Origin of the sequence: Corallincola holothuriorum (genome assembly GCF_003336225.1) — a bacterium.
GTDB classification, from domain to species: domain Bacteria; phylum Pseudomonadota; class Gammaproteobacteria; order Enterobacterales; family Neiellaceae; genus Corallincola; species Corallincola holothuriorum.
In genome coordinates this window covers 115,343-230,685 of record NZ_QPID01000006.1, presented here as the reverse complement: position 1 = coordinate 230,685, position 115,343 = coordinate 115,343, and the positions used below count along the sequence as shown (strand labels likewise).

Below are 115,343 nucleotides of genomic sequence, written 5' to 3'. Positions count from 1 at the left end.
TGTTTACCTGCGCGGATCTGTTCGAGATAACGTTTAAGTGACATAACCGAAGAAAATCAGTCCCTGATTGGCCTGACAGTGAATTCAGCAAGCCCAAAAATAAGGGCTCATAATAAAACTGTCAGAGAATATTAACCATGGAAAAACGCAGATTATGTGGGCTTAATTGGATTAACTGCTGGGTTGTTGAGCAAGCGCCAAATCCGAACATGCCCAATCATAGAAATCAGCTGTAGCGCAGTAACCTGCATTGGTTTGATAAAATGTCGTGCTCAACTTAAGTCAGCGGCCAACTGCGTCAGATTATGTGGTAAGTTTGTTCAGAATGGCTAATGCGTCATCTGCTCTATCTACGGGCACAAACACATGGTCATGATAGTAAGCGGCGATGACGTTGGCGCTGATCCCCTGCTCAGCAAGTTTACTTGATACCACAGCGGTTAAACCGACAGCTTCCAGGCTTGAATGCACATCAAGAGTGATACACCGGAACACCCCCTGATACCCCATCTCGGCAACGTCGGCTTCTGTTTTGGTAATAACTAAGGTAAGCCCCTCTTTTTCTCGAAAGGTCGCAACAGGAAACAGATCTGCATAGTCACCATAAGCGGCATCACCGACATGGCAAAACACATATTCGACACCGCTCAGTGAAGGAGACAGGGCTTTTAGTAAAGTATCTAGATCAGAGATCGCAGACATAAGAGAATTCCTTTCCATGAGGTATGAAACTAGTAAAGTTAGCTTAGCTCAGTTCACCACCCCATATAAAAGAAACGCCTCTATATCTATAGAGGCGTTTCCGAATAAATGCAGGAGTTCAAGCTTGCAACACTTTAACTTACTAAATCTCGCTTGTTGTCCCAATACTGTGCAGCTAACTTCTGCATGTTTGTCGCCAACTCTCCCACTTCGCTACAAGCGGAACTGCTTTCCTCTGCTTCGGTCAGCACCTCATCGGCAATCGACTTCATATTGCTAATATTTCTACTGACTTCCTGCGCCACCGAACTTTGTTCTTCAACGGCCGTGGCAATTTGCAGATTCATGTCATTAATTTGGGTCACCGCAATGCTCACCGCTTCCATGTTTTCTTCTGCGAGATGTGCAGATTCCACACTGCTGTTGGCACGGGCTTGCGCCGCCATCATCGCTTCTGCAGAGCTTTTCGCTTCACTCTGCAGGCGAGTGATCATCTGCATAATCTCTTCAGTAGAGTTATGAGTACGATTCGCTAAGGTACGCACTTCATCAGCAACAACCGCAAACCCCCGCCCTTGCTCACCGGCACGGGCAGCCTCAATCGCGGCGTTAAGCGCCAACAAGTTGGTTTGTTCAGCAATAGCTCGGATAACATCAACCACAGAGCCGATATTTTCACTCTCTTTCGCTAAGGCATCGACCAAACCAGCGGTATTCTCGATCTCCCCAGAGAGGGTCTGAATACTGGATACAGTATCGGATACGAGCGCAGCCCCCTCTTTCACTTTGGTATCAGCTTCCTGAGCCGAAGACGCGGTTGATTGCGCATTACTCGCAACTTCATGGATGCTGGCGCTCATCTGTTCTACCGCTGTTGCAACCTGATCGGTTTCACTATGTTGTCCCTGAATATCAGCGATGGTCGCACCTAAGCTCTCTTCCATTTTACGGGATGCTCGCATCAGGCTAATGGAATAATCATTCAGACTGCCCGCCATCGCCACAGGTTCGGATTGCAGCGTTTTCAACATCAGTTGGATCTGTCCGACCTCATCCTGGCGACCGGTATAAACATACCTGGCCAATGGGTCATTGGCATACTCCTTCCCCTGCTTCGCCAACTGAAATAGAGAGCCGTGTGACCAATGATAAAGTAAAGAGGAGATCACCAAGCCAATACCAGCAATTCCCCAAGCCGCACCGGCTTCAGTCAATTGGCAGCCAATACCACCGGCAATCGCTGCGGCAACAACGAGAGAAAGCTGAAATTTGGTCGCAATAGAAAAGCCAGCGTTTAACTCTTTCGGTGTTTCGTCACCACCACGTAGCTTGGCATACAATGACTCAGCACGAGCCACCCAACTTGCTTTAGGTTTGACTCTAACAGACTGGTATTCTTCGGTTTTTCCATCGCGCTTAATAGGTGTTGCGTAAGCATCAACCCAATAGTGATCACCATTTTTACGACGATTTTTAACCAAACCCATCCATGATTCACCGGATTTCAGCCGTTGCCACATTTCAGCAAAAGCTTGGGACGGCATATCTGGGTGGCGGATCATGTTGTGCGGTTGGCCCAACAGCTCTCGTTTATCAAAACCACTGGTTTCAATAAAATCCGCGTTAACATATTTAATCGTTGAGTCTAAATGGGTAGTGGAAAGGATATTGGCGCTATCAGGGTAATTAAACTCTTTTTGAGTGACAGGGTTGTTCAAACGCACGGCAAAACCTTCTCTGAATTAGTATCGAAACAAGCACGGTCCCTTAATTTTCTTGGACATCCAGTCACTGCTCTTGATCACAATCTAACACACTCAATGAAAGGTTATATTTCATGGTGAAAAATGTGAGAACTGTGAGCGTGTTTTACCGTCAGGATTAATACCTAGCTCACAAATAGCGTCTGCAAATTGTAGCTATTGTTTAATTATAAGCCACGAATGCTGGCGCTATCTCATCCTGGTCAGAAGATAGTCGAGCATCTGGCCCAGCTCTAGCACCTGGCGATAGTCAGCTTCAGGGATAGTGATCCCGGTGCGTAGATTCACCGCAGCAACTAAGCGCATAAAATCCATCGAATCTAGATCCAATGCATCCCTTAAATCTTCATCATCGGGCACATCATCGGGTTCAACATCTGGGGCTATATTCACTAGCTCTTCAATCACCATGTCCCTTAGTTTTATGCGTTCCATAACGCCTCCGGTTTCTGCAAACGTTTATTAAGTTCGGTTAAAAACCGACTACCGTAATGGCCATCTGTCACTCTATGGTCTGCCGACAGTGTTACTGTCATCACCCGTCGGATCACGACCTTCCCCTGTTCAACAACAACGGCCTCTCTGGGACAACCCAAACCAACAATCGCCACTTGCGGCGGGTAAATAACGCCCCACATCGCTTCGACACCACGATCACCAATATTAGACACAGTAAAACTAGGAGCATCGAGATCAGAGAATTTCAGCGTGCCCTGCTTCGCGCGCTCTACCAAAGCTTGTAGCTGCTGCATCAGTCCGTCGACACTTAAGTGGTCAACATCACGAAGCACAGGCATCACTAAACCTCCACCTCGCAGGTTGACCGCATTGGCGATATCGATAGTTTCGGACGGAGCAAAGCGCTGCAAATAATGCCCATTTAACTGCGGATACTTCACCAGGCTTCGCGCAATGACACGCAACAGCGGCGCAATCAATAAGATGCGTTGCAACGGTTCACGCTCGCCGTTCAGCAGAGAAAGGTGTTGCTCCAATAGAGTTATATCCAGTGTGTGGCTTAAATAGTAGTGAGGGATCTGCTGTTTTGATCGCGTTACAGTCGCAGCAATGGCGTCACGCATCTGTTGCGGATCAAAACCACTACGAGAAGGATTCTGAGCCGGCTTCGGTTTCTCCACGAGAGCCGCTTGAACATCCACCAACCGGATCGCTCCATCAGGGCCTGAACCAGCCACTGCGGATAATGGCATATTATGCTGCTGAGCCAGCTCTCTGGCAGCAGGAGAAGCAAGATAAAAGACAGACGTTTTATCACCTGAAGCGCTCCCTCTCGGTTGAGAAGGGCTTTGCGAAGCTGCTTGTTTCCCTTTATTCGCGACAGATGAACCAGGCAAATCGTTTAACTCTGTTGCACTTCTTTGAGCCGATATAACAGCGAGATCCGCTTCATCATTTAACTGTGAAAGCTGCGCGATTGGTTGGCCAACGGGCGTTTTCTGGCCAACCTTAATTAGCAGTTCAGAGATACACCCCTCATCGTATGCATCCAGCTCTATCGCTCCCTTGTGGGTCTCAATCACAGCGATAGGATCGCCTCTTTTCACCGTATCACCGACTTGAACCAGCCATTCGGTCAATACGCCCTGCTCCATATCTGAGCCAAATGAAGGCATGGTGATCTCTTTCATCAGATCATCCCTCCATCACGCTACTAGTTGCCGAGCCGCAGCAACGATAGCGCTAACCTGAGGTAACGCCGCCATTTCGAGGTGCGCCGGATAAGGAATAGGCACCTCCGCACTACAAACTCTGGTAATGGGCGCATCCAGCGACCAAAAGCCCTGTTCGCCAATCAATGCTGATATCTCCGCCGCCATGCCTCCGCTTTTCCATGATTCGTCGACGATCAGTACCTTGTGCGTCTTGGTCACTGCAGCAAGCAATGCATCAACATCTAGCGGACGCAAGCAGCGAAGATCCAACACCAGTGTGTCAATACCGACGTCAGCCAACTGCTCAGCGGCATCCATGCTCTTCGCTAAATTTGCGCCCCATGTAATGATCGTCAGATCATGCCCATCGCGGCGCACCACTGCCTGCTCCATCGGTGCAATCGTATCGCTTTCACAGAGGGTTTCTTCTTGGTTATAAAGCATCACATGTTCAAACATGATCACAGGATCAGGATCGGCAATTGCCATCTGCAACATGTATCGGGCATCGGCAACTGTACCGGGATAGATCACCTTCAAACCGGGAATATGGGCATACCACCCCTCAAAGCTGTGAGAGTGCTGTGCGGCCAGCTGCTTCCCCGCACCACAGGCCATACGAATAACAATGGGGACACTGATCTGTCCCCCCGACATATGCCTCAATGTCGCTGCGTTATTAACTATCTGATCCAAGGCTAGCAAGCTGAAATTCACCGTCATCACTTCAACAATAGGCCGCATTCCGCCAATAGCAGCGCCGATCCCTGCACCTACAAAACCCGACTCAGCCAGCGGCGTATCGATCACCCGTTCCGCACCAAATTGGTCGAACATCCCTTTTGAAACGGCATAACACCCGCCATAACGCCCGACATCTTCGCCCATCAAAAAAACGCGAGGATCAGCAAGCATCGCCTCAACCATGGCATCATGAATTGCGCTGCGAAAACTTAACGTTGCCATTAGCGCTACCTCCCCTCTGGTTTAGACGTATCGTGAGGGGTATAAACATGGCGCATTAAATCTGTTTCTGGCTCCCAACCTGCCGCCTCTGCAGCTTCTACCGCCCGTTCAATCTCTTTATCTACCGCTTGCTCCAACTCACTGACTTGCGCTTGCTCAATCAGATGATTCGCCATCAACCATTCTCGTAACTGCACGATCGGGCCTTTTGCGCGCCACTCAGCAACCTCATCACTATCGCGATATAACTGAGTATCGAACATCGAGTGGCCTTTAAAACGGTAGGTTTGACACTCAATAAACTGCGGCAAACCGGTATTCCGGATCGCATTGCAAGCCACCTTGGCAGCGGCTTCCACATCCACCACGTTCATGCCATCAACCACCTGAGCCGTTAAACCATAGCTGGCCGCTTTACGATAGATATTCGGTTCCGACTCCTCAATGGCCAGCGGCGTCCCCATGGCATAGCGATTGTTCTCGCAAATAAACAGCACAGGCAGATCCCACAAGGTCGCCAGGTTCAAGCTTTCATGGAATTCACCTTCCGCCACCGCGCCCTCGCCAAAAAAGCACGCGGTTATCTGATTTCTACCGCAAAGCTTATCTGCTAACGCCAAGCCAACGGCAATGGGCAAACCACCTGCTACGATGGCATTACCACCATAAAAACGATTTTTAACGTCGAATAGGTGCATTGAACCACCGCGGCCGCCACTGCAGCCTGTTACCTTGCCGTACATCTCTGCCATCACCGCATTCATCTCCACACCACGAGCCAGTGCATGACCATGCTCCCGATAGGTAGCCACCACCGCATCGGCGGGCATTAGCGCTTGCATTACGCCCACTGCGATCGCCTCTTCACCATCATAAAGATGAAGAAAGCCGCGGATTTTTTGTTGCTGATAAAGTACCGAGCAGCGCTCTTCAAAACGCCGAATGCGGATCATTTGCTGCAACAAGAACAACAAATGTGGCGTGCTGATATGTAGCTTGCCATTGCTCATGATTCATCACTCTCTAAGGTTGAAATATCACCCTCAGGTAATCCCAGCTCCCGGGCTTTAAGTAAGCGCCGCATTATCTTGCCGCTACGTGTTTTGGGAAGGTTCTGACGAAACAGTATTTCACGGGGTGCAACGGCTGCGCCCAAGCGTTTTCGGGCATGCGCCATCAAGGCTTGTTTCAAATCATTGTCGGGTTCATTGCCTGGCTTCAATGCCACGTAGGCTTTTACCAACGCCCCTGCCGTTTCATCGGGCACCCCGATGACGCCCACCTCTGCAACCGCAGGGTGCTCCATCAACACACTCTCCACCTCAAAGGGGCCAATCAGATGACCGGAAGATTTGATCACGTCATCGGCGCGACCGACAAACCAGTAATAGCCATCGTCATCACGCATCGCTAGATCACCGGACAAATACCAATCATCAACAAAGCACTTCTCATAACGCGCCTGCTCATTAAGGTAGCCACGGAACATCGATGGCCAGCCGGGTTTCAGGGCTAATTCTCCTACCTGATTATTGGCAACAATGGGCGTAATGTGACCATCATCTTGCCGGGCAACAATGGCAGCCGTGATCCCCGGCATCGGCCGCCCCATGGATCCTGGGCGCACTGGCTCAGAAGCGAAATTAGCGATCATGATGCCGCCAGTTTCGCTCTGCCACCAATTGTCGTGGAATGGCATACCAAACACCTGCTGACTCCAGCGTACCGCTTCAGGATTAAGCGGCTCACCTACTGAGGCCATAAAGCGTAACGCAGATAGATCGTGATGCTTAATCAGTTCGCCACCGGCCTTCATCAACATGCGAATGGCCGTCGGCGCGGTGTACCAGATATTCACTTTCTGCTCAGCCAACACTTGATACCAGTGTTCAGGGTCAAATTCCTGCTCATCAACGATCAAGGTAGTGCGATTACAAAGGGGAGAAATAATGCCGTACGACGTACCAGTTACCCAGCCGGGATCGGCGGTACACCAGAAAACGTCGTCAGCTCGCAAGTCGAGGGCAAAATAGCCGGATATTCTATGGTAAGCGACGGCACCGTGAACATGCATCACCCCTTTCGGTTTACCTGTGGTGCCAGAGGTGAAATGCAGTAAAGCCAGCTGTTCATGGTCGAAGGCTCTCACCGGAAAATCGGGAGCAGCCTCAACCATGGCACCATCAAGATCAATACAGTTCTCAGGCAGTTCGCCTTTAATCCCGTACAGCAACACATGCCTCAGTCCCGGCATTTGCTCTCGCCAAGGCTGCACTTTCTTCTTGTACAGTGCATGGCTGGTCACCAACACCCGAGCTTTACCTATCTCCATGCGGGCACGAACAGGCTCAGGGCCAAAGGCAGAAAACAGCGGTGAAAAGACAGCCCCAAATCTGAGCGAACCTAACACAGCGAAATAGAGTTGCGGAACCCGGCCACAAAGGCCAAATACGGTATCGCCCACTACGATATTTAACCGCTCTAGCACGCTAGCAAAGCGAGCGGATTGCTCTGCTAGCTGCTGGTAACTGATATCCCTGTTTTGTCCGGATTTACTTAACCAACGGATAGCCGTTTGCTGACCAAATCCTTCATCGACATGGCGATCTGCAGCCTCATAAGCGATATTAATGCCGCCGGGCAATCCCTTAAGCATCTGTTCTGCTTGTTGCCAGGAAAACTGCGCATAACGGGTACCATAGTCGTTCAGGTTATATTGTCCCTTGCGATGACCTGACTTACTTATCTGTTCAATATCCATCACATCCTCCACACATGGAGATCCATCAGGTCATGACACAGAAGTAGTACGAGTTAATTGCATGAATGGTAAAGCGCTTTGAATTGGGCTACCCATGGCAAGGAGCTGTAGCCAACGACCCATTCACATCGTCTGGTGGCACGACCAGTCATTACTTATCTCTAGCCTAGCTCACGAGCAGAGAGTTTTCTTGCCTACAAATTGACCTGCTTCAAGCAAGCTAGCAACAATAGTTAAAACCGGACAGACACTGACCAAGGCAACAACTAAACGCGACGAAAATGAGCATGATATTGCGCAATAAGTATGAAAATAGGCATCAAAGCGCTTATAGTGAAAAGCATTGACCATGCCCTCTTAGAGTTGGCAATCAGCCGATCCCCCCACTACGGAATACACCTTGAAAAAAATAGCCTTGTTCGTCGACGTGCAAAATATTTACTACACCTGCAGACAGGCCTTTGGGCGCCAATTTGATTATCACAAGCTGTGGCAGCGGATCGGTTATGAAGGTGAAATAGTCACGGCCAATGCGTACGCCATTGCCAGGCAAGACGATGGACAAAGGAAGTTTCAGGACGCCCTGCGCCATATCGGATTCGAGGTAAAACTTAAGCCATTTATTCAACGCGCTGATGGTTCGGCTAAGGGTGACTGGGATGTTGGCATTACCATCGACATAATGGATATTGCACAGCAGGTAGATACTGTAATACTGTTATCTGGTGATGGAGATTTTGATCTGCTATTACAAAAAATCACGGAGAAGTACGGCGTGACCACCCATGTTTACGGTGTGCAGGAACTGACGGCCAATAGCCTTATTCGTTCTGCCAGCCATTTTCATCCAATAGAACAAGACCTACTGAAGTAGGCCTTGTTGTCGTAATAAACTCAGCGATAGAACCTAGCTACCGCAAGGTTCATCAGTCACCTGCCAAACGACGGGTTCCCAATACTCGTTTCTCTTTGAGTATCTTTTCTCGGGGATAAATTTTGCGGCAACATGGTAACGCTTGTTCGCTTCAACCTTTATCTCAATACGTTTTGAAGTCCCTCGATCCCTGCCGGGAAGCTTCAACCTAGGATCAGTGATGATTTCATAAGTTTTTACCAAATAAACACCAGGCTCCAATACATATGCGCCCGACTTAACGACCGCACGGTCGTCAATACGATCTATCTGTACAGGATATAACCCCTGTGGTTCAGGCGGTTTCATGAATATCGAAACACGACCACATTCAGCCCCTTCAGGTAAGTCATTGCTCTTGCAAGCAACCAAGCTGGTAAGACTCGCTAGTAACAAAATAAGGTATTTCATAACTTGTTTCCGTTTATTAGATAGCCAATAGTCAGGAACTCAATACAACTCTAGCAGGATCCGTCACCACAGCCTCAATACACCGCCGATTGTTCGCCAAGGATAATAAATAGTCATTGTACTAAACGAACAGAAAACGGACGCTGGCAAACAATCGTTTGTTTGCCAGCAAAAAATCAACGTTATTTTTTATTTACCGGCCTAAACCAATGCGCCCAGCCGACAAAAGCGCTGGCGCCACGGGTTTGGATCCAGACTTTGCCTTTGCCGCTGAAACGGCAGACAAAACCTTCTCCGGAGAAGAACAGGGATTTATAGCCGCCCACTTTGGTGACTTTGTATTCCAGCCCTTCAGTGAAGGCGACGATGTTGCCGGTATCCACGACGTAGTCTTCTTCAACATCAATCTCGATCACCGCACCGTACGAGTTGAAGAACAGATCTCCAGTGCCTTTCGCGCGGATCAAAAACAGACTTTCACCAGAGAAGAAGCCTTTCACCAGCCCCTGCCATTTGCTCTCAATCTCGATATCCGGGCCACACGCAACAAATGCACCGTTTTGCAGATAGATGGTGTCGTCGTTCAGGTACTGATGACACAGATCGCCCGGTGTACCCGGCGCAATACCCACTTCACCATCCACACCTTCGGCGGTGAATTCGTTAATGAAGATGCTTTCACTGGTCAGCAAACGGCTAAGGCCGCCACGCATCTTGGTTTTCATCTTCATATTAGTGTCCATGGTCGCCATTGCTGAGGCTTCCACTTTCAACATGTTGCCCGCGGGCAGTTGTACCGTCACAAAGCCGTAGTCTGGCTTACCAACCATCTCGAACGCGTAGCCTTTTTGCTCGGGTTGGCTTACTGACGAAGCAGGCTCAGGCGCTTGAGTATTATCTTCCATAGTTAACTCGCTCATTTTTGCTCCTTAGGCTTTACGCGCTCGTAATGAAGGCCCAAGGGCGTTCCCAAAACTAGAGGTGTTGTGGCTCTGACACCAAACCGTGCCCGTTCCCTTAAATTTACACACCAAACCTTCACCACCTAACCAGGAGTGCAACCAACTCTTACCGGCTTTGGTGATGCTGAAATCTAGGGTTTCATCGAACGCGACGATATGACCGGAATCGACAATATATTCGCCATCAACCTCAACCGGATAGATAGCACCAAACGAAGAGAGTATCACCTTGCCTTGGCCCTTGAGGTTCAGCCAAAGTACTCCCTCACCGGAAAATAAGGACTTAAATCCCTGCCAACCTAGATCAACGTCGATACCGCTGTCACTAGCTAAGTAGGAGCCGCTTTGTACGATCAAATTATCGTTATCCAGCTCCATGGTCATCATGTCTCCCGCCAAATCCGTGCCGAAGAACACAGTTCCGGAGTCACCTTTCGGCTCAAAGTGGTTGAGGAACAGTGACTCGCCGCCAAGCATACGCTTGGCCGCTTTAAACAGGCCACCAGAGTTCTTTTTGTGGGTAGTTGTGGTGATATCCATGTTGCCGCTCATGGCGATCATGGCACCTGCTTCAGCTGTGATAGTTTCTCCCGCCTGCAATGTCACTTTTGCCGCCGTATTACCGGGGCGATGAGTCAATTCAATATCCATTTATTTACTCCTATTAACGCCCTGGTTTATCGGAATTTCGGATTCAGCCAGCTCGACAAGCCAGACAAACTGCGGGTTTGCACGATAATTTTCCCTTTACCCTGTACGCGAGTCACTAGGCCTTCCCCACCAAAAAAGCTAGAGAAAATACCTCCTGCCAGTTGTAGCTTTAGCTTGATGCCTGGCTCATAGGCCACCAAATGCGAGGTATCAACAATATATTCGCCATCCACCTCTTTCTCGACCAACGCGCCATAAGCACCATAAAACACTTTACCGGTGCCTTTGACTGTCAGCTTAAACAATCCTTCACGGGCGATAAATGAGACAAAGCCTGCCCAACGCAGGCCCAATTCAACGCCGTCCGAAGACGCAAGATAAGCCCCAGGCTGGAGATGAAACTCTTCGTCATTTAGCTCGATGCAGCGGATCTCGCCCGGCACTGGCTGCACTAGGGTCACCCGCTTGTTAGCATTGGTATTGTTGGTAAAGCGGCTCACAAACAGTGTTTCACCACCCAGATACTTTTTCAGTAACCCTCTGAAGAAGCCCCCGTTGAAAGTCGCAGTAAGATCGAGATCGGCATCCATGCTGCTCATGGCATCCGACTCGCTGACAATGGTTTCTCCTGGCTCTAAATCGACATCGATATAAGAAAACGCCTGGGAGCCTTTTATTTCAGCTTTCATTCCCTTTTCCTTGTGGTCAGCGGTAAGAACTGTCACCGCACAAATTGAAATTAGTTTTATCGACCTGCTTCGAGCACAACATCAGTTTCATTAAGTTCCAGCTGACTGTCGTCATCAACCACAAACCCCTCAACACCGGCTTTTAGCCGGGCAAATGGCTGCGACAGGTCGAGAAATTGTGACGTTGCATTCGAGTTGTAGTCCTCTAGGGCATTAATCCGTTCATCCGTGGCGGGGTGAGAGCTGATAAAGCCCATGCCCGTCTTTATCCACTCCTGAGTATCTTCATCACCCAACTCGGCTAGCTTTTCCTGCTCTTTAGCTTGCATCTTTTGGAAGAAACGAGCCAAACCGGTGGGGTCGATGTTGGCTTTAATCAGTAAGGCATGACTAAGCCGATCCGCCTCTGATTCAAAATCCCTTGAATACCCCTGGCTAATCAGCAAAGGGGCCGCATCGGCTACCACAGCTAATACACCGGACACATCGCCAATCAGCGCACTCACGGCAACATAGATCCCAGCATGGGAGATCACGTTACGAATACCATGACGCTCTCGAACATGGACGATTTCGTGCCCGACGACGCCCAGTAATTCAGCGGCATCGTCAGCAGCTAAAATCAATCCTGAATTAATCACGACAATACCACCGGGCAGTGCAAACGCGTTCAAATTGCTGTCGTTGACGATATAAAAGTGATAATCAAAGCGCCGTTTCGGTAAGAGATCGATCAGTGGCGTCACCAAGGGCTCAAGCAAACGTGCTGATTGCTCATCGTCCATTAACTCGGCACTAATCTGATACTGGGCAAAACTGGATTCACCCAGCTGCTGTTCCCATTCCACGGGCACTTGCTCAGCGATCACGGCACTGGCACGATGCAGGTTCATCAACGCGGCAATGGGCACAGCTAAACAAACCAAAAGCACCACCACCAACAGCGACCAGTTAAATAGATGCTTAGAGCGAGCACCGCGCATCATACCGGCCAGATGGGGATACTGTTTAAAGTGAGGGTCTTTGAGGACAAATTTATCCGAGGTATAAAAACGCCAGTCAGGCCGGCCCGGATGGGTAAAAAACACCAGGCGATCGCTGGCCCCACCCTGCTCCATCTGCAACTCATTCAGACTTAATTCGATCTGCTGATCTGCAATGGTAAATATCAAATGCGAACTGCCCACCCGTAACTGACCGGAAGCTTTACCTTTCGCGAGAGACGAATGCACTCCATGACACGGATAGAGAGAGGGTTCAGACATTGTGCGGCGTATTCCCTGTGTTGATTAACTCACAACGCCATGGACGACTGGACAAGTTGTTACCAGTTCAGTCCAGCAAGGCCACTGCAAGCGCTATTAAAAATCCCTTAAACTTCAATCAGTCAGTTACAATCAATCGAAGCACTTTATACCAATCCGCATAAAGATATGGTCAACCAGGAAGTCTGGGCAAGTTCAATTCAAGGCGCAGTCATGCCGCAATGGTTGTTCCCTTGCAAATGGCTGCAACGTAGAAGTGGCTTGCCCAGACTTCCCCGTAGGACGGGTTTTAAATCACTTTATGCAGCGTTAGCTGATTTCGGCGTAGAACAACTATGCCTTCAGTCACCTGCCTTGCCTAAAGTGATTTAAATTCCCGCTGGTAAATCATATTCTTATGCGGATTGGTATTACCTTGAGCTGCGCATTATAAGCTGGCCCATAAGGAGCAACCTTGACCAAAGTCCAGTTTCTGGAGTCGAATCGCATCGGCAACAGTGATGTCGATAAATAAGGTCTGATATCTCTGTAAGACCAACGAATGATGTTTGGACGATCCCTGCGACTCTCTGATCCGGCTCAGAACTTGGGCTATTTTTACGATACTCATTCAAAGAGATAACACTTAAAATGGCTTCCTTTCATCACCATGGCTGAGGCAGCACCTATGCAATTCGAACTTTATGACATAAGCAAAACCTACGAAGATAATTACCAGAATGGTCCTTTCTTTGCGGGTGACATGCCGACCCGCCCTGCGATTAAGCAGATGCAAAAGGTGTTCGACTTTGAAGTGAACTCTCGTCTAGGTGTACCTGCTGGTCCACTGCTCAACAGCCATTGGTGCGATGTCTATGCCCAACTGGGTTTCGATTTGCCGGTTTATAAAACCGTGCGCAGTGTCGAGCGCGCTTGCCATCCCGCGCCGAACTGTATCTTCCTCAATGCAGAAAATCAGTTTAGTCATCAGGATATCAATACCCAGATGAAACCGGGCGTACGCCCTTCGCTGGATGAAAAGATCACCATCACCAACTCGTTTGGCGTACCTTCACTTTCGCCCGAGGTATGGATGAAAGATATTGAAGCGGGCAACAAAAAAATGGGCTCCGGCCAATTGATGCTGGTGTCCGTTAACGGTACGCCAGGGTTGGCTGAACGCGATTTAGTTGAAGATTATGGCTATGTCTCTGCCATGGCCAAAGAAGCTGGCGCCAAGATCATTGAAGTGAATTACTCCTGCCCTAACTTGGGTGGCAGCAAAGAGGGTGCCCTGTTCTCCGATCCGGAAAACTCTGCACTGGTCTCGAAAAAGATACGTGAATCGATCGGCGACACACCACTGATGATCAAACTGGGCTGGATGCCTGCAGAACAGCTGGAAAAAGTGATTGCAGCCAACCGACCTTACGTTGATGGCTTTGCTGCGATTAACACCATTCCTCGCAAGATCGTCAATGACCAAGGCGGCTCAGCCCTGCCGGGTGAAGGTCGATTGCAAAGCGGCACCTGTGGCTTCGCCATCGGCGAACTGGCCGAAGAAGTGACCAGCAACCTGATCGACCTGCGAACCAAGTGGAAAGATGACTTTGTAATCTGTTCCGTCGGCGGCATGATGACTGCACAGGATCTGCACCGCCGTCTGGAGATGGGCGCTGATATGGTGATGAGTGCTACTGCCGCCATGTGGGACCCATATTTGGCCCAGCGATTCCACGAATATAAGTAAGCAGATCACTCGCAGATTGATTTTTTAAACCGCCTTCCGGCGGTTTTTTATGTGCAGGAAGTACAGTACACCCGCAGCACTTCGCGGGGTGAGCCTTGCCGCGGGGGCATGGTACCCAAAACACTTCGTGGGGCATGCGAATGCACAGGAGCGGCAGCTTACTTAAAGCTACAATTCGGAACAGCAAGTCATGATAGGAGAGATTGATGCAAGGCAGAGAGCTAATACGGACGAGATGGTGTTTACTGATTGGCGTGCTACTCATGATTAGCGGCTGCCGCGATGCCATGGTTAACGCGTTTGCGTTTTATCCTGAACGCTTGCCGCCTGAAGCCGCTGCCCCATCAGATGCTGAAGAGTTGATATTGAATACGCCAGATGGCGAACAGCTACAGGCACTTTGGTTTGATACACAATCAGATAGAACGGTGCTGTATCTGCATGGCAATGCAGGGCACCTTTTCTATCGCATTGACGACGCCAGAAAAATCGCTGCCACCGGTGTTAACGTCTTGCTGCTTAGCTATCGTGGTTATGGCAAGAGTAGCGGCTCACCTTCCGAACAAGGGCTGTATACCGATGCGCAAACGGCGCTGGACTATCTGTTAACAGAACGTGGGTTCAAAGAGCAAGATCTGTTTATCTATGGCCGTTCTCTTGGCTCAGCGATGGCTGTTCACATCGCCCAGCATCGACAGCTGGCCGGACTGGTATTAGTTACGCCTTTTTCCAGCGGTAACGACATGGCAAAAGTTATGGGGATGGGTTGGTTAAACTGGGCGCTAGGCTCGCCATTAGATTCGATTCATAAAGTACCTAATGTCCCTGCCCCCGCCCTGTTTATTCACGGCGACGCCGACGACATTGTGCCGTTTGCCTTAGGGCAAAAACTATATGATGCATATCCAGGTGCAGAGAATAGCCATAAACGATTCATAGCCGTGCCCGGCGCAGACCATAACGACCTGAGTGTGATTGCCTATCCAGACTATTGGTATTGGATTGAAGCCTTTATGGCTGAAGTTCGGGAGAGTTAATGTACTTTAGTATGTTACCACTTCCGGCTTTTACTCCTTCTCCCCGATTGATACAGCCAAGAAGACTGAGTTAAAAATAGCCAGGTAGTAAAGAAACAAACCGGAGCAGCAATAAACCACAAAAATACGAGGCAGAAATGACCGAAGAACAGAAACGATCACTGATTGAACAAAGCTGGGATATGCACGCTTTGGTCGAGGCTAGCTACCTTAAAAACAGCGCCACGCTATCGACTCATGACAATCCAACAGGCCACCATGATTGGCTTGAAAAACAACGGCTACTGCTCGCCGACATGGCTCTCCATTTATTTCAAACGTCACTAGAGCCTGAGCCGATGGAGCTCGATAAACTGCGTAATAATCTACATGCTATTCTAACCATCTCAGATCAGTTCTTACCCGATGCCAAATTAGATAGGGCGAAGGATCACCTTTACTAAACCTTAAGGAGAGGAACGGATGTCAACCGAACTGATTATCAGCTTCTGCCTCGTCGCTTTACTCAGTGGCATGGTGCCTGGCCCCAATGGCTTGCTCATTGTGAGCCACTCCCTCACTCTCGGCAGAAGAACAGCCCTTATCACGCTTTCAGGCACCCTTTGCGCTTTTTACGCCCATGGCCTGTTTTCAGTGGTTGGGATCTCCGCTCTGATCATGAGCTCTTCAGAATTGTTTATGCTGGTCAAAGCCCTAGGTGTCGCTTACCTCTGCTACCTAGGCATTACGTCACTATGGCAGGCGATTAATTCAAATAAAATCGCACAGAAAAATACACCCCAACCATTAGCGCATCGACTTAGCTACAAAAAAGCTTGGTTACAGGGGTTTATCACCAACCTGCTGAACCCAAAAGTATCGATGTTTTATCTCGCACTATTTCCGCAGTTTTTATCTGAGTCATCGGATATCGTAACTACCACTTTTTTTCTGGTCACAGTACAAATCATCATTGTGGGTTGCTGGTTCGCATCGTTGGCACTGCTTGCTCATAAAACAGTCGGACTAGGAAAACCGATGCTGACACGCCTCCTCAAAGGCGGTGTTGGCGTGTTGATGCTTTGGTTTGGGGTGAAACTGGCTAAAGTCCAAACCAGCGCTTAAATACGACTCCTTCATCGGATATTTGAGGAGCCGAGGTGCCTTCTAGACTGCAAACACCATGAATGTGCGCTATCAACCTACTTAGCATCATTCTCAGAAATGGTAATGCAGTTATCGGCGTTATCTCCTAAATCTCCCAATCCCGCCAGTGCTGCTGGCGGAAAGATAAATAGGCTGGCGATACCTGCCACACGGCGCGCTGCACCCAATTTTTCTAAAGATGATTTAGGTTCATAAAATGTACCCGTTACCGCCAATGGAACACCAAGGCTAATAGCTGATGACTTGGGTTTTGGGGTAAACACCATATCTAAGGTTTCCTTACCAAAATCTATCGTGCCAGCACCTCGCACAGTAGATTTTTTCGTATCAACCACCACTGCCGTCGGCTTCGACACACCGTCTTTAACGGTGACATGCGCAGCTAAGCAATTCATTTTTACTCGTTTGTCATCTTTATCACCTAATTGCGAAATCAATAAGCGGCGAATGGAGGTTGTTGTCTCAGCCGCCCGCAACTCCGCAGTGCCTTCACTTATCAACGCTCGCCCTTCCCCCGTCATACTGGCCATCAATGCAGCTAAAGAATCACCTTGGCCTTGAACATCCACATTGACATGTCCCTGCCCTTCCAAAAACGTCATATCGGTCATCAAACCAACGATTTCGGCCATTTCCACATCCGTTCCTGTGGCTTTAATATGGAACAAGGGCAGTTTGTGTGATGAATCGATGGTCGCATCAGCGGAGACCTTGCCGTGAAACATCTCTGTCGCTTCAATCGCAAGCATCAACACATCATCACTGAGTTTCATATCCAACACGCTGTTGGCAGCATGCAAAGCCGCAAAAGAAAACTTCTGAATATCTAACTGAACATGGCCATCAAAATCACGCATCCAATTCACCGAAAATGGTCTGTCACTAAACACTTTTTCCGCTGAAACTTGTTCAGTTGTGCTGGAATTATCCGTGCTTGTTGCCGCCAGCAAGGGATCAAGGTTAAGCACCTTAGAGTGAAGCTGACCATCGACGCGCCAACGCCTCGTGCTCTCTTTCAGCGTTAGGCTTCCTGCGATATCACTTTCACCAACCCGAACATTGATATTTTTAGCATTAAACTCTGCTACACCGTGGCGCAAATCAAACGCTAGGTGCCAAGGCACAGGTGATGACAATTCGAGCCCGGTAAAGTGCTGCAACTGCGACAAGTCATTGCCGCTTGCGTTGACATGAACATCAAGACCTTTCAGTTCGAAAACATCATCTGTTTTACCACTGATATTGAACGCTAATCCCTGCGTAGTTAATGAAATGTCGCCTTGCCATGGCTCACCGTTAAAATGCCTTATTAAACTGCTCATTTCACCAGCGACAAGCAGTTCAACGCCATCTAACTTGCCACTAACATCCCAGGAAAATCGCTCATTTCCAGATTCGCTAGGCTCAATTCGTAAGGAGTCTATACCCAACGTATGTTCGTTTTGCTTGGCGGTATCGCGCCACACAATGGCTGAGTTTTCGACCGCTATCCATTCAAATGTTGGCAGTACAGCGTTCGAATCACCAAGTTGCCCCTCAAATTTCCAGTTACTGATGCCATCGGCATTTTTTTCAAATATCACTTCAGCGCCGCGTAACCGTACTTTACGAACATGTAGCTCGCCCATAAGCAAAGGTAGCCACGCCATCTGAATATCCAGGTAATCAGTTTTCAACATCAGTGGAGTTGAACCCCAAGGCGCATTCGCCAGGGAGACATTGTTGATGGCAAAATACGGCTGAGGAAGAAGTTTCAACTCAGCATCACCAGTAATGGTCAAGTGACGCCCCGTGGTTGCTAACACACGCTTTTCCAGCTCCACCCGATATTCGTTGGGATCGACAAGATGAAAGGCCACGCTCAACAAGACCAAGCCGAGTATAAAAAAGCTGCATAGAACCACTAATAGACGCTTGGTTATCATCACTTATCTTGTTCCTCGATTCGGCGGGTAATAAAGCCAGTGTTCAACATGCGGGGCGACTAATAGGATATAACAAACTGTTCAGTCAGTGAGAAAAGATCAAGCACGCCCTATTAGCTATAGCGTTAAATCACGTTGGCGATGAAACCTGGGTAATGAAGCCAGAGTTATGAAACTAGAGTAATGCAGTGAGAGTAAAGCAGGACGTCGCTCGATGCTATAACGAAGGCATTAGCTCAGCCTAAACTGAGCTAATGCTACTGGATAACGCGCTGTTTAGTTCATGAATCGGAACTGTTGATTAAGCCCGTTAATACATTGCCATTGATGCATGTTTGCACCGTTGGCTTCCGACACACCTTTGATGTCGGCACACTTATCACTCTTTCTTGACCGTAATTCAAACCAACCATCGCCGAGGTCAACTATCCGCCAATGCTGATTTTGATTACTGCCTTGGCAGCTGTACTGCTGCAATTTTGCACCATTGTTTTTACTGCCATACGCAAGATCTAAACACTTGTCACTGACCTGTGAACGAATGCTATACCAGCCACTACCCTGTTCTTCAAAACGGAAACGTTGATTAGCGTTGTTGGTATTGCAGGACCACTGATGGTAAATCGAACCGTTATTTGTATTGCCGTTAGCGACATCCATACAGCGCTGACTATGGCGTAACTGCAGATTGACCCAGCCTGTCGACGGCTGAAGCGCAGCACTTTGCAATGTAATGTCATTTATCTGGTCTGTGGCGAGGTTTTCCGTCCATGATGAGCCAACTGGACGAATACTGCTTTTAGCGATGTAGCCTTCGCCTGCTTCAACGTCATAACCTAGATCTACCGTTAGCGTTACTGTACTTTCACCGGCAGGAACCGTTTCAGTAGCTTCACCGAGCCAGGTATCAGCAGACCAAAATTCGACCACAACATCTCGCTGTTCTGTGGCGGCATAAGCCACCTTAAAGCTGAAGCGAGAGCCTACATCTTGCTGTCGTTCGATGGCTGCAAAGCTGATGTCATCAACCTTGGGCAGTGGCGAAATGATGCTGATATCGTTCAACTGATCTGTATCGATATTCTCGCGCCATGTGGTATTGGTCGGACGAATAGCCCCTTTCAGTTGATAATCGTTAGCGCCCGCCAAAGGTGCCTCATTTAAATCAACAAACACATCTGTTGTGCCTGCCCCCGCATTAACAGCCGTTTTTCCTGCTGCTAGCCAGTTGCTGCCATCCCAAACTTCAACAACCAAATCCCGCGCTTGCGTAGCGGAATAACGCACAGCAAAGCGATAGCGAGTCCCGCTTTCTAACTCAGTGATGAGTTCAGCAAACTCAAACAAGTCCTCGCTTGGCGCATTCGCAGCTTCAATTCTTATCCCGTTAATTTGAACATTGTCGATGTTAGATTGCCAATCGGCCCCCACCGGACGAATGCTCGCTTTAAAAAGGTAGCCTGTCGCTCCACTGACTGTCGGTTGTGGTAGGGAGACGGTCAATGCAGTCACATCACTGCCGGCGGATACTGACTTACGTGTCGACGCGATATATTGATCTTGATGCCACAACTCCAGTACCAAATCTCGGCCAATTGAAGCAGAGTATTCCACATTCACGGTATAGCTATCCGCAGGTGCTAATTCACTTATTTGGTCCGCAAATCGAATCGTATCTTCTTTGCCCGAGGTCTCAGCCCCACTATGAACTTCCAAAACCACAGAGCTGACTCGGCCGCCGTTATCAGGGAACGTCACCGTCACCACTGGGTTCTTAGACAGCAGTTGATTATCAACAGGGATATGAATGGCACCGAAGAACTCACCTCGAGATGATTGATCGCCTCCTTTCCAGTTTGAAGGTACTGATACCTTAGTCCCATTTATCATCACTGTCGGTTTCTTCGAACGCTGATGAGAACGACCCAGGCTGAGTTTCAATAATGAATGGCCAGTGGCCACTTTAACATCACGAAAACGGAAAGTGAGCGCCTTATTGGCGATAATAGATTGTAGGTGATCATCTGAGTAATAAGTCGCCACATCAAGAGACTCAGTAAACTGAATTGCTTCAGCAAAAGTGTATTCAATAACCACGGTTTCACCGGGGATCAAAGTTAAGCTAGAAGGCGCCATCACATTATTTTCATCGCGATAGACAGGCTTAGAATTGGCGTAAATTTTAAGCTGCTTTTGACGCACATTAGTTACCTGCCCCATCTCATTAACAAAGGCTAGTGACACACTTTGTTCAGTTTCAGCAAGGCTGTTCAACGCAACATACGCCTTATTGCCATCAACAAACGCTTGCACCTGCACATCTTCATTTGAAGACAACGCTTTAACACGGTGGCCAGTCACATTTGCCCATAACTGATAGAAATGGATCCGGGGAGTCCAGAAGAAACGTTGTGGTTTACCATTACTGATACTGCTTGGATCAGGACGTAAAACAACCGCACCATAGGGTGCCCAGTTATTCCCAGCATTGTAGTGCCAGGCCGCTTTACCGGTAATAAATGGAATAGAGGTCAACAGGCGATCCTGTCGATCTAAAAGTTGGAACAACATGTTATTGATCGAACGGATCGACTGAACACTTTTTATATCGCTATACCCGTCGCCGTAGCCTTTCTCGATGCCACCATATTCACTGATGGTTACCGGCTTAACACGATCCCATTTGTAATGGCTATAGGTTTCCAACAAATCAAGAATCGCTTCCAGATTGCTACCTGAACGCTGATTGTTAGCCCCTGTCACATTCACCCCGTCATAAGGGTGAACCGAAAACGAATCAATATAGGGACCCGCCTCGTCCATGAACTGCTTCATGCGACCATTAAAGTGGCCAAAGTCCCATAACTCCATCGAAGGCCAAGCACTGGAGTATCCAATCACCTGCGTATTAATATTATCCTGATCGAACTTCCTTCCGATCTCTTTAAACAGCTGAGTCATTTCAGCCCGCGCTTTATCATCACTGATGCCGAATTCTCCGGCATGGACAAACGGCTCATTGATCGGCTCGTAGAATAGTGGACGCGATGTATCATCAAAATAGTACTTAAAATAGTTTGCAGCCCAAGCCGCCGCCTTTACTGGATCTTGTCCTGCCGTATAAGCCGCTTTCGGATGATCGGTAACGATATTTCGAGTGGACAAAAAGGCGTAATTAGGGTGCTTCTTCGTCGACTGAACATTTCGCTCACCATTGCTTTTTGCGGTGGCCGGATCAGGGTATGAGCCATGACCTTTGTGGGCGGAAAACGGACTCCAAAATTGGCGTCCAAAGCCGATATTGAGATCATTAACCAGATAATCCAACTCCTCTTGAGTTACCTGGTTTTCTAACGCCGTCATATGAATGTTGAAGTATTTACTTCGATCAAGCTCAGACACGCCACCCACAAATTTTTGGGTGTTGAGATCGATTGTTACTTTATCTTCCGCATGTATCGCGATGCTCATCAGAGAGGTCGCCACAAGCACCATCCCTCGAAACCACTGCTTCAGTTCCATCTTCCTTTCAACCTTCAATCAGAATATATGTTTATTGTTTAAAGCCTGTTTGACGAGTCAGCGAACGCCAAAAAGTCACCATTAAGCGATCCTTTTACACGTTCGCCTTAATTAGCTTTAACCTTTAAAAACAATAAGTTACAAACCCAAGGGAAAGGTAGCAATATTTAGGAACGGAGGCAATTGAACAACGAATTTGGGTGTAAATAATCAGATACGCGAGCGCCCCTCTTTAAACATCAACACGCACCATTAACAATGCGTCTGCAAAGAAGGTCATCCGCCATAAATCGAGAGAGATGAGAACGTGTGCCTGACACATGCGTCGATACTCTGCTTCTACAAAAAAAAGCCGCGATTTACGCGGCCTTTAGCAAAATTTAAAGTGAAGTTAGCCTAATAACGCACTTTCAGGGTGACACCGCAATAGGCTCTATAAGCACGCATACCAACATGCCACACATCTGCGGTAGGTGTACTGATAGCGACCGATTCATTATTGCCGCCACTTGCGGAGGCAAATACCGAAATAACGCTATTTATCCTGCATCCGCTCCGCCAGCCCGGAATAACGTTCACTTTTTTGTGCCAGCGCGGCGCGCCAGATATGTTGGCCGCCAGCCACATAGAGATGCTGCTTAGCGCGGGTCAGACCGGTATAGAGCAGTTCGGGTGTGAGTAGCGGACTCTCCTGCTCGGGTAGCAATAGAGCCACATGAGCAAACTCTGAGCCTTGGGTTTTGTGGATCGTCATTGCATACACAGTTTCGACTTGCGGCAAGCGCGCCAGGCTGATCCGTTTATACCCCAGATCTTCCTGCTCAAACCACGCAGCTAAGCGGCCATCTTCCATCGGCCAGATCAGGCCGACATCACCATTGAACAGACCGGTGCTATAGCTGTTCTGGGTCACCATCACAGGGCGCCCAGCATAGTGCTGCTCGGGCTTAATACGTCCGTTGCGCTGCGCCAGCCACTGCTCAATGCGCACGTTCAATTGCTCGACACCACGATCACCGACTCGTGTTGGTACCAGAACGCGAAATCTGGCTAACGCGGCAAATGCTGCATCCAGCGTTAACGCACGCGCGATATCTAAGAAATAGTGGGCGCTGGCCAGTGGTAACCACTCTTCGACCATGGCTGCGTTGATGTAACTAAGCTGGTTGGCATCATTATGTTGAAAGCTTATTTGCTGGACACAGCGATCCATTAACCGCTTCGTTGTCGCGTCAATGTCTGCTTTGATCACCTCTTTGGCAAACACACCGATCTCGCCACCAAAACGGCGACTTTGGGTCAGCAAAGTCAGGTGATCATAGTTAGCATTAATCGCCGTGGGCATCTGCTGACCACACAGCTCACTTATCTGCGCCGCAGCCTGCGGAGAATAACCGGGGTGCTCGGCACAAGTAAGATCGGCCATTACCCGTCCCACCTCCACCGAGGGCAGCTGTTCAGCATCACCGAGTAATACAAGAGTAGCGTCGTCGGGTAAGGCACGCAGCACCCGCGCCATCATCGGCAGATCAATCATCGACACTTCATCGATGAGCAGCAGATCACAGCGCAGCGGCTGTTCGCGATTAAATTTTAAATCTAGGCTCTGCGGGCGGTAGCCTAATAAACGGTGCAGTGTCGCAGCTTGTTCAGGGATAGCATCAACAATAGCCGCATCGATACCTTGTTTAAGCATGTCGCATTTAGCATCTGCGATAGATTCTTTTAACCGTTGGGCGGCCTTGCCAGTGGGCGCGGCCATCTGGATCTGTAACTGACATTCATGAGCCGCTTGTAGTGCCGCCAATAAGCGCGTCACGGTATAGGTTTTACCTGTACCGGGGCCGCCCGAAATGATACTCAGTTTGCGCCCCATGGCATTGGCCACCGCAACCTGTTGCCAATCTGGCTCCGCCAACGATGCAGCTGATGCCACCGGAAACAGCTGCGGTAATAACTCTGTCAGCCGGGCTTGTTGCTGGCCAGATAAAGGCGACAATTGCAACTTACTCTGCAGCGCTGCCGCCACTTCCCCTTCAAATAGCCAATAACGACGAATATAGAGCAGACCGGTCTCAGCATCATAGACCACGCCTTTGTTAGCAGCCGGCGCACACGATATCGTAGCCAAACAATCAGTCAGTCGATCTTGCGATGGAAACAGATAGCCTTTTTTATCCGCTTCTCTGTCATCCCAAAACAACTTGTTGGCCACCTGAGATAACGGCAAGCAGCTGTGACCTTGGCGCAGCGCCCACTGCAACGCCAGTAACAGATGAAATAGCAACTCCGGCGGTTGCGGCGCAAGCTCCAAACTCATTTGCTGAGCGAAAAAGTAATCGATCGCCTCGATATCAGCCAATTGCTGTTGGCACTGTTCACTGTTGCTGTAACTCATGCTTGCCCTCCTTCATCATCAAAAGAGAACAACTCACCTTGTTGCGGCATTGTCTCGGCGCTCGGTGATGCCACAGGCTTAGCCGTTGCTTCATTCGCTGCCGCCAGTGCTTGGTCAGCAAACACGGCGTCTAGTTGTAACAGCAACGACGTATCCACTCGACAACTAAACACACCAGCAAACGGCATGCCCGTCGGCGCATCAGGACTCATCCCTCTTAGGTACAGGTAGTACACACCGCCAATATGGCTTGCTGGATCATAATCAGGTAATCGCACCTGCAAATAGCGATGTAATGCCACGCTGTAGATGAGGTACTGCAGGTCATAGAAATGGGCCTGGTTATTCTGCATCAGTGCGTCGCTACAGTAATCCGCCAGAGACTCTCCTAAATGCGTCGATTTGTAATCAGCGACATAGTAGCGCCCTTGATACTCAAAGATCAGGTCAATAAATCCATGCATCATACCCGCCAGCACCTCCCGCCCCGGCAGGGTAATTGGCGCGCTCCAACCGCGATGTTGTTGTAAACATCGCGCGATCTGAGATAGTGACACCTTCGCCATCGGAAAATAGAACTCGGACTCACGCAGGGTTTGTGGCCAGCTCAAATCAGCTAAAGTAAATGACTCTTGATTAACCAGAGAGGGAAGCTCAGCGTGCAGGCATTCAATCAGCCAATCTCGCAAAGCTTCATGCTGGTTATCATCTAAACGGCCAAACCGTTGGATCGGCGCTTCCATTGACCATTCCCAATGAGGCTGAGAAAAGTCAGTGTGCTCCAAAATATCGTGGAGCAAATTACCAGCATCCGCACCTTTACGCAGAGTAAAGCGCAGTGGCAGCTCTCCTGATAAGGCAGGTGTTGGCTCTGCTAACACCACGTCATCATTGTCGGCACGCTCTTTACTCTCTTGCCTGACATGAGCGGCATTGCGCACCAAGGCAGAGAACGAACTCAAGGACCAATTATCATCAACATTGGCGGAAAAGGTGATCGCAGGCAAATCAGGTAACGGCGATGGCTGCACAGCCAGTTCCAGCTCAACGCTATTGTCTGGGCAATCCAAAATGATTAGCTGACTGGAGCCATCACTGCTTTGACTTAACTCGTTTAGTTTGTCTGGCCACTCGTCGTTATCCTTAATCTTCAGCGCCAACCCCAAGGGTGACCGGGCACTGTTTTTAAATGGCACGACACCAAGATAACAACGATGGGCAGCACGGGTGACGGCCACATAAAGTAAACGGATTGACTCAGCTTCGCCTTCCGCAGTGGTTTGGCGAATGGCCTCGTCGGTTTGCCCCACCAGGCGCACTTGCGCCTGAGTATCGACATCGTGATATTCAAAATAGTCATACAGAGTCTGACCAAAACGCGCAGGATCTTTATAATGACTGGCAAACGGAATAAACACGATGGGGTATTCCAACCCTTTCGATCCATGCATGGTGACAATGCGGATCAGGTTGGCGTCGCTCTCCAACCTCAGCTGCGACTCTTCGTTTGCTGACTGGTGCTGACACTGCTCTTTAAACCACTTCAGTAGCTGCTGTGGGTGTTTATGACGGCGAGAAGCTTGCTGCAGCAGCTCCGCCAGGTGCAGCATGTTGGTCAACGCCCGCTCATGATTATCCGGTGCGGGTTGATAATCATGGTGAATAAGCTGCATCAGCATCGCCATACAGCCTCGCTCCAGCCACAATTGCCGAAGTAGCAACGCCCGTTGCCGCTGCTGTTCCCACAACAGTTCATGATCGGGATCGCGATACTTCGCTAATTGTTCGGCAGTACCGCCCATCAAATAAGTAGAAAGCGCCGCTGTCAGCAAGGCATCGTTTTCACACTCCAACAGCCCTTCTAACACACGCAATAGCTCACGCGCTTCCGTTGAACTGTAGATATCCTCCTTATCGCTAAGATAGACCGAAGGATAGCCCGCGTCAGCGAGCGCTTGACGCATAAGCGCGGCTTCCGCACCCCGACGCACCAAAACAGCGATCGCTTGCTCTTTGACCGGCTCGTTACCCAATCGCGCCTGCTGAAGTAAGCGGACAATCTCGCTAACGCAGTGCTCTGCCATCGCTTGTTGAAGATCTGCTGCGCTGACTTTATGCGAGGTAGACTCGCGATCAACGCCCTTCTCGTCTTCTTCATCGCTCACCGTTGCCAGCGCCGACTCGGGTAGCCAAAGGTAATTCAGTGCGTGCCGGTCTGCGATAGGATCGACCAGCGGCGTACTATTCGCTTTGGCTTTGACGGTATGATTCACCCGCTCATAGCCAATGTCGTAGCCAAACAGATCCTCCGGCATTTCCTGGCTCAGCGGCTGCCCCCAAAACAAACGGTTATAGCCGGTGACCACCTCCGGCACCGAGCGCCAGTTGGTATCCATCACCCATTGATAGTCCGCCCCCTGGCGCGCCTGCAGATAGGTGAAGATATCACCGCCTCGGAACGCATAAATAGCCTGTTTCGGATCACCAATCATTAGCAGCGTATGTTGTTCAGCGCCTTTTGGATAAAGATGATCAAAAATCGCATACTGCAGCGGATCTGTGTCCTGAAATTCATCGACCAGCGCCACCGGGTATTGCTGGCGCAGCGCGTCAATTAGGGGCTGACCATGTTCCGATTGGATCTGCACACTGAGCTGGGTGATCAGATCGTCAAAATCCATCAATGCCTGCGTTTTCTTGGCGTCAGCAAAGCGTTGACGAACAGACCGGATCCCCTCGACTACCAGCTGATAAGCAGGCACTTTGCCTAACTGCTTCTCGAACGTTCCCTGATAGTTTTTCCGCTGTTTATCAAAATTACCTCGCAGCTCTTTAAACGCCGCGAAAATCGGTACCAAGACCGATTTGAGCTCCTCTTTGCGATAGCGATTACCATTAATAAAGTCACCGGCCGCCTTCGGACACGGCGTATCATCATCGCACGCCAACCAAGCGATCAGCTCTTCCCACTCAGCTTCACGTTCGGCCGCCTGTTTATGGGGCAATACCAGCAATTCAAACACGGTTGTTTTATGGGGCAACAACTCAGCTAACACTTGCTGTTTCCGGGCAAAAAACAGCGTATTAAAGTGCGGACCGATATCGTCTGCAAACGCTTGCTGCATCGCTTCTGCCACAGGCGCGATCACCTCACTCGTGGAATGCAAAGCGGAACGAAATTTGTCGTAAAAAGCTTCTGGTGTATGCCAGCCTTCCGCAGCGAGCAAGCCAAAACGCGCCGCATCATGATTAATACAACGGATCCAATCGCGCACCGCTTCCATCAGCAGTTCGCTGGTATCTGCTTCCATCGCCACTTCAAGAGGAATACCACTGCTAAATGCCTGTTGCTGCAGTGCTCGACGGCAAAAGCTATGAATAGTGAAGATTGCTGCTTCATCGAGTTCCAGCAGCGCAGGCTTAAGTATTTGCTGAGCTTGCTCGCGGCTAAACAGTGATTCCATATGAGCGAAGAAAGGATCGCTGGCTCCCAACTCGCCCCAATTTTCAACCGCGCTACGCAACTCTTTGTCGATACGGCCACGGAGCTCTTCCGTGGCCGCCTTGGTAAAGGTCATCACTAGGATCTGCTGTACTGTCAGTTGCTTTTCCAGCAACAAACGCAGATACAACCGGGTAATATTGTAGGTTTTTCCTGTCCCGGCACTAGCTTCAATGAGATGACGTCCCTGCAGGGGTAAAGTGGCGGCATTGAGCATCTTCATGCTTACTTAACCTCCTGCAACTGCTGATACAGCGGCAGATATAGATCGGCAAGTGATCGTACTACACGCTCATCTAGAGGGGGGACTAACGGATAAAACCACTGAAAATAGTCGTCGGCCATAAGACCACGGACGTTGTCATCACCAGCAATGGTTTTACGCCATAACTGTTGTACGGTCAGATCTTCAACATCAGGAAGCGGCTGTTCAGCGCTGGCTTTACCAAACAGGGTTTTCCCCAAACCGCCGTGTAACAAACTCGGCGTTGTTAACGACTGCTGCCAATAACTTAGCCAGTTAGAAAGCTCGGCTCTAGCCTCTTGCGGCGATAGCGTCGCGGCGAACACTGCTTGCCGCGCACTCCAGCTTTTACCGCGATTTGGCGTATGCAAAAACACACCACGGCTCTGGCAAGGCTGATCTCTTACCACCGTCGCCACAAGATGATGTAGCCGCAAACCTATCTCATCTTTGGCTTTGCGACTGGCAGGCCGTCCCAACAACAACTCTGGGCAATTTGCATCATCAACATGCTGACGCCACGACAGGTCCGCACTCAAAGTTATACCGTCGATCTCAATATTTACCGCTTCGGTGGTGATCTCACCAAACTGCGTCAATTTGTCGCTGTAGAGCTGTGCTTGCTGTTGCCATTCATCAAACAGCGCATCGGTGATCGGCGATTCAGGCAGGTGACCGCTTAAACTATGCAGCAGCTTAACCTCTTCGGTGCTTTGTCCGGCTAACATCTGCTGGGCAAACGCTTCCCGGATCAAATAGGCCTGTAGCGAATCGCTGGCAAAAGGTTCAGGATCTTCCAAGCCGAGCGCCAATTCATTAAAACGCAACGCCAGACGCTGTTCGGCGAACTGCTTTAACGGATTATCGAAGCCTTTAATAATGGTAGAAAGCGCTACCGGTTCAACTGGCAGCTCCAACGCTGGCAGTTGTAACTGATTTTCACGTAGCGCCCCCGGTTGCTGCAGTCGTGTCCATCCCGGATCAAAGCTGGGGAAACGCCCCTGATAACTGTCTCGACTAAACGGGTGCAACGATTGCTGCAACAGGTCAGCAGGCCCTTGCGCTTCATCGTCAGCCTCTAATAACTGCCAACCATACCCTCGCTCTAGGTAGTCCATCAGCTCTTTTAAGATCAAACTGGGTTGGCGTTCGCTATTGTTACGAATATTCCGCCCCTGATAACTTAAATAGAGAGTTTCACGAGCGGAGATCAACGCTTCCAGAAACAGGTATCTATCGTCACCACGACGCGAACGATCTCCGCTGCGGCGGGGCTGCTGCGACATCAGGTCAAAACTCAGAGGCGTACTTTGTCTTGGAAACTGGCCATCGTTTAATCCCAGCACCGCGATCACCTTAAACGGGATACTCCGCATCGGTACCATAGAGCAGAAAGTGATCTGTCCGGTCAGAAAATGGTTACCACCATCCGGCTGGGTAAAATGGTGATTAAGGTAGTGGCGGATCACTGCCAACTCAATTTTATCGCCATAGTCCGCTTGCGCCGTGTATTCCGCCAGACTATTAATCACCTGCGAAATAAGGTCGCTGGCGTCCTGTTCATTACTGGCGTCGGGGGCAAAAAAGCTCTCTTTTAGTCCCAATAGATACACTTGCCACTGTTCTGCTGTGCGTGATTTCAGCAGTTCCGCCGTGTGCCACTGTAAACGCTCCAATAACTGCATCAGGCGGCCAAGCAATACCGCTTGCTGCCCTTCAACATGGGGTAACAGCAGTCGACATCGCTGACCTTCATCACCGCCAGCTGAATTTCGATCGATATAGAAACTATCGCCTTGGGCAAATCCCAATAACAAACGACTGAGGCCCCACTGCCAGGTATAGGTCTCGCTGCTTGCGTCCTGCTGAGTGATCGTGCGTTTATGTTCTTGATCGCGCCCCCAATGGATCGCGGCCTCTTTTAGCCACCATTCAACTAACGTCAGTTCATCATGGCTAAAGCCAAATTTTGCCTGTAATGCAGGTAAGCGCAAATAGTCAAGGATCTTACTGACTTCAAAACGACTGTCGGGTAGCTGCAGCAACTCACAGAACACGGCAATCAATGGTTCGGCATCAAGCAGTGTTCTATCAGCAATTGAACAGGGCAGTTTTGGGCTAGCGCTGCCATCCGCTTTGTCCCAAGGGCGTCGAAACACAGCATCGATATAGGGCGCGTAATCCTCGATCGCTGGGCACATCACTAACACATCTTGCGGCTTAAGATCGGGCTTGTTCTGAAATTGATGCAACAGGTAATCGTGTAGCGTCTGTACCTCACGCAGCGCACTGTGGGCTGTACTGATAACCACAGAGTCATCGACAAAACGAGGAGGTACTTCGGCAGCACGAGCATCCTGCAACAGCAAGATATCGCGCTGCACACAGTTCAATACAGAAGCTGTAATTTCTCTTTCTGTTTTGTTAGCTGGTTCATCAAACGCACTGATCTCATAACTTTTCACTCCCTGCAAAGCATTGAAGAACTCTTTACCCTGTTGGCCGAGATTGGCTAACAACGGGTTGCCTAAATCACTTTGCTCATCCGTCCATGACAGCACCTGCTGCTCGCGCTGCTGTTTTGCCAGCAGCTTATCGCTCTTCAGATCACCCCAAAAGGTGACGCAGGGATTAAGGTGAAACAGGTGCACTTGAGTATGTTCCGCTAACGCTTCAAAAAATGCCAAGGTCTGCGGTGCTAACGTATTGATGGCAAAGATCAGCACTTGCTTTGGTAGCTTAGAGACGTTGGCGGGTATCGCTTCTATCGCTAACTGCTGCAGATGTACCGGATGATTGGGCTCCTGCGCCACAAGCGCACACCATAACCAGCGCTGCCAGCGCTCGGTATGTTGCCCTTGGCTAGCAACCAGAGCATCAACGATTGCTGACTCCCCCGCCTGCCATTTCATTAACCAATCTGGGCGGAACATCATGTACTGCTCGAAGATATCAGCCAACTTGGTCGCCAACTGAAAACGCTTTAAGCGATCGGGCTGGCCAGTCTCACCCAACCAGTAGTGGGTGGCTTGCTCCGCTTCAGCAAGCTGCAAAAACTCCGCAGACGCTAGCAATTGATCCAGACGCCAGGCCAATACCTCACGGCGGTAATTCGATTGCTTAGGAACACTCTCCTGCCCCAACAGATTTCGTGCCAAATCCCAAATGAAACGTGAGGGCATGGGGAATTCGAGATTCATCGAAATACCCTGACTGCTAGCCAGTTCAAGGTTAAGCCAATGCTGCATCCCCTTACTTTCAACCAAAACTGTATCGGGCTGCAGCACACCACCTTGCCGCTGCGCCAAAACAGCTTGCACTAGCAGCGCCAGGTCTTCTAATCGATTGGCAGGATAAACGGTCAGCACTCACTACCCCTTGGTAGAAACATCAGCCTAAACAGTCTCAGTTCAATTGTTACAAAAAAACCGATAATTCTCGCAACGCTACATGCTAAACCAGCAACATGAGGGATGCTATTAGCGTTATTATGACGCGTGTCGTGTTTTCCAGCAGATTGAAAATTCCCACTAAAGTCAGACAGCTATCTGATTGAACACTATTCAACCAAACAACCTAGTCGTCTGATCTGCATTTACGACGGAAACGACTACACTATTGTCTTGCCACGTTAACAATATTTGATCACGCTCATGTAAATAGCTGCAATGTGAGATATCTCTCAGGAAATCAGTGCATTTTTTACAAAAAGTGATAGGGTATCGCGCAATTTTGAGATACCTAAATCTAACCTTAGTTGCTAAGACTACAGAGGCTTTGAAATGAGAAAGACCAAGATAGTTTGTACTATTGGACCAGCGTCAGAATCTAAAGAGATGCTTACCAAGCTTGTTAAAGCAGGCATGAACGTAATGCGTTTGAACTTCTCCCACGGTGATTACGATGAGCACGGCGCACGTATCAATGCGGTTCGCGAAGTATCTGCCGAACTGGGTCAGAAAGTCGCAGTCCTTCTCGACACTAAAGGTCCTGAAATCCGTACCATGAACCTGGCTGACGGTGATGTGATCCTGGAAGCGGGTCAAACTTTCACTCTGACTACAGACCAAAGCATCACTGGCGACAACACTCGTGTTGCTGTGACTTACGAAGATTTCGCAAAAGACCTGAGTGTTGGCAATACCGTATTGCTGGACGACGGCCTTATCCAACTGACTGTCACTGAAATCAGCGGTAACGACGTAATCTGCCGTGTTGAAAACACTGGTGAGCTGGGTAACAAGAAAGGCGTTAACCTGCCGGGCGTTAGCGTTAACCTGCCTGCCCTGTCTGAGAAAGACAAAGGTGACTTGGTTTGGGGTTGTCAGCAAGGTGTTGACTTCGTTGCGGCTTCTTTCATCCGTCGTCAATCTGACGTTGTTGAAATCCGTGACCTGCTGAATGCCAACGGCGGTAGCGACATCAAGATCCTGTCAAAAATCGAAAACCAGGAAGGCGTTGATAACTTCGACGGTATTCTGGCTGCTTCTGACGGCATCATGGTTGCTCGTGGTGACCTGGGTGTTGAAATCGCCGTTGAAGAAGTTATCTTCGCGCAGAAGATGATGATCGATAAGTGTGTTATTGCACGTAAGCCGGTTATCACTGCCACTCAGATGCTTGATTCAATGATCAAGAACCCACGTCCAACTCGCGCAGAAGCGGGCGACGTTGCCAACGCCATCCTTGATGGTACTGACGCGGTTATGTTGTCAGGTGAATCTGCTAAAGGTAAATACCCAGCAGAAACCGTTGCTATCATGGCTCAAATCTGTGAGCGCACTGATAACGCGATGCCTCCTGTACAACGTGAGTTGCCAGAAGAAGTGGGTGCGCTGCGCATCACCGAATCTCTGTGTAAGTCAGCTGTTGCAACGGCACGCAACTTGGATGCAAAAGCTATCGTTGTTTGCACTAACGAAGGTAAATCAGTTAAGTCTGTGCGTAAGTACTTCCCAGAAGCACAAATTCTGGCAATGACTAGCAATGCAAAAACTGCACAGCACCTGTGCCTGACTAAAGGCGTTAGCGCTTCTGTTGTTGAAGACTTCGAAAACAGCGACTGCATCTACACTCGCGCGAAAGAGAAAGCGGTTCAGTACGGTTTGGCAAAAGCTGGCGACGCAATCGTTGTTGTAGCGGGCGCCCTTGTTGGTACCACTAACACTATCTCTGTTCACACTATCTAATCGTTTTGCATTAGCTAGCTGTAAACTTGAAAAAGGCGCCTTTGGCGCCTTTTTTGTTGCTTGTGATTTGCACCGAAAATCGCCAATACCCTGCAACGCTCTACAAACCGACAGCTCAAAGCAAAAGACCCCTCATCTCAATCTTCTCCCCAAGGAGAAGAGGCTAAGAGAAAAACATGCCACCGGCGGAACATCGTCAAGCCTTCGCTCCCTATTTTGCTCCCCCACCAAGGGAGTGAGGGTTCTTCTCGCTGGCTGCTGCTAAATGATGATTTAGATACAAAACCAGAGCTCAGCTCCCCCTCTTCTCATTTTCCCAAAAGCAAAACAGGCTAAGGCAGATACGTAAAATTTATCTCTCCACCTCCCTTCTCTGCACAGCCCGTTATAACCTTGTTTGATTCAAGCAACTGCAACAATTGCCATCTACACTTTTGTTTACAAGGAAAATTTAGCGAAATTAATCCGCTATTTCTCAGGTCTTTGAGATCGGAAGTGGTGTTTCGCACCGTATAACAGCCATCACAGCAAAAGCTCAGCAAGGGAATACCCATTTGGAACGGATAAGCAGGTTAGCAAGAAAAGCTTTGACGCTGCTGGACACCAAGGTGCGCAGCTATGGCTTTACCCCTGTCGTCCACTTTGAATTGGAGGGCGGTTTCAAACCCAGCGCCAAGATGGGCAACAAACAACTCAACTTCAGCGCGATTAATCAGGCGATGGCCAAGCTGAATCTTCAAGCCGAGCTGAAACCTGAATATTGGCAGAATCAGTGGGAGTATGTGTCGTTGTTTGAAGGCCAATCGCCACTGACAGAAGCCAATAATCTTGAAAAAGCGATGCAGATTTTACCCTCACTACTTAAACAATTTGGTGCGCAGGATGTATACATCCGTCCGGTGATCTGGGCCGGCGACAAAGGGTCACTTGCCACCGGCAGTAAGGCGATTTTTACCGACAAAAACCGTGATATCCATATTCCTAACGCGGTACAGCTAAACCTCAGTTTACTCGATAGCAACGGCGATAACTTAATGGCGGATGGCCCACTGGCAGAACAGATCCAGCATCGAATGCTACAAACTAGCTACGACTGCTGCTGTATCTTTTTGCCGGAAGAGGAAGCCTATGAGCGCCTGAAGTTAAAAACCGTCTACGGCCTGACAGATGAACTTAGCTCACCGGATAACTTATCTGGGGGCCATCAAGGCAGCATCGCACTCTATCGTCAGTGGGGAAAACACAACCAACCAATGGGTGTAGAGGCACTCTTGGTAGATGCACAGCAGAATACATTAACGACACATCAAGACTGGCGTAAAACCGCTCGTATCGAACATCGTATCGGTGCCGCCAGCCGATATTTTAGTCCTCATTTAAACGTGGTCTACGCGCTGGCCAACGTCGTTGATGTCCTACATTCACGACAAAAAGGAGCGCTCATGCCTATCGGCAGAAGCGGCGATAATCAGCAGATATATCCGTCGCGGGACCTGCCTGATTCGCTTTACGGTAGCGCTACATTCCCGGGAGGCGCGCTGTCACTATTCAAACAAAATGATTGGCTAGGGCAGATGATTTGGCTGGCACAAAGCGACCACACAGTGGCGAACAACAAGAGCAGTTCAGAAGAGCAGGATATTGGCTCAGAGCTTAAGCAAGCCGTCATCGATTTCTATGAGTCAAAGCGACCAGCAGATACCAAAGGCGCATCACCCAGCAAGCCAGCAAACAAGCACTTCGCTTCTTAAAGTAAACCGAACAAGGTTAGTAAACATGAGTCAGCAGAACCGTATCAGCCAGATGAAAACGCCTCTGTTAACGGGCGAAGATCCCGAAGCAAAGCGTGCCGAATTAAAGGCTTACTTTCAGAATACCTGGTCAACCTACGAGTCACTATTCGAGCTGATTGCTCAAGACAAAGCTTTCTTCCTGCGGCCTGAGCCACTGCGCCACCCGCTAATTTTCTACTTTGGCCATACCGCCGTTTTTTTCGTCAACAAGTTAATACTGGGTAAGTTTCTAGATCATCGTATCGATCCGCGGCTGGAAAGCCTATGCGCTATCGGCGTCGACGAGATGAGTTGGGATGACCTAGACAGTCGTCACTATGAATGGCCCAGTGCTGACGAAGTTAGAGCCTATCGTGGCAAAGTCGCCAGTACGATTGAAAGCCTGATCGATCAGATGCCGTTGTCACTGCCAATTCAACAGGATTCACTTGCTTGGGTGATACTGATGGGCTGTGAGCATGAGCGTATTCACCTTGAAACTTCTTCGGTGATCATGCGCATGTTGCCGTTAGAATATTTGCAGCAAGATCCTCGCTGGCAAGCTTGCCCCTATCATGGTGATGCGCCAAGCAATCACCTAAAAGCGGTGAGCACACAAACCATAGTTAAGGGCAAAAAACTTGAAGACCTTACTTATGGCTGGGACAACGAGTATGGGGAACAAGTCACGGAAGTCGAAGCTTTCGATGCCGCTACCTATCTGGTTTCCAATCGGGAGTTTATCGATTTCATTAACGCAGGGGGCTATCAAGCACCTGACTATTGGACGGAAGAAGGACAGGCTTGGCTACGCTTCTCCCGCGCCGAGATGCCCCGCTTCTGGTTAAGAAAGAATGGCCAATACTACCAGCGTAACTTAATCGAAGAGATCCCACTGCCGGCGAATTGGCCGGTAGAGGTAAACTATCTGGAAGCCAAAGCTTTTTGCAATTGGAAGGCAAAATCTACCGGAGAAACCATTCGCTTACCCTCTGAGGCAGAGTGGTATTGCCTACGTGAGCTGATATCCACGGATCTCCCCACGTGGCAAGAAGCGCCCGGCAATATTAACCTAGAATACTTCGCTTCCAGCTGCCCTATCGACAAATTTGAAACAGCAGGTTTTTACGACATTATCGGCAACGTATGGCAATGGACCGAATCCCCTATCGATGGCTACACCGGCTTTGAAGTGCATCCACTATATGATGACTTCTCCACACCCACTTTTGACGGGAAACATAACCTATTCAAAGGCGGAAGCTGGATATCCACCGGCAATGAAGCGCTGAAAAGTGCCCGTTACGCATTTCGCCGCCACTTCTTCCAACATGCCGGTTTTCGATATATTCGCGCGCAACAAGCCGAGCCTGTGCAGGCTCCCGTGCATAACTATGAAACCGATATGGAGATCACTTGCCAACTCGAAGCGCATTTTGGCAAGCCACCGACTGGAGTCCCCAACTTTCAGGTCAACACAGTGAAACTGCTTCTCGAGGAGATCACGCCAAAACCGGAAGCCAAGGTGTTAGACATTGGTTGTGGTGTCGGGCGCGCCAGCTTCGAGCTCGCCAAACATGCAGCCCAAGTTGACGCCATCGACTTCACCGCGCGCAATATTCAACAAGGCTACGCCCTGCTCGAACAGGGAGAGAAACGCTACACCAGTCAAACCGAAGGAGAGCTGGTCGCGTTTAACACCATTGACCTGCACACCCTTGGCTATGAGCAAGATAAACATAAAATCAACTTTATTCAGGGCGATCCATGCAACCTTAAGCCCCGCTTTAGCGGCTACGATTTGGTACTAGCAAATAACTTAATCGACCGGCTTAATCAGCCCGCTCGTTTTCTTGAACAGATGTGGGAGCGCTTGAACGACAAAGGGTATCTGGTGATCACATCAACCTACGATTGGCAGGAAACGTTTACCAACAAACAGTATTGGCTTGGTGGCATAAAGGTCAACGGCGAGAACTTTACCACACTAGATGGACTCACTGAGCTGCTGATCCCGAAATTTGAACTCGTATCGGTGAAGTCGTTGCCTTTTGTTCTGCCGCAAAACAAGCGCCGGGCAATTTACGCTACAGCCGAAATGACGATTTGGCGTAAAAGGTAGATAGTGACAAGGTTATTACCGACAAAGTTGAGCCCCACGTTCGCGCCCTCTCTCCTTGGAGGGGGCTCGACATAAATTCAGGTTCTTAACGGAATGAGCAGTTTGCTTTCCGTTTCCGCATCGGCGAACACTAAACTCAGTTTAACTTTTATCAGTTTCGTTGTCGGCGATCGCGACATAACGTTGTGATAATGACTAATCCCACAAAAACCAATTCAACTAGCCACAATTTCACTGGTAGACTGGCGGCTAATATCTTGTTATCTCAGCTGCTTAGTCAGGAATTCTCATGCCATACGAGCCGGTTCAGGGCCGATTACATTACATCCTAGAGAAGTACAAACTAGAGCCTCTCGGTGACATTACAATTAGCTTCTGTTCTATGGCCAATGAGATGTTCAGTTTCGATACTGAACAGGGGCGTTTCTACCTAAAAAATTGTCTAAAAAACAATAGCCCTGAACGAATTGCTTTAGAAATTGATTTTTCCCAGCATCTACAAACTAACCAGATGCCCTGCCCCGAAGTGGTACCTGCGGCGAACGGCGAAAACACGGTCTGTTATAACGGTTTTGTGTTCTTAATGACCCGCGTCTTTGAAGGTTCAACCCCCCAGTGGAATGACACCTTACAGCCTTGGCATGTCAGCGAAACAATGCGCGGATTGGGTTCCTTTCATCGTGCAGCCGCAACTTTTCCTGTTGAGCGAGACAGCGACCGGATTAAAAGCTTTCAATTTGACCGCCAACTCGCATGGTTAGACAGCCTGGAACTGAAATTAAATTCAGCTAAAACAAAAACCTCAGTAAAAGAGGCATTGGCACTATTGCCACGTCTTCGAGCTGTGATAACTGAAATCAGGCCAGAAGTAGAAAATAAGTTACTTCCCAATTGTCAGGTACAGATGATCCACGGTGATTTTCACTGTTTTAATCTGTTCTTCAAAAATGAAAAGATAACGGGCTGCTGCGATTTCGATTTTATTCGCCGGGATCTTGTACTGTTCGATATCTGGTGGTGTATCAACAGCATCATAGACGCATTCTATATCCAGAAAACATGGCGCGATAAGGTCAAAAATCCAGATTTCCAACCTGGTACCGAGGCGATGCAAGCACCGATCAATATTGCAGTAAAAGAGTGCATTACACTCTATCGCCAGACAGCCAATCTCACTGATCAAGAGTTAGCCTTTCTTCCGTTGATGCCTGCGCTACTGCTACTTAATAATATGCAGTTCTTTGAACCAGATAATTCTGATGAAGAGTGTGCAGAGCACGTACAATGGCTAACTTACCTGCTAGACGGTGTTAAGCAGCACCGCAAACAGTTACGTCAAGCGGTCGTAGCACTGCTAAAGACCACTGCCGATGCTGCGCACGATTAAGACCCGACAAAGCCGCCAGCTTTTCACTTTGGCCTTGCCATTGATGGTGCAAGCACTGCTTGCTTCCAGTATGTCGTTTGTCGATGCACTGATGGTTGGCCAATTAGGTGAACAAGTCATCGCTGCCTTGGGTAACGCGATCCAGTTGATCCTGTTTTGCCACATCCTATTAGCTGCGATTGAAGGCGGTGGTGCCGTATTGCTGGCTCAATACTATGGCTCAGGCCAGAACAGAAAGCTCGGTTCACTACTATCAAGCTTATGCTTAGTCGGTGTAGTTTGTGGCTTACTTATAGCAATGCTGTTTATCAACGCTGGAGAATGGCTGGCCAGTATACTGACACTAGAGATGTGGCAAGCCCCCCAGCACGGTTTAGCAGTAGCTCCTCTTACCGGCAATTACTTAAGCATCATCGGCTGGAGTATGCCGTTTGTGGTTGTCGGTGCGATCCTTTCCTGCGCCTTTCAATCCACCGGCGACACCCGTACCCCAGTAAAAATCAGCATCGCTTTTAACCTACTCAACATTATTGGCAACTGGTTACTGATATTTGGCGCAGCTATTCCTGGGGTTAGCGAGCCTCTATTTACCCCGATGGGTTATATCGGTGCTGCAATATCCACCGCCGTCATCGGTTCAGGTGCGACTATCGTCATACTATGGCTGGCCGCAGGTAAGAAACGCCCCTGGCATGGTCAGTTGCACAGACCAAGTTTCGCAGCGCTAGGGAAAGTGTTTCATATTAGCCTACCTATGTCAGTAGACGGCTTTTTCTGGCAAAGCGCCAGAGTATTCTGCACCGTGGTAATGAACGCCATCGGTGCCAAAGCCTTTGCCGTATACGTAATCGTCCGCACATTAAAAGCGCTACTGATGCTACCGATGGAGGGGCTAAATAGCGCATCACAAATACTGATCGGTCAGATATTGGGCAAAGGAAAATTTCAGCGGGCAAAAATCGCATCTAAGCACAGTATTCAACTTGTCTTGCTGGTGACCACACTCTAGGTAGCAGCTATTTTAATCGACGCAGATTTGTTTCTGCAGCTCTACGAAATAGCACCAGACACGGCGGAAAACGCGCGGTTCTGCATCTATATTTTGGCTATATCTCTGTATGCCACGGCGATAAATTCCGTAGTACCAGCCATTCTCACATCGGGCGGTGACACCTACAGCAGCATGAACATCACGCTGGCATGTTTTCTGTTGGTAGGAGCACCAGTGCTTGGTTACTAGGGATCACCTTTGAGTACGGGCTCATAGGCGCTTTTATCGGTATATCACTGGAAGAGATCGCGAAAGCCGTGGTATTTATCTGGCGATTGAATCAACAACGCTGGCTACGGCAACTAGCCTGATTAGTAAAACGACGGCAGTCAGTTCGCCCCTGAACGGCGTACCGCCTTACCCGCCAAACTCTGTTTCATCAACAACAAACGGCACACTACCCGCGCGCAGAAAACCATCAGGCAATGGCCAAAGCAGCAGATACTCCCCATTTAATTTAGTACGCTCATATCCATCAGCGTCGAGCTCAAAAACCAATTCTCCGTCTAAGATCGCTAAGGCGAATGATTAGGGTAACTACAGAAAGCAACAAAAAATAGCCGCACAGCCAAACAAATACTTTCCTAATCATCACCCATCATTATTCAGTATGATCTAGTGTCTATTGACCTTTGCTGTGTGTTTTTGCAGCAACTTGTTGACGATTTAGACGAGGCAGAGGCTGTGAAGTGGAGTGGCTCTCAATAAATAGCCGATAACGAAGCATAAATCGCCAGCAAAAGCTGCCCGAAAGGTTCCTTGAAACACGTTCTGAACTGCGTCATTCACTACTTACTTAGATAGCTAAGCTACGTAGCTCACTTCTTGCTCAAAACGTGTTTCATTCGAACAAAATTCATACACTAAAGGTCAACAGACCCTGGTCATAAATTAGTATTACTCAGGCTTTCTTCACTCGCGAGCAGTGGTTCGCCATTTGAGGGTAATAAATCATCAGGTACTTTCTTTAAAATAACCGCGGAACGCTCACTCTGAAGAGCATTCACATCGACCACCGTTACTGCAAAGAAATAGTAACCAGGCTTAAGTTTCGACACATCAAGCTCAACTGTCATCGGCCCACCAGGCACCTCGTCAAGTAGAGTAAGATTCTCTCTCTCCTGTCCATACCAGACTTGATATTTATCCACTTCCCATGCTTTTAACGGGCTACTGTCAGTTCGCGTAGCTGGCGCACTCCAGACTAACTTGGGAACGGGTTGGTCACCAGGAGGCAGATCCTCCGGTTCATTGGGATCACTTTCTGGAGGTGCTTCCGGTAATTCAGGTTCCTCTGGCTCTACCTCTGGCGGCCTTTCCGGTAACTCAGGTTCCTCCGGTTCTACCCCTGGCGGCGTTTCTGGTAACTCAGGTTCCTCCGGTTCTACCCCCGGCGGCGTTTCCGGTAACTCGGGTTCTTCTGGCTCTACCTCTGGCGGCGTTTCCGGTAACTCAGGTTCCTCCGGTTCTACCCCCGGCGGCGTTTCTGGTAATGCAGGTTCTTCCGGCTCTACCTCTGGCGGCTTTTCCGGTAACTCAGGTTCCTCTGGCTCTACCTCTGGCGGCGTTTCCGGTAATGCAGGTTCCTCTGGCTCTACCTCTGGCGGCGTTTCCGGTAACACAGGTTCTTCCGGCTCTGCCCTAGGCGGCGTTTCCGGTAATGCAGGTTCATCCGGCTTTGAAATAATCACCACGGGTTGGTCTGGCGATGGCACAGGCAAGGTACCTGTAGGGCTTTCAGGCTGTGGCACTGCAGGAGGCAAAACTGGCACAGGAACGCTCCCTGTACTTGCAGGTGGCTGCACAGGTATTTCTGAAGGTGTTTCTGGAACGGTGGATGCGGGTAGTTCCGGTATAATGGTAGCTGGCTGCTCAACGGGTTGTAACGGTTGCTCTGGAGCTGTTTCGACAGGCGTGTCGACGACCTCTTGCTCAACGTCCGCCGTAACAACTTCTGATGCTTCAATGACCTCTGTAGGCTCAGTACTTTCGCCTCCGCCGCCACACGAAGCCACAAATAAACACGCACTGAATCCCGCTACCAGCATTTGCCATGTAGTGTTGTTCAAAACTCTCTTTCCCTGATAAAAGACCAAAACGGCCAAAAATAAAAATGAACAATTTAAATTTTTAACTAATGCGGACAACAGGACAAAGCAGAAGAACCTCACACAAAAGCGCCTGCACCTTCCCATGACAGCGCCAAAATTTCAACTGTTTGGCTCAGTAATCGACGGAAATGCAGGTCGAGCCATTGAATAGCACGCAGGCGGTGCCGTCATTGATTCAAAACAAGATTGCTCATGACTTGCTGCGACATGACAGAAATGTGATTGAAAGCGTTTAGAATTTAGTCAACCTAAATAACAATATTGACGCTACCAATATGTTGGAGCTGGTCACACACTCAGCCAGCAAGTAGTGTAAAAGTCTCTAATAGTAATAATCTGTTCGTAGGAAGGATAATACGCATGAAAAAGCTAATCGTTGGGTTACTCGTCAGTGTATTAGTCGCCTGCGCCAGTAATACGTTACCACCGCGCAATATTACTAAAAACCTGCATACCTTAGGTGGTGGATTTGTGTTCTCCTCCAAAGGAGGTATCTACTACGCCATGACCTATGTGGCGGGAAGTGAGCTCAACACGCCAGTGTATGTGATCGCAACCTTTGAAAACCCTGCAGACAAAGCTGCCCCTCTTGTTATCGATTTAGGCATAATCGATTTTGCGACACAGCAACAATTGAAATCGCCAGAGTTTTCGGCCATTGAAAATGATAGAAACTACCAGGTCACCGTCGATCTGTATCAAAGCGCCGCACAAAGCGAATTAATTGAATCCCATAGTGATGAAGTCAGATTCAGCATTAATGAAGAGATGGCAAAGCAATTTGGTTTAACGTTACTATGACCTATCACTCGCAATGACGAGTCAACAACGCAATATAACTAACCCAAATCTGCTTTAACTCACTTGGAATCACATAGTATGGACTACATCGCTCTCAACAAGGCCGCTTGGGACAAACGAACAGAAGTACATGTGGATTCCAAATTTTATGATGTTGAAGGCTTTTTAAAAGGTAACTCCTCATTGAACCCCATTGAGCTCGCTCATGTGGGGAATGTCAGCAATAAGAGTTTACTCCACCTGCAGTGTCACTTTGGCCTAGACACCCTTTCTTGGGCCAGAATGGGGGCAGAGGTAACGGGGGTCGATCTGTCCTCTGTGGCGATAAGTCAGGCTAGAAGCTTGGCAAGTAAATTAGCGCTCAACGCTCATTTTATTAATCAGGATATCTATCTTTTCGGCGATACCAATCAGCAACAGTTTGATATTGTATTCACCTCCTATGGCGCTTTATGTTGGTTGCCCGATCTGGATCGTTGGGCCGAAACAGTGGCCAAAGCACTTAAAGATAACGGTGAGCTGCACCTTATCGAGTTCCATCCCTGCATAGACCTGTATTCGGGCTACTCTTACTTTCCTAAGCAACAGCCAGACGTCGAAGAGGAAGGCACCTACACAGAAAACTGTAGCGGAGAAAAATCGCCAACAGCCGTATGGGCCCACTCACTTGGAGAGCTATTTACGGCGTTAGTCAAAGCGGGGATCAAGGTCGAAGAGTTTGAAGAGTCCCCATTCAGTCCTTACAACTGTCTGCCAGATCTTCAGTATGTCGAGGATAAAGGCTACCAACTTCTGTTTAAAGAACAGCAGGTACCATTGGTATATCGGATTAAAGGTATCAAGCAGTCCTAACTCGCTTCGCACCTCACAACCTTGAACACTCGTTCAAAAAATGCCAAAGTCAAAACTTAAGAATGAGTAAGCCATATTTTTCGTTGAGCTGTTAACGGTAAGATTTCGCAATTAGGTAGCCTATTATGAGTGATACAAGCTATACCCCACCGAAAGTCTGGACTTGGGATAACGCCAGTGGCGGTAAATTTGCCAGCGTCAATCGCCCTATTGCCGGAGCGACCCATGAAAAAGATCTGCCAGTGGGCAAACACCCGCTCCAACTCTACTCATTGGCTACCCCCAATGGCGTAAAAGTCACGATTCTATTGGAAGAGTTACTGGCGCTTGGCATTGAACAAGCAGAGTACGATGCTTTCCTAATAGATATCATGGAAGGTGATCAGTTCAGTAGTGGCTTTGTCGCCGTAAACCCCAACTCGAAAATCCCCGCTCTACTGGATATGAGTACCACACCGCCAATTCGAGTATTCGAATCGGGGTCAATTATGGTGTATCTAGCTGAAAAATTCGGTGCACTCATACCAACAGACACAACAACGCGAACTGAATGTATGTCGTGGCTTTTTTGGCAAATGGGCTCAGCACCGTTTCTTGGGGGTGGCTTTGGCCATTTCTATGCTTACGCGCCGGAGAAGTACGAGTATCCAATTAACCGCTACGCCATGGAAGTGAAACGGCAGCTTGATGTGCTCGACCAACAGTTGGCTTCAAGACGCTATTTATGTGGTGATGAATACACTATTGCCGATATTGCCGTGTTCGCTTGGTATGGCGTTTTAGTGACCGGCACCCTTTACGAAGCGCAGGAGTTCTTGCAAGTCAGTTCCTACAAACATCTAGTGCGGTGGGCGACAGAGATAGGTGAGCGTCCCGCGGTTAAACGCGGTAGACGGGTGAACCTGACATGGGGTCCTGAAGAAGAGCAAGTACCTGAGCGTCATTCAGCGAAAGATCTGGATTAATACGAGCGACATAATCGCCAACCCTTTCACAGGCAAAAGAAGCATCCGCGACCATGCCTGTGAAATACAAGGTAACAAGTTATAGGTCAAAAATAGTTAATTAATCGACAGTCAATCAAAACGTTATGTTTATAATCATCCACGCTTTGAATAATTAGATTGAGCACGCATGGAAGAGAGTAAATTTTTTAAATGGATATGGCGTTTTAACGGCATCATGATTTCGTTGGCTGGTGTTGCGGTGATTTTGGCAACCTTTGTGGGGGTTATCATCGTCGCATTCGAGCTCACACAAGACCGCACCGTTCACAATGTTGTTCATGTTGAAGAGCAGATTGAATCCGACGACAGCGAGAAAATTGAAGAAAGCTGGAAATTCGGCCATATGTCAGTGATTTCTGACTCTCATTACGCAGTTGTACCACTTAACTCTTTACAAGGCCGCAATAGCGCTAGCTACAGTAAGTCGTTATCTTCGACAAGAAATTACCTGTTTATGGACACCACCAGCAACCGAAAACAGTGGTTGCTACCCCACAATGACTATCTCCTACTAAGTCGTGAAAGCTTATCCCATAGCTCGCCGCTCGACGCGCCCGTTGCGGTGACAGTTTCAGCCTTGATGTACGAAGTCATAAAACAGGATAGCAATAAAGATGAGCAGCTTAGCAGCGCCGATATGCAGACAATTGCGTTATCGAATATCGACGGGAGTAACTACACCGAGGTCCTTTCAAATATCGACATTGTACTGGGCAGCACTGTCACAGCTGACAACCAATTATTCATCGTCTACCAACGCCAAAACGTCGGCTATTCTGCCACGATAGATCTGACGCATTTTAAGGTGACAAATGAATCTGAGTTACCACAAGCAGGTATAGAAAATTAGCTTGTGAAAATCGCTTGTGGCGGACATGGAAGGAGTAACATCATGAGGCTAGCAAACAAAATAGCTGTGCTAGTTGTTGCCATGCAATGGCTCTCGGCGTGCACTTCTAATGTGTATCTAGCCACAACACCTGAAGATGCCTACCCCGGTGCCCATTCGAAAATAATGGTTCACGTGACGAACGCAGATCACCCAGATTACATAGTACTCAAGCGATCACACATATATGAGCTTAGCGACGATGATACAAGCCAGACAAAACTCACCTTGCATGCTCCAGATACCTACCCAACCTGCGGCAACGGCATTTTTGGTACTCTTTTTACGCTAGGACTGATACCCACTCATACACCGATACGAGAAGATTTCACCTACACACTTGAAGAAAATGAAAACTCAACCAGGTACCGACACTCATTAAACATGTACGAAGCCACCTCGATTTGGGAGTGGCTCTACAAACCCTTTGCAGAAACGGAAACTGACGTAAGAGCGAACGCATTAGCTGTCAGTAACCGAGAGTCGGCAAGATTTTAATCAGCCAAAGCCGTCAACAGAAACGTCCGAAAGAATAGCCAAGAATAGGCCTATCGGTTTTTCGATAGCTAACCCAATTCCTTTACCAAGCTTGCCAGTGTTTTTACGCCCTGCTCTACTTTTTCGCACCAGGGCAAACTGTAACTAATTCGGATGCAATGTTTAAACCGATTAATAGGCGAAAACAGGCTCCCGGGGCTAATGCTTATCTGCTTAGCCAATGCCGCCTGAAACAATTCATCACCATCTATAGCGCGGTCAAACTCCAGCCATAAAACCGCTCCACCTTTCGGGTCACTGACCAAAACGTTAGGCCCGAAAGACTCACGAACCAAGCTAACCATGCGATCTTTATTCGTTTGCAGCACCTGCCTGAGGTGCCGAATATAGCGGTCGTACTCGCCACTGCGCATATACTCGGTGATGGTCCACTGATTCAAAAGCGGTGCAGAACATGAAAAAGCACGTTTGCAGCGACCTACTATGTCGACAAAACCTGGAGCAAGTACCCAACCGATCCGATAACCTGGTGCGGCGGTTTTAGAAAAGGAAGAACAAGTTAGCACCATATTCTTCTTGCTAAAGACCTGTGCAGGTAATCCTCGCTCGCTACCAAAATAGAGCTCGCCGTACACATCGTCCTCAATCAAAGGAATATTTCGGGACTCTAGCAAACGTACAATCTCTTTCTTTTTACTGTTACTTAACCAACACCCCATCGGGTTGGCGATCGAGCTAGATAACACAACAGCTGCAATATCATGCTGATCTACGGCTCCCTCAATATCTGCAATGCTGATACTTTCATCTGCACACAGGGGGATCTCGAATGCCAGCATATCTAAGCTTTCGATTAGCTCCAGAATACCGAAATAACACGGCGTCTCTACTGCGATCACATCTCCCGGTTTCGCCACCGCCTGCAGCGCTAAACAGATCGCCTCTTGAGCACCATTAGTAATAACGATCTCATCCGCATTGACCTGCAACCCATGATCCAAATACCGCATCGCTAACTGTTGCCGCAGCGGCTCGTAACCTTGCGTAGGCCCATACTGAAAAGCACGATCACCTGCCACAGACATGACCCGTCTCATCGCCCTATTCAACGCTTTACTTGCTGGCATCGTGGCGACGGGATTAGCGACGCCCAGAGGGAGGTTTCCCGCTTGATGGATCCCTTGATAAACCTGTTCAATAAGTTGTTGACGGGTGACGGGCACAGGCTTTTTGGCCAGTTTACTTTTGGTGGGGGACACAGCGTTAGGCTCTAACGCTTTCAGGTAATAGCCCGATTTTTCCCGAGCGTAGATGAGCCCCTGCTGTTCCAACTCGATGTATGCCTGCTTGATGGTTGGCACGCTGACGCTCAGTTTTGTGGCAAGACTGCGTAGCGAAGGCAGCTTATCCCCAGCTTTCAATGCATCAGAGCGTTGCATCTCTCGAACCAGGTCAATCACCTGCTGATAGAGGAAGGTATGCGAGTCTTTATGGAGTGAAAGTGACATAAGCAAACATATCTGTGTAGGCCATTTTTTAAAAATTTAACTGTTACATAAACAGATAGCGAGAGAATTTTGCTAAGGATGAGGGGCGCAGGATAAAAGCGGGTGAAGAAAAAGCCGTCACTTGACGTGACGGCCCTTAATACCTGTAGCCTTTTGCAATCAGCTTTAACCTGAAATCTTGTTATTCAACAATGGCCTATGCAAACGCATCTTGTAACGGTGGGACAACTTGCTTTTTCCGGCTCATCACGCCATCTAGCCAAGCTTTTCCATCAACTAACGACTTGCCGAATGCCTTCTCGACCAAGGCTGCGTCATCACTGGCCACTAGCAGTTCAGAGCCCTCTTTCATAATGTCAGTGAGCAACAATAGAACAGAGTGGCGATCACCCTCTTCCTTGACCGCTGCGATATCTGCTTGCAGATCGGCTTTCATCTCATCAAACAGCGCCAAATCAATCACTTCTAATTGACCAATGCCGATGACGTTGTCGCCCATCTTAAAGTCTTTAAAATCACGTAGGACGAGCTCACGCACAGGCGTGCCTTCAACAGATGACTTAACCGTGAACATCTCCATTCCCAGCGCTTTGTAATCTTCGATACCAGCGATCTCGGCCAGCGCTTCAACACACTTAATATCTGCAGTTGTACACGTCGGTGACTTGAATATCACGGTGTCACTTAAAATCGCGCACATCATTGCACCAGCGATGTTTTTCGGGATCTCAACGCCGTGGAAGTCGTACATCATTTTGATAATAGTATTGGTGCAACCTACCGGACGGATCCAGCACTCAAGCGGTGTCGATGTCGTTATGTCACCCAACTTATGATGGTCGATAATACCTAAAACCGTGGTGTCGTCGATGTCATCAGGTCCTTGAATACGGTCTGAGTGGTCAACAACATAGATCCCATCGGTATCAGCAAAAGTCATTTTGAGCTCTGGTTGCTCAAAGCCAAACTTATCTAATATGAACAGAGTTTCAGGTGACAGTTCACCTAAACGTGCAGGCAGTGTTTCTTCACCAATGGTGGTTTTCAGGTACGAAAGAGCGATAGCTGAACAAATTGAATCTGAATCAGGGACTTTGTGTCCTACTGCGTAAGCTGGCATAAATCTTCTCTCTTATGAACGCTGACGTATGTGTTAACAAATCGGTATGGCGCGCATTCTAGCAAAATGAAACCCTAGGAGCATAGACGCGATATGCGCTGATTTACTGTTTTCCTGTCTAGCGAGTAAAATCGCATTCATTCAAGACTGACCAGTAGCAACAAGTAACAACTCACCCCTCCCGCTTCAGCACGCATCTGTGCAGGTCTTATTTATGAAAAACTGTATATGTTACTTAGACAGTATCAGCGTTACTTTTACTCCCGATTTATATTCTTGGAACATCAGCGGGAGGCCTCCATGAAAAATTCTTTTCTCTACCTAACCACCGTGTTGATCTGGGGCTCAACCTGGTTAGCCATCGAATTTCAATTAGGCATAGTGGCGCCTGAAGTGTCACTGTTTTATCGCTTTACCATGGCTGCAATACTGATGTGGGGATATTGCAAGTGGCGAAAACTCGAAATGAATTATTCCCTTCGAGAGCATGGCTATTTTGTCTTACTGGCCTGTTTTAATTTTGGTTTTAACTATCTGGTCTTATATTGGGCGCAGGCTTATCTAAATTCCGCGATGACCTCAATCGCCTTCTCGACACTGTTGATCATTAACATTATCAATACCCGTCTGTTTTTCGGTAAACGTATTGCCAGTCGAATATACATTGGCGCGTCGATAGGGATTGCCGGAATTGTCGCTCTTTTCTGGCACGACTTTGGCGGCTTCGACTTCTCCAGTACTGCAATGATAGGACTGGTGATGGCGTTGCTAGGCACATTTATGGCGTCTCTGGGAAATATGGTGAGCGTAAGAAACTCCAATAAAGGCATCGGGGTCTTACAGGGCAACGCTTGGGGGATGTTCTACAGCAGCATCATCTTATTGGTTTACATCGAGTTTAGCGGTGCTGAATTTATTATTGATACGCGCTGGTCCTATCTCGCTTCACTGGCCTATTTAACATTGTTCGGTACAGTATTCGCTTTCGCTTGCTACTTTGTCTTACTAAAAAATATTGGCCCAGAAAAAGCCAGCTACACCATTGTTCTGTTCCCAATTGTGGCGGTGATACTAAGTACGCTATTTGAAGGCTTTGTATGGCAGGAGAATACCGTATTAGGGTTTGTGCTAGTGATCACGGGTAATGCCGTTGTACTGACCCCATTGAAAAAATTAAAAATGATTAGTTTAAAGTACAGCCAACGGCAGCAACAAAAAGCTTGGTTGCTGAAATAAAAGCGTACCGCCGAATAGAGAAACTTGAATATCTAATGGCTGAGAGTGGCAAGACGCTGGTGAGCGTGGTCTTCAATTCAGGAAACACGCTCCCGCTCAAAACCAATACTTGCTAGCCACTCATAAGCTTGCGCCTGTGTGTCACAAAAGCAGTAATTGATACCAGCGCCACAATATACCCGTTCAAACTGGGCTCTAACAATCGACTTTACCGCCGTATCTCCGGTAACCATGGCGGTAGAGGTTAAACCCAGCGCCTTTCTCATTTTGACTAGGCTTGCCATCTCTTTTTCAGCTTCAGGCGTCATTAATCCAGTACCGTGAACAATGATAATGCATGCCCATGGATTAGGGCTTAACTCCCTAATCACAGCCAACATGTCGGCTTTATAACTAACAATCAACTCTTCATTCCAAGGCCCCTTGGCATCAACCAAAAGAATTCGGCCCTGACATTGAATCGAATATTCACCGTGTTGTTCCACTAAAACGTTTCCTATAGATCCAGCTTAATGCGCACACTCCAATCATGCCGATTAGGTGAGTGCAGCTCGGTACAGCTTAACCATGTTCGACACAGTTTCACGTGCTTGTTTCGTGGTTGCCGTAGTAAATACACCTTTGGCGCACAATACCAAATTGCTACCTAACTGCAGTTCAGATAGCCCACAACGACTCAAGTCAACTTGTCCAGTCCGCTCACCTTCTCGTAGTAGTTCACCGACAAATTGACTCAGCACTTCAATATGAGCAGCCATCGCATCAACGCAATACTTATTAGCCGCTTGAACAATATCCTGCAACACCACAGAGTCACTTATTTCTTCAAATATAGGCTTCGCCCAATCAAGCAGCATCGCTTCAAGCGTCGACCAGGTATCTTTGTATTGCGCCTTAAAACTCGGCAGATTTGCCTGCATTTCTTGGTGATGACGCAAACACACCTCACGAAAAAGAACCTCTTTGTTTGAGAACTGCTTGTGTATCGTGACTCGAGAAATCTCAGCATAACGGCTGATCATTGAAATGTTGGTTGCACTGTACCCATGACGAAAAAAGCAATCACGGGCGGCATCAAGGATGGTCTGTGTCGTGGAAGGCATTCTACTTCTTATGAATTCTGCACTCTGCTATCTGCCGACAGAGTAGCGACTTAGACCACACTTCGCAATTTCCATGTTTACACTTTTTGTAAATATGTTAACTTGTCGACACATTTTTGTTATGTATGCATCCTGTAGGTATTCCCGTGAAATTTTTCCAATTGCCATTCGTTATGTTGTCTATGGTACTTGTCGCCTGTTCCGGAGATGAAGCGCCAACTGCCACCCATGTGGCAACTCCAAAAGTGGTTCAGCTATCTCCTGTCACACTTGCCAATGAACAACAGTCTTATCAGTTTCCTGCCACAGTAAAGCCGGTGAAGACGGTTAAATTGAATTTCGAAGTGTCTGGACGATTGAATTTCACCGATATGATCCAGGGCACAACCATTAAAAAAGGCCACCTGCTGGCGACGATGGATAGCGCCCCTTTTGAACGACGAGTGAGAGAAAATTTTGCCCGCCATAAGCAAGCCCGATTAGAACTGGATAGACTTCTTTCTCTATATGACAAAAAGCTCGCGGCGAAAAGAGACTTAGATAATGCCGAAACTCAGTTTGAGATCACCTTGGTTGACCTTGAAAACAGCCGTCAGGATCTGAGTGACTCCAAGCTGGAAGCCCCATTTGATGCATTAATCAGTGAGCGTTTGTTAGAAAACGATAGCTATATCAGTGCAGGGACGGCCGTTGTCACGCTGCAAGATGTGTCCAAAGTACGCTTCGAGCTCAACGTATCTGAGCGCATTTTAAGTGCCAATATCAGCAACGAAATTATCAGCGCACAGGCCTTTATCAATGGTGCTATCAACAAAACATTTGATATCCATTACATCGAACATACCACCGAACCAGATCCCGTCACGCAAACTTACAAAGTACTGTTCGAAATGGATCCACCTGAGGATATACGCCTAACCCCCGGTCTTAGAGCTTACGTAGAGGTGAACGTACAAAACAAGCATCATGAAGCGGGTATAGTGGTACCGCTAAATGCAATTGTACCTCTCGGCGAACAACGTTTTAGCGTATGGAAGTACCAACCCGAGAGCAAAACCGTCACCGCAGCAGCCATAGACGTTGCAACCATCAGCGGCAACTTTGCCATTGTTCGTGCAGGGTTAGAGGAAGGTGATGAAGTGGTATCGGCAGGTGTTTCGCAAATGAACGAAGGGTTACTCGTTCAACGTTACGTTGCGGAGTAAACCTCATGGATATCGCACGCTACTCTATTAATACGCCTGTAAATACATGGCTCATGATCCTAGTCTGCCTGATTGGCGGAATGGTCGGGTTAAGTAATATCGGCCGCTTGGAAGATCCCGCATTTACGATTAAGCAGGCCAAAGTGCTGACCAGCTATACCGGTGCCAGTGCCGCTAAAGTTGAACGTGAAATCACCGAGCCGGTCGAGATCGCTATCCAACAAATGCCCCAGCTACGACGCGTCACTTCGGTTTCAAAACCAGGTCAATCGGAAGTCACCGTTGAGATAAAAACCAACTACGATGCTGACAAGCTACCACAGATATGGGATGAGCTACGTAAGCGGCTCTCAGACATGTCAGGCAGTCTGCCCAATGGTGCTGGCAAGCCAAAAGTGGTCGATGATTTCGGTGAAGTGTTCGGTCTTTACTACGCGTTAACTGCGCCAGATTTCACTCCGTATCAGTTACGTGAGTTCTCTCGCATTATCCGACGAGATCTGCTGATGGTTCCCGGCGTTGCGAAAGTCGAAGTGAATGGCGTTATGCAGGAGCAGATCGTCGCGGAAATGGATCCAAACCATATCGCAGGGCTAGGACTGTCATTCCCCGATGTGGCCGCTCTACTGCAGTATAATCTGCGCCCGTTTAATAGTGGCCGTATGCTGATAGAAGGCAATCAGGTACGCATTCCAATTGAAGCCGCTAAGAACCACTTGCAAGAGATCGGCAATTTGATGCTCGCTGTACCGGGCAGCAATGCGACGATCCGTATCCAAGATTTTGCAGATCTGCGGCTCGAAACTAAAGATGTACAACCCCACTTGATCCGCTACCAGGGAGATCAAGCGATCACCCTCGCCGTGGCCGCACAAAATGATGTCAACATCGTTGAAGTGGGCAAGGCTGTTCAAGAGCAAGTCAAAGCCGTATTGGCACGATTGCCTGCAGGTATCACGCTAGATGCTATTTATGACCAAGGCAAAGTGGTCGATGAATCTGTTGATGGCTTTTTATTGAATCTTCAGCTGTCTGTCATCGTTGTGACTTTAACGCTTTGTCTGTTTATGGGCTGGCGCTCAGGCGTCGTCGTTGGCTCAATCTTGTTGATGACGGTCATGGGGACAATCATGACGATGTGGTTGTTCTCGCTACAACTTCAGCGCATCTCCCTTGGCGCCATGGTGATCGCCATGGGCATGCTCGTCGATAACGCCATTGTGGTTGCCGAAGGCATGATGCTGAGAATGCAGCAAGGCAAATCGGCCAGAGAAGCGGCAAGCTTTATCGTCAAGCGCACCCAATGGCCGTTACTTGGGGCGACTGTGATTGGGATCGCTGCTTTTTCAGGGATAGGGCTATCCGATGATCAAACAGGAGAGTTCCTGTTTTCACTTTTCGCCGTCATCTTAATCTCTCTTATATTAAGCTGGATTTTGGCTGTCACAGCTACACCACTCTTTGGTAGCTATTTCTATAAAACAGAAAATAAGGTCAGCCAAGAGAGTTTTAACTCGTTCTTGCATAAAGGCTATTTGGCTGCACTTCGCGGCGCATTAAAATTTCGATGGCTAACCGTTGCCGTTCTTATTGCCATCACAGCGGTCGCCTATGCGAACTTTGGCAATGTGAAAAAAGGCTTCTTTCCTCCGTCAAACACCCCCATTTTTTATATCCATTATTGGGGTCCACAAAATCGAGACATTCGCACCACAGAAGCCGTAATGGCGGAAGCAGAGAAAGTTGTCATGGCCGGTGACAATGTTGATTCGGTGAGTACCTTTATTGGCCGAGGTGCCGATCGTTTTACCCTCACCTACGCTCCCGAATCAGCCAACGAAAGCTATGGACTGTTCCTGGTTCGTATGGATAGCGCTGACAATATCGATGCTTTTGCAAACACAATCGCCGACAAATTAGCAAGCTTAGATCCTGATGCAGACATTTATGTAAAACGGATAATTTTTGGTCCTGGCTCTGCAGCCAAAATCGAAGCGCGTTTTTCAGGGCCAGATGCAACCGTATTACGGCAGCTGGGCGAACAAGCCTTAGCACTGTTTCGTGCCGATGGTCAGGTAAAAGACACCCGACATAATTGGCGCGAAAAAGTGATCACCATGATGCCTTTGTACGACGAGTATAACGCCAGTGTCGCCGGTGTAACCCGCGCCGACTTTGCTGATGCGGTGCAGTACACCACCAACGGATTACAGTTGGGTAAACTTCGCGACGGCGACTACGACTACCCTATCGTCGCTAAGACGCCAAACTCTGAAAGTGCGACGGTCGATAGCCTGCGTGACGCTCAAGTATGGAGCGCACAACAACGCCGCTATATTCCATTGAGTCAGGTAATGGAAAAAATCCAACTGGCCAGCGAAGACGTATTGCGTCAGCGACGGAATAGGATCCGCACCATCAGTGTACTCGCAGAGCCAGCAGCTCATGAAACTGCGGCAGCCGCACTGACTCGACTGCAACCCGCACTAGAAGCGATCCCACTACCAGATGGGTACAAACTGGAATGGGGTGGTGAATACGAGTCATCAAGAGATGCGCAGAAAGCACTAGGTGGTGGCTTACCGGTGAGTTTTCTTATCATGCTATTAGTCACCGTGCTGCTATTCGGTAAAGTCAGACAACCTCTCATCATTTGGCTAATAGTACCCATGGCGGTAGTAGGCGTCGTATCCGGGCTGATCGCCACTGATATGCCATTCGGATTTATGTCCTTATTAGGCTTCTTAAGTCTCTTCGGCATGATGATCAAAAACGCTATTGTGTTGATTGAAGAGATCGACTTACAGATTGAAGAAGGTAAACCGGTGCGGGAAGCCATCGTCGATGCCAGTCTAAGCCGTTTACGGCCTGTGTCATTGGCTGCCATCACCACGATTTTAGGTATGGCACCGCTGTTGTTTGATGCTTTCTTTGCCGATATGTCCGTAACAATTATGGGCGGCCTCACCTTCGCAACGCTACTCACATTGATCGCTGTACCCGTACTGTACAGCATCATGTTTAGAGTCAGTTTTAGGATTAAAAATCTGCCTCAAGCGACAACGAAATAGTATTCACACTTCAGTAAAAAGCCCTCTCAATGTATGAGAGGGCTTTCTTCATCAAAATACACAAGATTAGCTATCAGCTACAAAGTCTGGCCTCGCTTCCGGCGCAGTGCTGCTACACCAAAGGCACTGAGCGCGAATACGCCGATAATAGCCGGGTCAGGCACTTCACGGATCTGGATCCTCGCCACTTCAAAGCCCTGTTGGGTAAAGTCAGCAGCCATCTCGTCGATGGTATAACCGGTAGGTGTTGATCCGCCAATAATCGCTAAGCCGCCGGGAAGTACATCCAGGCCGGTATGAAAACCAACAACGCCATTTTCATCCTGCCGAGCCTCGCCATCAGCCCCCACTAAAAAGGGCGAACCAAAGCCACGATTAAGCTCTGTGCCGGAATCCCAAACAGATGACCCCAATACCAGAATATCCAAATCCTGAAACTCACCCATCATGTCAAACAGCGAGTAAGCCATGGCATCGTCGTTGCCGATAAAACCATCATTGGTAGGAATAAGCATAGATAGAAAGCTGAAATAGCCACTGCTAGCGGCATCCACTTCAAACACATCCGAAGTAGCACTCTCCCCAGGCTCAAAAACGGGTGCCATACCACCAAAGGCCGCCAACGTACCTTGCACCCCATCGGCATGAGAGGCAGTAAATGACGCGGATATACCAGATGTATCACCATTTTCAGCCAACGCCTGCAGCTCAGCAGAAGCCGCGGAACCCGCATCAAAGCTGTCGAAACTGCCATCGTGAAAACCCATCCAAACTGGCGTAATTGCCAATCCACCGTCAGCAAACAAGCTGCTAACTTCCACTTTTACATACGTTGCATTGGCAGCGCCTGACCAACCGATGGCGCTCACCATCGCAGTCAATAAAACTCTCTTTGTATTCTTAAGCATAAGGGTTGTCCCAAGTTTTAAACCTCAGCGTCCATCAAAGGTGATAAAACGCGACGAACGGTTTTAAACTCTCGCCAGCCATTGAACGACAAACAGGAGATCGTTATTCCTGTGCAAGACGTACCACTAAATGAACTTCGAGTGTTTCACTACAAACCAAATTCAGTTTGGTGAGCAGTTATCACAAAAGTATCACTAAGAAATAACGAATTGCGCAAACCCACAGATCTTGCGCAGCGCTTGACCAAGGTTCCTTAGTTACCGGTGCCAAAACACACAGACATCAACGGATAAAGTTATGTTTTATATCTACTCTCCCCAAGGACGTATATTCTCCGGCACCCTCGAGATGCTCAAAAAGGTGGAATCGGTCAGTGATAGCGCTAAGGGGGAAGTGCGTCAGGAGTTCATGTTGCAACAAGAGATTGAAGCATCGGTTCGCCAAAACATGACACCTGCAGAAACGCAGGAAGAGGAGAAGCCTTACCAAGCACCAGAAGGCCTGATAACAAAGTACAACCAGGTCTTAAAGTCACAGGGGCAGCGAGAGCCGGTATACCATGTTTACCAAGTAATGAGCCGTCCTGTGATTAGCGTAACGCCAGATTTTTCTATCGAACGTCTGTTTCAAACCTTTGAACAGTATCCCTACAAGTTGTTTCCCGTAGTAACAGGTAACCAACTGATCGCCGCCATATCAAGAGCACAACTGTACCACCTCATGTTAACTAACCCCGAGGCAGCATACCGTGAATCGACCCTAGCTATGCTTCTCGACACGGGGGAACAACAAGTGCTTACCGCAGATCCGGTGACCGATATCCGGCGAGCAGCGCGGGTGATGTTAGAAGAAAAGCTCGAAGCCCTACCCGTTGTAGATTCATCAGGGCAAGTACAAGGCATCATATCGCGAACCGATATATTGCATTGCGTAGTAAAAGATCCACCGCTGTCGATCTGGACCTAGATCGGCAAACAATCTCGATCAATACAGGCCCTGTCGTCGTGGCAGCCAATTCGCTATTCCCTGCTTGCTGATGTATGGTGAAAACTCTCTGGCACATGCCTTGTTAAACAAGTTGTTTGCTTCCATTCCTCTGTATAAGAGCCGCAGCAATGAGTTTACGCGTCAGCTACAACACCCATGAATTTGAAGATATCGATATTCATCTGCGTACATTACGCGACAATCAACAGTTTGAAGACAACGATGGTATTGCCGAAAAGTTAGGGATATCTTCCGCCACATGGCCACTGTTTGGTATCGTCTGGCCCTCTGCTCAGGTTTTAGCCCATTACCTGTATGACTTTGACTTTGCGAACAAACGCATCTTAGAAGTCGGCTGTGGTATCGGCCTTAGCAGCTTACTACTCAATCACCTGAATGCAGACATCACCGCAACAGATTATCACCCCGAAGTTGAAAGCTTTATGCTGAAAAACACCCAGTTAAATGATGATCCTAAGATCCCATTTGTTCGCACTGGCTGGGCTGATGAGGTCACCGAATTAGGCACTTTCGATCTCATCGTTGGTAGTGATCTGTTGTATGAAGATGAACATATCGAAATGCTCGCAGGTTTTATCGACCAACACTGTAAAGCACAGTGCGAGATCATATTGGTTGATCCTGGCCGTGGTCGTCATGCCAAGTTCAGTAAGAAGATGGCGACATTAGGTTTCTCTTTCGAGATGAGTAAGCCACGAGAGCAGACCTACCTCGATAAACCATTTAAAGGCGTGGTACTGCGTTACTCACGGTAAAAGCCCCATTCAAAAGCTTTGCTTAATCGGCTTTGGTTTTCGCAAGCCACAACGGCTTATCTATGGTCAGAGAGATCAGTTCAGCATCGTTGAGGAGGTCACGCCTCCCCATACCTAATACATAGACCCGCGTATAGTTCTTAAACACAATGCTCAACTCAAAAAATGGGCTAGAGTCATCATCGGTAGGAGAGATTTCAATACACAGCAAAGCAAGAATATCTGCGATATGCAAAGCTCTCTTTCCTCACCCGCCAAGGCCACCACCACACTCTATGATTTTGGATAAAACGCGCCCCCTTTAAATCGAAATCGGGCGTGGTTATTTTATCCATTAGCGTCTGCCAGGAGATAAACAAAAGCAAGATGAAAAATGCATATGAGATCCATTGACTCGTCTCAATGGAGAGAGATCGGATAGGTTTATGGCTTAACGCGATAACCAGCACAACCCCGATAAGCAGAGGTAAAAAAGAGACCAGATAAGCGGAGATGGTCGTCCGAAAACCGATATTATCACCAACAGTCAACTGCATTCGGTGGCTTCTTTCGCTTGTTCGAGTACCAGAAAGCGGCTGCCAGACTATACGCTCAGGGCGGACAGCTAAACAGCGCATACTCTCAAGACTCTGCTTTTTAACCAAGGTGGATGCAGAGCTTGAACTCTCTGCCAGCGCGACGTAATTAACTTCAACATCAGTAGTGGCACTGACAACTACCTGCTCTTCCTTTTCGCCTAACTCGTCCGAAACATCTTTTGAGTGGTCACTGGCCAGGACTAATCTAGCTCGTTCCAGATGCTCGGCAAGCACCAACAGCCTGATGCCACCGGCAGAATTACCTAGCTGCATACTGGCTACATGCTCATTGGCAACCACCGCAGGTATCCCTGAAAGTTCCAAATTGTCCCGCGCAATTTGTGCTTCATAGGGAAAATCAAAAATTGCGACAACAACAGATCCCGTCATTCACAAACATCCCTTTGCTACAAGCCGTTATCGTCGTCACTGCAACGGCTTAATCACACCCTTCAGCCAACTGGAAGCCATACCGGCGTGTCACCTCATCAAACCAGAACTGATAACAGCCCGATTCGGCTAACTGCAAACGGATATTACTGCCGTCAACTTCGCCACGCTGGTCGTTTTCATTATCGCCCCAGTTTAAGCCCCATGACGATTGACCACTGACTTCAAATTTATATTCGTAACGGCCATGGCTCAGCTGAGTGACGATGGTCCAAAGGCCATCATCCCCGCGACTCATTGGCAAACTGGCGCCCCAATCATTCATACTGCCCCGCAAAAAAAGGGACGTTAAAGCGGGCGCTTGAATATTAGGTAACGTCGTCGGCGCCACGACATTAGGGTAATACCCGTCGATCAATTTCTGAGGTTCCGCGCCCAAATAGAGCACAGTGACGCTATTTGGTGGGATCCTTGCCACTTCAACTTTACTTGCGGTGACGCTATCAATAACCGCAGGGATCTTAACCTTACCCAATAGTAGCGATAGGTGAGCCCAATCTTCAGACAATGACTCACTCTCAGCAGATTTAAAAAACGGCATTAAATCCAAGGTTGCCTGTTGCTCACTACTGCTGGCGTTTATCAAAATCACAACACCCGTGCCCTGATATAGGCGCATAAAACTACTGACACCATATTGCCGCGTGACAACAGGCAGTTCGGAACCATGGGTGATAGCCTGATATTGGTGGCGGATCTGCAACAGATCACGATAGCCACTAAGCAGTGAATGCGGCTTAGCCGTTTGTCTTTCCACATCCTGCCAATTAAACAATGCACGTAGCTCCGCATCTGGCTTAGGTTTACCTTTCAGCCCTAATTCATTGCCATAGAAAATCATCGGTGTTCCCTGCCCTAAGATCTGCAGTGCAGCAGCAATAAAGGCTTTATTGGCGTTCCCTTCATAGCGAGTCAGAGGACGGGGGAGATAGCTATCATGATTACTAAGGAACGTTGCCATCTGATAGCCAGAAGGGAAATTCTGACGCTGATAGCGTTTAAGATCGGCGACCGCATCAGGTGCTATATTATCAACCACCTCTGTTACCGCCCAAGCCCAGTTAAAATCTAAACCAAGGTGGATCTGATTACTGCCATCACCAAAATAGTTGCCGACCTGTTCACGTGGACGCCATGTCTCAGCGAGTAATACTTTGGCTGGCGAATAACTGTCAGCAATGCTGCGGTAATCTTGTAATAGCTTAAATGTACCGGCTCTATCGGCCTGTAAACCTGGGCCATCTTCAATAAGGTAGGGGGCACCATCAACTCGCGCGCCATCAAAGCCAAAATCCAACCAATACTTCAGCACCTTCTCCATTTCAGCACGGACATAGGGGTTGTGTAGGTTAAGATCCGCGATCTCTGCACTTTGAAAGTAGGTATAAAAATAGCGGTCACCATGGGGCTTCCAGACGTCATGCCACTGCCCACCACCCCAAGCCGCTTGCCAATCATTGCTAGGTTGATCCTGCCAGACATACCAATTGCGCTTCTGCCCGCCTGCCGCTGAATCAATAAACCAAGGATGCTTAATCGAAGTGTAGCCCGGCACAAAATCAAACAGCACCTTTACGCCGCGTTGATGGGCAAGCTCCAGCAAAGATTTAAGCGTTTTCTCATCACCGAAGCGCGGATTCACAGTGTAGTAATCCAGTACATCATAACCGTGAATATTATCCATCGGATCATCTGACGTTCGTTCAGAGAGGTAAAACGGAGAGAGAAGGATCAGATCTATTCCCAGATCACCACCGCTGTCAGGGTCGCCGTCATTAAGATAGTCAAAGCGATCGATAATCCCCTGAATATCGCCAACCTGATCTTCATCATTAGAGTCAGCAAAAGACTTAATCCAAATATGGTAGCCAGTTGCCTGTCGGTACCACGCACTGGTGTCAGGAGCTGACGCCAACGCACTCACAGACACTATTGAACTGACTATTGATATAAGTAATTTCTGGGCAAGCGTCTGTGAAAATATAGGTATCTGCCGTAGCACTGTTTCTCTCCCTGAGCGCACCTACAGAGGTGATTCTTGAGTCGACATTTAACCTGTCCCGCGCGAACAAAACAACAATCGTGGCAAGGGGTTGTGAACGACCCGGCAAAAAATACCGATTAAATAAACCAAAAGCTTTACTTTCTTAAGTAAAGAATCTAGCCTAACCATTAAATAAACCAAACGGATTACTTAAATGAGATTATTGATTGTCAGCGGTAGCCAAAGAAAACGCTCACAAAGCGCCAAGGTGGCAGGCTATTTGGCTGAAAAGATAGAAGGCTTTGATCAGGTAGACCACATTGAGCTGTGCCAATACCAACTACCATTCTGGGACGGTGACACATTGACTGGCAAGGACGCAGAGTTATGGGACTCGCTTCGGCAACGCAGCCAACAATCTGATGCATTGATATTGATTACCCCTGAATGGGGTGGCATGGCCTCACCGCTTATTCGTAACTTCCTATTGATGAGTTCACTGGAAGATACCGCCCACAAACCCGTGATGTTGGTATCCGTTGTCAGTGGTATTAACGGCGCCTACCCCATCGCTGAGTTGCGCATGAATGCACTGAAAAATCTCAAGCTGGTTCCGGTGCCAGACCACCTTATCGTCAGAAATGTAGGCGAATGCCTTAATGGCAATGAAGTTAACGGCAAGCGTGATCAGCAACTCAGGCAACGGATCGATTACCACCTGCATATGCTGCATCAGTATGCTCAGGCACTATTGCCGCTGCGTCACTCTTATCAACACAGTCCCCATCCACAGCAAGCTGATTTTGCTTATGGCATGTAACAGTAACGGGCATAGTCCCCAAAAAATATAGAGGAAATAGAGATGATCAGATTAGAACATATCAACCTAGTCGTACCGGATCTAAAAGCGGCACTGGCTTTCTATCAAGTCGCCTTTCCCCACTGGCATATAAGGGGGGGCGGTGAAGCTGAGTGGTATGGCACTCCCAGAGAGTGGCTGCACTTTGGCGATGAAAACAATTACATCACACTCAATGACAAGGGCACGGGTGAAAACAGGGAATTAACGGGCCTGAGCACAGGACTCGCCCACTTCGCCTTTGTCGTAGATGACATTGACGGCATGATCGCCCGTCTAGAAGCTGCGGGATACCCGGTTGCGAAACAGGGGGCAGATGAGCCCTATCGAAAAAATGTCTACTTTATCGATCCGGCCGGATTTGAAGTGGAGTTCGTGCAGTATTTAAGTGATATACCGGATGAAAGAAATCGCTATAGTTAATAATCAATTCAGAGGCGCAGTTATTGCGGTTGCGTCTCTGGATTGCTCCGAAGTAACACTATTAACGAAAGCCTTCAGTCGCTCCACAAAAAGATGATCCAACTCATCAGCATACACCTATAAAAATCAACACATTCCGAACACTATCTTTTAGTAGCTTCTATACTCAAAGCAAAATTTTTATGGGGAGTGAAATATATGCTGGATCGGGTAACCTCCAGACCTTTTCCACTTATTAAACAGGCAAAAGGGTTTTCTCAAGCGGCTCTAGCGTCTGTCGTTATTAACATTCTGTCACTGGCCCTACCACTGACTATGTTGCAAATATTCGATCGCATTCTTCCCAACCAAAGCTTAGGTACAGCAACAGTACTGGTGGTTAGTGTGGCCATTGCGATCCTGTTGGAAACCCTACTTCGATTCGCTCGAAGTTGGGTACTTGCCGCTTCAGCAAGTCACTTTGAACTGTCTGCCACCATAAATACATCGCAAGCGTTAATGGATGCCGATTACCAACAGATCGAGCAATTAGGTACAGGGAGAATCTTTAGCGGACTTTCGAGCATTGCCACGGTAAGAGATCTCTATTCTGGACAAGCAGCGCTAGCCATCATGGATTTTCCATTTGTAGTTATTTTTCTCGTGCTTGTAGCCTATATCGGTGGCGTACTTGTTTTTATTCCGCTAGCGGTATGGTTGGTGGTGGGGCTAATTGTTTGGTTACTTGGTAAGAAGCTCTATCAAGTAACAAATACTGTAGCATTAAGTGATAGCCAACGGACACGCATGTTGATGCATGTGTTAATTGGAATTAGCACGGCGAAAGCACTGGCTTTGGAAACCAAACTCGCAAGTAAGTATCGCGAATTAAATCATCAACGGTTAGCACAACAACAGCAGGTAGACTGGCTCGCTTCTCGCTTGCAAGAAATCATTCAAGGTGCATCACAAGGCACAACCTTACTGTTAGTGTTAGTTGGGTGCTTAGCAGTGCTTAATGGTGAATTGACGTCAGGTGGTCTCGCAGCGTGTTCGATATTAGCTGGTCGAGCAGTTGCTCCTCTCAGTGCAATCATTAGCCTTCGTTCACGTTTGGTTGCAGCGAAATCAGCCATGACGAGCGTCGATACGATCGTTAACTTACCCAGTAGTCACTTCACAGGTACACATACCTATCAGGCAAAACTACCCGCTCCGTTCATTAAGCTCTGTCAACTATCAGCAAAAAGGGTATGTGCTCATCTGGACCATGTATCACTCACTATCCCTGCAAATAGACTAACCGTCGTGCGTTCAGACCCCCTTACCCACGCGAGTCTGTTACTAACGACGATAGGTGGCTTGCAAAAACCCTGTGAAGGAGATATCTACTTCAACGAAATACCCCAGTACCATCACAACCAAAATGAGTTTTCTCAGTCGGTACTTTACGTTAGCAGCTGGCCCCCACTATTTGATGGCTCGTTAATCGACAACATGACCATGTTCAATCCAGAACTGGCACCAGAAGCAATGAAACTAGCGGATGACTTAGGCCTAACCACCACCATTTCAAGGTTAAATAATGGTTATCAAACACCCGTCGGAGAAGGCGCGGATACTCGTCTAAGCCAAGGCGCGATAAAGCTAATCGCCATGGTTCGAGCATTGGTACAAAAGCCTTCGTTATTACTACTGGACGAGCCACTAGTGTCGTTGGATATCGATGGCCAAAATAGATTAGTGACGCTCTTAAAACAGATGACGCCAGAAATGACGATTGTTGCAAGCAGCCACAACCCATCACTGATCGTCCAATGCGATGCTCAGATCGAAATTGGCTCCTCAGGTCATGCTCATTTGTCCCAACAGGAGGGAGCATGATGAATACTCAACATTCTGACTTACACCAGTCATTGGTCGGTTTATTTCAACAGCTAGGTATGTATGCTCAAGCCAATAAAATAGCCACAGATCCTCAACTCCATTTTTTGGATACTATTGGATTTAATCGTCAATTAGACAGGTACGATATAGATTTTTCAGTGTTGCCTGCAGACCACAAAAAGATGATGTGTGCGATACACCCGTTCGTGGTTATTCCAAGTGACTCACAAGCGTTTGTCGCGCGGCGAAAGGATGAGCGTTTAGAGCAATTGGCTGCCGACCAGACATGGCAACCATTAACCAATATCACCTCAATGGCTGGCGCCCATATGGTGTTAATTGAACATCTGCCAGGGCAAAGAGGAGAACAGAGTAGATTTACCCAAGAGCTAGATAAACGCCGAAAATGGTACCGCCCTGTATTTTGGTTAAGCCTCCTTGCAAGTATTACCGGATTAACAGTCCCCCTGTTTACTATGGCTGTGTACGACAAAGTTATTGGTGGTCAGGCACCCGCAGAACTACCAGGGATCGCAATGGGGGCCATACTGGCACTGGCGATACTCGTTGTCTGTCGCATTGTACGCGCAGCCATTCTTTGTTCTGTCAGTAACCGTATGGCACGTGATCTTTCTGACATGACATTTAGCCGCTTATTACATATGCCGCTAATGGTATTAGGCCGTGTCGGGATATCCAATCACATTGCCAGATTGAGAAATGCAGAGCGTGTTCGAATGCTGTTTTCCGGTCCCGGAGGCGCTGGTTTAATTGATATCCCTTTCACGTTGATCGCGCTGTTTACCATCGTCTTATTGAGTGGTTGGTTAGTTGTTGTGCCTGTCGGTATGCTCGGATTGTACTATCTAATAGCTCGCGGACTGCAAAAATATGCTCAACGAGCCTCCCCTACGCTATCGACTAAACATCAGAACTCTATTAACGAACTAACCAAGCAACTACTCGCGCTAAAAACCAGTGGTAATTACAGTGGTTGGATTGAGAGGTTTATTCGCCAAACTCGTATCAACTGTCAACAAAACTTTGCCTATGCAAAAAGAAATGGCCTAAACCAAGCTGTTAGCCACGGACTAAGCCTGATGACGGCCTTGGTTACGGTATTTACAGGTATATTTCTAGTATTAGATCAAAGTATTACGGCTGGCGCATTGATAGCCAGCACGATGTTGATTTGGCGGATCACCGGCCCTGCCCAGCTCGCTTTCGCATCATTACCCAAAATGGCCATGCTGAAAAGTGCTTCACAACAGTTTGATAACTTCATGAAAGTGAAAACTGAAAATAATGAATTACGACTAGAGATCCCAGACAGTTCGGGTCCCCCGTCATTGAAATTTCAGCATGTCACACTGCGATTCAGCGCAACGCAAGAGCCAGTCTTATCGAGTATTGATTTCGAAATATGCCCCGGTGAAGTGGCAGTTGTTATCGGACCAAATCAAGCTGGTAAATCAACATTGTTACAGGCTGCTCTTGGCGTTATCGAACCACAATCAGGTTTTATAACGATCAATGACAGGAATCTAACCCAGTACGATCCGACCAACTTCAGACACTGGGCTGGGTATGCGCCTGCACAACCAGATCTGTTCCCTGGAACGTTAGCTGATAACTTAAGAATTTCACGTCCCGAAGCCACAGAAGAAGAGTTACAGCAAGCACTGCTAGAAGCAGGCGCCGCCACTCTTTTAGACACTCTAGGTGGCAGCCTAAATCAAGATCTATTCGAACAAGGCTACAGCACGTTAACTGCGATTGAAGGCAGTTATATTAGCTTAGCTAGAGCACTATTAAAACGCTCACCATTGCTGCTTCTCGATGAGCCGATAGCCAATCAAAACCCTCGCGCAAGGCGGCAATTTGTGCACACCCTTGAACAACTAAAAGGGCGTCATACCGTCTTATTTAGCAGCCATGATCCAGAGTTAATAAAACATGCAGACAAAGTGCTGGTGCTAGACAAAGGCTGCTTAGTTTACGCTGGACCTCAACCACAATCACAGCCCGTGCAGGAGGCTTAATCTATGCAGCAATCCCCTCTTCGTCAACGAGTATGGCACGCGTATGAATTCGCTGATGCAGTCGAATCCCCTGCAGAACAGCGCCTAATACGTAACATTATCTTTATTGTGAGTGGCGCAATTTTATTAATAGCAACGTGGTCAATTTTCACGTCTATCGAGGAGGTAGCAAAGGCAAAAGGTCAAGTAGTGCCTCTTGGTCACAGACAGATAATACAAAGCCAACTAGGTGGAACACTGGCGACAATTAACGTGGAAGAGGGTGATGTCGTAAAAAAAGGCGATGTCTTGGCCAATTTCTTAGCCATTGATAGTCAATCCGCAGTGGAAGAATTAGAGAGCAAACAAGCAAACTTAACGCTACAGATAGAACGCTACAATGCATTTATTGAACGTCGGGAAATGAATGTATCCAATTATGCAACCACCTACCCTTCCCTTGTATCTCAGCAGATAAAGGCTTTTGGTCACATGCAAGCAGAGTTCAATGCTAGCGTAGCACTAGCAGAAACGGGGCTCGCAAAAACGCAAGCTGAACTCGATGCCATTAAGTCTGAATTACCAGCACTCAGAGATCAGATCAGTGCTTCAACAAAGACGTTGGCGATGATGAACTCGCTGAGCGGTCAGAAAGCCGTTTCTCAAGTACAAATATTAGATGCCCAACAAAAAACTGATAGCTATTTGCGTGAACTAAAGGCAATGGAAGGAAAAGAACTTGTCTTGGCTAAAAATCTCGCTAATGACCGCCAACAGTTAAAACAGAAGCAAGCGGCGCTTTTTACTGAAGTCAGTGAAAAACGTGCTGACGCGCAAGCAGAACTGTTAGCGGTTCGCGCTCGGCTGAAATCATCTGGCCAACAGGTCGCCCAAACCACCGTTTTGTCTCCGGTAAATGGAGTCATCCAATCAATACCGTCTACCTCATCGGGCAGTGTTGTTGCCCCGGGAGGCACGGTGGCAGTTATTGTTCCCACAACACCAACGGCCTTGCTGGAAGCCAAGCTATCACCTCGTGACATCGGCTTTGTTACCGTAGGACAGACGGCTCGAATTAAAGTTGATGCCTTTGATTACAGTCGGTATGGCGCCCTTGATGGCGTTGTAAAAAAGATATCACCAACCACGGATGCCGACGAGCACGGCGGGGTATTTTACAAAGTACAAATAGCGATCGAAAAACCCTATTTTCGTGATAATCCCGAACAATTTGGGTTGATACCAGGCATGACCGCTGAGGCTGATATCGTGACCGGCGAAAAAACTGTCTTCCAATACCTATGGAAGCCGATCTTCACCAACATCAGCAGCGCCTTCGGTGAACGTTAGGAGGATATTTGATGACCAAGTCAGACAAAGATAACAAACAACCTCATACCCTAGGCCTATCAGTTCCTGACGCAAACGATCAAAGCCAGATGGAACAAACGTCATTACATGGCAAAAAATCAACACGCAAGGCGTTTCAAAAGTCCAAGCAGATCGATAAGGATGTGAAGCGCTTAAAAGCCAAAGAGCTTAGAGATAAGGAACTAAAAACTACCGGCGACAACGAAGACCTCGTAGCGGCGAAATCAAAAGCTGCTCCTGTAAGCTCACAAAATGAGCAATCTGCTCCAGAGCAGTTACTAGAAGATCCTGCGGAAAAACAAGCGCAGACTAACATTAACATCGCAAATGTTGAGCAGAAGGCAATTCAAAGCAGAGAGTCAGAAGGCGGATCAGAGCAACAACAGTCGATCGATAACGCGCCTGAAGCGCCGACCAAAAGTAGTGGTACAGTCAGGTATCATGGTACCCATGGCAACATAATACCGACAGACACTCATATACCCCCAGTTACTACAGCACCTGATATATCCGTCGCAAAAACAGCGCAAGAGAACAATGCAGCCACGTTTATTCGTCAAAAAACGGTTAAAGCGCCGGATAATTCCGGGCCACATACTAATCCTCCCCAAGGTCAAGCAACAAACACAAATACGAAAGAACAGATGCTTGGAAAAGGCCATATCCCGCCAACGGATGGCCATACTAGCGTCACTCAAACCGGCTCTTCAAGCGAAAAAGATCCCCTAGGGGCACCATTAATTCCTTCGCCAGCACAGCACAATTCTGTCATATCGGGCGTTAAATCAGGTTCAATCACCGAAGACAAGGAGCTTACTAACGGGCTGCTTCACACTTCGGGTCAGCTCGATGTTATATCTCCTGACACAGGGCAAGATCGATTTACGGCGACCTCAATACAAGGCCATCTTGGTACGCTGAGTATCAATAATCAGGGTCACTGGATCTACACCGCCGATAATTCTCAGCCTACGATCCAAGGCCTTAAAAGCGGTGAGTCACTCACCGACACATTGCTGGTGCACTCCGTTGATGGCACTGAACAAAAAATCACTGTGACGATTAACGGTACCGACGATAAAGCCGTGATTGCTGGCACAGCAACAGCAAGTTTAATTGAAGATAAAGAGGTTCATAATGGCCTAATTCGCGTTGATGGTGCGTTAACAATCACTGACGCAGACAACGGCGAAGCCCAGTTCCAAGCAACATCTTTGCAAGGCCAATTTGGTACCTTGTCGATTAATCAATTAGGTCATTGGATCTACACCGCAGACAACTCACAAAGTTCAATTCAAGGGCTAAAAACCGGTGAGTCACTCACCGACACATTACTGGTGCACTCCGTTGATGGCACTGAGCAAAAAATCACTGTCACCATTAACGGGACTGATGACAAAGCCGAAATCGCTGGCACCAGCACCGCCAGTCTCACGGAAGATAAAGAGATTCATAATGGCCTACTTCGCGTTGATGGTGCGCTGACTGTCACTGATGTTGATGCTGGAGAAAACCAATTCCAAGCAGAAGTATTGCAAGGCCAGTTCGGTACGCTGAGTATCAATAATCTGGGTCATTGGACCTACACCGCTGATAATTCTCAGCCTACGATCCAAGGCCTTAAAAGCAGAGAGTCACTCACCGACACGTTACTGGTGCACTCCGTTGATGGCACCGAGCAAAAAATCTCTGTCACGATTGATGGCACCGACGATAAAGCGGTGATAGGTGGTACTGCAACCGCGAGTCTTACCGAAGATAAAGAGGTTCATAGTGGGCAGCTACGTGTCGATGGGGCGCTGACGGTAACGGATGCGGATAGTGGTCAGGCACAATTTACCGCGACCTCATTACAAGGGCAGTTTGGTACTCTTTCAATCAATGAATTAGGTCATTGGACTTACACTGCGGATAATTCACAAACGGCTATTCAAGGCTTAAAAACCGGTGAAGCCTTAACTGACACTCTAGTTGTTCACAGCGTCGATGGCACTGAACAGAAAATCACAGTGACGATTAACGGCACCGACGATAAAGCCGTGATTGCTGGCACATCAACGGCCTCGCTCACTGAAGATAAAGACGTTCATGTGGGTCAATTGCGCGTGGATGGTGCCCTGACCATTACTGATAGCGATAACGGCCAAGCTCAGTTCAGCGCAGAAACCCTGCAAGGTCAATTCGGAACACTGACCATCAATAACTTAGGTCATTGGACCTACACAGCCGATAACTCACAAGCCACGATTCAAGGCTTAACAACCGGAGAGTCAGTAACTGATACCCTGCTGGTTCATTCTGTGGATGGCACTGAACAACAAGTCACTGTCACTATTAACGGCACTGATGATAAAGCCGTGATTGCTGGCACAGCAACAGCAAGTTTAACTGAAGAGAAAGACGTTCATCAGGGGCAGCTTCGATTCGATGGGGCGCTGACGGTAACGGATGCGGATAATGGTCAGGCACAATTTACCGCGACCTCATTGCAAGGGCAGTTTGGTACTCTTTCAATCAATGAATTAGGTCATTGGACTTACACCGCCGAAAATTCACAAGCGACTATTCAAGGTTTAAAAACAGGTGAATCTGTTACAGATACACTCGTTGTGCACTCGGTTGATGGTACTTCACAACAAGTGTCAGTAACCATTAACGGCACTGATGATAAAGCCGTGATAGCAGGCACCAGCACCGCAAGCCTGACTGAAGATAAAGACGTTCATGGTGGTCAACTTCGTGTTGATGGGGCGCTGACTATCACTGACGCCGATGCAGACCAAAACCAATTCGCTGCTACCTCGTTGCAAGGTCAGTTTGGTACTCTTTCAATCAATGAATTAGGTCACTGGACTTACACTGCGGATAATTCACAAGCGACCATTCAAGGGTTAAAAAACGGAGAGTCAGTTACCGATACTCTAATTGTTCATAGTGTTGACGGCACTGAACAGAAAATCACAGTGACGATTAACGGCACCGACGATAAAGCCGTGATTGCTGGCACAGCCACGGCCTCGCTCACTGAAGACAAAGAGGTTCATAATGGCCTACTTCGCGTTGATGGGGCGCTGACGGTCACTGATGTTGACGCTGGAGAAAACCAATTCCAAGCAGGTGTATTGCAAGGCCAATTTGGCACCTTGTCGATTAACCAATTGGGTCATTGGACCTACACAGCTGACAATTCTCAGACTGCTATTCAAGGCCTTAAGAGCGGTGAGTCACTCACCGACACGCTGCTAGTCCACTCTGCTGATGGCACCGAGCAAAAGATCACTGTCACCATTAACGGCTCTAACGACTTACCCGTTATTTCAGGAGTATCCTCAGGAAACGTTATTGAACAGGGAGAAAATATTACTGGGAAAGCGAATGCGACTGGCACCCTTATTGCGACTGATCTTGACTCAACTGACAGTATTCAATGGGCGATTAGCCAACCTCAAGGTCAAGGTCAATTTGGTAATTTATCAATCGATCAGCAAGGAAACTGGCGTTATCAGTTAGATAATTCAACAGGTGGCACGACAGACAAGCTGGCTGCAGGTCAACAGCAACAAGAGACATTTTGGGTAACGGCAACCGACTCATCAGGAGTGGCTGTACCACATAAAGTTGTTGTTGATGTAACGGGGAGTAATGATAAGCCTATTGTCACTGCTTGGGCTCAACTAGCAGCCGGAACAGAAGACAAACCTGTCATAATTCAAATCGCAGATCTACTCAGACACGCAAGCGATATTGATACCACTGATACTCTGCGAGTCGAGAACTTGCAAGCCTCCCATGGCCACCTCATAAACAATAACGATGGCAGCTACACCTTCACTCCAGATAAGGATTTTAATGGTGAAGTTCGCTTGAGCTATAACGTAGTAGATGGGCAAGGTGGCAATGTTAGTACCCAAGCCAAATTTGACCTAGCAGCATCTCCCGATAATGCAGTTATTACCGACGCCCAAACAAACCCGAACTTACGGGGTGTCACTGAAGATCGCGGCTATATCGATACTCACTATAAACTGAATTATAACGGCCAACTGAACATCCAAGACCCAGATGCCGGTGAAGCTAAATTTGATCCAAATATTGGCCCGCAAACCAACCAAGGTATTGGTTATGACACTAAGCTAGGCGGCCATGTGGTGCTAATGCAAAATGGTCATTACACCTACACCTTGGACAATCGAAATATTCAACACCTCGCAGAGGGAGAAGCGATAAAAGACTCGGTTGTTATTCGCTCAGCGGATGGCACCACCCATACCATTGAAATGACGGTTCACGGTACAAATGACAGACCCACGATTGCTGCACAGTCGCATACGGTTATTGAAGGTGGTGCCCTCATATATGGGCAAATGCGTGGGCAAGATATTGATACTGGCGCAACACTGCATTACTCAACCCCCAAAATTGATGGACTGATATTTAACACTGATGGCAGCTATAGCTTCGATCCGAGCAACTCAAGTTATCAATCCTTAGCATCTGGCGTCACAAAAACCCTTACCATCCCGGTCACTGTAACCGATGAGCATAATGCCAGCTCTACGCAAAACCTTACTATTAGTATTACTGGAGTTAATAATGCCGCTGTCATAGGTGGGGTTGATACGGGGGATGTCATCGAAGGTACTGCAGGTCGAGATATGTCCCCTGATTATGCTCAACCTGGTATGAGTCATTTAGGTAATAGTCCTCTTTATGCCAGTGGTGCGCTAACTATTACTGATGTTGATACAGATGAATCTGCATTTGATTCTCATGGCGTCGGATACAATTATGTCGGTAAATATGGCGATTTGTTACTGCGAGAAGATGGTACGTGGTCCTATTATGCTGATGCTGGAAACATCCGTGGGAAAGGTGGCCATGCAACAAATAGGGGCACCGCAATTGATCATCTTGGCAAAGGAGAAACCCTGACTGATACTGTGACCGTTTATTCAAAAGATGGCACATCTCACGATATTGTCATCACCATTCATGGCAGTAATGATCGCCCCTATTGTTCGTCAGAAGTGCAACTGAATGCAGGCACTGAAGATACTCGCCAAACCATTACAGTCGCGCAACTGCTGCAAAACACGGTTGATGTAGATAACAATGATGCTGGGCTGCTGAGCATTGAGAACCTGCATGCCGACCACGGTTCCATTAAGCATAATCAAGACGGCAGTTTCACCTTTACACCAGAGAAAGATTATAACGGCCAAGTTCATTTCACCTATGACGTGAAAGATGCCCACGGTGGTATCACTCACACTGGTGCATCCACTAGCTTGACTGCTGTAGATGATCACACAGTATTTGCTGGCATAACCACAGATTTTGCTAAAGAAGATGTTGACCCTGGTGCCAACTCTTATGGCAACTTTGGTGGCAGCCGTTTTGCTGGTACCCAATGGCATCAACTAACGATTACGGATACAGACAGTAAGGTTGATCAAATCGACATTGAGTTTGGTGGGAAAACTGTTACTTGGCAAGTCGGGTCGCCTCTTGATATCCAAACCAATTATGGCAAGTTCGAACTAACAATATATTCTCATGGCCCGCACAAGGGCGAGCTAGTTTGGTTGTATAACGGTGATAATCGCAACCCATCGATTCAAGGTTTAAAAGAAGGGGAATCTTTACACGAAAGTATCACTTTAGTTGCGCCAGACGGCACCCGCCAAGCACTGTCTGTAGAGATAAAAGGCACAGAAGATCATGTAATTATTGATGCCCCCAATCATCTTGGCGATGTGATTGAGCATCAATCAACAGGCGCACAAGTCAGTGGTCAGCTACAGGCCCATGATAGTGATACTCATGATTCAGTGAGCTGGGCCATTACCCAAACTGCTGGCAAATATGGTGAATTTTCAGTTGATACCGATGGCCACTGGCACTACGTTGTCGATGAGTCAAAAGCAGGAGTATTAGGGCAAGGTGATAAATGGAACGAACACTTCACCATTGAGGCTATATCAACCGATGGGAGCCGAATCACCAAGACAGTGACTGTTGTTGTTCACGGTAGTAACGACGCGCCAACCGTTAAAAGCGGCCTAGTACTTAGCCAAGGCAGTGAAGACAAGCAGGTTATATTAACCCAACAGGATTTGTTAGCCCATGCCAGTGATAGTGACCGCAACGATCAAGGCTGGCTAAGAGCCACCCACTTAACAGCCGATCATGGGACAATCAGCACCAATGCCGATGGCAGCTTCACCTTTACCCCTGAGAAAGACTTTAACGGCGATGTTCACTTTAGTTATGACGTCACCGATCGTCATGGCGGTGTTACCCATACCAGCGCAAGTACAACCTTAATGGCGGTGAATGATGCGGCCCATATCAATGGTCAGTCACAAGCATCATCGAACGTCAATATATTCGAAGATAGCGCTACAAACCGCCTTACGGGGCTGCTGGCACTGACCGATGTCGATAGTGGCGAAGCCAACTTTGTGCCACAAGCTCATTTACTGGGGCAATATGGTGAAATAAATTTAGAAGCAGATGGCCACTGGGCATATAGCCTAAACAACAACTTAGCCGCAACCAATGCCTTAAAGGCAGGCCAAATTGTCACCGATAGCTTTACCTTTAGTTCACCCGACGGCACCGCTAGCCACACCATCAACATTCAAGTTCACGGCCATGATGATCGCCCTAGCCTCAGCCTCAACGAAGGGGAAGCACAGCATTCACTCGATCTCTTTGGCGGGCTTAATGCTACGGGCGTGAGCCAATTGCAATTTTCAACTGACGGTATCCACTTTTCTAATCGGGTGCCCGATGGTTTTATGCTTGCCAGAGATGGGCATACCTTGCAGGTCGACCCCGCCCACAATAGCTACAACCACTTAGCTAACGGCATTGCCTCAACCATTGACATTAAGTATCAGTTACAACAAAGCGCGGGCAGCAACCTACAAGCCTCGCAGCAGCAAGCACGAGTAGTTATCACTGGCACCAGCGACAAACCGATTATTCACAGCTTTAGCCCGCATTCGCCACAAAACAATGGCCCGGTTACAGGGAATCTACTCCAAGGCGCAACAGATGTGGATGATGGTGCACACTTAGAGCTTCATGATGTGCAGTATAAAGATCCTGTAACGCAGCACTACGTGACGGTTCAAGCGGGGCAAACTCACAACATTAGCGGTGTTGGGATGATTGCGATTTCAGCCAATGGCGACTACAGCTTTACTCCAAACAACTCTTTTAGTGGGCAAGTGCCTTCTCTTATCTATCGAGTAACAGACACGCACGGTGATTATGCGGATAATAGCCAGAACACCTTGAGTATTCATATAGATCCATACCAGCCTCCCATTATTGCACCGTTAACGGTAGCACTGGCAAATGATACCGGTAGCTCGGCTACAGATTTAGTCACTCAGGATGGGACGCTTAGCATCTCAGGCCAAACAGCGGGAATGCAGGTAGAGTATTCTATTGACGGCGGCAAAAATTGGAGTACCCAATTTTCGCCAATTGAAGGGGTGAATCAGCTACAGGTAAGACAGACTGATGGTGCTGGGCATGCTTCAGCAGCCAGCAGTCTTAGTTTCACCCTAGACACCCAATCACCTTCGCCACATATTAGTCTTGATCCTGTTACCGCCGATAACGTGCTTAATCAAACAGAGCTCAGCGCTAATCTAGCGGTCACTGGGACAGTGAGCAGCGAGGTCAATGTAGGAGATAAGGTTACCCTTACGCTGGGGGCACGCACATACACCGGTGCAGTTGATGCTAATCATCAATTCTCTATTGACGTTCCCGCCGACCAACTGGGCAGTCACACCAATATCATGGCATCAATCACTATAACCGATGAAGCCGGAAACAGTGCCACCGCGACAGATAACCATCACTACAGCATAGATACAGGCGCAAGCATTCGGGTTAACCCCATTTCCGGCGACAATATTATTGAAGCGAGTGAACACCACCAAACCATTGATATAACCGGTACTGTGTCTGGGGTTGAAGATGGACAAACAGTTACAGTCTCCATTGGCGGTCATCACTACCAAGCTGCAGTGGCTCATGGTGCTTGGAGTACTTCTTTAACTGCAGCAGAGGTGCAGGCTCTGCCGGGAGGCACCGTTGATGTTACCGCGTCAGTTCAGGATCTTGCGGGTAATCTAGCATCAATACACAGTCCGCTTTTTGTTGGTGATAGCGCTAATCCTGTACCGAGCTTGAGCTTTAAAGCACCACCCACACCTACGGGCGGTGGCAGTATTGGCTCGCACATATCTGGCGATTTGGTTGTACCACCGTTAATACAACAACTCACCCCTCATTTACCCAGTGGTGGTTGGGCGATTAGTGATGGAAAAGGTCATACCTCTACTAGCCTACACGGCCAATATGGCACCTTAACTATCGACCCAGATACTGGTCACGTTGACTATGTTTATAGCCAAGCGCCAGCTCCTGGCAATAAAGCAGCAGGAGGCACCCATTGGGCAGGGCAAACAGTATCAGAAGAGCATCATGATGTGTTTCAAGTTGTTTATCACGATGTACATGCATCAAATGTGGATGTTAAAGTGAATCTGGATGTGACCTATGTTCATGGCCATAGTGGTCACAATCAAACCTCTACTCATCTTGTTGCTATGACCGTCACACCTGACACTTCGGTGGCTCCGCCACCGGCTGCTGAGATGCACGACGCACCGGACGACATACAGGCTTTTAGCGCCAGCATCACAGAAGATGAATCATCATTTGACCATGTAGTATCAGATATTGGCGCTGCCGATGAAACACCTCCCGCTCAGCCGTCACATACACATACAGCTCCGATTAGTCCTTCAGAAGCAAGTTCGCCCATCGATCACTATTTACAAATGGTTGGTATAAGTCAGACGGATATTACGACAGCATCTGAGACACCATTGGCCACTGATTTACCTGATATGGCAGCAACACAGATTAACCAAGATGCAGAGATGTTTGATACCCAGCCTACAGACGCGTTTGAAAACCCCTTGCAGGATGAACACCAGCATAAACTTGATGATGCCACGATGGGTGAGCAGCCGGTCGACCACTTAGATAACCAAGTCAACGATGACGAGCTGATGCACTCCGCACTCCACAATATGCACAATCAATGGTAATAAAACAGCCCCATGAGCAAATAAAGCTTGGTTAACATCCACTCGATAAACTGCAAATTTATGGCGGCAGAACGAGTTCGCAAAGCTATCTCAATTATTAATAAGCGATCTTGGCTATGTTTTGTTCGCTGACATTTGCCAATGTAATACAAAGCTTGTGTGACCTATGTCACACGACTACAATCGCGCCTCCTTAATTACCTCCCTCCCTCGGAGTAACGTACGTGACCGAAAAGTTGGCGAATCCAGCCCCATTAGGCCTTATGGGCTTTGGCATGACCACTATCTTACTAAATATCCACAATGCAGGTTTTTTTCCTATTAGCGCCATGATCCTGGCCATGGGGCTCTGTTACGGCGGTTTAGCTCAAATCATCGCTGGCGTCATGGAATACAAACGCGGTAACACCTTTGGCGTTACCGCCTTTATCTCTTACGGTACTTTTTGGTGGAGTTTGGTACTGCTTCTGGTCTTGCCTGAAATGGGTATCGCTGAAGCAACGCCCCAAGCCTACATGGGATTTTACCTGCTGATGTGGGGCATATTTACCCTGTTTATGTTGGCAGGCACAGTCAAATTTCCACGGGTTAAACAGTTTGTCTTTGCATCATTAACGCTGCTGTTCTTCTTGTTGGCGCTCCGCGATTTCACCGGCAGCGCCGTGATAGGCACGATTGCTGGCTACGAAGGTATTTTATGTGGCGCTAGCGCAATCTATCTGGCAATGGCGACCGTGATCAATGAGCAATATGGACGCACTGTATTACCTATTGGCGAGCACAAGCTCAGCGCGCCAATCCAGTTGAAAGTGGCCGCATAAAAGCTGCTAAGTCAATCCAAAAGGCACCTTATCGGTGCCTGTTTGGATCCTTATATCAAACGTCTTATATCGAGCGAATAATCCCGCCCTCAACTCTTAGTGCACTGCCATTAACCGCACCATTCCCAGCAACAAAAACGGCAGCATCGGCCACCTCTTCAATGGTAATAAACCGCTGGATCAACGAGTTCGGCTCATGTTCCTGGAAGTAGTTTTCCACCAGTTCATCTAGTGGCCTGCCCTCCTCTTTTGCTAGGCCTGCAAAGTACTCCTCCACCCCAGCCGTCCAAGTTGGCCCCGGCAATAGCGTGTTGACGGTAACGTTGGTCCCTTTAGTCAACTCTGCAAGTCCACGAGATAAGCCTGTCAGCGCCGTCTTACTCACGGAGTAATGGATCATCTGCGGTAACGGTTTATAGCCAGCTTCGCTCGCCACATTAATGATCCCACCACTGTCGCGCGCCAACATACCTGGCATCAGCGCCCGGCAAAGACGCACAACGCTAAGCACATTGGTTTGGTAGTAACGCAGCCACTCATCGTCATCAATGGCAAAAAAATCCGCCACACTAAAAATACCGGCATTATTTACTAAATACTCAACATCATCTAAATGAGATAGTTGCTGTAACACCTCGTCACATGCATTCGCGCTACTAAGATCACCAGCTACGCTCGCATAGCCCTTAATGTCCAAGCAAACCTGTGCGGCCTGTTGTGCATCTCGGCCATGCACAATGACGCGGCAACCCTTGTCAGCAAAGGATTGCGCGATCGCCAACCCTATCCCTTTTGTTGAACCGGTTACCAAAACCACTTTGTTATCTAAGTTGGCCATGCTGATATTCTCCAATGAGCGGGATTATTGAAAAGTACGCGTACTGCCATAAGCGTAATCCAAATATCCCTAAGCAAAGACTATTTCGATAACCACTGACAACCGTTAGTGCGCGATTATTCTTACGACACCAAACAAGCGTCAACAGTCCTGTTAATCAAAGAGATAAAACAGGAGAAAAGCACAGCATGTGCTTTACCTATCTTTACAGTGTTTTACCCCTATTTACCGAGAATCAGCGTAAATTAATCACTCCCAGATATACGATGAATTAAAGCCCTTCGCCATTCAGCATGGCGCGGTCTAAGATATTAATCACCCGATTAACAAGGAAACGCTCCATGGTTGGACGACCAAGTGAAGATAGCCGCGTCCGACAGCGGCTAATTGATGCTGCGGCGCAACTATTTACGTCGCTGCCTTACGAAAAAGTCAGCACTCGTGCCATCGCGACCCGAGCAGACTCCAACATAGGTATGATCCGCTACTATTTTGCTAACAAAGCAGGCTTATTCGAAGCAGTCTGTCGCCAGTTCATCGATCAGATGACGGCACAGTTGGAACGGTTTGTGAATAATAGTAGCGTCGATGGGCTGGGCGATATTATCAGCGGCTATTACGAAACAATGGCGCCGCTGCCGGCATTTCCGAAACTGGTGCAGCGGGCAATGTCATTGCCGGAAGATGATCCTTCCCGACAGATCATCCAGCGCCTGTTTACCCATATCAATGACACCTTCGACCGGAAGATAGATGCCAGCATGAGTAAAGCGGATCTTAAGCCAGATCTTGATCCTAAACTGATCCGTATGTCCCTTATCAGTCTGATGGTATTTCCATTCCTAATGCCACCGGCCATCATGCAGATGCAGGGCATCAAGTTAGATACTAATTTCCTACAACGTTTAGCGAAACATAATAAGGAACTGTTAAAACATGGGCTTTCAGCTTAACTCCCTCACGCCGAAAAAGCGCCTATTTGTCTACGGTGTAGGGGCTGGTTTACTGGCTCTTATTGTCATCATCGCGCTAAAAGGCAAACCAGCACTTTCACCTTCCACAGAGAACGCTGCGGCAGTCGACATACTGGTCGTCAAACAACAGCTGATTGCGCCAACCATTGAGGGCTTCGGTCGTGTCGAGCCGAAGCAGATATGGCAAGCAGTTGCCGAAGTGAGCGGCCGTGTGGTTTACCGCAACCCAGACATGTATAAGGGCAAAACCCTACCAGCAGGTAGCACGCTGCTGCGTATCGACCGCACTGATTATGAGATCAGCCTGGCAGAGGCCGAAGCTGACCATCGCGCCATTGAAGTACAACTCGAAGGGAAAACCTTAGAACGGCAAAACTTAGCGCTGTCTTTGCAAATCGAGCATGATCGTCTGGCGCTGTCCAAACAAGAGCTTACCCGGAAAAAACAGCTAAAGAATAAAAACCTAGTGTCCCAGTCTGAGCTGGATCTTGAAGCGCAAAACCTACTGCAACAGCAGCAAAAAGTGCAAGAACTGGAAAACCAGTTAAAGCTGATGCCTAACGAAGAGGAACTGTTGCAAGCACAACTCCGCCAAGCCAGCGCCAGAGTTGATGATGCCAAACGCAAACTGGATAAAACCGAGGTAGTACTGCCCTTTCGAGGCAGGATCGCAGAAGTTGACGTCGAATTGGACCAAGTTGTTAATAGTCAGCAAGTGATGGTCAGCGCCCATGGTATGCAGCTGATGAACGTGAATGCGCAAGTATCTATTCACGATATGCGAACGCTGGTACGGAGTTTGAACTTCAAGCCACTGGACAATGGCATGCCACAAGTCTCTGAACTGGGAATGACTGCCGAGCTAATCCTGGAAGGATTCGATTTTAACTATCGTTGGCCCGCCAGCGTTGACCGGATCAGTGACACGGTTGATCCCAGCCAAGCCACGGTCGGTATCTTTCTGGAAGTTGAACAAAATTGGCAAGAGATTGAGCCCGCTGTTAAACCGCCGCTGGTCAACGGCATGTTTCTCCGTGCAGAAATTAAGGGCAAGCCTAAAGCCCATTGGCTATTACCACTAAAAGCACTACACGGTAATCAGATATATCTGCTGGATAACAACGATCAGTTACAGATCATTCCAGCAAAAATGCTGTTCTTCAACGGTCAGTCAGTGGCCATTACCGCCGAACTTTCGCCGGGTGATCGCGTGATCACCACAGATCTAATGCCCGCGGTGGCTGGCATGGCACTGAAAGTAATCAACACCGAGGTTCAGCCGTGATCAACTATTTTACGCGGCACCCAACCGCTGCCAACCTATTGATGTTGTCGATGATTTTGGTTGGCTTAATGGTGATCCCAACGATCAAACGGGAGACCTTTCCAGAATTCGAATCTGATTTTGTGCAAGCACAGATAGTGCAACCGGGTGCGGCGCCTCAGGACGCCGAAGAAAACCTGTGTCAGCGAATGGAAGATGCCGTTGATGGTCTATCAGATATCGAAGAAGTGCGTTGTGAAGCCGTGGAAGGGATGGCCACCCTGACCCTAAAGCTCAATAGCGGCACAGATATCAGCCGCATGTTGCTCGATGTACAGACTCAGATTAATGCGGTGAAAGACTTTCCCGATGAAGCTGAGCCACCGGTCGTCACCGAGTTGTCCCGTACCAAACCGGTCATGGATGTCGCTCTAGTCGCAGATCTACCAGCGTCGGAGCTAAAGGCTTATGCCGAACAACTGAAGCGCCGTATCAAACTTGAAGCGGGCGTTAAACTGGTCACCATCAATGGCTTCTCTGATCATCAAATATTGGTGGAACTGTCGCTGACAGATATACGTCGTCTCGGCTTATCAGTCGGTGATATTGCCGACAAATTACGTCGGCAAAACGTGCGCCTGCCCTCCGGCACTATAGAGACCCACGACAAGAACCTGCTGATCCGTTTTGATGAACAAAAGGTCACCCCTGCGGCATTGGCAGAAACAGTGATCAGTTCAAATACCGATGGCGGTATCGTCAGGCTCGGCGATGTTGCCGTGCTCACGGATCGCTTTGAGCTGGACGAAGAGCATGTGCTGTTTGATGGCAAACCGGCCGCCATCTTGTCCATCAGTAAAAACAAAGAGGAGGACGTACTCAAAGTCAAAGAAGACTTGCTGCGACTGCTTGATGAAATACGCCCTAACCTGCCCGCAGGCGTGACGCTACAAACCACCAACGACATGTCTTCACTGGTCTCAGATCGTCTGAGTATGATGATCAAAAACGGTTTGCAGGGGGTGTTCCTGGTTTTCCTAACCATGTGGCTGTTCTTCAGCCTTCGCTACTCATTTTGGGTCGCCATGGGCTTACCCGTTGCCTTCTTAGCGGCCGTAGCAATGATGCCATTGTTTGGTCTGTCGATTAACGTGATGACGCTGGTCGCTTTTCTCATGGCGATCGGCATCATGATGGATGATGCCATTGTGATAGCGGAGTCAATCGCTTCCCATGTAGAACGCGGTATGGAGCGTTCTGAAGCCATTGTCGCGGGCGTTAAAAAGGTTGCACCGGGCGTACTGTCATCGTTTTTAACCACGGTATTTATCTTCTCATCTCTGCTGTTTCTTGATGGTCAGATGGGCAATGTTCTAAAAGTCGTTCCCTTAACACTGCTACTGATCCTGACAATCAGTTTATTGGAAGCATTTTTGATCCTGCCTAATCACCTGTCCCATGCGCTCAGCAAGAACAGTGACGGCGATGCGCCAAGAGGGATCCGCGCTTGGTTCCATCAGCACTTTGAAGCGTTTAGAAACAACCAGTTGGTCAACGCCGTTGAGTGGGTTGTTAAATGGCGCTACGGCTTCTTGGGCGCGATCATCGCCCTATTTTTACTCTCGCTCTCCTTGGTGGCTGGCGGCGCGGTGAAATTTATCGGGTTTCCAGAACTTGATGGCGATATCGTCGAAGCGCGCGTGGTACTGCCACCCGGCGCAACGCTGATGGAAACAAAAACCGTGGTAGAAAAGATCGTCGCGGCGGCAGAAAAAGTAGATGAACGCTTTTCTGCCGAGGAAGTGGACCAAAGCTATGTGCAACACCTGACTGAAAAATTCAATTTCAATAACGATGCGAAAGAGACAGGCCCACATGTCGCCACCGTCCGCTTGGATCTGCTAAGCGCGGAACTACGCCAGGGATCAATACACGAGTTCATTCGCCAATGGCGTGAAGAGACCGGCGAGTTAGCCGCCCCCTTGTCTATGGTATTTAAACAACCAGAGATGGGGCCCGCGGGACGCGCCATCGAAATTCGCATACGGCATGACGATCTATATCTGCTTAAGCAGGTCTCCACCGAGGTCCAACAATACCTATCGAATTTTCAGGGGGTTTACGGTTTGCTCGATACCATGCGCCCCGGTAAAGAGGAAATATTAGTCACCTTGCGTCCCGGTGCAGAGGTGTATGGTATCGATGGTCAGATGCTCGCCAGCCAGCTGCGCGGCGCCTATTTCCATCAAACCGCTGATGAGATCCAAGTGGGGCCAGAAAATATCCAGATCGACGTTAAGCTGGCCAAAGCTGATGCGGCTAAGCTAAGCAATCTTCTCAACTTTCCTATTAATGTCGGCGACAAACAGGTGCCACTTGCTTCACTGGCCGAGATAGCCTTTCAACGCGGGTTTGTCCGTATTGAACGGATAGATGGCCTGCGAACAATCAGTGTGCTGGGCGATGTCGATGTCAGCCAGGCCAACACCAACGAGGTACTGCAGTTGTTCCGCAACGAGCTGATGCCACAACTGCTGGCGAAGCATCCAGGACTGCGTATAGAGTTCGAAGGAGAAGTTAAAGAAAGCGCCAAGACCGGAAGCTCCATGGGCAAAGGCTTCTTGCTCGGTCTCTTTGGCGTCTTTGCGATATTAAGCCTGCAGTTCAAAAGCTATTTGGAACCCGTCACCGTCATGGTTGCGATCCCTTTAGCTTTAATTGGTGTGCTTTGGGGGCACCTGCTACTCGGCTATAGCTTGTCTATGCCATCAGTGATGGGCTTTGTATCCCTGGCAGGGATCGTGGTGAACGACTCTATCCTGCTGGTGCAATACATTCGCCATCACGTCGAAGAGGGGGATAGCGTGCATGAAGCCGTGGTACAGGCCAGTCGTGAGCGTTTTCGCGCGGTCTTTATCACCTCGATGACCACTGCCGCAGGGATGTTGCCACTGATGCTGGAGACGAGCTTGCAAGCGCAAGTGCTCAAGCCCCTAGTGATATCTGTGGTCTTTGGCATCTTCGCTTCAACAGCACTGGTATTGTTTATGGTGCCGGCCTTTTATTCAGTATTGGATGACTTTGGCAAAGTAAGCTTTGCCAATAAACAGGATGCTCATTAGGGTAGTTTAGCCTGTATAATACTCAGCCATTAAGCGGCCAATGGCTGAGTTTCTTACGACATATAAATAGCGTTCAGAGCGTTAATATCATAGCCAGCGTCAGCCAACTTCTTGTTGTGCAACTTTTAGTGAAAATCGTAGTCTACTAGCGTTTGAAAGAAGCGCCTTGATAGACTCACTACCTCGTTTATTGCACTCTCTTCACCGTGAATCACAGTGGCGGCAAACGAAGTAAGTCTAAGCATTTCGGCTGTGGCAGACCCGCTTTTGAAGATGAGGCTCAGTTGGATAAACCAGTGACGCTCTTCCGTATCCCGACCATTCAGATAGGGAAGTAGAATGTACGCCGACGGTTAGAACCACTCTCAGTACACTAAAAAATCGCATAGTCAGCACAGAGGAAAAATTGAACACGTCAGCCGCAAATACCAAATGTAATCAAAAAACTGAAGAAGCAATCAGCAGTTTTCAAGTCGCCCTATTGGTCTTGTCTTTTTATGTTTTGTTGGCCTTGATCGTGCAAAGTCTATTCGAATTACCAGCAGAAGTTGTCGATATTCTCGATATCGCCGACAACGCTATCTGCCTGATTTTTATGACGGACTTTTTTATTAGATGGCATCGTGCCGATAACCGAAAACAGTTTATGAAATGGGGTTGGATAGATTTTATTTCCAGTATCCCAATGATCGACCCGCTCCGCTATGCCCGCGTCGTACGTATCGTTAGAGTGATGCGTATTCTGCGAGCAGTACGTTCAACAAAAGTACTCATCAACTACGCCATGCGTCATAAAACAGAGAGTTCTTTTACTCTCGTTTGTACCGTGTCACTGCTGATGATTATCTTCGCTGCCATCGCCATCTTACAACTGGAGCAGGGAGTTGAGGGGGCAAATGTAGAAACCGGCGCGGATGCGTTGTGGTGGTCGTTTGTGACGATAACAACGGTGGGTTACGGTGACTATTACCCTGTCTCCATCGGTGGGCGGATTATCGCTGCTATGTTGATGGTCGCGGGTGTTGGACTGTTCGGTACCTTTACCGGTTTTGTTGCATCCTGGCTACTGGAGGAGGATGAGGAGCGCAAGGATCAGCATGCCATTACAAATCTGCGTGATGACATCAAGACACTCCAAGTACAGCTAAACGAACTGCAAGCAGTGATTGCTCAGCAAAATAATACCGCAACATCAGCATCCGCGTCGTCGCCTAAAACTGATGAAACAAAAATGTCGTAAAATTGCCACGAAGACATCTTCATCTCGACGTTAATCTGGGGGTATTAGTAGCTACAGAACTCTCCTTTGAAAAAGTTAAAAAGCTATCAATACGAGCGCTATGCACTGCTGTGCCAAGCGTCCTACCCGACAGACTTTGATCACACCGCTTACGGGTTCAATACTGAAGGCCACTGCCTTATCCGCGATTTAAGTGGTCAAGTATCAATTCGGGTCATGTGGGGAGAAAAAAGAGAAGTTGTCGTGGTGTTCAGAGGGACTTACCACTTAACCGATTGGCTAACTAATCTGGCACTATTTCCAGTAAAACGAACATATCCAGGTGCAAGCTATCGCGTCCACTGGGGCTACTCTCGGTTGCTGGAGCTACCCAGTCCGTTGGCAAAATACGCCACCGAACCTTCCCTATTGCCGACGACTCCACTCGTATCTCAAATCATGCCTCGGGATCACGCAGAAAAAGAGCGGAACGTCAGCGTATATGAACGGCTCCAACAAGTTCTTGAACCGCTCATTGCTGACGGTAAACGGATTACACTAACCGGGCACTCCTCTGGTGGCTCTATGGCCATCTTGGCAGCAGATAGATTAGAAAGACGCTATCCAACCAAGGTAAAACGAGTGATCACGTTCGGTCAGCCCGGCACTGGCACATGGAGCTTCAAAAAGCAGTACTTATTGCATAAACGTACGTACAGGATCTGCTGTGATATCGATATTGTAACTTTTTTACCGCCTATTCCCGGACTTTACTGGCATGTTGGGCGGATGCTATGGCTGCATAACGATAAGATTTACGAAAATGTCTCTGAGCACTTTCGCCTGGTCAAAAGCTTAACCAGCTGGCTCATGATGCCAATCAGTTACCATGACATGGGGAAATATATTCGTAGAAAAGATTTTTTTGATAAGCACTAAGCCGATGGCAGCTTATCGAAAGAGGCATTGCCAAATTCAGGGAGTAACACACATATGCCCTCCCCGAGTGACAAGCATGCTCAGTTTATGCGGACGAGTTGTGCGCCGAGCAGGTGTGGCATCAAATAGGTATCGGTGCTAGCAGACATCACCGTCCAGTTACCCATACTATTTTTTTCAAAATAAGCCGACTTAACTCGCTTGGCATCGGCTTTCGCCAACGTCAATGCGCTACCATGGAATTCATACTCACCAGATAGCTTTAGACTCGCACAGTTAATCTGTACACGATCCATGCTTAGCTGTTGAATTGTTGCTGGGTAGTGATTGCCATCAAGCAAAGTGATCTGCCACTGGCCTTTCATATCCATGCCAAGATCCAGTGGCTGGGTTGCGCAACCGGTCGTCAATACTGCTATAAGAGCCGAGAATACTACTACTCGCCAATACGTCATAGCTACTTCACCTACTTGTTATTTTCTTGTTATAAAATGCCTAATTTTTGCGCATCTTATAGCAAGCTAATATTAAATAGAATGCCCCAAATCAACCATTTGATGACGTTCTTCATAACAACATGATAAACAAACTAATTTAGTTTAAGCTATTTTCCGGTGTCAGGTTTTTTTACACTTTAAATTCAGCAAGTTACAAACACAAGAGCAACCTTCACACCTATCAGTCACACAACTAAATTAAGCCCTATCAGTCTCTTTTAACGTATCTAACCTACAAAAATAAGCCACAGAAATTGGTATCAAAGAAGTAATACCAAATAGGAGAAAAATCACGCCTGCGCTAACGAATTCGACGGTAGCAGGTAGATAACACAAAGCCACCTATATCGGTGAAACGAAGAAACGATGCTCAAGCACCTTAGTAAAGAGCGTGTGATTGAGATGAAAATGGGGTAACCACAGATGTAACAGAGAGAACCCACGAGCAACCAGAAAAAAGGGCACCGTAGGTGGTGCCCTTGTATCGCTATAAGTTAGCCTATCATCGAATACTATTCACTTACTTCCGGCAGCCCTTTTAGCGAGCGCAAAAACAAGCCTACGCCACCAACGGACAACACTAAGATCACAATGAGATCGAATGAGGTCATGGTACGCATGCTGAAGTTTATCGAGGAGATCACGCCAAAGATAAGCGCCACCAGTGAACCGATGGTTAGGATCCAACCAAGGATATTTTTGCTGTTGTAAAAAATAAGCCCAATACCAAAGATAAACGGGATCATCACCATACCGCTGGTGATTCCCCAGCCTGAGCCAAAGGAGTATAGAGAGGTACGCATACCAAAGCTGGAGCGCACTGTAATGGCATTAAACAGCATATAAAAACCGCCACACATCATTACCAAGCCAATAAAGAATTGCCCCACCCCACCGCTGGTTCCGCCTGCTCCGCGCATCGCTTCTTCTCCTGAATTCTGTTTATTCATTTTGATTTACTGCTACCTTTATCAACTCTCACCCGCTCATATCAATAGCAGGCTATATTAGGCGAACTTCTGCCACAAACGCTCAAACTGTTCCAGATAGGAAGCACATAGCGTTTCACTGTCCGTCACCAAAATGTTCTCTTCGTTCTTATCTGTCGCGCTGCGGGTCCAGTTAAAACTGCCGTTAAGCAAGGTTACGCGGTCAAATAACGCAAACTTGTGGTGCATATGGTATTCAGTGCGATCCATACGCAACGGCACCCCTTGTCTGGCTAACTGGTCAACATCACTGCCACTGTCATTGGCTTTATCATTATCCGTGATGATCCGCACCTGCACGCCGCGATCATGGGCTTTCTTAATCGCAGCGCTGAGGCGATCATCTGAGATAGTAAAGACACAGATATCAATGTTGCGCTTGGCTTGGTGACAAAGGTCAACGATCTTCTTCATGCAAGCCGTGCCTGGGCTGAAATAAGCTCCCGAGGTGATCGCTTGTTTGCGCGTGGCCTGATCAAGGGTTTTCACCACCCGCTCCAGCCAACCAAGCGCCGACAACGCTTCAGCAGCATTATCATCTCCACTAGCCGTAGCAATTTTGTCACGGGCAATAGCAAACGCTTTGTTGCGAATAAATCTCACTTTATCTGCGCTTAATGGTCGAGCAAGCTCCTTCAGCTCCGCCCGCTCACTGTCACTGAGCTTAAGATCATCGAAGCTATCAATCAGTTGTTTTTCTAATACGCTTAACTCACTCATCATGCATCCTCTGCACTCTGCTTACCGCCTTTAAGCGCGGCTAATTCATGCTCCAACTTGCCAATATTACGCAACAAGATCTGGATCTGATCGTTATCATCTGGCGCCAACGAGTGAGCAATGGTTTGCAAGCTCTGAGTTAGCGTCGCCAGCTGATTTTCTAACCCAGGAATGGGCTGATTCACCACTTCAACACGGGATAACGCTTTGGCGAACACCTTCGACAACGTCAGAAAAGCGCGGGCCGACTTATTGAACTTGGCACGGGATGCCGAGTGCTGTGCTTCAACCACTTCAATATGACGATCGCTAGCCGCTTGTTGTGCCTGAGACAGCTCTTTTGACAACTGAACGATCGCTTGTGAGGTTTGCTCGCTACCGCTATCCGCAACTTCCGGCTTATTGACCATCAGTTCTGCCGCGCCTTTTACGCTGCTAACTAAGTCGTGCAGTTGTCCAACCACCTGCATGCCAGTATCGGCATCGTCGCCGCCCATCGCTTTACTACGGGCAAAGTCGGCCTTGATCTGCTGCCAACGAGCCGCTTCTGCATCAGTATGTGTGCCGCGCATTTCACCCAGTTTTAATAGGTTCTCTTCCGCCCCGCCGGTAAGTAGTTGTGCCTCTCCGAGATAATGATCAGCAATCACCTGTTTTAGCTCGGCGTCGTTCATCACCGCCGAGATCTTCTCCGCCATCTTGTTCATGTTGCGGTATGAACCCTGCAACTTAAACGCGGGCTCGGTACGGTATTTTTCCGCCTGGGAGGCACTAACGATGTATTGCTTGTTTACTTTCAGCAGCACATCACGCACCACCATCAATTTACGCAGCACATCCAGGATCTCATTAACCTCGGCGCCACTATAACTATGGCTAAGGTCATTGGTATTGATGGTGTCGGTTTCTACCATTTTGGCAAAGCGATACAGATCCTGCATATCTCGGGTTGCTAGCGGTTGCAGCACCTGATTCGAGGTCAGACTGTTTTCGATATAGCTCAGTGCAAACGGCGCTTCCATGCCGCCAAGCACCTCACCTAAGTTGTAGATATCGGCACGGTTCGCCAACATGTCGGGGATCTTAAACACTTCGCCGGATTCAGTGTATGGGTTGCCCGCCATCACCACACAGAATTTCTTGCCGCGCATATCGTAGGTTTTTGATTCGTTACGCCATACCCCCTCAATACGACGGGTACCGTCACACAAGGAGATAAATTTCTGCAAGAACTCGGGGTGGGTATGCTGAATATCATCAAGATACAGCATCACGTTATTGCCCATCTCCAGCGCCAGGTTGAGCTTCTCCAGCTCCTGCTTCGCGGTAGCGTTGGGCGCTTGCGTTGGATCCAATGAATCCACTTCATGCCCCAGCGACGGACAGTTGATCTTCATAAAGATCAAACCCAGCCGGTTCGCCACATACTCCATCAACGTGGTTTTACCGTAACCGGGCGGCGAGATCATCATCAACAAGCCCATTAAGTCGGTGCGCTTGTTTTCGCCCACGGTGCCCATCTGTTTCGCCAAGTTATCGCCAATAATTGGTAGGTAAACTTGATTAATCAGCTGGTTACGAACAAATGAACTAAGTGGTCGCGAAACAAATTCATGCAGCTTTAATTGTTTACGACGATCGCTGATCACCTGCTGTCGCGTATTGAGGTACTCATGATAGGCCGGCACAAACTGATCTCTGTGCAGCTGATAGTTGGTTAGGAAGCTATCCAAGCGCAACTGCAGTGACTGACTGTCAATGCGGCTATGTTCACCCAAGAGGCCATCCACACTGAAATTAAGATCCGCTTCGCTGTGACGACGGGAAACTCTCTCTTCGGCGTTAATGATCGCCACGGCTTCAGGAACGTAGGCGGCTAATGCCTCCGCTGTATCCGCGGCGCCTGCTTTCTTACTGGCTAACATCGCGGTTAACCAGCTGTAGGTTAACGCCCAGCGCTCCCCCGCTTTGCCAACCAACTGCTGCAATGCTTCTTCAAATGTGCGCAGCGCTTTGCCAGCTTTAAGAGACTGCTTTAGCTCATCTGCCAACTGACGGGCGTACTTACTGGTTTCAAACTCCACCCTGTCGTTGGCCAGCTCACGCACCAAATAGCTCACCGCACGTTGGCAGTCGCTCTGGCTGACCGGAATGGTATGCAATTCAAGATAGCTATTCAGCTGACTCAGCAGCTCCTGTTCCAGTAAAACGAGTGCTTCGCCACTGGCAAACAGGGTTTGCATAGTCAATGCCGAGCGTGCCCGCTGTGGGCAGCTTTTCGCCCAAGCTTGTTGCTGATTGTTAGCCCAAAAGATAATCGCTAAACCACGACTCAGCGGATCAAACCGCAACAGGCCGACGCTTTGCCGTAAAGGCAACACTTTGGCCAGGATCAGCGCAGCATCATGGTCATGAACCCCTTTCTGATAGCCCTCTTTATATCTTGGCGCAGCAAACTCTCTGGCGATCTTAACCAGCGCCTCTTGCTCACTGGCAGCGCTGCTTAGTAACTCTGGTGTAAGGCCATGCTCATGCATATCAGCGCTATCGAGGATCAATCCAGCCAGATATTCAGCGCGGTAGATCTCAGCAGATTCAGATTCGATATCCGCCTGCCAGTATTGGCTCAATTCAGCCAGCCGCTTATCTTCTACTGGCTCGAAATAGTCGGTACCGGTGAGGTGGAAATTAAGCTGGTTATTACGCGGTAAGATAGTGATATCTAGCGGCTGGGTATTCACACTAAATTTGTGCCGTGGTCCCAGCTTGATGACGTTACCGCCCTCTTCATAGATCTCGCTCTTATCTCGCAGCGATTTCAGCGCCTGATCTTTACCCATCTTAAAACGAGCATCGATATCATCGGCTTTCACCTGATCATCGAGTCCGCGCAACTGCTCGCTGATCTCCCGTACTTTCATCACCAGCGGATCGGCGGCATAAAAGCTGTTCAGTTCATCAGGCTCGGTGAAACGCTGTACCCGTTTTTGAATGTTACTGAGAATACGGCTGGCGGCATCCTGCAGGTTCTGTGCCTTGCGCTGGCGCTCATCAAGTAGCGCTTGTTTCTGCGCCTCAAAGCTTTCGTAAACTTCTTCCCGCTTGGAAAGAATATCGGCCAAGAACTCGTCATGCTCACTGAACTGGCTCTCCAGCTCTTCTAGCTGCACCAGCAAGCGCGTCAGCTGCTCATCACACTTCTCCGGCGTGGTGGCCGCACTCAGGGCATTGGTAATACCTTGAGAAAACAACTTAAACGACGCGGAAAACTCAGCCACAGCTTCTGCCGAGCCGAGCTCTTTTTGCTTGTGTCCGGCACGGGCACGGCTCTGATTTAACTTGGCGTAAACCTCAGAGATCGCCTCAACAATGGCGGTACGCTGCTGTGCGTCATCCACTTTCAGGCTGGTCATCAGCTCAGATAGCAGATCCAGCTCTGAAGCCATCTTTTCGAGTCCGGCGACAGGTGCCTCCAGCTCTACAATCGAATTCGCATCGGCTAGCGCCTGCTCCAGCGTCCCTAGACGATCATGGTAGGGGGCAATGGCTTCAGCTGAAGAGAGAAATTCGCCGGTCTTCAGTGATATCTTGTCACCGGTTTCTTGTAGCTGCTGCTCCATCTCATCAATACGTGAGGTATTGATATAGCGGTAGTCACGGATCGTCAGTAAGTGACCGCGCAGTTTGCGAATGCTGTCGAGGGCATCAACAAAAGCTTCAGCGCTGTGCCAACTATCGACATTCATCGATTTGAGCAGCGCTTTTTGCTGTTGTTCCGCCTCAGCCATTGCCAACTCTGACTGCTGACGAATACTTTCTACTTTTTCAAACTCATCCAGCACCAGTTCACTGGTTTTGGCAATCTCGTGTAGCAGATCTGAGATCCCCTGTACTTCCTGATTGTCCAACCAGTAGTAGCTATCAAACAGGCGCAAGGTATTTTTGCACAGTTCATCATATAAACGCGCCGACACGGATTGCTCATCCACGGCACGGCATACACTGTAAAAATCGGAAATAGCACGCACTAATTCAGCATTGCCAATGCGGCCATAGACGCTGTCTTTCACCGGTGCTTTACTGGCGTGCTCATCACTGCAATAGGGCGTTTCCCAAACCTGCATCGGATGCACGCGGGTTGGCTCATCCCCTTCGGCATAGAAAATCACCATGGTGCCATCATCGAGCATGGCGTAACCATGGCCAAGTAACGGCACCTGCAGGCTTTTCTCAATCAGGTTGTACGCAAACAAGGCGATCGTTGCGTTCTCAGGGTTGTAGAACACATACATGGCATCTTCGCCATTGGGCGAACGGCGCACACGACGGAAACGCATGCCAGTCATGTCTTCATCAAACAGTTTAAGCCCGCCTGATTCCAGATAAATGCCGCCAGGGAAAATAATGCCGTGATTTTCCGGCAACAGCCGACATGCCTGACCAATAGCATCGACACGCAACACTTCATGGGTCAGCTTGTTAAATAACAAGTAGCGCCAGGTCTCTTCTCGATAAGGCAAGATTTTTAGCAGTATCAGGTGGCCGACCTCGGCATAAAACACATCGGCGTCATCCAGCGACTGGGTCTGATCCACCACAGCTTCGGCGTAGATCCCCTCTCCGGACGCGGTGTTGTCTTCTATCTTAACGGTCAGATCACCACCGACCGTTTCCACAAACAGGGTATCGAGAATATTCAGGTGTGGATGTTTACCATGAACAGCATTCTCACGACTGGTTGCCTGCCATTCAAAATCATAAGCCGATGGCAAGGCGATATCACGCTCACCACGGTTGTCGATATACTCTACACGTTTGCCATCTGCACTGATCGACCAACGAAACACACGAATATCTTCTTCCCGTTCGCCGATCTGGAAGCTGGCTAGTAACTTGCCATCTTTGACCACCAGCTGCGACAAACGAGTATTTTTGTAATAGGCGTACAGTTCATTAAACTCACGCACAAAGGCTGCATTGGCCAAAAACGTATCGTCACTGCGCGCGGGCTCTAAATCAAAGCCATCAGCAGTTTTTTGGAAATGATAGAGGGCAAATACATCACTGATGTGAGTCTCTTTTTTTAGCCCCATAAACACGTTGAAGCCAAACAGCAGGTGTTCGCCAACGCAGACGATATCCTGGGCAATACAGTTATTTTCCGTGCGGGTACGCAAACGCCCCAGCACTTTCATTTCGGTACTACCAAACTCACTGATACGTGACTGGTTAAGGGCATCGACTTCTTCTCGAAGCTGCTTCCCTTGCCCTTCCAAGCGCTTACGGATCACTTCATAAGCGCCACCTTCAGTCACCGCCTTATCAACGATACCGGCTTCAGCGCCTTGTTTATCTTGGTTTTTATCCTGCACCCTGTGTACTCCCTGCGTGCTGTCGAAACAGTTTGGCCACCCTGACATCCCATGATGTGTTCCTGAGACGTCAGGTGAAACTGGCCAGCCATATTGACCGTCCTAATGCGGATTTAACTCCGCACAAAGACGCTTGCCATAGGGCTTACAACAGATCGGTTGATGAGGTTGAGCTAGAAGGTTTCTTGCCCCCTTTCCCGCCACCCAGCGCCATCACCTTACTTAACAGCTCCTGCACCACGGGGCTTTTACCCACGATCCCTTCAACTGATTTACCAACAGACAGAGACTTGGCGAACGAATCAAAGAACTCGCCCTGACCGCCAACGATGTCGATATTGGCATTCGACAACGCAGCAGACAGAACTTCAGCCTGCTCTTTGGCGATCTCTTTGCTCGCGCCGATAGACGCAATCGCTTCTTCAAACTGCTTCTCAAGCTGCATACGGAACTCTTCGTGGCTGCGCGCCTGATCGCTCATAGCATCCATCGCCTTGAACTTATCCACTAAACCTTCAGCTTCTGCGGTCAATTTCTCGCGAATAACTGTGGCAGCCACCAAACCTTTCTCTTTTTCTGCGGCGGCTTCTGCGAGACCTTGCTGTTCGTCGCCTTTGGCTTGGGCACCCAGCTTCTCTTCCAGCACCTTGGCTTCGGCCAGCCCCTCTTTCTCTTTGGCAATCGCTTGCGCTTCAATCACACGGGCTTTCGCCAACCCTTGCTGCTCATCACCTTGGGCCTGAGCTTCCATCTTCTTCGCGAGTACTTGTGCTTCAGCAGCACCTTCTTTCTCAAGTGCTTCTGCTTTTGCTTCCTGCACACGGGCATCAGCAAACCCTGGCGCCGCACGTTCCGCTTCAATACCTTCAGCCATACGTTTCATCGCATCGGCTTTCTTCGCTGCCGCTTCCAGTTCAGCTTGCGCCAGTACATTCAGTTCAACGGCTTTATGCTTGGCTTTGGTTTCATCGGCTTCGGCCTGCTTAACCTGCTTAACCAGCTCCTCTTCGGCTTGCGCCTGCGCCTCTAAGATCAACACCTGCTTAGAGCGGTCAGCTTCTGAGATTTCACGCACCTCTTTAATACGCTCCTCCTCTTCAGCCACTGTTTTCTCTACTGCCACACGCTCACGGGTCACGTTAGCAATATTGGTACGCTCAACTTCCAGGTCTTTTTCTTTGGCGATACGCTCAAGCTCAACTTCACGCTCGCGGGAGACCACTTCCAGATCCTGCGCCCGCGTTACTTTTTCTTTCTCAATCACTACGGCACGCTGACGATTTTCGACCGCAATCTCTACTTCACGCTTACGATTCTCTTCCTGAATATCAAGATCCTGCTGCGTCTTAATACGAGCTTGCTCAGAACGCAGACGCTCCTCTTCACTGACCTTAATGGTTTCAGCTTCTTCACGGGCTTGGATCGTGGCTATTTCTCGAGCCTGGCGCGCTTCGGCATCCGCTTGTTGACGCTCTAACGCCAACATAGACTCTTTGGTCTCCACGTTTTTCTTGGTGATCGCCAACTCTTCATTACGCTCAAACTCGTTGGTTTGCACGTTCTGAGTTGCCGTCAGCTCGGTAATTTTTCGTATGCCCTGAGCATCCAAAATATTGGTAGGATCTAAGGCACTCTTTGGTGTTTGTTCTAAGTAATCGATGGCAACATCTTCAAGAATGTAACCGTTAAGATCATCACCAATCACCTCAACAATCTTTTCACGGAAGGTCAGACGATCTTCAAACAAACGTACAAACTCAATCTGCTTACCGACGGTTTTCAGCGCTTCGGAGAACTTGGCGTTAAACAACTCATTCACCGCCGCTTTGTCAGACGCACGCTCTACGCCAATCGCCTTAGCGACCTTCAATACATCTTCCTGGGTTTCATTAACGCGCAGGTAGAAAGCCACGGTAATGTCCGCACGCATATTGTCGCGGCAGATCAAACCATCACGTCCTCTTCGATCCACTTCCAGAGTGATTAAAGAGATCTTCATCAGCTCTTTCTTGTGGATAACGGGGATCACCATACCGCCGGTGAACTTCACCTTTGGCGTTGAACTCATGTCATTCACAATCAACGCTGTTCCTTGGGGCACTTTCTCGTAAAACGCTTTAAACATCATCGCAAGTACGAATATGACGCCAAAAATAACACCGATGATGGTAAGTACACCCATTGCTAGACCCATATCTATAGGCATATTGAATATTCCTTTTTCAAATTAAATTTGTACGAAAATTGGTTTCTAAATTGAGTTATTGCTTAAACAGTTCTGCCTCGGTCATCACGCGATAGGCATGTGTTTCCGGCAGGTATTCGAGGATCACGACAATATCGCCGCGAGTTAAGTTTTGAGTTTCGTCGGCCCGCACGCGCAATACCATGCCCGCGCCACCATCTTCCAATGTGGCTTCGCCAAATGTAGGAGTCACTTTTGAGGTGCGTATAACTACTTTTGAACCCACCAAATCGTTGGTAGATGTCGCATTCGCTGACTTAAACAAAGGTCGCAGAGGCTTAACGATTTGCGCGGCGATAAAAATGGAGGCAACAAAAGCCACCATGGCTACACCGGCACCTAATACCCACTGCAATACACCAGAGAACGAAAACAAAGGATTAATCACCAGCAACATGGAGAAGTAGCAGATACTCCAACCTGTGAGTGCAATCACTGTCAGCACGACAGTTAAAGGCACACCCGCCAACCCCAATCTCAGTAGCAATCCGGCAAAACCTTCTAGGGCGCCGACATCCGCATCAACATCAATGTCGATATCTAATACGTCAACATCAACGGTGCCCAATGCGGCAACAAACCAATAGCAGAGCATGACACCGAGTAAAACGGTGTAAATAACCGTGGGAAATTGAATCAGGTGCGCTAAGAAAACATCCATATGTACTCCTTCCTTTGGAGGCCGTCAGGCGACCTACTCATAAACACGCGTGCTTATGAAACAACTATCCATTCACATACATCATGTATGTATTAATTATTCCCCTCTGCTTGATACAAGCGGGAGATAAAAAACAAGCCGACATACTAACCGATAGCCTCCACCTTTTTGTTAGGCTTTTGCTAAAGAAGCGGCCTAGATCAACATTATTCTATGACTAAAAAATGAAACAAATTATTGCGACTGGGTGGCTTCTATCACCTGCTTAACTATCTCAGGTGACACCGAAAACTTGCACACAGACAAAATTTGAATAAAAAGATCCGCAGACATCTTGCCTTTGTTAACCTTCGACCTCAGATTATTGTCCAACTGTGTCGTTCCGAACTGCAGGTATAACTGTTTACTCAGTTCAGCGTACGTCATACCACTTTGCGCCATCATGGTTCTCACCAGGCGTTTAATAACAGAATCGAACGCAGGAGGCGTATCTGTTGTCATAGTGTTTCCTTAGTAATTTCATCACGCATGTTTGCGCGCTCAATCATTACATATTGTGAATGATATGAGTATTGGTCAATACGAACCAAAAAGCAACAAAACAAAACAAATGTTGAATATAGTTGACATTTATTATTTTTGAGAACATCCTTAAGTGGCTGGTTCGCCAGCACCCATAACACGGAGTGAATCATGAGCTGGACTACACAAACTTTATTAGACGCGATGTACGAACTTGATGCGATTACTTCTGGAGAGGTAACTGTATCTTTGGTAGGCGACTGCTTGGCAGCCACCATGCATGAGCAGGGTGACCTGCCCGTCGTTATCAGCATCTCTGAAGATCAGATGTTGATGGAGTCTGTATTGTTTCCGGTTGCAGTAGTTAAGGACAAGGTAGCGTTGAACGATGAGTTCCTTCGCAACCATAAGTACCTGCCGCTTTCTACCGTTGCCATTGAAACCATTAACGGCGAGGACCATTACGTCCTATTTGGTGCGCTGAGTGCGACATCAACCATAGAAAACGTAATGCTGGAACTCACTAGCTTGGCAGATAACGTATTAACCGTTGCCGAAGCGTGTGAAGATCAAATTGCCCGTCACCCTGCAGCCGAATAAGAGGAATTTATCATGAGTTTATTTAAGAAACTGTTTACTTTCGGTCGTGCTATCAAAGCCGAGATGGAAGAAGAATTTACCGACGCTCAAGCAATCCGTTTGCTGGAGCAGCATATCCGCGACGCACGCCAGGCAATGGACGTAGCAGGTCGTAGCCGTATTGATTTAGCAGGTAAGAAGAAACTGGCTGAATCTAAGGTGGACAAGTTGCAAGCAGAGATCAGCAAATATGAAAACTTTGCCGTAGAAGCCCTAAGCAAAGGTGATGAAGCCTTGGCTGGCGAAGTGGCAGAAAAAATTGCAGCGCTGGAAACTCAGTTCACTGAAGACAAAGCGCATCTGGATACAATTAAGGCTGATTTTGCCCGTATCGAAACCACTATCGCTAAAAGCAAGAAACAGTTAGCGGAAATGGAGCGTCAACTGGCGCAGGTGAAAGCGACCGAAGCAGTACAAAAAGCACAAGAGCAGATCGCTGCAACCAGTATCAATGCCAACTCAAAAGTAGCCAATGCCGCAGATTCACTGCAGCGCATCAAGAATAAGCAAGCAGAGAAGCAAGCTAAACTTGAAGCAGCGGAAGAGTTATCTGACGACGGCAATGAACTAGAGAAAAAACTCAAGGACGCTGGGATCGGTAGTTCTACTTCCTCAGCTAACTCCGTGTTAGAGCGACTGAAAGCAAAACAAGCAGGCTAATAAAGGACGATTACCATGCAGTGGTGGTTGCGCTGGGCTAGCCTGCGCCTCAATCAACACCTGCGTTCACTAACTTGGCCGGCACTTGCCGGCCTTGTCGTTGGTCACGCAGTCACTTCTTATGCCTTGCTTTATTTGGCAGGCGAAACCGCATTAACCGAAAACCTCAGCCGTTATATTTACTGGTTTATGGTCACCATATCTACCGTAGGTTACGGCGATTATTCGCCGGAGAGTGCCTCTGGCATGTGGGCTGTCACACTGTGGGTTATCCCCCTCGGTTTAGGTCTATTCGGTTCATTTATCGGCAAACTTGCCACTACTATCTCGCTAATGTGGGAGCAAACCATGAAAGGTGAACGTGATTTCGGGCATCTGTCTAATCACATTGTGTTGATCGGCTGGACGCCGATGCAGACACTAAAGATTATCGAACTGATACTGGGTGATAAAAACCGCCAACAACGTCAGATCCTTCTATGCGTGACAGATGAGATGGAACACCCCTGCCCTGACCGTATTGAAGTTAACTTTATTCGCGTTGAAAGCTATTCTGAACCTAGTTCATTGCAGAGAGCTGGAATTGAAGAAGCGGATAAAGTAATAATTGATGGCGACAGTGACGAAGAGACTTTGGCCATCGCTTTAAGGGTTGGCGCATTGACTCAGCCAGATTCCACCCATGTCTGCGCTTACTTTGAAAGTGAATCGATGGCGCAACTAGTAGAAACGGCTTATCCCCATATCGAAGTCAGTACCTCACGCGAGGCTGAGCTGCTGACACGTTCCATGCAAGATCCCGGCTCCAGCCGAGTATTTGAACAACTGATGAATACGCTCGACGGTGCCACGCAGTTTTCATTAACTATTCCAGTTAATGCACCGACCGCAAGTTTTGGCGAGCTATTTATCTACCTAAAACAGCAACATGATGCCACCTTGATTGCCGTGGCCGACCATAGCACTCAAGGCGAAGTGGAGATCAACCCGGCGATGAACAAACCACTCAGCTCAGGCGTAACGCTATATTATATTGCCGCCCAACGCTTAACAGAGTCGAGCGTTAACTGGTCAGCATTAGCCCCGGAGAAAGCATCATGAATTTTTTCAAAGATCTGTTCGGTAAAAAGAAGCAAGAGGAAGCACCCAAGCAGCCAGAAAAAGGCTTGTTTGGTTTGCACCTGGGTTGTGCCGTAGAGCTAAGCTCGTTGGATTTTCGCGTACTCGGTGACGAATTAAAGATGGAGTTTCCGGGCGACACGCAATTAATTGAAGCGATTAGCCGTACCTCTCTTGGCGCAGGGTCTTATATGCTGCGTTACTACACCAGCGACGATGCTTTTATCCAGATAAACTACAGCGGCGACGAAACTGAACATAATGTCGAAGATGTATTGCTGTTTGTTTACGATAAGAGCAACGCCATCGCAACCAAAGCGGAGTGGGAAAAAGTGATCGCCGCCGACTTTATTGGTACCCCGACCTTTCAACACAGTGACCGCGAATTCCAACGGGTATTTTTTGGCGATAACGACGGTAATGTGCCTCCGGTGGCCATGACTGAAAAGGTAGAAAACAAAGCCGGCGAACGTTATAGCGTTGATAACTTCTGTATGCTGTATGAAAGAGGCATTAACGACGATATCAACGAATTACTATTGATTAATGCCGAGGAGAGCGGTGACAATGAGCGCATGCTTAGTTACGCCCTTGGCGTCAACCTATCACCGTCGCAATTTAGAGTGATCAGCTAAAGATAACCCAACGGCCTAGATGAACAATATCCGGTCGTTATAACACAAAGAATCAGCGTCAAATTTAAACAATTAAGGAAGCGAATAACTATGTTTATGGAATCCCTTCAGGGTTTACCTGCTTTTGCCCTCTATTTCGTCAGCGGCTACGTAATGATCCTGCTGTTTACCGCCATCTATACCAAAGCAACACCACACTGTGAATGGACCTTAATGCGCGAAAACAACAGTGCTGCGGCAGTTGCCTTTGGTCTAACCGTCGTGGGTTTCACCATCCCTGTTGCCAGTGCAGCCATCAACTCTGTGGGTGTCATCGACTTTATTATCTGGGGTGGCGTTGCCATGGTAACTCAGCTATTAACCTACTTTACTGTCCGCTTCTATATGCCACGGTTGACTGAGCGCCTAACTGCCAATGAGCTGCCTGCGGGTGTATTCCTTGGTTGCTGCGCATTGGCAACCGGTATTTTGAACGCTGCCTGTATGACCTACTAGAGGAGCGTCAAAATGAAACGTTCCCGTACAGTCAAACTTACTCTGATGGGACTCGCTGGCGGCATGGTGACAGGCTGTAGCGAGCCACAAGAAGAGATCGTAACTTTTAAAAGTGTGGCAGAGTGCAAGGCCAGCGGCTTGTTTGAAGCCAGCGATTGCGAGTATCAATACGAAAAAGCAGTAGCGGCAAACCAACTGGAAGCACCACGCTACGATAGCCGGTACAACTGTGAAATGGACTTTGGTGCAGAGCAATGCCAGCCATCACGCAGCAGCGGCTTTTGGCAGCCCTTCATGGCCGGTTACATGATGTCGATGATCGCTCGCGATGTAGGCAATAGCCTCTATTATCGTAGCGCTTATTCACGCCCCTTATACCGTTCACGTGACGACTGGGGCATGTACCGCACCAGTAATAACTATCCGGTAGGTAGCTACGGCAGCACTGGCCGAGCCAGTAAATTACCGCGCTCTATCATGACAACAGTACCAAATAACTCCGGCCAAATTAAACGCAGTTCTGGCCAGTATGGCAAAAAAGCCGCGACGGTCAGCCGTGGTGGTTTTGGTTCTAAAACAGCGGCTCGCGGCGGCTGGGGTAGTTAGTGCTACGTATCGCCTGTGCACCGCGGCCTAATCTGCTGCAACGTGCTAACCAGTATGGGTTCGACTTTCATACCATTGATGGCGAACCCTACTGGGACGAAAACCACTACTATCAATTCACGCTCCAGCAGATTGAACGGGATCTTGAAGATCCTACCAACGAGCTAGAAGCGCTCTGCATGGATCTGGTTGAGCAAGTTGTTCGCGATGAGTATTGGCTAACAAAACTCCAGATCCCCAAGCATCAGTGGCAACTCATTCTTGATTCATGGCGCTTCAAAGAGCCGAGTTTGTACGGGCGAATGGACTTTGCTTACAACGGCAACGGCCCTGCCAAGCTACTTGAATACAACGCTGATACACCAACCTCCATCTACGAAGCCGCTTTCTTCCAATGGATCTGGCTCGAAGATCAGGTCAAAGCCGGCACCCTGTTACGTAGCACTGACCAGTTTAATTCTATCCAGGAAAAGCTGATCGCCCAGATGGCAAAGATCCCCTCTGATGGTGAAATGCACTTTGCCTGTTGTCAGGACAGTACCGAAGATCGGGCAACCGTCGAATATCTGGAAGATTGCGCTCAGCAAGCCGGAGTCGCAACACGCTTTATCTATGTCGAAGATATCGGCGTTAACACCAAAGGTCAGTTTACCGATCTCGACGACTACGAGATAAGTTGCCTGTTCAAACTCTATCCTTGGGAGTGGATGCTCACGGATCCTTTCAGTGATTACTTAGCAAAATCGAAAACCCGCTTTGTCGAACCCGCCTGGAAAGCGATCCTGAGCAATAAGGGGATATTGCCCCTGTTGTGGCAATTTCATAAAGGCCACCCCAACTTGCTGCCATCCTATTTTGAAGGTGAACAAAAGGCCGATTTAGGCAACAGCTACTGTAAAAAGCCACTGTTTAGCCGTGAAGGCGCAAATATCTCACTGATAGAAGATGGCAAACCCACACTGGCCGTCGGCGGTGAGTACGGTGAAGAGGGCTATATCTACCAATCTCTCAGCCCCCTGCCCCGCTTTAACGAGAGCTTTACCCTCATCGGTAGCTGGGTGGTCGGCCACGAAGCCGCCGGCCTAACGATACGGGAGGATAATAGTTTGATCACCAAAGACACCAGCCGTTTTGTGCCCCATGTGATTGTGGGTTGATTAACAAAATGCACTGATAAATTTCGCATCACTTGTCATCAAAAAAGCGGACAATCATGTCCGCTTTTTAGTTTCTAACAAGAACACCAATGGAGGAATTAAAACTGCTTTTTCACTAACCAGTCAGGAATGTAATCGGTTTCAAAATCCAGTTCGTAGCCTTTGTGATCATACGCCAGCGCCGCCATGGCGATTAACGGCAATGACACCCAACCGCGGGCTGCCCATTTCTCATCTTCCTGACCCCAGTACTTTTTATGCAGCTCTACCGCTTCACGCACCTCTTTATTGAATTCAGCGTCCGCACCTGGCGTAAAAATAGTGCGAATAATAGAAAGAAGCGGATTTAATAGATGAAAGGCATAACTTAAACGGCTATCTTCAGGCTCCGCCTGGAGTGCACTATTCAGCAAGGTAGTAAGTTCTTTATGGCCCTTATAAATACCCTGCATCAAGTCCACTATGCGCAGATCCAACGCATCAGGTTTAATTTCGGCCGCAAAAAAGACCGTTTCATCCACCTCATTTAGGACATCGATAGCAGCACTATCCCGTAATATCTGTGCACAATAAAAACTTTTTAGCCATACGTCTGTATCGACATGACAGGCCTTATGAGCCCCTGTTAGCGTAATGGTTTCACCTAAGAGATGCACATCAAAGGTTTCTTCCATCCTCATCACAGAAGCAAAATTTGCTGCACCCAGCTCTTTAGCAAAAGTTAAAAAACGTAATATGGTTAGATGATCTTTCTCAGCCACTATAGATTCACAAAAGACATTTACAGTTTGTGAAATAGAAGAGCCTAGCAACTCTCCATCATCTTCCTTCTTTATACTATTTATTTTCCTTGGCAGACGTTTTTCGAACTTATCCAACGCCTTCTGAAGTAAATGAGTGTGTGTTTCTTGATAATGTCTTCCTATCATCATTCAACTTATTCAAAACTACGAGTTAATTACAATGGCAAACATAATTTTCATCAAAAAAGCGGACAACCATGTCCGCTTTTTAGTTTCTAACAAGTACACCAATGGAGGAACTAAAACTGCTTTTTCACCAACCAATCAGGAATGTAATCGGTCTCAAAATCCAGTTCGTAGCCTTTATGGTCATAAGCCAGCGCAGCCATGGCTATAAGCGGCAGCGATACCCAAGCTTCCGGCTCCCACTCATGATCTTCGCTCTGGCTCCAGAACTTTTTATGCAGCTCCACCGCTTCACGCATCTCTTTATTATATTCAGCTTCCGCATCCGGTGTAAAAATAGTCCGCATCACAGACAACAGAGGCATAAAGTGGCTAGCCACATACTCAACCCGACTGTCTTCAGGCTCCGCCTCCCATGCATTAGTCAATAAAGTATTAAGATCTCGGTGACCTTTATATATACCTTGCATCAAATCGACCATACGCAGATCCAACGCATCGGGTTTAAGTTCGGCGTTAAAAAATACCGTTTCATCCACTTCATTCAGCGCATCGATAGCGGCACTGTCGCGTAGTATCTGCGCACAGAAAAAACTCTTCAACCAAACATCCGTATCAACGTAACTCACCTTATGGGCGCCAGTCATTTCAAACTGTTCACCAAGCAACGAGGTTTGAAACGTCTCTTCCATCCGCATCACAAAGGTAAAGTTGGCAGCGCCCAGTTCTTTGGCAAAGGTCAGGTAGCGTAAAGCGGTAGCAGGTGGTTTTTCAGCGACGATCGACTCGGCAAAGGCATTAATAGCCTTGGGAATACAAATACCTAGCACTTCACCACTGTTTTTATTTTTAGCGCTATTAATAACAAGCGCCGTATTTTCTTCAAACCTATCTATCACTACACCAACTCTGGCCATATTTTTAGGAGTAAAGTGTCTTTTAATCATCACTGTTCGTTCTCTTATTTAAAATCAATTAACTCAGCGGTTGGTTTTAGCGAACCATCACTATTTAAACGCTGACTCACTTGTTTGGAGATAATGCTGTCATCATTGAGTTGTGCTTTATTCAATTTACTAACAGTATCATCAAGTTGATCAATATCACGAGTATATTTGTCATCCACACCATAACGAGGATCATCCAACGCCGTATTCAGCTTTTTATTCATATTGTGGATAATACTGTCTCGATATGCTTTGGTTCCTTGCTCTGCATATTTACCATCTAGACCTTTTCTGACACCACGCGTAGCGCCGCCGCCTTTGGCTTCAACGACAATTATCTCGCCTGTTTTGGGGTTATGGTAAATCTGATCGAATTGTCCTTGTTTACCATTACCAGGCAGATTGGATTTAACCCTTTTGAAGTCAGGATACTCAACTTTCATAACACCTTCAGCGCTGACTTCACCCATTTTCTCGCTGATATCTTTCATTTGCTGAGTCGCAGCCTTAGAGGCTACTTCATCTTGTGCTTTAACCGCCGCCAACTTCGCTTCGTAAGCCTGTTTTCTTTGATACTCCAGCTTTTTCAGCTTTCTTTGATGTTTTTCAGGTAAATCATCAAACGCCACTTCTTTTTGACCTGCAATTTTAGCGCCAATGTCAGGTTTTGGTCTGGCCTTTCTCTCTGGATCATGCAATCGGTCTGTGTCCGGACTCATTCGCTTTCCGGCTCGGTGACGAGCAATTAATTCATCATCACTCAGTGTCGTATTTGGGAACCGCTTTTTATAATCATCAAGGAACTTCTGCTCCTCTTTTGTATATCGCGGTGGTGGAGGCGGATCTTCTCGTCGCTCAGGTTCTCCCTGCCCCTCTTTTTTCGTCTCTGGTTTATCTCCGGGCTTAGGGACTTCCGCTTGCAGAGGCTTACCAATAGCCTCTTCAACTTTACTATTCGTCCCACCTGACTTTTTCTTAAAACGGACTTTTTTCTTAAGTTCACTACCAAGTTTTTTAAACAGTCCACCCAATTTTTTTAACTTACTCAGTTTACTAGCAGCCATGGCCGCGGTTCCGGCTCCGCCTGTCGCAACAGCAAGTAATGCGCCTAAAATGATCTCAAATACGGCCGTGCCCGCCATGTCAGTAAGTTCGGTATGGTGCTGAGCACTAACATAGTCTTTACCAAACTCCATCAACAACGCTTTGGTTTCAGCGTCATCATAAATAAAGCTCGCGATCTCATACGCCTCAGCGATATCTTTTTTACTGATGGCCGAAGGATCAAAACCAAGTACTTTCACAAACGCTTGGTGCTGGGAGTCTTGCCAATTATCCGCAAACGTTGCCGCCCAGTTGTCGGAATCGGTGTCGTATGCTGACCAAGCGGCGTTCACTGCGCGTTTTAGTTGTTGTTGCGGCGCACCCAGCTCATAAACATTGTTAGCAAACTCAGCGAGGTCCGTCACCCCACGCCAAATACCGGTAAACAGCGCGCCTGTACTGACCAAGCCTTTTTCGGCTAAGTTTAGTTCGGCATAGGTGGACTCAAACGCAGCGCCTTCGGCCCGTTCTTCCGCCAACATGGAATCCAGTGCCGAAGCAATTTGTGACCGTGTGGCCTTAATCGCAGCTTCATCTGGCTGCTCACCAAATTCAACATCAACCTTACTGGGCTCTAAATTGGTAAAGTGGGCAAAGCCTTTTGCATCAAGTTTACCTTGTAAGACTTGACCTGTGGCTAACGTGGCTTTGTAGGGTAACCCTGCTGCAGGTTTGCCATTAGGCAATGCACAATAGAGATCTAACGGTTCTAGCACCGGTGTTGTTGCAGCGGTGGCTACTTTCCCCCCCTGCGCGGTTGGCTGACTGACACCAGGCCCTGCGTTGTTGCTATTGTTCGAGGGTGACGATTTTGCCGACTTAGGCACGCTGAGCTGGCTGCTGCCCGCAGGAGGCACATCTTGCCAACGTCTGGCAGCGGCAAGTTGGTCATATCGGTTTTCTTCTCTGAATACCATCACATCGCCATGGGCGATAAGCGCAGTCAACTCTTGCGATAACTGGGCATCAGATTTTAGATGCAACAATGTCGCTTCAGGTTTAATTTGCAGATAGAGCTTGCGGATACTGAATGCCACTCCCCAGCTATCACTGTGGCTGCGTAACAATAACCCCGCATAGTAATCATCGCGCAGGTACCACAGCGCATCTTGGGGATCTTTGCCATCAAGCTGAGCGCTAGTGCAAAATATGTAACTGTTGGCAAGATTGTCGATAAGGAGCGTTTGATTAACTCTGGCGGCAACGCTCGCTGGCGTATTACTGTACATTGACACTCCTTAAAAAAAGGAGCTTGTTGCTTCGATTTGGCATTTCCTTCACATTCCCTGTGACATTCACCTGGCCCACTGCTTGGGCTGAAAATCCATTAAAATTGCTAGATTGTGAAGACTAGCACTGTCATCAGGAAATGAAAACCATCTGAAAATGTTAGCATTTGCTTAATTCAGAAAGGATTTCATCATTCAATTGGATTTCCACGATCTCAGGTAACTTGCACTATCAAGTCCACATCGACTGTTCTGCACAGTAAGAATAATTAGCTCCGCGATGCAGTAATTCATGGGTTCTGCCTGTCAAAACTACTAGGGAAAGCAATTACCAGCTCCCTTTGCAGATAAACAGGAGGGTATAGCGATGAGCACAGCACACTATTTTGACTGGCAAAAAGAGGTGGCCGAGACGCTAAAAGATCACTATGGCGTTTCTGACGAAGTCGCAAACCACCTGCCAGCGAGCTTACTGGAACATCAATACTTTGATGACGAATTGTCGGTGGATGAAGCTGCTAAGCAGTTGATATCTGACCTAACTGCAAGTCGCTGATGCCCTGAGCGACAACAAGCGCCAGTAAGGTTACCCACTAACTTGCTGGCCTTTGCGCAGTGGCAGCCGAATCAAACCAGCGGATCTCATTTCCCTGTTGTGGTTTGTTGGGGATCAACTGAGTTAATAGCAGCGATGCCAAAGCCAACGCAGCGCCCAGATAAAACACCACTGCAGGTGACACCAACCAAACCAGCCCCAATGCCGCAGGTAAAATCACCGCTGCAATATGATTTATGGAAAAGCTCACCCCCGCCGTTGAGGCTATATCTTCCGGCGAAGCAATTTTTTGGAAGTAGGTACGAATAGCGATGGCAAATGCGAAAAAAAGATGATCGAGCACATATAGAACAGCAGCTATATCAGCATCAGAAACCAGTGCATAACCGGTAAAAACCAGGAACAGGCCAACATACTCTATGGTGAGCGCGTGGCGCTCACCAATATGGCCGATCCACCGGCCAATTCGACTGGCAAAAAACAGATTAAAGAAATGGTTAAACAGAAACAGTAAGGCGATCTGCCCTGCGCTATAACCAAATTTTTCCACCATCAAGAAGCCTGCAAATACAACGAAGATCTGCCGCCGGGCGCCGGAAAAAAAGGTCAGCAGGTAGAACAGCCAGTAACGGCGTTTCAAGATCAGCTTTTTTTGTTGTTCATGCCCATCTTGAAACTGCGGAAATGCCATCAGCATCAGTATTGCTAACAACACCGCAATGCAACCAAACAGCAGATATACCCAGACATAAGCGACCGAAAAGTAGTCCAACAATAACCAGACACCACCAAAAGAGAGCACTGCCGCCGCACCTTTAACGGCCATCGCCTTCCCCATAAAGTGTGCGGTTTGCTCTTTTGGCAACCATTGCAGTGTTAACGATTGATTGATGGTCTCCAGATAATGGAACCCAATTGACATCAAGATCGTCGTCAAATAGAGGCCGATAGCCGCGGGGAAAAAACCGGTGATAGCCACCCCAACCCCGAGCACCAGCAGGGACACCACCGCAAAACGTTGTTCACGAATAAAGAGCAATACAAAGACGGCTGTAAACGCTAAGAAACCAGGAACTTCGCGCAAACTTTGCAAGATGCCGATCTCTTTACCGGTAAACCCTGCCCCATCGATAGCGAAGTTATTAAGCAGTGCCAACCAAGTGGAAAATGCCACCGGCATAGCGAAGGCGATTAACAATAAGAAAGTCTGCGGCGAACGAAAGCGGTCAGTCATAGTCGATATCGATTGGCATCATAAAGAGCAGCAAACGCTATTTTAACAGAAAGAGCGACATTCTGTTGTCGTTGAAAATCGCCTCCTCCTCCCCACACACCGCTTTCCATGTTAGTTTCTATGCTCAGCACTTTGACTTTCCAGCCGCGGATAATCCATGCCTCTAGCAGCAACCCTTAAACAGTATTTTGGCTTTGATCAGTTTCGTCCAGGTCAAGAACAGACCATATCTCAGCTTTTGGCAGGAGACTCATCCTTAGCGATCTTCCCCACCGGCTCAGGAAAATCATTGTGTTATCAGCTAAGCGCGATTCACCTGCCTCATTTGACCTTGGTGGTATCACCGCTATTAGCATTGATGAAAGATCAGTTGGACTTTCTTGCCAGTAAGGGGATTGCTGCTGCCAGCATCGACTCCACTCTCACACCGGAACAGAACCAGCAAGTGATGGCCGATGTACGCTCAGGCAAATTGAAGATCCTGATGGTGTCGGTAGAGCGATTTAAGAATGAGCGTTTTCGCCAGTTTATCGGCAGTGTGCCGTTGTCGATGTTAGTGGTAGATGAAGCCCACTGTATCTCTGAGTGGGGTCATAACTTCCGCCCAGACTACCTCAAGCTACCCGCCTATCGGCAGCAATTGAATATCCCTTTGGTGCTGCTACTTACCGCGACCGCCACCCGAAAAGTCAAACTGGATATGGCAAGCAAATTCGCCATCGCTGAACAGCACATAGTGCAGACGGGATTCTACCGCGCCAATTTAGACCTGAGTGTAATACCTGTTGCCAGCGCGGAAAAAAACGCCCAGCTAGCACAGCAGGTACAACAACAAAATGGGGCTGGCATTGTATATGTCACACTGCAGCAAACCGCCGAACAAGTGGCTAACTATCTACAGCAGCAAGGGCTTAATGCCAGTGCTTATCATGCTGGATTTGATGATGAACGACGTAAACAGATCCAAGCAGACTTTATGGCTGGCAAGATTCAAATTGTGGTGGCAACCATTGCCTTTGGCATGGGGATCGACAAGTCAGATATACGTTTCGTTATCCACTATGATCTGCCGAAGTCGATTGAAAACTACAGCCAGGAAATAGGCCGAGCAGGACGCGATGGGCACCCTTCTCATTGCGTCACGTTAGCCAATCTGGATGGGATCAATACTGTTGAGAACTTTGTATATGGTGACACGCCGGAGCTAAATGGCATTGAGTTTGTGCTTCAAAGCATTCGTGATGAAGCCCAAAATGGACAATGGGAATTACAAGTAACGGCGTTGTCGAATGCTGCAAACATTCGTCAATTACCGCTTAAAACACTGTTGGTACAGTTAGAACTATTAGGTGTGCTAGAACCAAGTTATGCGTATTTTGCCGATTTTAAGTACAAATTTGTTCAACCGAAAGAGACTGTGCTAGCGCGATTTGAAGGCGAGCGACAAGCGTTTGTAAAAGCGATCATCGACAACACGAGATTTAAGAAAGTATGGGGTGAACCAGATTTCGACGCTATCTGCCAGAGATATCAATGCCAGCGTGGCCGGATCGTCACCGCTTTGGAATACCTGCAAGAGCAGCAGTTAGTTGAGCTAGAAACTAAGAAAATGACCGAGGTATTTAACGTCAATCTATCTGCACTGGCGGCCACCGACCTGGCACAAACCCTCTATCAATATTTTGTCGACAAAGAGCAAAAAGAGATAAAACGTATTGCCGCGCTGGTACGCTTTTTTGAACTAGACCGCTGCCTCAGTCACAACTTGTCACGTTACTTTGATGATCAGCAAGCCCCTGAACGTTGCGGGCATTGTTCCGTATGTCACGGTCACGTTGCCAAGCTCGCCTACTCGGAAACGCCCATTTGGACTGATAAGCAGACCCTGTCAGTAATGCTAGCCGGGTTAAAGCAACATATGGCCACTCGCGCCAAGCACTCGTTAACCACAGAAACCTATTGCCGCTTTCTTGCCGGACTCAGCATCCCATTGTTTGCGCGTAACAAGGTCAGGCAATTACCCGGGTTCGGCTCATGTGAGCAATTCAGATACGCCGATATACGGGCAAAAGTGATAGCACTGCTGAATTAACGGCGTAATGTTTTATCGATTAGCATGGACAGCCGATCACCCGTTTCTATTTCAAAGTCGTCGAGAGACAAATTGATGAGATCTAAAACTTTCTCAACTTGCTCATGGGCAAGATTTTTATTTGCCATTAGATACTGCAGTTCAGGCAGGCTTTTATCGTAGCGCGGCACGACCTGCCAGCGAATAATCCCGGCATAGCGAGGTTCGAACGCCAGCTGCGCTAGCTGACAAAACCCTTCAATGTGATCGGCACCATCAGGCCCTAGGCAACCGGGCTCAACTCGGATAATAACAAGCAGCTTTCTCTCTTCTGCGACGCTCAAGCGATACTCCAAATTCGACATAGGCAAGGTACAAAACAGACCTTGAATCGGCTCATTTGGGCATACTACGAACTCATTGCAGAGAAAACTGCGCGCTCACAGGCAAATTATTAGTATTGTCGTAATAAGCGATAAGCTAATAGCAAACAGATAGACGCAGGCACCGCTAACGCAACAAAGTGCCACTGGCTATATCGCAGGGTGCCTGATCGGTGTGAAATAACCAGCAGCAGAAAGCCCAACAAGCCAACGAGTTAGCTTTGATATCATGGCTCGTTCCAAAGCAGCTGCATCAATTTAAATCCAGCGACGACTAACCGCGTATAACCCGCACCCGTACTGATTTACCTTTGATCTTACCCTGCTCCAGCTTACGCAGTGCAGGCTTCAATGCATCTCGGTGCACGGCGACATAAGCCCACATTGGACCCACTTTTATTTTACCCACCTGAGAGCCTTGAATACCGTTGTCACCAGTCAGTGCGCCTAAGATATCACCTGGGCGGATCTTCTGTTTCTTACCGCCATCGAGCTGTAATGTCATCATCTCTGCTTGTGATGGCACTTGGCTTAACAGCTCGCGCGATGGCAACACCTCACCCTCAATGACGCGATCTAAATACTCTTCCAGTAAAGAGACTTTATACGCCTCTTTATCGGTATAGATGGAGCACGCAACGCCTTTGCTTCCCGCACGGCCGGTTCGCCCGATACGGTGAACGTGCACTTCAGCATCACGAGCTATGTGGTAGTTAAATACCGCATCCAGGGCATCAATATCCAACCCGCGGGCAGCGACATCTGTCGCCACCATGATCTTCACACTCTTATTGGCAAAACGCACCAGCGCTTGATCCCTCGCCTTTTGATCAAGATCGCCGTGTAGCGCCATCGCACTAAAACCAGCGTCAACCAAGGCATCATTCACCTCCTGGGTTTCACGCTTGGTATTACAGAAAACCACAGCCGATTCAGGATCATGTTTAAGTAACAACAACTTCAGTGCCAGTAGGCGATCATCGTTACTCGCCACCTGATAAAAGTGCTGACGAATACTGCTGTTGTCATGGGTAGATGCCGCTTGAACCAACGCCGGAGTCACCATGATCCGCTTAGCAATAGATTCGATCTGTGGCGGATAGGTCGCACTAAACAACAGGGTTTGACGATCTGCTGGTGTTTCATCAATGATGAAATCAAGCGCACTCTGAAAACCCATCTCCAGCATACGATCAGCTTCATCCAGCACTAAGGTATTCAAATCCTGTAACTTCAATAGCCCTTTACTTAGGTGCTCTTCTATCCGTCCCGGTGTGCCAACAATGATATGCGCACCGTGTTCCAAAGATCCGACCTGCGGCCCAAACGGCATACCACCGCATAAGGTCAACACCTTCACATTGTGAGTGGCGCGAGCTAAACGGCGTATTTCAACCGCCACTTGGTCGGCTAACTCGCGAGTCGGACAGAGCACCAACGCTTGAATTCGAAAACGCTTTACATCCAAACGGGACAACAGCCCCAAGCCAAACGCGGCGGTTTTACCTGAGCCAGTTTTGCCCTGCGCGATAACGTCCCTACCGGCAAGCATTAGCGGCAAGCTTTCCGCTTGAATGGGCGTCATTTGTTCATAGCCCAATGAAGATAAATTAGTCAGCTGTTGCTGGGGCAACGCCAGGGAGGCAAAGTCGAGTTCGCTCAAGGGATTATTCCTAATTGGGAAAATGAAGCTGCACTATGAGCTTCATTATCGCTGGTTTCTGTTGCAACGCGGGGTTAAACAGCGCTTTATAACGGCACATTCTATTACTATGGCGCAGACTTCGCTCAGTCTTTTTCACCAGCCGCTGAAGTTAAAAGGATTCAACAGACGAAGTACGGCATCAATACTGTGCTTCAGAGGCCGCTAGTCTCTGCACGGAGAGCGTCGCTGGCCATACGAGGTTGCGCCCAAGCTCGTCGACACAAATCGAAGATCATTAAGCCAGCGATGAGCGTCCAAAGCACAACCCAAACGATCCCCGGAATACCGGTATAACCTTTCATCGCCAGATGGTCGCCCCGGTCTCCCACATACAACAGGTAGCTTGGACTGATGGCGCTTTGCAGCAGGATAAACAGCGCCAATACCTGATTGGCGAATGTCGCCCAATGCTGGTGGCGCCAGCGAAACAAACACCAGTATGTCACACCGATAAAGCCAACAATCAACAAGGTGATGGGATCTCGGGTATAAATCAGGCTACCAAGCACAAACAAACCGACAATAGCAAAATAGATCCAGCTACCGATTCTTCGGGAAACACCACTAAACTGGATCCGCGCCAAGGTATAGGCCCATAAGGAGGCCCCAGCATAACCGGAAAAAGTGACCAACCACGACCAGCCGCCACGTGAGGTAGCGAGACCGGAGCCATCAAGATGCAATGCAATAGAAACCACCTGCCCACCCGATAAAATAGCAGCGAGGCCATGACTACCCTCATGCAGCAGGGTTTCAAAATACTTTAATGGTGCACTGACCAAAGGTAGCCAGATCAGTATTAGCGCGCAAAGCAACGCAACAATCAGTTCAATACGGGGTTTTAGCATCTGTTATTTCAATAAATTAAGTCGATGAACATAAATACGGCTGAAGCAATGTAGCAGATTGTCTCCGTTCACCACTAGTCATGTTTAAGTAACAACTAAGCATGTAAACAGCGGCTATCACTTGCTAATGACAGCGGCATTCTCATACCATTCCCCCCTTAACGCAGACATGGAGTCGAAATGAAAACGCCCGCCCCGCAAACTAAGTCCGACAAACCAGGCAAAAAGCCATTACCAAAGCTCGACAATAAAGATCTGTCTAAGAGCGGTTTTTGGCTTTCTCATCTGTTAACCATTCTGGCAACGGTCATTGGCGTTTACCTCGCAGCACAAGCGGGGCTTTCCCAGGCATTGATCTTCGATACGCTGCAAACCAAGCAGAACAATTACTACCTCCGCTCCTCCCTTTATGCTGAGTTAGCTGACAATACCGCCCTACTCAACGCATACAACCACGACGTTCTTAAGAAGGGAGTTTCTGTTGATACGATCAAGCTGAGAAACCCACGCTTAAGCACCTACGTTTGGGAAAGTATGAAGTTTTCTCCCTCGACGTTGGAAACCCCAACCTACTTCTTAACTCAAACGCGCCGCTTCTACGCGGACGTCAATGAGATCATCCATAAAGTAGAACAAGGTCAATATGGTAGTCGGCATGCCAGCAGCCTATTGCAGCAGCACTTAGACACTATGAACAACGAAGTGCTTCCCAAACTGCAAGCGAGCGCCACCGCACTGACAGTTGAACTGCAAAAGTACGATGTTGTCGTTGATCTTCAGGATGAGGTGAAATAATGGCAACACCAGCGCTCTGCCCTAGCTGCACGGATACCTATCTGGAGACAACCACTTGTCATGATGAGGAGTTAGACATTTGTCGTTCATGTGGCGGCCACTGGTTTGAACAAGGCGAAATGAACAAGGTGCTATCCAAAGTTGATAATGGCCAAGATCAGGTCGAATATCAGCAGCATTTAGGTGCGTCAATCGGTGTTAGTGAACGCCAGTGTCCGGACCGTCATGGCCCAATGCAAAGCCATCACCTACTCGCTGATTATCAACTGGAAATTGATATATGTGAGCATTGCGAAGGGGTATGGGTTGATAGCGATGAGCTTAACCAAGTAAAGCAGTCTCCGAAGTTACAGCAAGCACTTGGCTCGCTGAATCAAGCTCTGAGCTGGAAAAGTCGCGTATTTCAGTTTCTATCGCAGATGCCAGTCGAGTACAACATTAAGCCTAAACGTAAACCGGTCGTCACCTGGACGCTAATGGCGCTCAACTGTCTTATTTTTATGAGTTATGTTGGTAATCCAGAGTTGGCCAACCAATTGGTCTCTCTGTTTGGTAATGTGCCCGCAGCAACACTGGCCGGCGATCAATTATGGACACTGGCAAGCTGCATGTTTCTGCATGGGGATCCCCTTCACCTGCTGGGGAATATGTATTTCCTCTATGTAGTCGGTGACAATATTGAAGATGCATTAGGTCGTCGCCGCTTCATCGCGTTGTATTTTGCTCTCGGTATTTTATCCAGTCTGATCAGCGTAGTGCTTAATTGGCAGAGTGAGATCCCATCCATTGGTGCCAGCGGTGCAATAGCCGGGTTATTTGGAGTCTATTTAGTCTGGTTCCGCCATGCCAGCCTGACGTTTATGATATTTATCTATCAAAAGAAATTAGCGCCAGTTTGGTACTTCGCTATTTGGGTCGGACTAAATGTATTGGGCATGATGCTTGGCGAAGGTGGTGTTGACTACTGGGCTCACATCGGCGGCTTTGTTAGCGGTTTAATCATGGGCGTTGCGCTAAAACCCTATATATTTATGCGTAACCCCTTACTGCAAATGCTGGCTCATCCAGCAGCAGTGGTTAACCGTTAGCCCCGTACTCACGGCAAAAATATGGAGGCGTTTCATTGCTGGGGCGGCTCCAATTTTAAAACCGAACCCTACCAACTTTAGTGCGCTAACTTATAGCGACGATGCGGTAGGCGATCACGGCCAACCCCACACTAAACAGGGTCAACATAGTGGCACCGGCGATTATCCGATACCGAAAACTGGTGTAGAGCAGCAGAGTCACTTTATCTAACGCCAAAAACTGCCCCCGATACCAAAACATCTCATTCAATTTTGCCAAGCGAAGCGCCGTCACTGAGCCGCCTAACACAGCAATAAAACCGACTAAGTAGACATTACATGCCAAATAAAACATAGATACCGTCTGAAACAGAGCAGATATTGCCGCACTTAGCAGCAGTAAGCCGACACCGATTAACATGGCATAACGGGC

88 protein-coding genes (2 of these 88 running past the window's edge) are annotated in these 115,343 nt (G+C 48.2%); 44 read left to right on the top strand and 44 right to left on the bottom strand.

Translation table 11 applies throughout. The features are described 5' to 3' along the window. The 8 genes from DU002_RS11640 to acsA form a co-directional block, all read right to left on the bottom strand. Positions 1-44: the beginning of a hypothetical protein gene (locus tag DU002_RS11640; RefSeq protein WP_114338558.1), read on the bottom strand. 790 nt of this gene lie to the left of the window's left edge; the window shows 44 of its 834 coding nt (coding positions 1-44); the start codon lies at positions 42-44; its stop codon lies off the left edge, out of view. Positions 45-303: 259 nt separating this feature from the next. After that, on the bottom strand, positions 304-702 hold the full coding sequence (locus DU002_RS11635) for an ACT domain-containing protein (protein ID WP_114338557.1): 399 nt from the start codon (positions 700-702) through the stop codon (positions 304-306). A 134-nt stretch (positions 703-836) separates the two neighbouring features. Continuing rightward, positions 837-2,426: a methyl-accepting chemotaxis protein gene (locus DU002_RS11630; RefSeq protein ID WP_114338556.1), complete on the bottom strand. Its 1,590-nt coding sequence runs from the start codon at positions 2,424-2,426 to the stop codon at positions 837-839. A gap of 228 nt (positions 2,427-2,654) precedes the next feature. Next, positions 2,655-2,900, bottom strand: a complete 246-nt coding sequence (locus tag DU002_RS11625; protein WP_114338555.1) for a phosphopantetheine-binding protein — start codon at positions 2,898-2,900, stop codon at positions 2,655-2,657. Further along, positions 2,888-4,114 carry a dihydrolipoamide acetyltransferase family protein gene (locus tag DU002_RS11620; RefSeq protein ID WP_114338554.1) on the bottom strand — a complete coding sequence of 409 codons (1,227 nt, stop codon included), beginning with the start codon at positions 4,112-4,114 and terminating at the stop codon, positions 2,888-2,890. Before DU002_RS11620 ends, DU002_RS11625 begins: the two co-directional genes overlap by 13 nt. A 15-nt stretch (positions 4,115-4,129) precedes the next feature. After that, the gene (locus DU002_RS11615) at positions 4,130-5,104 is read right to left on the bottom strand and encodes an alpha-ketoacid dehydrogenase subunit beta (protein WP_114338553.1); all 975 of its coding nucleotides are present in this window, start codon (positions 5,102-5,104) and stop codon (positions 4,130-4,132) included. 5 nt (positions 5,105-5,109) lie between these two features. Next, the gene (gene pdhA, locus DU002_RS11610; RefSeq protein ID WP_114338552.1) at positions 5,110-6,114 is read right to left on the bottom strand and encodes a pyruvate dehydrogenase (acetyl-transferring) E1 component subunit alpha; all 1,005 of its coding nucleotides are present in this window, start codon (positions 6,112-6,114) and stop codon (positions 5,110-5,112) included. After that, positions 6,111-7,865 (bottom strand): acetate--CoA ligase, encoded by a 1,755-nt coding sequence (gene acsA / locus DU002_RS11605; protein ID WP_114338629.1) that lies wholly within the window; start codon positions 7,863-7,865, stop codon positions 6,111-6,113. The genes pdhA and acsA overlap by 4 nt, the downstream gene beginning before the upstream one ends. A 400-nt stretch (positions 7,866-8,265) precedes the next feature. Here acsA and DU002_RS11600 point away from each other — a divergent pair, with 400 nt between their 5' ends. Beyond that, a complete protein-coding gene (locus tag DU002_RS11600; RefSeq protein WP_114338551.1) occupies positions 8,266-8,739 on the top strand; it encodes an NYN domain-containing protein in 474 nt (157 codons plus the stop codon). 33 nt (positions 8,740-8,772) lie between these two features. Here DU002_RS11600 and DU002_RS11595 read toward each other — a convergent pair whose 3' ends face one another. From DU002_RS11595 to DU002_RS11575, 5 genes are all read right to left on the bottom strand, one after another. Beyond that, on the bottom strand, positions 8,773-9,189 hold the full coding sequence (locus DU002_RS11595) for a hypothetical protein (protein WP_114338550.1): 417 nt from the start codon (positions 9,187-9,189) through the stop codon (positions 8,773-8,775). Positions 9,190-9,371: 182 nt separating this feature from the next. After that, positions 9,372-10,109: a TIGR00266 family protein gene (locus DU002_RS11590; RefSeq protein ID WP_233496483.1), complete on the bottom strand. Its 738-nt coding sequence runs from the start codon at positions 10,107-10,109 to the stop codon at positions 9,372-9,374. A gap of 9 nt (positions 10,110-10,118) precedes the next feature. After that, the gene (locus tag DU002_RS11585) at positions 10,119-10,802 is read right to left on the bottom strand and encodes a TIGR00266 family protein (protein WP_114338549.1); all 684 of its coding nucleotides are present in this window, start codon (positions 10,800-10,802) and stop codon (positions 10,119-10,121) included. 26 nt (positions 10,803-10,828) lie between these two features. Beyond that, entirely contained in the window at positions 10,829-11,491 is a 663-nt protein-coding gene (locus DU002_RS11580) for a TIGR00266 family protein (RefSeq protein WP_114338548.1), read from the bottom strand. 56 nt (positions 11,492-11,547) lie between these two features. Continuing rightward, the gene (locus DU002_RS11575) at positions 11,548-12,756 is read right to left on the bottom strand and encodes a M48 family metallopeptidase (RefSeq protein WP_114338547.1); all 1,209 of its coding nucleotides are present in this window, start codon (positions 12,754-12,756) and stop codon (positions 11,548-11,550) included. Between the two features lie 667 nt (positions 12,757-13,423). Between DU002_RS11575 and DU002_RS11565 the strand changes: the two genes are divergently transcribed. The 4 genes from DU002_RS11565 to DU002_RS11550 all read left to right on the top strand — a co-directional run bounded on the left by DU002_RS11565 (position 13,424) and on the right by DU002_RS11550 (position 16,626). Beyond that, the gene (locus DU002_RS11565) at positions 13,424-14,485 is read left to right on the top strand and encodes a beta/alpha barrel domain-containing protein (RefSeq protein ID WP_158538041.1); all 1,062 of its coding nucleotides are present in this window, start codon (positions 13,424-13,426) and stop codon (positions 14,483-14,485) included. Positions 14,486-14,691: 206 nt separating this feature from the next. Further along, complete coding sequence (locus DU002_RS11560) at positions 14,692-15,522, top strand: alpha/beta hydrolase (protein WP_114338544.1); 831 nt, start codon at positions 14,692-14,694, stop codon at positions 15,520-15,522. 137 nt (positions 15,523-15,659) lie between these two features. Beyond that, positions 15,660-15,965 (top strand): hypothetical protein, encoded by a 306-nt coding sequence (locus DU002_RS11555; protein ID WP_114338543.1) that lies wholly within the window; start codon positions 15,660-15,662, stop codon positions 15,963-15,965. A 19-nt stretch (positions 15,966-15,984) separates the two neighbouring features. Further along, positions 15,985-16,626, top strand: coding sequence for a LysE family translocator (locus DU002_RS11550; RefSeq protein WP_114338542.1), 642 nt, complete (start codon positions 15,985-15,987; stop codon positions 16,624-16,626). A gap of 77 nt (positions 16,627-16,703) precedes the next feature. Here DU002_RS11550 and DU002_RS11545 read toward each other — a convergent pair whose 3' ends face one another. The 5 genes from DU002_RS11545 to recC all read right to left on the bottom strand — a co-directional run bounded on the left by DU002_RS11545 (position 16,704) and on the right by recC (position 31,627). After that, entirely contained in the window at positions 16,704-18,593 is a 1,890-nt protein-coding gene (locus DU002_RS11545; RefSeq protein ID WP_114338541.1) for an AsmA family protein, read from the bottom strand. Positions 18,594-18,869: 276 nt separating this feature from the next. Next, complete coding sequence (locus DU002_RS11540) at positions 18,870-22,115, bottom strand: RICIN domain-containing protein (protein WP_114338540.1); 3,246 nt, start codon at positions 22,113-22,115, stop codon at positions 18,870-18,872. 535 nt (positions 22,116-22,650) lie between these two features. Then, complete coding sequence (gene recD / locus DU002_RS11535) at positions 22,651-24,513, bottom strand: exodeoxyribonuclease V subunit alpha (protein ID WP_114338539.1); 1,863 nt, start codon at positions 24,511-24,513, stop codon at positions 22,651-22,653. Next, complete coding sequence (gene recB / locus DU002_RS11530; protein ID WP_114338538.1) at positions 24,510-28,238, bottom strand: exodeoxyribonuclease V subunit beta; 3,729 nt, start codon at positions 28,236-28,238, stop codon at positions 24,510-24,512. The genes recD and recB overlap by 4 nt, the downstream gene beginning before the upstream one ends. Before the next feature lie 2 nt (positions 28,239-28,240). Continuing rightward, entirely contained in the window at positions 28,241-31,627 is a 3,387-nt protein-coding gene (gene recC / locus DU002_RS11525; RefSeq protein ID WP_114338537.1) for an exodeoxyribonuclease V subunit gamma, read from the bottom strand. A 414-nt stretch (positions 31,628-32,041) separates the two neighbouring features. Here recC and pykF point away from each other — a divergent pair, with 414 nt between their 5' ends. The 6 genes from pykF to DU002_RS19370 all read left to right on the top strand — a co-directional run bounded on the left by pykF (position 32,042) and on the right by DU002_RS19370 (position 40,091). After that, on the top strand, positions 32,042-33,448 hold the full coding sequence (gene pykF / locus DU002_RS11520; RefSeq protein ID WP_114338536.1) for a pyruvate kinase PykF: 1,407 nt from the start codon (positions 32,042-32,044) through the stop codon (positions 33,446-33,448). A gap of 554 nt (positions 33,449-34,002) precedes the next feature. Beyond that, complete coding sequence (locus DU002_RS11515) at positions 34,003-35,199, top strand: hypothetical protein (protein WP_147271851.1); 1,197 nt, start codon at positions 34,003-34,005, stop codon at positions 35,197-35,199. Positions 35,200-35,224: 25 nt separating this feature from the next. Further along, positions 35,225-37,342: a 5-histidylcysteine sulfoxide synthase gene (ovoA, locus tag DU002_RS11510; RefSeq protein ID WP_407642938.1), complete on the top strand. Its 2,118-nt coding sequence runs from the start codon at positions 35,225-35,227 to the stop codon at positions 37,340-37,342. A gap of 289 nt (positions 37,343-37,631) precedes the next feature. Then, positions 37,632-38,729, top strand: coding sequence for a phosphotransferase enzyme family protein (locus DU002_RS11505; RefSeq protein ID WP_114338534.1), 1,098 nt, complete (start codon positions 37,632-37,634; stop codon positions 38,727-38,729). After that, the gene (locus tag DU002_RS11500; RefSeq protein ID WP_114338533.1) at positions 38,713-39,738 is read left to right on the top strand and encodes an MATE family efflux transporter; all 1,026 of its coding nucleotides are present in this window, start codon (positions 38,713-38,715) and stop codon (positions 39,736-39,738) included. The genes DU002_RS11505 and DU002_RS11500 overlap by 17 nt, the downstream gene beginning before the upstream one ends. Positions 39,739-39,929: 191 nt before the next feature. Beyond that, complete coding sequence (locus DU002_RS19370) at positions 39,930-40,091, top strand: hypothetical protein (RefSeq protein ID WP_158538040.1); 162 nt, start codon at positions 39,930-39,932, stop codon at positions 40,089-40,091. Positions 40,092-40,137: 46 nt separating this feature from the next. Here the strand turns inward: DU002_RS19370 and DU002_RS19365 are convergent, their stop codons facing one another. Both DU002_RS19365 and DU002_RS11495 read right to left on the bottom strand, forming a co-directional pair. Further along, entirely contained in the window at positions 40,138-40,278 is a 141-nt protein-coding gene (locus tag DU002_RS19365; protein ID WP_158538039.1) for a hypothetical protein, read from the bottom strand. 386 nt (positions 40,279-40,664) lie between these two features. Next, a complete protein-coding gene (locus tag DU002_RS11495; protein WP_147271849.1) occupies positions 40,665-41,849 on the bottom strand; it encodes a hypothetical protein in 1,185 nt (394 codons plus the stop codon). Between the two features lie 402 nt (positions 41,850-42,251). Between DU002_RS11495 and DU002_RS11490 the strand changes: the two genes are divergently transcribed. The 5 genes from DU002_RS11490 to DU002_RS11470 all read left to right on the top strand — a co-directional run bounded on the left by DU002_RS11490 (position 42,252) and on the right by DU002_RS11470 (position 45,938). Continuing rightward, a complete protein-coding gene (locus DU002_RS11490) occupies positions 42,252-42,692 on the top strand; it encodes a hypothetical protein (protein ID WP_114338531.1) in 441 nt (146 codons plus the stop codon). 78 nt (positions 42,693-42,770) lie between these two features. Then, a complete protein-coding gene (locus tag DU002_RS11485; protein ID WP_114338530.1) occupies positions 42,771-43,544 on the top strand; it encodes a class I SAM-dependent methyltransferase in 774 nt (257 codons plus the stop codon). A 125-nt stretch (positions 43,545-43,669) separates the two neighbouring features. Further along, positions 43,670-44,509, top strand: a complete 840-nt coding sequence (gene yghU, locus DU002_RS11480) for a glutathione-dependent disulfide-bond oxidoreductase (protein ID WP_114338529.1) — start codon at positions 43,670-43,672, stop codon at positions 44,507-44,509. 169 nt (positions 44,510-44,678) lie between these two features. Next, complete coding sequence (locus DU002_RS11475; RefSeq protein WP_114338528.1) at positions 44,679-45,401, top strand: hypothetical protein; 723 nt, start codon at positions 44,679-44,681, stop codon at positions 45,399-45,401. Between the two features lie 42 nt (positions 45,402-45,443). Further along, positions 45,444-45,938: a hypothetical protein gene (locus tag DU002_RS11470; RefSeq protein WP_114338527.1), complete on the top strand. Its 495-nt coding sequence runs from the start codon at positions 45,444-45,446 to the stop codon at positions 45,936-45,938. A gap of 68 nt (positions 45,939-46,006) precedes the next feature. On the opposite strand, the gene DU002_RS11465 is transcribed toward DU002_RS11470, so the two are convergent. Beyond that, entirely contained in the window at positions 46,007-47,446 is a 1,440-nt protein-coding gene (locus DU002_RS11465; protein ID WP_114338526.1) for an aminotransferase-like domain-containing protein, read from the bottom strand. Positions 47,447-47,642: 196 nt separating this feature from the next. Then, positions 47,643-48,566, bottom strand: coding sequence for a manganese-dependent inorganic pyrophosphatase (locus tag DU002_RS11460; protein WP_114338525.1), 924 nt, complete (start codon positions 48,564-48,566; stop codon positions 47,643-47,645). Positions 48,567-48,866: 300 nt separating this feature from the next. Between DU002_RS11460 and DU002_RS11455 the strand changes: the two genes are divergently transcribed. Next, positions 48,867-49,802, top strand: coding sequence for a DMT family transporter (locus DU002_RS11455; RefSeq protein WP_114338524.1), 936 nt, complete (start codon positions 48,867-48,869; stop codon positions 49,800-49,802). A gap of 77 nt (positions 49,803-49,879) precedes the next feature. Here DU002_RS11455 and DU002_RS11450 read toward each other — a convergent pair whose 3' ends face one another. Together DU002_RS11450 and DU002_RS11445 are read right to left on the bottom strand one after the other, a co-directional pair. Further along, positions 49,880-50,287: a hypothetical protein gene (locus tag DU002_RS11450; protein WP_114338523.1), complete on the bottom strand. Its 408-nt coding sequence runs from the start codon at positions 50,285-50,287 to the stop codon at positions 49,880-49,882. Between the two features lie 51 nt (positions 50,288-50,338). Further along, positions 50,339-50,905, bottom strand: coding sequence for a TetR/AcrR family transcriptional regulator (locus tag DU002_RS11445; RefSeq protein WP_114338522.1), 567 nt, complete (start codon positions 50,903-50,905; stop codon positions 50,339-50,341). Between the two features lie 146 nt (positions 50,906-51,051). On the opposite strand from DU002_RS11445, the gene DU002_RS11440 reads away from it, so the two are divergent. Together DU002_RS11440 and DU002_RS11435 are read left to right on the top strand one after the other, a co-directional pair. Beyond that, on the top strand, positions 51,052-52,110 hold the full coding sequence (locus DU002_RS11440) for an efflux RND transporter periplasmic adaptor subunit (RefSeq protein WP_158538038.1): 1,059 nt from the start codon (positions 51,052-51,054) through the stop codon (positions 52,108-52,110). A 5-nt stretch (positions 52,111-52,115) separates the two neighbouring features. After that, on the top strand, positions 52,116-55,181 hold the full coding sequence (locus DU002_RS11435; RefSeq protein ID WP_114338520.1) for an efflux RND transporter permease subunit: 3,066 nt from the start codon (positions 52,116-52,118) through the stop codon (positions 55,179-55,181). 77 nt (positions 55,182-55,258) lie between these two features. Here DU002_RS11435 and DU002_RS11430 read toward each other — a convergent pair whose 3' ends face one another. Next, positions 55,259-56,089 (bottom strand): spondin domain-containing protein, encoded by an 831-nt coding sequence (locus DU002_RS11430; protein WP_114338519.1) that lies wholly within the window; start codon positions 56,087-56,089, stop codon positions 55,259-55,261. A 298-nt stretch (positions 56,090-56,387) separates the two neighbouring features. Between DU002_RS11430 and DU002_RS11425 the strand changes: the two genes are divergently transcribed. Beyond that, complete coding sequence (locus DU002_RS11425) at positions 56,388-57,056, top strand: CBS domain-containing protein (RefSeq protein WP_114338518.1); 669 nt, start codon at positions 56,388-56,390, stop codon at positions 57,054-57,056. A 149-nt stretch (positions 57,057-57,205) separates the two neighbouring features. Continuing rightward, positions 57,206-57,853, top strand: a complete 648-nt coding sequence (locus DU002_RS11420; RefSeq protein ID WP_114338517.1) for a class I SAM-dependent methyltransferase — start codon at positions 57,206-57,208, stop codon at positions 57,851-57,853. Positions 57,854-57,875: 22 nt separating this feature from the next. Here DU002_RS11420 and DU002_RS11415 read toward each other — a convergent pair whose 3' ends face one another. Genes DU002_RS11415 through DU002_RS11405 form a run of 3 tightly spaced genes read right to left on the bottom strand, consistent with a single transcriptional unit; the run spans position 57,876 to position 60,811 of the window. Further along, entirely contained in the window at positions 57,876-58,088 is a 213-nt protein-coding gene (locus DU002_RS11415) for a hypothetical protein (protein WP_147271847.1), read from the bottom strand. Further along, positions 58,051-58,821: a putative signal transducing protein gene (locus tag DU002_RS11410; RefSeq protein WP_114338515.1), complete on the bottom strand. Its 771-nt coding sequence runs from the start codon at positions 58,819-58,821 to the stop codon at positions 58,051-58,053. The genes DU002_RS11415 and DU002_RS11410 overlap by 38 nt, the downstream gene beginning before the upstream one ends. Positions 58,822-58,870: 49 nt before the next feature. Beyond that, positions 58,871-60,811, bottom strand: coding sequence for an alpha-amylase family glycosyl hydrolase (locus DU002_RS11405; protein ID WP_158538037.1), 1,941 nt, complete (start codon positions 60,809-60,811; stop codon positions 58,871-58,873). 268 nt (positions 60,812-61,079) lie between these two features. On the opposite strand from DU002_RS11405, the gene DU002_RS11400 reads away from it, so the two are divergent. The 7 genes from DU002_RS11400 (at position 61,080) to DU002_RS11370 (ending at position 77,369) form a co-directional block, all read left to right on the top strand. After that, positions 61,080-61,685 carry an NADPH-dependent FMN reductase gene (locus tag DU002_RS11400; protein WP_114338513.1) on the top strand — a complete coding sequence of 202 codons (606 nt, stop codon included), beginning with the start codon at positions 61,080-61,082 and terminating at the stop codon, positions 61,683-61,685. A gap of 42 nt (positions 61,686-61,727) precedes the next feature. Further along, positions 61,728-62,147, top strand: coding sequence for a VOC family protein (locus DU002_RS11395; RefSeq protein ID WP_114338512.1), 420 nt, complete (start codon positions 61,728-61,730; stop codon positions 62,145-62,147). Positions 62,148-62,345: 198 nt separating this feature from the next. After that, on the top strand, positions 62,346-64,010 hold the full coding sequence (locus DU002_RS11390) for an ABC transporter transmembrane domain-containing protein (RefSeq protein ID WP_114338511.1): 1,665 nt from the start codon (positions 62,346-62,348) through the stop codon (positions 64,008-64,010). Continuing rightward, entirely contained in the window at positions 64,007-66,055 is a 2,049-nt protein-coding gene (locus tag DU002_RS11385) for a peptidase domain-containing ABC transporter (protein WP_233496482.1), read from the top strand. Before DU002_RS11390 ends, DU002_RS11385 begins: the two co-directional genes overlap by 4 nt. A gap of 3 nt (positions 66,056-66,058) precedes the next feature. Continuing rightward, a complete protein-coding gene (locus DU002_RS11380) occupies positions 66,059-67,384 on the top strand; it encodes an HlyD family type I secretion periplasmic adaptor subunit (protein WP_114338509.1) in 1,326 nt (441 codons plus the stop codon). A gap of 11 nt (positions 67,385-67,395) precedes the next feature. Further along, a complete protein-coding gene (locus tag DU002_RS11375; protein WP_114338508.1) occupies positions 67,396-76,548 on the top strand; it encodes a VCBS domain-containing protein in 9,153 nt (3,050 codons plus the stop codon). Between the two features lie 224 nt (positions 76,549-76,772). Next, positions 76,773-77,369, top strand: coding sequence for an acetate uptake transporter (locus tag DU002_RS11370; RefSeq protein ID WP_114338507.1), 597 nt, complete (start codon positions 76,773-76,775; stop codon positions 77,367-77,369). Positions 77,370-77,433: 64 nt separating this feature from the next. Here DU002_RS11370 and DU002_RS11365 read toward each other — a convergent pair whose 3' ends face one another. Beyond that, positions 77,434-78,207: an SDR family NAD(P)-dependent oxidoreductase gene (locus DU002_RS11365; RefSeq protein WP_114338506.1), complete on the bottom strand. Its 774-nt coding sequence runs from the start codon at positions 78,205-78,207 to the stop codon at positions 77,434-77,436. A 341-nt stretch (positions 78,208-78,548) separates the two neighbouring features. On the opposite strand from DU002_RS11365, the gene DU002_RS11360 reads away from it, so the two are divergent. The 5 genes from DU002_RS11360 to DU002_RS11340 all read left to right on the top strand — a co-directional run bounded on the left by DU002_RS11360 (position 78,549) and on the right by DU002_RS11340 (position 85,725). Then, positions 78,549-79,160: a TetR/AcrR family transcriptional regulator gene (locus DU002_RS11360; protein ID WP_158538036.1), complete on the top strand. Its 612-nt coding sequence runs from the start codon at positions 78,549-78,551 to the stop codon at positions 79,158-79,160. Further along, complete coding sequence (locus DU002_RS11355) at positions 79,144-80,466, top strand: efflux RND transporter periplasmic adaptor subunit (protein WP_114338504.1); 1,323 nt, start codon at positions 79,144-79,146, stop codon at positions 80,464-80,466. Before DU002_RS11360 ends, DU002_RS11355 begins: the two co-directional genes overlap by 17 nt. Further along, complete coding sequence (locus DU002_RS11350) at positions 80,463-83,567, top strand: efflux RND transporter permease subunit (protein WP_114338503.1); 3,105 nt, start codon at positions 80,463-80,465, stop codon at positions 83,565-83,567. Before DU002_RS11355 ends, DU002_RS11350 begins: the two co-directional genes overlap by 4 nt. A 406-nt stretch (positions 83,568-83,973) precedes the next feature. Beyond that, complete coding sequence (locus DU002_RS11345) at positions 83,974-84,807, top strand: potassium channel family protein (protein WP_199405222.1); 834 nt, start codon at positions 83,974-83,976, stop codon at positions 84,805-84,807. 66 nt (positions 84,808-84,873) lie between these two features. Further along, positions 84,874-85,725 (top strand): lipase family protein, encoded by an 852-nt coding sequence (locus tag DU002_RS11340; protein WP_114338502.1) that lies wholly within the window; start codon positions 84,874-84,876, stop codon positions 85,723-85,725. A gap of 80 nt (positions 85,726-85,805) precedes the next feature. Here the strand turns inward: DU002_RS11340 and DU002_RS11335 are convergent, their stop codons facing one another. From DU002_RS11335 to DU002_RS11305, 7 genes are all read right to left on the bottom strand, one after another. Next, the gene (locus DU002_RS11335) at positions 85,806-86,096 is read right to left on the bottom strand and encodes a hypothetical protein (protein ID WP_114338501.1); all 291 of its coding nucleotides are present in this window, start codon (positions 86,094-86,096) and stop codon (positions 85,806-85,808) included. Between the two features lie 638 nt (positions 86,097-86,734). After that, positions 86,735-87,142 carry a hypothetical protein gene (locus DU002_RS11330; RefSeq protein ID WP_114338625.1) on the bottom strand — a complete coding sequence of 136 codons (408 nt, stop codon included), beginning with the start codon at positions 87,140-87,142 and terminating at the stop codon, positions 86,735-86,737. An 87-nt stretch (positions 87,143-87,229) separates the two neighbouring features. Further along, positions 87,230-87,931: a phospholipase D-like domain-containing protein gene (locus DU002_RS11325; RefSeq protein ID WP_114338624.1), complete on the bottom strand. Its 702-nt coding sequence runs from the start codon at positions 87,929-87,931 to the stop codon at positions 87,230-87,232. Next, positions 87,931-93,303 (bottom strand): DNA repair ATPase, encoded by a 5,373-nt coding sequence (locus DU002_RS11320; protein WP_199405221.1) that lies wholly within the window; start codon positions 93,301-93,303, stop codon positions 87,931-87,933. The genes DU002_RS11325 and DU002_RS11320 overlap by 1 nt, the downstream gene beginning before the upstream one ends. A gap of 145 nt (positions 93,304-93,448) precedes the next feature. Continuing rightward, a complete protein-coding gene (locus DU002_RS11315; RefSeq protein ID WP_233496480.1) occupies positions 93,449-95,509 on the bottom strand; it encodes a flotillin family protein in 2,061 nt (686 codons plus the stop codon). 55 nt (positions 95,510-95,564) lie between these two features. After that, positions 95,565-96,209, bottom strand: coding sequence for an OB-fold-containig protein (locus DU002_RS11310; protein WP_114338499.1), 645 nt, complete (start codon positions 96,207-96,209; stop codon positions 95,565-95,567). Between the two features lie 234 nt (positions 96,210-96,443). Further along, on the bottom strand, positions 96,444-96,710 hold the full coding sequence (locus DU002_RS11305) for a DUF6471 domain-containing protein (protein ID WP_114338498.1): 267 nt from the start codon (positions 96,708-96,710) through the stop codon (positions 96,444-96,446). A gap of 192 nt (positions 96,711-96,902) precedes the next feature. Between DU002_RS11305 and DU002_RS11300 the strand changes: the two genes are divergently transcribed. From DU002_RS11300 to DU002_RS11270, 7 genes are all read left to right on the top strand, one after another. Beyond that, positions 96,903-97,331 carry a YjfI family protein gene (locus DU002_RS11300; protein WP_114338497.1) on the top strand — a complete coding sequence of 143 codons (429 nt, stop codon included), beginning with the start codon at positions 96,903-96,905 and terminating at the stop codon, positions 97,329-97,331. Between the two features lie 12 nt (positions 97,332-97,343). Then, on the top strand, positions 97,344-98,030 hold the full coding sequence (locus DU002_RS11295; RefSeq protein WP_114338496.1) for a PspA/IM30 family protein: 687 nt from the start codon (positions 97,344-97,346) through the stop codon (positions 98,028-98,030). 15 nt (positions 98,031-98,045) lie between these two features. Continuing rightward, the gene (locus DU002_RS11290) at positions 98,046-99,131 is read left to right on the top strand and encodes a potassium channel protein (RefSeq protein ID WP_114338495.1); all 1,086 of its coding nucleotides are present in this window, start codon (positions 98,046-98,048) and stop codon (positions 99,129-99,131) included. Beyond that, positions 99,128-99,784 (top strand): YjfK family protein, encoded by a 657-nt coding sequence (locus DU002_RS11285; protein WP_114338494.1) that lies wholly within the window; start codon positions 99,128-99,130, stop codon positions 99,782-99,784. Before DU002_RS11290 ends, DU002_RS11285 begins: the two co-directional genes overlap by 4 nt. Positions 99,785-99,874: 90 nt before the next feature. Further along, positions 99,875-100,279: a DUF350 domain-containing protein gene (locus DU002_RS11280; RefSeq protein WP_213014108.1), complete on the top strand. Its 405-nt coding sequence runs from the start codon at positions 99,875-99,877 to the stop codon at positions 100,277-100,279. Positions 100,280-100,291: 12 nt separating this feature from the next. Continuing rightward, on the top strand, positions 100,292-100,885 hold the full coding sequence (locus DU002_RS11275; RefSeq protein ID WP_114338493.1) for a DUF1190 domain-containing protein: 594 nt from the start codon (positions 100,292-100,294) through the stop codon (positions 100,883-100,885). After that, complete coding sequence (locus DU002_RS11270; RefSeq protein WP_114338492.1) at positions 100,885-102,042, top strand: glutathionylspermidine synthase family protein; 1,158 nt, start codon at positions 100,885-100,887, stop codon at positions 102,040-102,042. Before DU002_RS11275 ends, DU002_RS11270 begins: the two co-directional genes overlap by 1 nt. Before the next feature lie 98 nt (positions 102,043-102,140). On the opposite strand, the gene DU002_RS11265 is transcribed toward DU002_RS11270, so the two are convergent. The 3 genes from DU002_RS11265 to DU002_RS11255 form a co-directional block, all read right to left on the bottom strand. Continuing rightward, positions 102,141-102,974, bottom strand: a complete 834-nt coding sequence (locus DU002_RS11265) for an immunity 49 family protein (protein ID WP_114338491.1) — start codon at positions 102,972-102,974, stop codon at positions 102,141-102,143. A 110-nt stretch (positions 102,975-103,084) separates the two neighbouring features. Then, on the bottom strand, positions 103,085-103,918 hold the full coding sequence (locus DU002_RS11260; RefSeq protein ID WP_114338490.1) for an immunity 49 family protein: 834 nt from the start codon (positions 103,916-103,918) through the stop codon (positions 103,085-103,087). Between the two features lie 14 nt (positions 103,919-103,932). Beyond that, complete coding sequence (locus tag DU002_RS11255; RefSeq protein WP_114338489.1) at positions 103,933-106,251, bottom strand: hypothetical protein; 2,319 nt, start codon at positions 106,249-106,251, stop codon at positions 103,933-103,935. Between the two features lie 367 nt (positions 106,252-106,618). On the opposite strand from DU002_RS11255, the gene DU002_RS11250 reads away from it, so the two are divergent. After that, positions 106,619-106,807, top strand: a complete 189-nt coding sequence (locus tag DU002_RS11250) for a hypothetical protein (protein WP_114338488.1) — start codon at positions 106,619-106,621, stop codon at positions 106,805-106,807. Positions 106,808-106,844: 37 nt separating this feature from the next. Here DU002_RS11250 and DU002_RS11245 read toward each other — a convergent pair whose 3' ends face one another. After that, positions 106,845-108,041: an MFS transporter gene (locus DU002_RS11245; RefSeq protein ID WP_114338487.1), complete on the bottom strand. Its 1,197-nt coding sequence runs from the start codon at positions 108,039-108,041 to the stop codon at positions 106,845-106,847. A gap of 157 nt (positions 108,042-108,198) precedes the next feature. Between DU002_RS11245 and DU002_RS11240 the strand changes: the two genes are divergently transcribed. Further along, positions 108,199-110,133, top strand: a complete 1,935-nt coding sequence (locus DU002_RS11240; protein WP_114338486.1) for a RecQ family ATP-dependent DNA helicase — start codon at positions 108,199-108,201, stop codon at positions 110,131-110,133. On the opposite strand, the gene DU002_RS11235 is transcribed toward DU002_RS11240, so the two are convergent. The 3 genes from DU002_RS11235 to DU002_RS11225 form a co-directional block, all read right to left on the bottom strand. Then, positions 110,130-110,456, bottom strand: coding sequence for a hypothetical protein (locus tag DU002_RS11235; protein ID WP_233496479.1), 327 nt, complete (start codon positions 110,454-110,456; stop codon positions 110,130-110,132). The genes DU002_RS11240 and DU002_RS11235 overlap by 4 nt on opposite strands. Before the next feature lie 313 nt (positions 110,457-110,769). After that, the gene (dbpA, locus tag DU002_RS11230) at positions 110,770-112,158 is read right to left on the bottom strand and encodes an ATP-dependent RNA helicase DbpA (protein WP_114338484.1); all 1,389 of its coding nucleotides are present in this window, start codon (positions 112,156-112,158) and stop codon (positions 110,770-110,772) included. A gap of 194 nt (positions 112,159-112,352) precedes the next feature. After that, positions 112,353-113,048 (bottom strand): M50 family metallopeptidase, encoded by a 696-nt coding sequence (locus DU002_RS11225; protein ID WP_114338483.1) that lies wholly within the window; start codon positions 113,046-113,048, stop codon positions 112,353-112,355. Positions 113,049-113,228: 180 nt separating this feature from the next. Here DU002_RS11225 and DU002_RS11220 point away from each other — a divergent pair, with 180 nt between their 5' ends. After that, on the top strand, positions 113,229-113,843 hold the full coding sequence (locus DU002_RS11220; protein WP_114338482.1) for a hypothetical protein: 615 nt from the start codon (positions 113,229-113,231) through the stop codon (positions 113,841-113,843). Then, positions 113,843-114,931, top strand: coding sequence for a rhomboid family intramembrane serine protease (locus tag DU002_RS11215; protein WP_114338481.1), 1,089 nt, complete (start codon positions 113,843-113,845; stop codon positions 114,929-114,931). Before DU002_RS11220 ends, DU002_RS11215 begins: the two co-directional genes overlap by 1 nt. An 85-nt stretch (positions 114,932-115,016) precedes the next feature. Here DU002_RS11215 and DU002_RS11210 read toward each other — a convergent pair whose 3' ends face one another. After that, a protein-coding gene (locus DU002_RS11210) for a hypothetical protein (protein ID WP_114338480.1) crosses the window boundary here: on the bottom strand, positions 115,017-115,343 show its 3' portion. The gene runs 45 nt beyond the window's last position; the window shows 327 of its 372 coding nt (coding positions 46-372); the start codon falls outside the window, past its right edge; the stop codon is at positions 115,017-115,019.

What these genes read in the sequence shown, in the direction of transcription:
- DU002_RS11625 (WP_114338555.1), bottom strand. Translation starts at nt 2,900, where the DNA reads ATGGAACGCATAAAACTAAGGGACATGGTGATTGAAGAGCTAGTGAAT.
- DU002_RS11240 (WP_114338486.1), top strand. Translation starts at nt 108,199, where the DNA reads ATGCCTCTAGCAGCAACCCTTAAACAGTATTTTGGCTTTGATCAGTTT.
- DU002_RS11435 (WP_114338520.1), top strand. Translation starts at nt 52,116, where the DNA reads ATGGATATCGCACGCTACTCTATTAATACGCCTGTAAATACATGGCTC.
- DU002_RS11430 (WP_114338519.1), bottom strand. Translation starts at nt 56,089, where the DNA reads ATGCTTAAGAATACAAAGAGAGTTTTATTGACTGCGATGGTGAGCGCC.
- DU002_RS11330 (WP_114338625.1), bottom strand. Translation starts at nt 87,142, where the DNA reads ATGCGCGGAGCAGGCGGAACCAGCGGTGGGGTGGGGCAATTCTTTATT.
- DU002_RS11470 (WP_114338527.1), top strand. Translation starts at nt 45,444, where the DNA reads ATGAGGCTAGCAAACAAAATAGCTGTGCTAGTTGTTGCCATGCAATGG.
- DU002_RS11355 (WP_114338504.1), top strand. Translation starts at nt 79,144, where the DNA reads ATGGGCTTTCAGCTTAACTCCCTCACGCCGAAAAAGCGCCTATTTGTC.
- DU002_RS11540 (WP_114338540.1), bottom strand. Translation starts at nt 22,115, where the DNA reads ATGGAACTGAAGCAGTGGTTTCGAGGGATGGTGCTTGTGGCGACCTCT.
- DU002_RS11220 (WP_114338482.1), top strand. Translation starts at nt 113,229, where the DNA reads ATGAAAACGCCCGCCCCGCAAACTAAGTCCGACAAACCAGGCAAAAAG.
- DU002_RS11555 (WP_114338543.1), top strand. Translation starts at nt 15,660, where the DNA reads ATGACCGAAGAACAGAAACGATCACTGATTGAACAAAGCTGGGATATG.
- DU002_RS11575 (WP_114338547.1), bottom strand. Translation starts at nt 12,756, where the DNA reads ATGTCTGAACCCTCTCTCTATCCGTGTCATGGAGTGCATTCGTCTCTC.
- DU002_RS11365 (WP_114338506.1), bottom strand. Translation starts at nt 78,207, where the DNA reads ATGGCCAACTTAGATAACAAAGTGGTTTTGGTAACCGGTTCAACAAAA.
- DU002_RS19370 (WP_158538040.1), top strand. Translation starts at nt 39,930, where the DNA reads ATGTTTTCTGTTGGTAGGAGCACCAGTGCTTGGTTACTAGGGATCACC.
- DU002_RS11620 (WP_114338554.1), bottom strand. Translation starts at nt 4,114, where the DNA reads ATGAAAGAGATCACCATGCCTTCATTTGGCTCAGATATGGAGCAGGGC.
- DU002_RS11500 (WP_114338533.1), top strand. Translation starts at nt 38,713, where the DNA reads ATGCTGCGCACGATTAAGACCCGACAAAGCCGCCAGCTTTTCACTTTG.
- DU002_RS11635 (WP_114338557.1), bottom strand. Translation starts at nt 702, where the DNA reads ATGTCTGCGATCTCTGATCTAGATACTTTACTAAAAGCCCTGTCTCCT.
- DU002_RS11460 (WP_114338525.1), bottom strand. Translation starts at nt 48,566, where the DNA reads ATGCCAGCTTACGCAGTAGGACACAAAGTCCCTGATTCAGATTCAATT.
- DU002_RS11615 (WP_114338553.1), bottom strand. Translation starts at nt 5,104, where the DNA reads ATGGCAACGTTAAGTTTTCGCAGCGCAATTCATGATGCCATGGTTGAG.
- DU002_RS11250 (WP_114338488.1), top strand. Translation starts at nt 106,619, where the DNA reads ATGAGCACAGCACACTATTTTGACTGGCAAAAAGAGGTGGCCGAGACG.
- DU002_RS11265 (WP_114338491.1), bottom strand. Translation starts at nt 102,974, where the DNA reads ATGATGATAGGAAGACATTATCAAGAAACACACACTCATTTACTTCAG.
- pykF (WP_114338536.1), top strand. Translation starts at nt 32,042, where the DNA reads ATGAGAAAGACCAAGATAGTTTGTACTATTGGACCAGCGTCAGAATCT.
- DU002_RS11490 (WP_114338531.1), top strand. Translation starts at nt 42,252, where the DNA reads ATGAAAAAGCTAATCGTTGGGTTACTCGTCAGTGTATTAGTCGCCTGC.
- DU002_RS11505 (WP_114338534.1), top strand. Translation starts at nt 37,632, where the DNA reads ATGCCATACGAGCCGGTTCAGGGCCGATTACATTACATCCTAGAGAAG.
- DU002_RS11290 (WP_114338495.1), top strand. Translation starts at nt 98,046, where the DNA reads ATGCAGTGGTGGTTGCGCTGGGCTAGCCTGCGCCTCAATCAACACCTG.
- DU002_RS11410 (WP_114338515.1), bottom strand. Translation starts at nt 58,821, where the DNA reads ATGACGGGATCTGTTGTTGTCGCAATTTTTGATTTTCCCTATGAAGCA.
- DU002_RS11315 (WP_233496480.1), bottom strand. Translation starts at nt 95,509, where the DNA reads ATGCCTATAGATATGGGTCTAGCAATGGGTGTACTTACCATCATCGGT.
- DU002_RS11445 (WP_114338522.1), bottom strand. Translation starts at nt 50,905, where the DNA reads ATGCCTTCCACGACACAGACCATCCTTGATGCCGCCCGTGATTGCTTT.
- DU002_RS11215 (WP_114338481.1), top strand. Translation starts at nt 113,843, where the DNA reads ATGGCAACACCAGCGCTCTGCCCTAGCTGCACGGATACCTATCTGGAG.
- DU002_RS11225 (WP_114338483.1), bottom strand. Translation starts at nt 113,048, where the DNA reads ATGCTAAAACCCCGTATTGAACTGATTGTTGCGTTGCTTTGCGCGCTA.
- DU002_RS11455 (WP_114338524.1), top strand. Translation starts at nt 48,867, where the DNA reads ATGAAAAATTCTTTTCTCTACCTAACCACCGTGTTGATCTGGGGCTCA.
- DU002_RS11550 (WP_114338542.1), top strand. Translation starts at nt 15,985, where the DNA reads ATGTCAACCGAACTGATTATCAGCTTCTGCCTCGTCGCTTTACTCAGT.
- DU002_RS11545 (WP_114338541.1), bottom strand. Translation starts at nt 18,593, where the DNA reads ATGATAACCAAGCGTCTATTAGTGGTTCTATGCAGCTTTTTTATACTC.
- pdhA (WP_114338552.1), bottom strand. Translation starts at nt 6,114, where the DNA reads ATGAGCAATGGCAAGCTACATATCAGCACGCCACATTTGTTGTTCTTG.
- DU002_RS11425 (WP_114338518.1), top strand. Translation starts at nt 56,388, where the DNA reads ATGTTTTATATCTACTCTCCCCAAGGACGTATATTCTCCGGCACCCTC.
- DU002_RS11485 (WP_114338530.1), top strand. Translation starts at nt 42,771, where the DNA reads ATGGACTACATCGCTCTCAACAAGGCCGCTTGGGACAAACGAACAGAA.
- DU002_RS11585 (WP_114338549.1), bottom strand. Translation starts at nt 10,802, where the DNA reads ATGGATATTGAATTGACTCATCGCCCCGGTAATACGGCGGCAAAAGTG.
- DU002_RS11475 (WP_114338528.1), top strand. Translation starts at nt 44,679, where the DNA reads ATGGAAGAGAGTAAATTTTTTAAATGGATATGGCGTTTTAACGGCATC.
- DU002_RS11360 (WP_158538036.1), top strand. Translation starts at nt 78,549, where the DNA reads ATGGTTGGACGACCAAGTGAAGATAGCCGCGTCCGACAGCGGCTAATT.
- DU002_RS11465 (WP_114338526.1), bottom strand. Translation starts at nt 47,446, where the DNA reads ATGTCACTTTCACTCCATAAAGACTCGCATACCTTCCTCTATCAGCAG.
- yghU (WP_114338529.1), top strand. Translation starts at nt 43,670, where the DNA reads ATGAGTGATACAAGCTATACCCCACCGAAAGTCTGGACTTGGGATAAC.
- DU002_RS11310 (WP_114338499.1), bottom strand. Translation starts at nt 96,209, where the DNA reads ATGGATGTTTTCTTAGCGCACCTGATTCAATTTCCCACGGTTATTTAC.
- DU002_RS11375 (WP_114338508.1), top strand. Translation starts at nt 67,396, where the DNA reads ATGACCAAGTCAGACAAAGATAACAAACAACCTCATACCCTAGGCCTA.
- DU002_RS11285 (WP_114338494.1), top strand. Translation starts at nt 99,128, where the DNA reads ATGAATTTTTTCAAAGATCTGTTCGGTAAAAAGAAGCAAGAGGAAGCA.
- ovoA (WP_407642938.1), top strand. Translation starts at nt 35,225, where the DNA reads ATGAGTCAGCAGAACCGTATCAGCCAGATGAAAACGCCTCTGTTAACG.
- DU002_RS11420 (WP_114338517.1), top strand. Translation starts at nt 57,206, where the DNA reads ATGAGTTTACGCGTCAGCTACAACACCCATGAATTTGAAGATATCGAT.
- DU002_RS11245 (WP_114338487.1), bottom strand. Translation starts at nt 108,041, where the DNA reads ATGACTGACCGCTTTCGTTCGCCGCAGACTTTCTTATTGTTAATCGCC.
- DU002_RS11380 (WP_114338509.1), top strand. Translation starts at nt 66,059, where the DNA reads ATGCAGCAATCCCCTCTTCGTCAACGAGTATGGCACGCGTATGAATTC.
- DU002_RS11300 (WP_114338497.1), top strand. Translation starts at nt 96,903, where the DNA reads ATGAGCTGGACTACACAAACTTTATTAGACGCGATGTACGAACTTGAT.
- DU002_RS11255 (WP_114338489.1), bottom strand. Translation starts at nt 106,251, where the DNA reads ATGTACAGTAATACGCCAGCGAGCGTTGCCGCCAGAGTTAATCAAACG.
- DU002_RS11275 (WP_114338493.1), top strand. Translation starts at nt 100,292, where the DNA reads ATGAAACGTTCCCGTACAGTCAAACTTACTCTGATGGGACTCGCTGGC.
- DU002_RS11400 (WP_114338513.1), top strand. Translation starts at nt 61,080, where the DNA reads ATGAGATTATTGATTGTCAGCGGTAGCCAAAGAAAACGCTCACAAAGC.
- DU002_RS11590 (WP_233496483.1), bottom strand. Translation starts at nt 10,109, where the DNA reads ATGAGCGAGTTAACTATGGAAGATAATACTCAAGCGCCTGAGCCTGCT.
- DU002_RS11260 (WP_114338490.1), bottom strand. Translation starts at nt 103,918, where the DNA reads ATGATTAAAAGACACTTTACTCCTAAAAATATGGCCAGAGTTGGTGTA.
- DU002_RS11565 (WP_158538041.1), top strand. Translation starts at nt 13,424, where the DNA reads ATGCAATTCGAACTTTATGACATAAGCAAAACCTACGAAGATAATTAC.
- DU002_RS11580 (WP_114338548.1), bottom strand. Translation starts at nt 11,491, where the DNA reads ATGAAAGCTGAAATAAAAGGCTCCCAGGCGTTTTCTTATATCGATGTC.
- DU002_RS11325 (WP_114338624.1), bottom strand. Translation starts at nt 87,931, where the DNA reads ATGAGTGAGTTAAGCGTATTAGAAAAACAACTGATTGATAGCTTCGAT.
- DU002_RS11335 (WP_114338501.1), bottom strand. Translation starts at nt 86,096, where the DNA reads ATGGATATGAAAGGCCAGTGGCAGATCACTTTGCTTGATGGCAATCAC.
- DU002_RS11305 (WP_114338498.1), bottom strand. Translation starts at nt 96,710, where the DNA reads ATGACAACAGATACGCCTCCTGCGTTCGATTCTGTTATTAAACGCCTG.
- recD (WP_114338539.1), bottom strand. Translation starts at nt 24,513, where the DNA reads ATGAGTTACAGCAACAGTGAACAGTGCCAACAGCAATTGGCTGATATC.
- DU002_RS11280 (WP_213014108.1), top strand. Translation starts at nt 99,875, where the DNA reads ATGTTTATGGAATCCCTTCAGGGTTTACCTGCTTTTGCCCTCTATTTC.
- recB (WP_114338538.1), bottom strand. Translation starts at nt 28,238, where the DNA reads ATGAAGATGCTCAATGCCGCCACTTTACCCCTGCAGGGACGTCATCTC.
- DU002_RS11390 (WP_114338511.1), top strand. Translation starts at nt 62,346, where the DNA reads ATGCTGGATCGGGTAACCTCCAGACCTTTTCCACTTATTAAACAGGCA.
- DU002_RS11385 (WP_233496482.1), top strand. Translation starts at nt 64,007, where the DNA reads ATGATGAATACTCAACATTCTGACTTACACCAGTCATTGGTCGGTTTA.
- DU002_RS11395 (WP_114338512.1), top strand. Translation starts at nt 61,728, where the DNA reads ATGATCAGATTAGAACATATCAACCTAGTCGTACCGGATCTAAAAGCG.
- DU002_RS11560 (WP_114338544.1), top strand. Translation starts at nt 14,692, where the DNA reads ATGCAAGGCAGAGAGCTAATACGGACGAGATGGTGTTTACTGATTGGC.
- acsA (WP_114338629.1), bottom strand. Translation starts at nt 7,865, where the DNA reads ATGGATATTGAACAGATAAGTAAGTCAGGTCATCGCAAGGGACAATAT.
- DU002_RS11595 (WP_114338550.1), bottom strand. Translation starts at nt 9,189, where the DNA reads ATGAAATACCTTATTTTGTTACTAGCGAGTCTTACCAGCTTGGTTGCT.
- DU002_RS11295 (WP_114338496.1), top strand. Translation starts at nt 97,344, where the DNA reads ATGAGTTTATTTAAGAAACTGTTTACTTTCGGTCGTGCTATCAAAGCC.